Raw genomic sequence first — 112,820 nt, 5'->3', positions numbered from 1 at the left:
CGCTGCACTTGGGGACCGGCGAAAAGCTGATGCTGTATCGCCTGCGGCAAACCCAAGGCCAACCCTACCTTACGTGCAACTGGATCGGTCTGGATGGGCGGTCGGTTGCGCTTCCTTCCACGTCGATTGATATGATTCCGACAGCCACGACCGAAGTCGCGGGTCGCACGCTGCCGACAAGCTGGCGTATCGTCCTTCGTGATCGGGCGATGACGATCGAAACAATCGCGCTGAATCCAGCAAGCTGGATGGGGACGCGCTTTTCCTATTGGGAAGGTCCGATCAGCTTCACCGGCACCCATCAGGGTGTCGGTTATCTCGAACTGACAGGTTATTGATCGACATTCTCCGCCGCTATAGCTGGGCCGCCGACCTCACGTTTCGCTTCGGCGTGTCGACGGCTCGCCGTCAGCGACCAGGACCAGAGTCTGAATTTCTCTGAAGTTGTCGATGATATCCGACTGGAGTCTTCTAGAAATAGAACACATAGACCGCTGCGAATCCTGCCACCACCAGCGTCGTGCTCCAGACCAGTACATTGCGCACGGTTGGTCCCCGCTCGGCGCCTCGCGCCTCCAGGGCGGTTTCGATGATCCGTCCGTCTTCCCGCTTTGCCATTTAATCTCTCCCTGCGAATTTGGTCCGTGCCGTCATAGGCACTGGGTCAACCGGAGGGGTCAGATTTCGTTCCGATTCGAGACGTGGCGACTCGAAACGGGTGCGATCAGGTTTGATGCTGTCTGGTGGAGTGGCTATGTGATTTCCGAAAAAAGCCATTCCCTTTCGGGAATGGCTTTGGAACAGCTTTGGCTACGCGAAGGATTTATGCCGCTTCCGCTTCGATGTTGACGAGGCTTTCCGCAAGCGTCACCAAGGCTTCGTCGGTCTTCTTTTCCTCGGCCAGCGTTTGCTTCAGGAGTTTGGCGGAACCCTCAAATCCGAGCTGGCTTGCCCACGCGATCAACGTACCATAACGCGAGATCTCGTAGTGCTCCACCGATTGAGCCGCCGCGAGCAATCCCGCATCCAGTGCGGGAGAGCCCTTGTACTCGGTCATGATTTCCTTGCCCTCTTCGATAATGCCGAGGATAGCGTCACAGGTCTTGCCTTGAGGTCGCGCCTCGATTTCCTCAAACACCTGTTCGAGCCTTTCGATCTGACCTTCCGTCTCTTCGAGGTGCTTTTCGAAGGCGACTCGGAGTTCGTCACTTTGCGCAGCTTTCGCCATCTTCGGCAGCGCGCTCAGGATTTTTTTCTCTGCGAAATAGATGTCCTTCAGAGTGTCGTGAAAAAGGTCTTGAAGCCGTTTCTGTTTGCTCATCGGAAGCTCCCTTTCATGAGGCATTCCCTTAATGGCGAACATCCTGCAGGGTTCCTGTTGCACCCTTATAGGTTCGGTCGCCAGCCATCGATCAGTTCCGCAGCTTCTGTTAGCTCCACCTGAACGTTGAAGCGTTGCGGTAGCAAGAGGTTGAAGAGAGTGCCATGGCTCCGGGTCATTGGTCTCGGTCATTGCTCCTGATCATTGGTCCAAGTGCATCAGACGCACCAATCGCGCTGCATCGAGCGGAGCCGCGCTCTTCTGATCGTTGTCGAAATAGACGTAGATGCTGTGTCCTTCCTTTTGCAAGCGTGACAGTCGTCGCGCCCATGCCGTCAGCGTTTGCGGGGCATAACGATCACGATAATTTCCTGACGGCCCATGAGCGCGAACGTAGACGTGAGGCGCGGTGACCTCCCACGGCGCCGGTGCATCGTGATGATCCGAGATGCAGAGGGCGCAACCATTGTCGCGCAGAAGGTCGAAAACTTCCTGTGTGTACCAGCTCGAGTGTCGAAACTCGAAGACGTATGGATGCGATTTGCCGAGCTGCTGGAGAAATGACGCAAGCCGAGCAGAGTTCTTTTGGAATTGCGGTGGCAGCTGAAACAACACCGGCCCAGCCTTCGTTTTCAGAAGGCGAAGGCGGCTTTCCAGGAGGGCGAGGCTGTTTTCGGATTCCGGGCCGAGTCGTTTCCAGTGCGTGATGAACTTAGAGGCCTTCCAGGCGAAGACAAACTTCGGGGGCGTTTGCGCAGCCCAGGCACGGACCGCCTTGGCTGTCGGTGTGCGATAGAACACCCCGTTAAGTTCCGTGGTGGCGAAGTGATGCGCGTAGTAGTCGAGGTGAAGACGAGCCGGCAGTTTGGGGGGGAAAAATGGACCGCGCCAGGATTTGTAACTCCACCCGGAGGTGCCAATGAGGATGACCGGCTTTGGCTTTTTGCTCATCGCTGGAAAAAGCCTCCTGCCTGAATCATGCGGGCCACGCGCGAGTCCTAACAATGACTCGAGGTGACGGTTCCTAGTGGCTTTCCCCTTTTGGAACCGTGCTGCGCTTTAGGAAGCTCGGCCGCTAAAGGAAATGCGCGGGAGCATTGCCCATTCGCGCAGGTCGTCGGCCGAATACGCTTGTCGATAGTCCGACGGCGTCGCCTTTTCCGGCGCGGTCACCTCGTTGTCGTTGGAACGGCTTATGTTCTGGCGTGTTGGCGGAGGTGATGGTTCCGATTGCGAGCGTCTTCAATACATTTCCCATGCAATCCGCCGACGCTTGGGGACAGGCCGCACCGGCACTGGAGGAAAGCGTCGGCCTCGGCAGTCATTCGGGATTGGATCACAGGGTGAAACAGGGAGACCTTTCATGTCGTCAGCCTACCCCGCACCGCCGTTTGCCGCGCAGAAGCAGCCCATGCCAGGTGCGACGGCAAAAATGGAGCCGCGACCAGACCATGGTGAGAGCAGTTACAGGGGCTCGGGCAGGTTGCGGGGCCTGAGAGCGATCATTACAGGCGGCGATAGTGGGATTGGCCGGGCGGTTGCTATCGCCTTTGCCCGCGAAGGCGCCGATCTTCTCATCGCTTACCTGAACGAAAACGAGGACGCGCAGGACGTGAAGTCGTTGATCGAGAAAGAGGGGCGCAAGGTCTCTCTCATGGCCGGTGATATCAGCGATCCGAACCACTGTAAGGCGATCGTCCGGTGCGCGGTGGACGAGCTCGGTGGTCTCGATATTCTTGTCAATAATGCCGCGCATCAGGCGACGTTCAAGGATATCGCGGACATCAGCGATGACGAATGGCGAATGACCTTCGAGGTCAACATTCATGCGATGTTTTATCTTGCCAGGGCGGCTGTGCCCCACCTGAAACCGGGCAGCGCGATCATCAACACGGCTTCCATCAATTCGGACATGCCCAATCCGACCTTGCTCGCCTATGCCACCACGAAAGGCGCCATTCAGAATTTCACCGGCGGGTTGGCGCAGATGCTCGCTGAAAAATCGATCCGCGTGAATGCGGTGGCGCCCGGACCAATCTGGACTCCGTTGATCCCCTCGACCATGCCGGAGGAGACCGTTACCAACTTCGGCAAGCAGGTTCCAATGAAGCGCCCCGGGCAGCCCGCCGAGCTGGCGACTGCCTATGTCATGTTGGCTGATCCGCTCTCGAGCTACACGTCAGGCACCACCGTGGCGGTGACCGGGGGCAGACCATTCATCTGAAAGTACATTCATCTGAAAGTGAATGAGCCGGCGACTATACGGGGAGACGATTTTCCTTCCGCAACGTTGTTAGTCTGCAGGAGAAGAACGATGGCATACGCTTTATTCTATCAAGATCAACGCATCGGTGCAGCCGCCCCCAGCGAACTTGAGGCATGGCGGCGAGCGCTTCGCTCGGGTCTGATTACCGACATTCCTGACTCGGATCACCGGGACGTTCAGGCCTCGCGGCGCGGTCTTTACGTCAAGCAAGTGGACGAAGACTTTGAGCCGCGGTCAGACTGGAATCTTCCGTCTGAAATTTCCTAGAAGCTTTCCGCGTCTGATTGAACCAGAAAGCGTAGCTCTATGATTTTCATGGTTTGACGCGTTTACACCATCAAGCTTCGCAGGCGCTATCAGCGTTATGTCGGCGAAGGGAAATGCCGGTTCAGGCGGGCGACCGGCGCGGATGAAGGGGTTACAAGTGGGAAGCGGCAGGGGTAGCGGATCGTTCCATGCCGTCCGTGCAGACTGATGTCGACGGCGGGCCGCGGCGTGGCGGCTCCGACATCACGCGAACAGGTCATCCACTTCTCGAAAGCGCTATAGGACGTCAGGATGCTCGTCCCTTGCCTTTCGCCGGGACGCTCCGTCACTTTCAAATTTATCCCGAACGAGGGCGGCGTTGACCAAAATCATCAAGCCGATCGGGGTCGTTGTAACGACAAGAAAAATGATGAGCAACTCATGCAGGACCGGGCGCTTTCCCAGCGCGGAGAAGTAGATCATCGACGCGATTGCGATGAAGGTTGTTCCCAAAGTGGTCCCCAAAGTGGGCGCGTGGACCCGTTCGTAAAAGCTGTGAAGGCGCAGCAGCCCTAGCGAGCCGATCAGCGTGATTGCAGCTCCACTGACCAGGAAAACCGCGGTCAGGACGGTTGGCAGCGCAGCGAGTTCGGCGGCTGAATTCACTCGATGACCTCCCCGCGAAGCAGGAATTTGGCAAGCGCCACAGTACTCACGAAACCGAGCAGCGCTATGATCAAGGCCGCTTCGAAATAAAGCGTACTGCCTGTTCTTATGCCGGAGGCGAGAAGCAGCAGCATCGCGTTTACATACAGGCTGTCAAATCCCACGACACGATCCTGCGCCCTTGGTCCACGGAGGAGGCGGAAGGTGGCGCATGCCATCGCACAGCCCAGCAAAATCTGTGCCGTGGTGACCGACCAGGCAAGCATCGTGCTCATGTGAAAATCTCCATCAGCCGCCGCTCGTAACGTCCCTTTATAAGGTCGACCCATCCGGCTTCCTCGGTCAGATCAAGGACATGGATGGTCAGGATGCCGCTTGCTTCGTTGAAGTCCACCCACAGGGTGCCCGGCGTTGAAGTGATGATGCAAGCAAGCGCCGCCAGCCCATAGGGGTCACGGAGTAGGAGCGGGATTTTCATGAAGCCAGCGGTCCTTTCCTTTCGCTTCGCTCCGAGGATGATGCGGGCGACGGCGATATTGGACTTCACGATATCGACGAAGATGAGAACGGCGAGAAGGAGGATACGATCCAGCCGCCGCGGCCGCGCTTTCGGCGGCTTCAACGCCGCGAGCGCCCATCCGCCGATAAGAGCCACGACGCCGCCTAAAAGAATGTGGCCCGGCGAAAGCGTCTGGTTGAGCAGTAGCCAAAAACCGAGGAGACTGACGCTGAGAACAGGAAACGGCACGAGGCGCCTCATGTCGGCCCCCTTGAGCCGCCAGGCTTGATTGGAGAACCCAGGACTCTCCGGACGTAATCGTGAGGAGCATGCAGCGATTGCGCCGTCGCCTGCATGAATCGCATGATCGGACCCGCCTCGACCGTCTGAATTGCGCAAAGTAGCAAAAGAGCCGCAACCGGCGTTATCTCGATAAGGCGGACGCGGGGTATGGTGCGGTCCGGTGAAGCCCAGAACGAACGGATGCCGGCGCGCGTCAGGGCGATCAGCGCCGCCAGTCCTGAAACGATCAATAGAAAAAGAAAAATCCATGTGGTGAAAGGGAGGTCGTCGATCGGAGAGTTAAGGGCGGTCGTCAGGATCGCGAATTTGGCGATGAAGCCGGAGAGGGGCGGCAGGCCCGAAATAACGACGGCGCAACTGATGAAAGCGACACCGAGAATGCCGATCGTCGCCGGGATCGCAATCCCGGTTTCCTGCAAAATCTCCGAATCGTCCTCATCGCCGTAGAGTTCCCGGGTGACCGCAAGCACGTCAGCACCCGGTTCGCGGTCGCGCTCCACCAATTCGATCAAGAGAAAGAATGCGCCCAGGCCAAGGGTCGAACTGATCAGGTAGAACAGCGCAGCGCCGGTCACCCCTACTTGTCCCAAACCGATGGCGGTGAGTATCGTGCCTGACGATACCAGCACCGAAAACGCGGCGAGCCGCGCCATGTCCTGCGACGCGAGGCTCCCGATCGCGCCGAACGCCACGGTCGCCATGCCGCCCATGAGCAGCAATTGGTCTCCGAATTGGGCCGACGCTCCCGTGCCATCACCGAACAGCAGCAGCGATAGCCGCAGAACGATGTAGCCGCCGACCTTCGTCAGCACGGCGAAAATCGCCGCCACCGGCGGCGGCGCGGCCGCATAGGTGCCGGGGAGCCAGAAGCATAGCGGCCACATCCCGGCCTTGACGAGAAACGCGATGCCCAGGATGCCGGCTCCGGCCTCCAGCAGCCCGCGGTCGTCCGCACGGATCGCAGGAATGCGCGTGGCCAGATCCGCCATGTTGAGCGTGCCGGTCACGCCATAGATCAGGCTGACGCCGATCAGAAACAGCAGCGAGGCCGCGAGGTTGACAACGACATAATGCAACCCGGCCTTGACCCGGGCCGATCCCGAACCATGCAGCGCCAGACCATAGGAAGCCGCAAGCAGGACCTCGACGAAAACAAACAGGTTGAAGAGATCGCCGGTGAGAAAGGCGCCGTTGATTCCCATCAGCATGAACTGAAACAGGGGATGGAACAGCACTCCCGCGCGGTGCCATCGCGCCAGGGAGAATACCGCCGCTGCTGCCGCGAGGAGACTGGTGAGCAGCAGCATGAGCGTGGCCAGCCGATCCACCACGAACACGATTGCGAAGGGAGCGGGCCAGTCACCCAGACGATAGACGCCGGCGACGCCTGTCGGGGCGACATCGGCGGCGCGCAGCAATATGATGGAAATCGCAACCAGCGCGAGCGACGTCACAATATTGAGGGCGGCGCTGATGTTGCGGCGCTGCTCTCCCCCGAGAGCCAACATGATCGCACCAGCAAACAGTGGTAGCACGACCGGCGCGATCATCAGATGGTTCACGACTACGGCTCCCGTCCGTCGACGTGGTCGGTCCCCGTCAGACCTCGAGATGCGAGCAGTACGACCAGAAACAGCGCGGTGGTTGCGAAACTGATGACGATGGCCGTCAGAACGAGTGCTTGCGGTAACGGATCAGGGAGACTGGCCATGTCATCGCCCACATGTGAACCCAGGATCGGAGCGGCGTCGATTTTGAGCCGCCCCATCGCGACGATGAAAAGATTGACCGCATAAGAGAGCAATGACAGGCCGATGATGACCTGAAACGTGCGCGGTCGAAGCACCAGCCACACGCCCGATCCCGCGAGCACGCCGATGCCGATAGCGAGCACGATCTCCACTATCGCACCTCGGCCGTTGCGGATGTGGCTGCTGCGCTGGATGCGCGGCTGGAAGGCGTCCGATGGCTGCGCACGGTCTGGTGCGCGATCGCGATCAGCATCAGGACGGTGGCGCCGACGACCAATGCAAAGACCCCAAGATCAAAGAGGAGCGCGCTTGCTACCGGAACAGGGCCGATCCAGGGAACCTCGCGGTATGAGAATGACGAACTCAGGAAAGGCCGTTCGAACCACCAGGCGGCCATGCCGACGCCGGCTGTGATGAGCAGGCCCGCGCCCATCCAGTGAACGGGCAGGATGCGCAAATGGTCCTCCGTCCAGGTGGTTCCGCGAGCGATATATTGGAGGATGAACGCAACGGCCATCGTGATGCCGGCGACGAATCCGCCTCCGGGCAGGTCGTGCCCCCGCAGCAGGAGAAAAACCGCGGTCGTGCAGATCACCGGGAAAAGCAACGCTATCATGAGCCGGGGGACGGCCATCGCGCTCTTGAGCGTGTCGCCCTTCTCGCGATTGGGTTGAGCCTCATCGTAAAGATCCTGACTGTACTGCTGTTCGGGCACGGGAATGCTTTCGGCCGCGGGCCGGAATCGCCGCAGCAAAGCGTAAACGGTCAGCGCGACGATGCCGAGCACCGTGATCTCGCCGAAAGTGTCGAACGCGCGGAAGTCGACGAGGATGACGTTTACAATGTTGGTCCCGCCGCCCAGCGCGTATGCGTTCTCGACAAAGAACCGCGCGATGCTGTCGGGCTCCGCTCGTATCATGACCGCGTAGGCCAGCGCTCCTAAACCGGCTCCGGATGCGATCGCGATTCCGAGGTCGCGGTAGCGGCGCCAGCCTGGATCGCGTTCGGGCGCGTCGGCCGCGGAAAATTTCTCGATGCGTTTCGGCAGCCAACGCAGCCCGAGAAGGAGCAACACAGTGGTGACAATCTCGACCACCAGTTGGGTCAGGGCGAGATCAGGCGCGGCCAGCCATACGAAGCTGACGCACGTCACCAGACCCGCGCCGCCCATGAAAATGAGAGCCGCAAAGCGATGGAATTTGCCCTGGTAAGCCGCGGCCAGCGCGCAGGCGCCTCCCACGGCCCAGATCACCGCGAATGTGACATCGAAAGATGTTCGCGCTGTCCTCCAAATGTCGATTCCGTGAGTGAAGGCCGGCGCCAGGCCGGCCAGCAAAGCCACGCTGATCAGCAGCCGCAACTGTGGCTGCAAGCGGCGCGTGCCGAGCAACTCCTCCAGCCGTCTTGCGAGCTGCCAGGAGACGGCGACGAGCACGCGGTCGAAAATGCGCTGGCCTTTGATATGTCGCAGCAGGGGCGGCCCTTCAGCACCGAGCAGATATGATCGGAGCATCAAATAGATGGTTACGCCGCCGGAAATCGCGATCAGGCTCATCAGGAACTCGGGAGTAAAGCCGTGCCAGACTGCTAGGCTATAGGTGGGAATGGCGTCGCCGAGGACGGCGTGGACCGCGGTGCGGAGCAGGGGACCGATCGTAACGGTGGGGACGATGCCGACAAGGAGACATGCAAGAACGAGAAGTCCAACGGGAAAGCGCATCAGGAACGGCGGTTCATGCGGCGTGCCGGACAACTCTCGCGGCGGTGGACCGAAAAATACTTCGGCTATGAACCGCAGTGAGTAGGCGACCGTGAACATGCTGGCCGCGGTGACGATGTAGGGCAACGCTTGATCCAGCAGCGAGTTATCGTGAGTTTCGATTGTCTCGGCGAAAAACATTTCCTTGGACAGGAAGCCATTCAATAGCGGAACGCCGGCCATGGCGGCGGCGGCGACCATCGCGAGCGTGGCCGTGATCGGCATGAAGCGCCGCAAGCCGCTCAGGCGGCGCAGGTCGCGGGTGCCGGTTTCGTGATCGATGATCCCGGCTGCCATGAACAGCGACGCCTTGAAGGTCGCATGGTTCATGAGGTGGAAGATGGCGGCCACTATCGCGAGAGGCGAGTTGAGGCCGATCAGCAGAGTGATGAGCCCGAGGTGACTGATGGTCGAGTAAGCGAGCAGCCCCTTCATATCCTGTTGAAAAAGAGCAATGAACGCCCCGAGTATGAAACTGATAAGCCCGGCCGAACCCACAAGCCGCATCCACTCCTCCGTTCCGCCCAGCGCGGGCCAGAGCAGCACCAGTAGAAACACCCCGCCTTTCACCATCGTGGCGGAATGAAGATAGGCTGAAACGGGCGTCGGCGCCGCCATCGCCTGGGGCAGCCAGAAATGGAACGGAAACTGAGCGCTTTTCGTCAAGGCTCCGAGAAGAATGAGGACGAGGGTCGGGATGTAGAGCGAATGCGCGCGGATCATGTCGCCGGACGCGAGAACGCGATCGAGATCGTAGCTGCCGACGATGTTTCCGAGGATCAGTATGCCGGCGAACAGGCTAAATCCCCCGACCGAGGTCACGATCAGCGCCATCCGCGCGCCGTCACGCGCCTGTGCCGTCTGGTGCCAGTAGCCGATCAACAGAAAGGAAAAGAGGCTGGTCAACTCCCAGAAGAAAACCAGCTGGATGAGATTGCCAGAAAGGACGATGCCAAGCATCGCTCCCATGAAGGCGAGCAGGAATGAGAAAAAACGTGGCACGGGATCCTGGGGGGACATATAGTAGCGGGCGTAGAGCACGACCAGGAGCCCGATACTGGCGATCAGTGCGGCGAGTACCCAGGCGAAACCGTCCATCCTCACATAGAAATTGAGACCGAGTTCGGGCACCCATTCGATGGTAGTCCGGATGACCTCTCCGTTGACGATATGAGGATAGCTTGCGCCAACAAGCACCAGACAGGTGAATGAAACCGCGCTGGCCAGCCACGCTTCGGTGTTGCGCGCGTTGCTTCGAAAGAGCGCTGCAAGACAGCTCCCCGCGAAAGGGAGCGCGAGAACGACGATGAGGATCGTTTCATACGGCATCGTCATTCGTGACCTTTTCGGAACGAGAACTCCAGATGGTGATGTCGGCCGTGGACAAGATATGGTCGATTTGTAGATGGAAACGCAAGCTGGCGTCGAGTCGCGGGAATTCATGGCCGGCGAGGCAATTCGTCTTGCGGCTCCAACCTCGTGAAAGCGCTCTGCCTCCGGTGTCATCGTCCGGTGAAGCTGCTCGCTTCACGGTAGCTGCTTCCTCATGATGTCTGCGAAGCGGGCGGGATCGCGCGTCCGTTGTGGGACCCCGGGCTCCGTGGAACCGCTACGCATTCCGGCCAATGTTTTCGGGAATGATGACCCCTGCGGGATCGCCCGTCGGGGCGTCCTGCCGTTGCGCGCAGGGCTCATGCAACGTATCGACACTTGCGAAAGGCGTCGGACAGGTCCATCTTTTTCGGCCAAATCACGCGATGCGCCGCCGGCGAGACCCCCATGCGACTGACAAGCTTTTTCGACTACACTCTTCGCTTGCTGATGTATGCAGCCACTCATGGCGATCGGCTGATTACAATTGAAGAGACCGCAAGCGTTTACGGCATCTCCCGGACCCATCTCATGAAAGTGGCAAATCAGCTCACGCGCGCGGGCTATCTCAAGGCCGTACGCGGCAGGTCAGGCGGGCTTATGCTTGCCAAGCGGCCGAACCGGATCAAGCTTGGCGACGTTTTGTGCGCCACGGAGCCGGATTTCGCGCTTGTGGAATGCTTCTCCTCGAACAACCGCTGTCCGATCACGTCGAGCTGTCGATTGCGGGCGCCGTTGAGGGAAGCGCTGAATGCGTTCACTACGACGCTCGATCGCTATACGCTCGCCGATCTCATTCTCAATCCGAAAGACTTCGGGGTCCCGCCGGCTGCCTGAGCAGCGCGCGATCCGTCGTTGTCGTTGGGATATCGGCAAACAGCAGCCGCATGACGGTTCGATTCTGCTTGTCCTCCGTGGTGAAATAGTATCACCAGGTTTGAAATAAAGTCGAACACCGCCGGTAGCCGCGCATCGTCCTGCTACCGTTTGCCGCTTCTGCACATGAATTTCTATTCTCGCGGATTTGGGGACTGTACAAACATGTATTTACAGTACATGTTTGTACGCCACGAGAGTGAGAAGATTTGATCTATCCGCGGCCCGGAGCATGACGAAAGCACCTGTCGATCAAACGCAGAACCCGAGAGCCTGGCTGAAGCTGTGCATTGCGTCCTCGATTGCCGGCGCCGCAGTCGGCATAGCCGCCGCGGTCTGGTTCACGTATCAATCGCCTCTCACCACGCACCACGTCACCGTTTCCCTGAACAGCGCGGCCACCATGCCGCCCGTGCCGCTTGAAGGCTTGTCCGACCTGCCGAAGCTTCTGGCTGCGGAGCACGCAAGTCAGCCCTGGGCGATCATCGGTGGCGCGTTGCTGCAGCTGGGGCTTCCGCGCTTGAGTGTTCCAGTGCTCGAGCGCGCGATCGGGAGTGATCCCGATAACAGTGTGCTTCACGTTGCATTGGGGGAAGCGCTGGCGTTGGCGGATAACGGCATGATTTCAGATCGAGCCAAGTCGGAATTCGAACTCGTGCTCAAAGGCGATCCAAACGATCTGATCGCGCGATTTTATATGGGGCAGTGGTTGCTGCAAAACGGCAAGGCAAAGCCGGCGTTGGTCAAATGGGTGGGCTTGATGCGAACGGTGGGAGACGATCAGACCTGGAATGATCGGCTTTGGACGGTGATGCCGATAGCGGCGCAGGAGGTCGGCATGAGTCAATTGACGCTGCAAGCTCTTTGCACCGCGTCTATGTAGTCGCGCATTTCCTATCGTTGGTAAATTGTAAAAAGATGAACTCTGAATATTGCTTTATGGCCCTGAAGATGGCACGTATTGGTCGAAATCGGTTCGAGGTTGGAGTTTGCGCGTCATGATCACGAAAGCTGTTCAGCACCGGCGGCTCCGGCAGGAGCGGGCGTCTGACGGATAAGCATTCCGCGCCGCCGGCGCTTCGGTAGCGGTTTATCTAAAAACATCAATATAGAATGCATGTTATGACCATGATCGTGCAATGCTGTGCGCTGCGCGCACGTCTCGTAAACTTCATCTTCGCTGCAAGCGCTGCCTTGTGCGCCGTGAGTCCGGGCGCGGCGCTTGCTGAGACAAGACAATTCTCGCTGGTGATCGAGGATACGATCCTCAAGCTTGTCGACAAGCAGACCTTCCACGTCTTTTCATTCAACGGCCAGACTCCCGGCCCGCTTTTTCATGTGCGGGAAGGCGACGACGTCGAGATCGAGGTGGAAAACCAGACGACGCTGCCGCACACGATTCACTGGCACGGCCTGTATCAGCGCGGCACCTGGAAGAACGACGGCGTGCCTGATGTCACGCAACCGGCAATTCCTCCGGGCGAGACCTTCACCTATCGCTTCAAGGCCGAGCCGTCCGGCACCATGTGGTACCACTGTCATGTCAACGTCAATGAGCACGTTGCCATGCGCGGCATGTGGGGTCCCTTTATCATCGATCCGAAGGACCCGCCGCCGGTCGAGAAGGAAGTCACCAAAGATTACATCATGATGTTCTCCAGTTGGGCGTCAGCCTGGGCGAAGAAACCCGGCTATGGCGGCGTTCCTGGCGACGTGCCGGATTTCTTCACCATCAACGGCAAGGCTTACCCGGACACCCAGCCGCTGCGGATCAAGGAGGGCGATGTCGTTCGCATCCGCCTGATCGGCGCCGGCGACGAGCTGCATTCCATTCACATCCACGGCCATCTCTTCGAGGTTTACGCCAAGGATGGCCGGCCTCTCGCCAATCCCTATCTCGCCGACACGATCCTGTTCGGGCCGGGTGAGCGCTATGACCTGATTCTGCGCGCCGATAATCCCGGCATCTGGATGGTGCACGATCACATCGACAAGCACACCACCAATGGCAGTTCGCCGATGGGCGGCATGATGACCACCATCGAGTACGAGGAGATCCCGGTGAAGGACCAGGCTTTTTACAAATGGAAGGACAAGGAGTTCGTACCCGATTTTTACTACGAGGAATCGATGAAGAAGCCGCTCGACATGCACGAGAGCCCTGCCTTCAAGGGCGATCCCGCGCCCTGAATTCAATCGAAAGGAGAGTCGACATGAAAGGGCTTTTGCTCGCCGTCGCGGGCTTGACCGCGGCATTACTGAGCAGCGCAAGCGCCGCCGACAAACTTGATCCGAGCTGTTCCGGTTGTCATGCGCTGGTCAAACCGACCGACACGTCCCTGGACAGGCTGCTGACGCGCAAGGGCCCCGACCTGTGGTTCGCGGGCAGCAAGTTCAAGAAGGAATGGCTGGTTTCTTGGTTGCAGGATCCCAAACCGATACGTCCTGCTGGCTATCCGTATTTCAAGACGGTCAAGAAGGGCGACAAGAACGACGTGCCCGACCCGTCCAAGATCGCTGCTCACCCGAAGCTGAAGAAAGCCGATGCCGAGGCTGCCGCCGAGACGTTGATGGCTTTGAAGGCTCCCGCCGATCTCGTCCCGGCAGGCATCTTCAAGGGTGAGATGAAGGGTGCGCGGATGGGTTCGCTTGCGTTCGTCAAGTTTCGCGGCTGCGTCGCCTGCCATCAGGGCGAAAAAGGTGAAGGGGGTCTTTCCGGGCCGCGATTGACTGATGCCGGCGCGCGGCTGCAGGCGGATTTCATCGCCGCCTATACCGCGGATCCGCAGCGTTTCGATCCGCATATCTGGATGCCGACGTCGAACCTGAAGGATCAGGATATCCAGCGGCTGACCGCGTTTCTGGTTCAATTGAGCCAAGGAGACAAGTGATGAAAACGCAGATGTTGGCGGCTTTCGTTGGTCTGGCCCTGCTGCTCGCGCCATCGGCAAGCCAGGCCGATCAGTCGAGCGAGCAGATCTACGGGGTCTATTGCGTGCAATGTCACGGCCTCCAGCGCAACGGTACGGGAATCAACGTGCCCGCCCTTTCCGTGAAGCCGCGGGATCACACCGATGCCAAGGGTATGGGCGACACACCGGATGACGAATTGTTCAAGGCCATCAAGGAAGGCGGGCTGGCCGTCAACAAGTCGGTGCTGATGCCGACCTGGGGACACGTCCTGTCTGAGAATCAGATCAAGGGCCTCGTCAAATATTTAAGGCAGGTCTGCAAATGCGGAAAGTGAATCCAACAGCGAAGTCATTCCAAAGGAAGGGAGAGCGATTTCAATGACCACTGCACGTTTGAAGAACGGCGCCATCGCGGGAAGCGTGGCGGCCGTCATGGTTCTTGCCGGCGCCACGATCACCGCGGCCCAGGCCAAGACCGTCAAGATCGAACTGGTCGCCAAGGAAACGACGGTCCCGCTCGATAATCAGGGCAACACCGTCGCCGCCTGGACCTTCAACGGTCAGGTTCCCGGTCCCATAATCCGGGCGACAGAAGGAGATACCATCGAGTTTACCTTGAAGAACGATGCCGCGAACAAGAAGTCGCATTCGATCGACATGCACTCCGCGCGCTCGGATGTTCTGACGGATTTCGCATCAATCAAACCCGGCGAGACCAAGACCTTCTCGTACGTTCCGGAACACGCCGGCGTGTTCTTCTATCATTGCGGATCGGATCCGATGATCCAGCACATCGCCCGGGGCATGTTCGGAGTGGTCATCATCGATCCGAAAGACCCCAATGCGATGCCCAAGGCGGACCGTGAATATGTCCTGATCGAGCATCAGATTTTTGAAAATCCCGAAGACGTCGACAGCATGATGGCGAACAAGTGGAAGCGTAATGCCTTCAATGCTGTGCCGTTCCAGTATGACCCCGTGCATGATGAACATGCGACGCAGACTCTCGAAGCCAGGCCCGGCGAACGCGTGCGTGTCTATATGGTCAATGCCGGCCCCAACGAGTTTTCCGGATTCCATCCGATCGCTGGCATCTGGGACCGGGTCTATCCCTCGGGCAACCCGAAGAACGTGATGGTTGGGATGCAGAATTATACCTTGGCGCCAGGCGACGCTGCGACCTTCGACCTTATTTCCCCGAAGGAGGGCGCATATGCGCTTGTGAATCACTCCATGCGCGCCGCGCTGACTGGCGGTATCGCGATCCTTATGATCAGCAATAAGGCTGATCCCTCGATGGGCCGCGGAGACAAGATTCTCGTGCGCTGATGTTGGGTTTCGACGTGGAGCGTCCTGGGCGCTCCACGTCAAACGGCATCAGGACGTCAAATTTAGCGAAGCTTGGGTGAAGCATTTGTTCAAGCGGCGGCTCGATGTGCTCGAGAGCTGGCTTATTCCAACCTATGCGCGAATTTTCCTCATCTCCTGATTGTCGCGAACGAAGACGCTCGCGTCTTCGGAGCGGCGAATTCAATACCGGTTCATGTATTTGCAACAATAATCTGAAGCGGGCATGAGCGGCGCTGCATCTGATGTGGAAAGTGCAGCCGTGTTTATGCATTCGATTTAACTAAACCTACAACGTGGCGGAGTATTCGCTTCTTGTGAAGGCAGAAGGTGGCGCTGTACGTGACCGCGACCGCCGTTGTTGCCCGCAAGAGCCTGAGAGTCCGGGAGCTTTCCCCTTTCAGGCGCGGTGAAGGTTGAAAAGTTCATGTCCGGCGTGCCTGAGCGAAACGAATTTTCTGTTGTCGCCAGTGACAGTGGACTGCGTCTCCCCGGGAGGTCCGAGACAGAACTGAATGATCTTTGCTTTGAGGCCGGGGATTCCTCTCGACTGAATTTCCTGAATGAAGTTGTCGGATTGTTGCCGACAAGCGTGACGGTTCAGGACGAGCAAGGAAATTTCGTATTCGTCAACGCCGCCGCCGCAGCCCAGTTCAATGTGCCCGCGCATGACATCGTCGAAGCCTCGCCAGGCGCGCCGCTTCCCTCAAAGGAGTTGAATGATCGCATAAATCTCGCTCGCGGGGTGCTGCAATCGGGCGTGAGAAGGACATTCGAAGAACTCATTCGAACGGATTATGCGACGAAGATCTATCTGACCACGCATGAGCCTGTCCTGATCTCGAACAGAAAGCTTGTGCTATCGAGTTCAATCGATATCAGCCGCCAAAAGGCCATCGAGGAGGAACTCTTCCGTTCTGCATACTATGACGAGCTGACGGGCTTGCCGACGCGGCGTGTCATCGAACAGCACGCCAACAGCCTCATTCGCGAAGGAGAGCATCCCGTCAGATTTGCGGTTGCATTTCTCGATATCGACAACTTCAAACACATCAACGATTATTACGGCCATGCATCCGGTGACGAACTCCTGATCGAGGTCGCCAGGCGTCTGGGCCTCGGCCTTCGTACCACCGATATGCTGTCCCGGATCAGCGGCGACGAGTTTCTGCTCCTGCTCAACCCGGTCCAGAGCGACGCTGAACTCGCCGAATACATTGAATTTCTGCTGCAGCGGCTTAAGGCGCCATTTTTTATCGACGGATCGGAGCTGTTCGCGTCCGCATCGATCGGGGTGAGCATCTACCCGGATCAAGGCGACAACTACGAGGTTCTGCGGCAGAACGCCGACACCGCGATGTATCAAATCAAGAACGAAACGAAGGGCGGAGCAGCCATTTTCGACTCGGCGATGCAGCGCGAGGCTCTGCTCCGGATGGAAATCGAGCAGTCGCTGCGGCTCGCGATTCTCGACAAGCGGTTCTGTTGCGCGTTCCAGCCCAAGGTGGACATCAAAACCCAACAGATCAAGGGCATCGAGGCGCTGGTTCGGCTGCGCAGTGATGACGGTATCATCCAGGCGCCTGGAACGTTCGTTGATCTTGCGATCGAACTCGGTCTAATCGACGAGTTAACGCATCTGGTTTTAGCCGAAATCATGAGATCCATCGATCTCATCGACGAGGCGTTCGGCTCCGGCGTCAGCATCAGCATCAACGTCGCCGCCAAGCAGGCCGGCAACGTGGTGTTCATGACGTCCTTCGCGCGAGCGCTGGAGAAGACCGGCTGTGCGACGCGATTCATCGTCGAGGTTACCGAAGATGCGTTCGTGGCGAAGACCCGTTTCCAGACGGAAATCCTGCCTGTCCTGCGAAGACTGGGCGTCAGAATCTCCATCGATGATTTCGGAATCGGATATTCGTCCCTGTCGGCTCTCGCCGATATCACCGCCGATGAAATCAAGATCGACCGGTCGTTCATTGTCGATATCCACAAACGTCCGCGCAGCCAGGGTATTCTGAAGGCTATTGAATCTCTCGGCGAAGCCTTGGGAATGGCGGTGATCGCGGAAGGTGTCGAGAAGTTCGAAGAGCTTGCTTATTTGCAGGCGGCGACGCGGATTAAATACGCGCAGGGCTTCTATTTCTCCGAGCCCGTCTTCCTCGAAGATCTCGTGTCGGACAGGCTCGCGGCGAGCAAACGACCCGCCAGCTCAGACAATCGGCCCCTGCAGGAAAATCGTCAGGTTTATTCCCGTGCCAACGGCTACAGCCGTTAGAGCATGATCCCGAAAAGTGGAAACCGGTTTCCGGAAAAGATCATGCTCAAACAAAAAGATAAGCGACGAGTCCGATTCAACGCAATTGAAACAGACGCTATAGTGTTTTCGAGCGAAGTGGATGCCCGATTGACGTGAAGAAGACGCGTCAAATCCAATCTGAGGGCCCGGCTTCTGAGTCAATCACATGCGGGAAGGCTCTCGGCATGAGATTCTTTTCCAGGAAGATTCGTCGGGCGGGATGGCCAACGACCCGGTGATGAATAATATTAGCATTCCATCATTTCGCCTCCAGCTTACCTGCCGAGTTTTGCAAATTGCCCAGCAACATTGAAGACTACGGAATTATCGGCGACGGCGAGACCGTTGCGCTCGTGGACCGGACAGGGTCGCTCGACTGGCTTTGCTGGCCGTGCTTCGATTCTGATGCCTGTTTTTCCGCCCTTCTGGGCGATGAGCGCAACGGCCATTGGCGGATCGCTCCTTCGGAAAAAATCGAGCGATCGAGTCACGACTATCGCGGAGACGGTCTTATCCTGGAGACGCGGTTTGAGACCGACGGCGGCGCTGTCACCTTGATCGATTTCATGCCGCCGCGCGACATGGAGTCCGACATCGTCCGCCTCGTCCGGGGGGACCGTGGCCGCGTGAAGATGCGCATGGATCTGGTGATCCGGTTCGGTTTCGGTAAGAACGTGCCGTGGGTCCGCCGCACGGAGGACAGGGCCCTGCTTGCCATATGCGGACCTGACATGCTGGTGTTACGAACGCCGGTCGCGACCCACGGCGAGAACATGACGACTGTCGCTGACTTCGAGGTCAGCGCCGGGCAGACGATTCCGTTCGTCATGGCCTACGCCGCATCGCATCTTGCCGTGCCAGCTCCGATCGACCCTGCGAAGGCGTTGCGGGACACGGAGGCGTTCTGGCGGAAGTGGTGTGACAAGTTCGACTATGACGGTCCGTATCGTGATCTCGCGATGCGCTCGCTGGTCGCCTTGAAAGCCATGATCTATGCGCCCTCCGGCGGCATTGTCGCGGCGCCGACAACCTCGCTTCCCGAAAAGCTCGGCGGCGCACGCAATTGGGATTACCGGTTCTGCTGGCTGCGCGACGCGACCTTCACGCTCCTCGCGCTGATGAACAGCGGCTATTACGATGAGGCTTCGGAATGGCATGATTGGCTGTTGCGATCCGTCGCAGGCTCGCCCTCCGATATGCAGATCATGTATGGCATCCTCGGACAACGTCGTCTCACCGAATGGGAGGCGGACTGGCTGCCTGGCTATGAGGGTGCGCGGCCGGTCAGGATCGGAAATGCGGCGCATGCCCAGCTACAGCTTGATGTCTTCGGCGAACTGATGGACGTGTTTCACCAGTCGAGGGAGGCGAACCTCAAGTTGAACGAGCCGACCTGGGCGCTGGAATGCAATCTGCTCGAGCATCTCGGCCGGATCTGGAACGAAACGGATTCAGGCATCTGGGAGCGGAGGGGGCCGGGCAGGCACTATGTCTCGTCGAAGGTGCTGGTCTGGGTGGCGTTCGACCGCGGCATCAAGAGCGTGGAGGATTTCGGATTTGAGGGGCCGGTCGAGCGTTGGCGCGAGCTTCGCGAGACAATCCATCGCGACGTCTGCGAAAAGGGTTTTGATCGCGAACAAAACACCTTCGTCGAGTCCTACGGCTCGAATCTGCTTGATGCCAGCACGCTCCTTATTCCGTCGGTAGGCTTCCTGCCGGCTTCCGATCCGCGTGTTGCGGGAACGCTGGCGGCCGTGGAGAAGCATCTGATGCCGGATGGTTTCGTGCTCAGGCATGATCCGCGCGCGGTGACTGACGAACAGCCGCCGATCGAGGGAGCCTTTCTGGCTTGCACGCTCTGGCTCGCCGACGCCTATGTCCTGTGCGGCGATACCGAACGCGCCGAGTTGTTGCTGAATCGGGTCGCGGGGGTAGCGAACGATCTTGGCCTGCTGTCGGAGGAATATGATACGGTTGCTCGTCGCATGACCGGAAATTTTCCGCAGGCGCTGACCCACATTGCGCTCGTCAACACTATCCATAATCTCAACGCGGCACGCAAACCGGCGATGCAGCGGGCAAGGGCTTAACGGCTATCGATGGCGAGGATCTGATCGACCGCTTCGGCAAAACCGTCGTTTTCATTGCTTCCGGTGACACAGGTGGCTTGCGCTTTCACGTTGTCTTCGGCATTGCCCATGGCAAATGACAGGCCGCTCTTGGCGAACATGGCTAAATCGTTCCGCATGTCTCCGATCGTCGCGATGTTGCGCGTTGAAATGTCGAGGTGCTTCGCCATCGCCTCCACAAATGTGCTCTTGTCCTCTCCGGCGGGTGTGATGTCGAGCGGCTCGATCAGCATTCGCATGCCCAAGGGCGGGCGGCTGCTGGTGATCGTGAAGCGGATATTCCTTTCGGCAAGTCTTTCACCGCCTGGATCGCAACTTCCGTCAGACGTTTGTCGGGCGTAAGCAGACTTCCGTCAACGTCCGAAATCACGAGGGAAATGCGGTTCATGATATGATGCAGTCCGCGAGCATACTGATGATTCGATCGGCAATTTCATCCACACTCGCGTCGATGTCGACAACGATAGGTCGCTCATCCTCCGTAGGCTCCTCCAGTATTGCGAACTGACTCGCGAGCAACCCCTGCGGCATGAAATGATCGCGTCTCGCCTTGAGACGGCTCGTGATCAGGCTCTTGTCGCCGCGCAGGTAGACGATGCGGGTGTCGTTGCGGCCCTGCACGAGAATATCGCGATAGGCGCGCTTGAGCGCGGAGCAAGCCATGATCACGCTCGTCCCGTCTGCGCGCCTGCGGCCGATCTCGGCGGCGACGGCGCGCAGCCACGGCCGCCTGTCGTCATCGGTCAACGCCATGCCGGCGCGCATTTTATCGATATTGTTCTGTGAATGAAAACGGTCGGCATCGTCGACGATCCATCCCAGCCGTTCTCCCAGCGCATCCGCAATGGTACTTTTACCCGATCCGGACACGCCCATGACGATCAGCGCGCAAAAGGCGGCATCTCCGCCCGCATTCACGGTGGCGCCCCCGCAGCCGCGGCATCAATCAGCCACGTCGTGATGCCGTTGGAACGCGCGCGCGTACCGGGCAGATCGGTACCCGTCATGACTTTCGTGAGGATGCCGTGCTTGGCTTCGCCGGTGACGAGAAACAGCATCTCGCGCGAGGAGGCGAGCGCCGGAAGGGTCAGGGTGACGCGGGGAACAAAAGGTTCGACGTGCGCGTGGTCCACGCCGACGACCCATCGTTCGGTCTCGTCGAGCGCCCGATCTTCCGGAAACAACGAGGCCGTGTGGCCGTCCGGTCCAAGCCCCATCAAAACGAGATCGAAAAGCGGTTTGGCTGGATCGAGACGACGTGCTCCGTAAAACGTTTGGAGTTCACGCTCGTAAAGCCGCGCTGCCATATCCGGATCAAGAGCGTTTGTCGGTATGGGATGGATATTGCCCGGCGGGGCGCAACGGTTCAGGAAAAGCTCTCTGGCCATCGCCATGTTGTTGCGCTTGTCGTCCGCGCTCACGAAACGCTCGTCGCCCATGAACCAGTGAACGCGGTCCCAGGCGATGCGCGAACGATAGGGCGGGCTTCCCAGCAGCGCGTAGAGCGCCTTCGGACCGGAACCGCCGGTCAGGCAGATCGCCGGCCGCGTCGCATACTCAGACGTCAGGGAAATTATTCGTTCCGCGGCTTCTATTGCGACTGCCTCCGCATCCGGCAGGACCTGAAACCTGCGGTCGGCCTCAGCAAATGTCATGTCAGCTTGCGCCACTGGTTGCCGTCCCGCGCCAGCAGCTCGTTGGCCTCACAGGGACCCTCGCTGCCCGCCTCGTAGCCGACCAGCCCGTCCGCGCCGGCGTTCTTCCAGGCATCGAGGAACGGCTGCACTGCCTGCCAGCCGGCCTCCACGCCGTCAGCGCGCTGAAACAGGATGTTGTCGCCGGTCATGCAATCGTAGATCAGGGTTTCATAGCCGGTGCTCGGCGCGGCGTGGAAGTAATCCTTGTAGCGGAATTTCATCTCGACGCCGTCGATCGAGATCGAGGGGCCGGGCACCTTGGTGTTGAATTGCATCGTGATGCCTTCGGCCGGCTCGATGCCGATGACCAGATAGTTGTGCGATAACTGGTCCACCGGCGTGCAGCGAAACATTGCGAACGGCGCCTGCTTGAACTTGATGGCCACCTCGGTGCGCTTGAGGCCGAGCGCCTTGCCGGTCCGCAGGTAGAACGGAACGCCGGCCCATCGCCAGTTGTCGATGGTCAGCTTCAGCGCCGCATAGGTCTCGGTGGTGCTGTCGGGCTTGACGTTGGGAGCGCTGCGATAATCGATGACAGCCTCGTCGCCGATATGGCCCGCGTGGTATTGTCCGCGCACCGAATTTCTCAGCGCCTCCTCCGGCGTCTGCGTCTGGATGGCGGCCAGCACTTCCGCCTTCTGCGAACGCACCGAGTGAGCTTCGAATCGTGTCGGCGGCTCCATCGTCACCAGCGATAGCAGCTGGAACAGATGGTTGGGCACCATGTCTCGCAGCGCTCCCGTAGCGTCGTAAAAACTGCCGCGATGTCCGACCGCCAGCTTTTCGTCGACGGTGATCTGAATATGGTCGATGTGATTGCGATTCCAGATCGGCTCGAACATGCCGTTGGCGAAACGCAGAACGAGGATGTTCTGGACGGTCTCCTTGCCGAGATAGTGGTCAATCCGGTAGATCTGATGTTCGTTGGCGATCTTGAGCAGTCTGGCGTTGAGCGATCTGGCGGAAGCAAGATCGGTACCGAACGGCTTTTCGACCACCAGACGGCGCCATGTACCGTTTGCCTCTCGCAGCAGTCCGACGCGGCCGAGTTGTTCTGCGATCGGTGCAAAGGCTGTCGGCGGCACGGCAAGATAGAACAGGCGATTGCCGCACGTCCCTGCTTTTGTTTCAAGCCTTCCGCAGGCTCCGCTCAACGCATCGAAGGAGGAGGGATCGGAGGGATCGGCTTCGACGCATGTCAGGCAGTTCAGCACTTTTTCGGCAATTTCGGTTTTGACCGGCCGCGTCGCATGTTTCTTCAATCCTTCCATCAAGCTTTGCCGGAGATCGTTTTCCGACGTGTGCTTGCGAACGACACCGACGAGACAAAACTGCTCGGGCATCAAGCCGGATTCGGCGAGATTGTAGAGTGCCGGAATGATCAGGCGATGCGTAAGGTCTCCGGTAACGCCAAAAATGACGAAGCAGCATGGCTCTGGTTTGCGCGGGGTGTTGCGTGCGGCCGTAGTCAATTCGCGGTCCTCCCCTTCGCGGATGGATCGGTTTCTCCCGGCTCCTTGTGTCCCCCGAATCCCTCTCGCATTGCCGAGAGGATTTTCTCCGCGAACGTGTGTTGCTGACGCGAGCGAAATCGCGCGAACAGCGCCGCCGTCAGGACCTCGGCGGGAACGGCTTCATCAATGGCGGCGTTAACGGTCCAGCGGCCCTCGCCGGAATCCGCGACAAATCCCGAGTAAGCTTCGAGAGTGTCGCTGCGGGCCAGCGCGGAAGCGGTGAGATCCAGCAGCCAGGATGAAATGACGCTGCCGCGGCGCCAGACCTCGGCAATGTCCGCGAGGTCAAGCTTGAATCGATGCCGCTCCGGCAACGCATGAATGTTCGCGTTCTTGAGGATGTCGAAACCTTCAGCATAGGCCTGCATCAGGCCATATTCGATACCGTTATGAATCATCTTGACGAAATGACCGGAGCCGACGGGCCCGGTGTGGAGGTAGCCTTGCTCGACGCGCGGATCGCGGCCGTCCCGGCTCGGCGTTCTCGGAATGTCGCCGCGGCCGGGCGCCAGCGATACGAAAATCGGGTCGAGACGATCAACCACGGCCCTGTCGCCGCCGATCATCATGCAATAGCCGCGTTCGAAGCCCCAGACTCCGCCGCTGGTGCCGACATCGACATAATGGATGCCCTTCTCGCGCAACGTTCCGGCGCGGCGGATATCATCCTGCCAGAAGGTGTTGCCGCCATCGATGACGACATCCTCGCCGTCGAGCAGTCCGCCGATCGTCGCGATGGTGGATTCCGTCACCGCTCCGGCGGGCAGCATGATCCAGACAGCGCGCGGCCTTTCGAGCTTGCGGACGAAGTCCTCGAGATCAGTCGCGGATGTGGCCCCCTCCGCGGCCACCGCGGCGACGGCCTGCTCGCTGATGTCGTAGGCGACGACGTGATGGCCTCCCTTCTTCATCAGGCGGCGAACGATGTTGGCTCCCATTCGTCCCAGCCCGATCATACCTATCTGCATTGGTCCGATCCCTTCTTCGGGGGCAGGCTCGTGATCTGGACATTCCACGGGCGGCCCCATGGTTCAATGACATGGTTCACTGATGCTTGAGGATCATGATGCTTGAGGAGCACGGTGTGACGCAACACTTCGGATGTTTCACGGAGATCGGCGGGCGTGGATCGTCGGATGAATCGACGGCGAGGGCAAGGTCCGGTTTGACGCGGCCTGGGAACCTTTGTTTTTCTGGCGATGATCGCAGCGTCACAACGCGACGCGTCATGGCGGCGGTCACGATCACGATCACATGAGAGCCCGGCTGAGAGCTTCGTCGAGCCGCGACAGGCCCGATTTAAGGCTTCCCTTCAGATGCACGCGAAGCGCTCGCCGTCCCCGCCGCGTGAGCACATCGAAATCGCCGCGCGCCTGCGCCGCCTTGATGATGCTGAAACTCGTTTTCCGGCCCGGGATCTTCAAATCCCGCGGATCGTCGGCGGTGATCTGAAGAAAGACGCCGCTGTCGGGACCGCCCTTGTAGGCTTGCCCGGTCGAATGCAGGAAGCGCGGGCCGAACTCAGCGCAGGTGGCGACTTTCCTGCGGTCGCGAACGGAGAGGCGCATCCGCTGCAATTCGTCGACGTGTTCGTCATTGCGCGCGACATAGGCCAGCAAGGCGACGTAATCGCCGGGTTCTGCGCGCGAAAGATGCGCCTTGAGCCATGAGGACAGCTCGCCGTCGGCGCCCTTCTCGCGTAACGCGCGCGCATTTTCCGCGTCGGTGTAGAGGTCGAAACCGGCGGCGGAAAATGCCGGCTCTTCATCCGGAAGCCTGCCCGTCTTCTCGAAGGCCGACGTCAACTCGCGTGTCCTGACCTTGGCCGCCTCGACGTCAGGCTGATCGAACGGATTGATGCCGAGAACCGCGCCGGCGACGGCGACCGCAATCTCGAACCGGAAAAACTCCTGGCCGATCTGATCGATCGAGTTCATCATGATCCGGACCACCGGATGTCCGGCGGCCTCGAGCGCGCGCAACTTTTCATCATGGGCGGCATCCGCTTCGTCCGCCGTGCGGATATCGATGAAGAAGCGGTCATTGCCGTAGAGGTTCGCACCGCCGAGCGGTTCGCCGTCGATCGGAATCAGGCCCTTGCCCTCCTTGCCGGTCGATTCGGCGATCAGTTGCTCGGCCCATGCGCCGAAATCGGCGATTCTCGGAGACGCCAGGATGGTGACCTTATCGCGGCCTTCGCGTCCGGCGAGACCCATGGCCAGTCCGAGCTGGACGCCGGGATTGTCATGCGGCGGGACCTGGGCGCCACAGGACCGCACCATGACGAGCGCGTCCTCGAGCAATCCCGTCACATCGATTCCAGCCGTCGCCGCCGGGACCAGGCCGAAGGGAGACAGGATCGAATAGCGGCCGCCGATCGCGGGATCGCCGTGGAAGGTGCGCGCGTAGCCGAGCTTGGCCGCTTCCGCGTCAAGCGAGGAGCCCGGATCGGTGATCGCGATGAAGCGGTGGCCGGCCTTGTCAGCGCCGATCGCCTTGGCCACCCGCGCGTGGAAATAATCTTTCAGCGCATTGGGCTCGGTCGTTCCGCCGGACTTGCTGGACACGATGAAGACGGTCCTCGCGACGTCGATCGCGGCTTCGAGCGAACGAATCTGGGCGGGGTCGGTCGAGTCCAGCACATGCAGCTTCGGGAAGCCCGCCGCCTTCGGGAAGGTCTTCGCCAGCACCTCCGGGCCCAGGCTTGATCCGCCCATGCCGAGGACGACCGCGTCGGTGAACTTCTGCTTCTTCACCCGCTGCGCATAGTCTTCGTAATCAGCCGCCCGATCAAGTTCGGCGGCAGGACTCGTCAGCCAGCTCAGCCATTTGTCCTCGTCCGTGCCGGTCCATACCGATTTATCCTTTTGCCATAGCTTGCGGACGGTGCCGGCGGCTCGCCAGTCATCCGCCTTCGCCTCGACGGATTTCGCCATCGAGGGATCGAGCGACAAGGTTTGCCGGTCGATGGCGGCCCCGAGAATCTTCTCCCGCTTGCGGGCGACGGCGCCGAGCAATTTGTCGGCCGCGTCCCCGAACAGTTGCACGCCTTCTTTCACGAGGTCGCGGGTGATTGCATCGAGTGAAATTCCGGCTTCCGCGAGCGCGGTGAGCGCTTGCCGCGCGTCATCCAAATTTTCCTCGAGGCTGTCGCGCAGCCTGCCGTGATCACGGAAGCTCTCAAGGGTTGCCGGCGGCACGGTATTGACCGTATCCGGACCGATCAATTCCTCGACGTAGAGAACGTCACGGTAGTCCTTGTTCTTGGTTCCGGTCGAAGCCCATAGCAGCCGCTGCGGTCTGGCGCCTTCTGCTTCCAGCTTTTGCCAGTCTTCGCCAGCAAACAGCCGCTTGTATTCCTGATAGGCGAGTTTGGCGTTGGCGATCGCGACCTTGCCCTTGAGCGCGGCAAGGCGGGTTTTCTCCGCGGGATCGTTGGCTTGCGCGATCTTTTCGTCGAGCTGCTTGTCGGCGGCGCTGTCGATCCGGCTGACGAAGAAACTGGCGACGCTCGCGACATGCGCGGGATCGCCGCCATTTCGGATATAGTCCTGAAGTCCGGCCAGATACGCCTCAGCCACCTCGATGTAGACCTTCTGCGAGAACAATAGCGTGATGTTGATGCTGATGCCCTCCGAAATCAGGTGACGGATCGCGGGCAGGCCATTCGGCGTCGCCGGCACCTTGATCATCAGGTTCTTGCGCGCGACGGACTTCCACAGCCTCCTGGCCTCGGCAATCGTCCCCTGGGTGTCGTTTGCAAGGTAGGGCGAGACCTCGAGGCTGACGAAACCGTCTGCGCCGTCAAGCCGGTCGTAGACCGGCCGCAACACGTCGGCGGCGTGCTTGATGTCCTCTATCGCGAGCTGCTCGTAGAGATCGATGACCGACCGGTCACCGCTTTTCATCAGGTTGACGATGGCGCTGTCATATTCGTCCGAACTCCCGATCGCCTTCTCGAAAATCGAGGGATTGGAGGTGACCCCGCGCAATCCGTCGTTTTCAATCAACTGCTTCAAATCGCCCTTGGTGATGAAACCACGTGCAAGGAAATCGAGCCAGACGGCCTGGCCGTGGTCCTGGAGTTCTCTGACAGGATTCATGACGTTCTTCTCTGTTCGAGGACGCACCGTTTGGAGAAATTCGGTACCCGCTGCAAGCTAGGCTATGTCAACACGACGAAGAAAAGATGGCCTGATCAAGGGCAGGACCCCGCTGCTAACGTTTGAGGCGGAATATTGATCCGCTGTCGGGATTTATCAGGAGTCTGAAACAGGACGGACGCAATTTTGCGACAAATAAGGCCTATTGCAGTGCGGGCTTGTCGTTCGATAAAGAACTACTGGGAACAGTCGCCTCCAGGCTCCACGCTCTCTCGCCATGGGTTCGTTCATGCCCCGATATTTTTTCAACACCCGCATCGGAAGCGACCTGATTCTCGATCCGGAGGGCGAGGAGTTGCGCGATCCTGATCAAGCCTGGCGCGCCGCCCGGACGACGATCCGTGAGATCCTCAAATCGGACGGCGAACAGCGGGCAATTCTCAATGCGGTGCTGGAAGTTACTGACGCTGCCGGTGAAATCGTCCTTGAGTTTCCGTTCACCGAAGCCATCCTGGACCCGGCCGCCCGGTCGTCCACGCGACATTAACCGGCGCGGTCGTAGCCCGATGGAAAGGTTGCTGAATGGCCAGCGTCTTTGATTTCCGCGCGAATACGCTGGCCGGCGAGTCTTGCGCGTTGAGGCAGTTCGAAGGTCGTGTCCTTCTGATCGTGAACACCGCGAGCGCCTGCGGGTTCACGCCGCAATACAAGGACCTTGAGGACCTGCACCGAACGATGAACCCGCGCGGATTTTCCGTGCTGGGCTTCCCCTGCAATCAGTTCGGCAAGCAGGAGCCGGGGACCTCCGCCGACATTCAGCAGTTCTGCGCCAGCAAGTACGGGGTGACTTTTCCGATGTTTGAAAAGATAAATGTCAATGGGTCGGACGCGCATCCGTTGTTCAGGCATCTGAAGAACGAGAAGCCGGGTCTGCTGGGTGAGTCAATCAAGTGGAATTTTACGAAGTTTCTCCTGGACCGGCAGGGGAGGGTGGTTGCCCGCCACGCTCCGACCACCAACCCTAAAAAGCTGACGGAAAAAATCGAGGCCCTGCTTTGACCGACCAGACCGCGAACGATAGTCTGCCCGACCGTTTGTCGACCGACCCGCGCAGCGCGTATTATAATGCAAAGATTCTGTCCCGTGATATCGGCATCCGTTTCAAGGGCGTCGAAAAGACCAACGTCGAGGAGTATTGCGTCAGCGAAGGCTGGATACGGGTTGCCGCCGGCAATGCCAGGGATCGTCACGGCAATCCGGTGACGATCAAGCTGAGCGGCACGGTTGAACCCTATTACCGGACCAGGGATTAGATTTTCCGGCGGTGACCGGTCGGCTGGCGTTCCAAGGAATTCGCGCGACATAGCTGTTCTTGTGCGGATACAATTGGGCGGTCGACGCCTTCCGCCGGTCATTCCCGAAAGCCGAAAATCATGCCCCTCACGATTTCGTCGTGGCTTCTGCCTATCCTGATGCTGTTCTGCTCGAATGTTTTCATGACCTTTGCCTGGTACGGGCATCTGAAATTCAAGGAAAGCCCGCTTCCTCCGATCGTTCTGGCCAGTTGGAGCATCGCGTTTTTCGAGTACTGGCTTGCGGTGCCGGCCAATCGCTGGGGGAGCGCGGTTTATTCGGCGGCTGAACTCAAAACCATTCAGGAAGTGATTACGCTCGTGGTTTTCGCCGGTTTCTCGGTGCTGTATCTGAAACAGCCGTTGGGCTGGAATCACGGCCTGGGCTTTGCGTTCGTTGCCCTTGGCGCATTTTTTATTTTTCATAAATGGTGATCGAGCGGCACGGCTACAGCCTTTCGACTCTGATTCAATCAGAAACGAAACGGCTTTAGATGAGCTGTGTCCGCTGCAACTCGCTGATCTCCCCACGATCGATCGCTGCCTGGTCGGCGAAGCCGCGCACCCGGTGCTCGCAGCGCCAGCTGCTTCCGTCGTGTGTGATTGAAAACAGGTTATAGGCGGCGGGGGGATAATGCCGATGCGGCGTTGCGGATGCCGACGGCACGCCAATGGCGGGAATACGGCCGTGCTGTCCCTCAAACCACATGGTCGAATGGATATGATCATGGCCGTGCAGGATCAGGTTCACGTTGCGCCGCTTCAGAAGGGCCAGAAGTGCGTCGGCATCCGTCAGCCGCTTATGCGAATCTTTCGAAGAAAGCGGATGGTGGATCAGCAACACGTGAAAGCTCGGATCGCTCTCAAGCTGGGCGAGCCCACGGTCCAGCGCATCGAGCTGGCTGGACCCCAGCCAGCCGGTGGCCATGAATGGACCGGTCGGTACCGACGAAGACACCCCGATCAGTGTCAGCGGCCCTCTGCGTCGCAGGAATGGAAACGAAAGCGGAGCCCCTTCGCGGGCGCTATCGCCGCGCATATAGTCTTCCCATTCGGAGATCTGTTTTTGGGTCGGGCGGACATAAGCATCATGATTGCCGGGCACGAGGGTGACGTTGTGCGGAGTGCCGACGTCGCCCAGCCATGCGCGCGCCTGCGTGAATTCCCCCGGAAGGGCGAGATTGATGAGATCGCCGGTGACCGCGATATGGTCGGGCGATTGCGCCTTGATATCGGCGACCAGGGTGTCCAGCACATCGCGCCGATGGATGGCGTGGCGGCCGCGCTTCCAGTTCAGATAGCCGATCGCGCGCTTGCCTGCGAGCTGATGTAGCCGCAGCGGAGGCAGCGGTCCGAGATGCGGATCGGACAGGTGCGCGAGCGTGAGCGCGGTCATCAGGCGCTGCCGGTCAGAGCGCCGGGGACAAACACTGTCGTTTCGGCGACGGTGGTCCGGTGCGGCGCCCGCCGCGATGACGGGCCACTTTCCCTGTCCCTGTCATGAAGCTGCTTCACTTTTACCTCGTATCCGGGAATATTCTGAGGTTTTGGCAAGAGCGCCGCTTTGATGCAAGCTCTCATGCGAAAGCAAGTGCTCGCTTCGCGCGGTGTCGGGGGCTTACGACATCATGAATTTTCATCGTCTGCGGCGCTTTGAAGAGTCCGCGCGGCGCCGGCTGTTTCACCTGTACTTTCGGTTCGCCCGCGGCATGACGCTCGGCGTGCGCGGCGTGGTGCTCGATGCCGACAACAGGGTCTTTCTGGTCAAGCATGGCTATGTGGCGGGCTGGCATCTGCCGGGCGGCGGCGTCGAGGTCGGCGAGGCGTCGCGTACGGCGCTGGAGCGCGAGCTCATGGAAGAGGGGCGAATCGAGATCCGCGGCGAACCGGTGTTGCACGGCATCTTTTTCAACAGCCATGTCTCGCGGCGCGATCACGTCACCGTTTATGTCGTCCGGGACTTCCGGCAGGATCGCAAGCCCGAACCGAATCGGGAGATCGTCGATTGCGGCTTTTTCGCCGCCAATGCCCTGCCGGCCGAAACCACGGCCGGCACGCGGCTGCGGATCGCGGAAGTCCTTCACCGTGAGCCGCCGGTAACCACCTGGCGGGGGTGACCGGACGGCCGCAATGGGCACGGCGGGCGATGGACCGCGCCCGTGGCAAATGCTATCCGTCTCGCTCATGTCCGATCTGTCCCTCACTCTCCTGACCGAAACCGCCAATGACGCGCAGGCCATCGAGCGTCTGCATGAACGCACCTTCGGTCCCGGCCGTTTCGTGCTCAGCGCTTACCGTCTGCGCGAGCATGTCGATCATTTGCTTGACCTCTCCCTGACCGCGCGCATCGGCACGCTGCTGGTCGGCTCGGTCCGGTTGTTGCCGGTTTGCATCGGCGACACGCCGGCTCTGCTCCTCGGCCCGCTGACGGTGGAGCCGCCGTTCCGGGGCCGGGGGATCGGGCACGCGCTGCTCGAGCGGGCGCTCGAAGACGCGAAAGCGAAAGGGCATCGTCTCGTCGTGCTTGTCGGCGATGAATCCTATTACGGTGGCGTCGGTTTCAGGATGATTCCGAAAGGACAGGTCGACATGCCGGGCCCGGTCGACCGGGCGCGGCTGTTGGTGTGCGAGCTGGTCCCTGGTGCGTTCGACGGAGTTTCAGGCATGATCCGGCCTGACTGGAGCTTCGCGCGGGAGGCTGCGGGCCAGAGCGAATAAATGGAGATCAAGCTTGGACGTCATGGCCGGTATAATCCGGCCATGACGAGAGCCCGCTCAGTATTTCACATTTGCGAATAACCGCACGTTCAGGCCCGGCAGCAACACCTCGTCCTTGTTGTAGGCGGCGGCATTGCGAATTTGCTCGTTCAGCAGATTATCGCCGACGAGACCGATGGTCACCGTCTGCCCGCCCAGCCAGTTGTTTCCGGGCAGCATGGTCGTATAGCTGATCTCGGCCCGCAGCCGGTTGTAGCCGGGAGTCGGTGTCTCGACGTCGCTCACGTTGTTCTGTGCGAAGGCATGGAGCAGGTTGATGCGAGCCAGCCAATTGGCGTCGCGGTAGTAGATGCCTCCGCCGAGGCGCTGCGGCGGAATCCGCGGCACGTTGGAGCCGTCCGTGAAGGTCGCGCGGACGATGTCGTACTGACCCTCGATGCCGAACATGCCGTTCCACAACGGAATCGCGTCGTACTGAAACTGCAGTTCGCCGCCGCGGAACGTGGCGTCACGCTGGCTGTAAACCGCCTGGTTGAGATGGTGGCCGTGGCCGTGCTCCTCTTCATGGTCATCGTCGTGATCATCGTGATCATCGTGATCGTGTGTGTGGCACGAAGCGAAGTCGTCGTCGCAGAAAGCGCCGGTCAGGCGCCGATAGATGAAGTTGTTGAAGCGCGTGTAATACGCCGTCGCCTCGAAGCGGAGCGGACCCTTGGCGCGCCGCAGGCCGATCTCGACCGATTGTGCCGACTCGATTTTCAAGTTCGGATTGCCGATATCGAATGTGGTGGTGGCATGGTGGATGCCGCGGGAAAACAGTTCCGCCGGCTTGGGTGCGCGCTGGACGAACTGCCCGGTGAGGCTGGCGACAAGGTCGCCCGGCAGATCCTGCAGCAGGCCGACGCTGGCGCTGGCCGGCGTGAAGGAGAGATCGCGTGCGATCGGGATCTGCGCCGACCCGTCCGGCATGAAACTGGCCGGAAAATCCGGCATCGTTCCGTTCAGCCACACATGCTCTACACGACCGGCAATTTGCGCGCGCGTCGTAGGCAGGAGCTGGAATTCGTTGAAGATGTACGTTCCAACACGGGAGTTCGAGTTCGGCGCAAACAATCCGTTGTAGAGCGACCCCGCGTTCTCGGGACTGGTCGCTGTGAGATCCTGATGCCCACCCTGAATGCCCATCGCGGTGGTGACGGGGATGGCTCCGAGCATGTAGGGCGCGAGTTGAACCTCGAGCCTACCTTCCTGTGAACGGTCGGTGAATGTCTGATGGATGCCGTCGCTGGACGGATCGTCAGCCTCTTCCAGTCCGCGCTCGTGATGCTTGTAGTCCACCGCGCCAAGCCAGAGGCGGACGGCGTCGATGAGCGCGGAATCGGGACGATATTCTCCCTTCACGGCCACGCGGTTCTGGCGACCATCGATACGCTCCTTGAATTCGGCGCCGTGATCGCCGGGGATATGGTAGAGGACGTTATTCTGGCCGATGGAGGCGCCGATGAAACCGCCATCGAACAGATACGACGCTCCGATGGAGGCGCCGGCGCTGCGATTCGCAGTGTTGGCCTGGCGGCCGCCGGGAATCGCGTAATCGTCGGCGCGGCGGCCAAAGGCGTCGGCGTGAACCGCCACGTTGTCAGCGCCGGCGTCGATCAGCACGCCGCCTTCGAGACCGTTGTTGACGGACGAAAGCGCCGACCGGGTCTCGACATTGAGACAGCCATTGGCGGCGGCCGGCGGCTTGACCCCGTAACCGTAGGTCTGCCAAGGCGTCGGGCGGCACGGCATTCGCTCCGGTATGCGATTGTTGCTGGCGCTGACCACTCCGCCGATGGCCGTCGAACCGTAACGCAGCGCCGCCGGGCCGCGGATGACCTCGACCTGATTGGTCGAAAGCGGATCGATCGGCACGAAGTGGTCCTCGCCGAGATCGGAGGCGCCATTGCTGCCGATGCCGTTTTCCACGATGCCGACACGATTGACGTCAAGGCCGCGGATAATGGGTCGGCTTGATGCGCCGGGTACATAGGAGGAGCCGGTGATGCCGGGCTTGTCGTTGAGCAGGTCGCCCAGCGTCGCGGCCCCGTTCCGACGAATCTCGTCGCTGGGGACCACCGTCACGGTCGCGAACTGATCGGTCACGATAGGCAACGTGCCCCGAAAATCGGCGGGAGCCGGCGGTGCCGGGGCGCTAGGCCGCTCGGATTGCCCGGGGGTAGACCTTGCCGTGCCCCGGCGGGCCGACGAGCGTACGAGTGTCGTGTGGGTTGGCCTAGCGTGGCGCACGATCGGGCTGGGCGCGTTGACCACGATTCCGGGCAGGGCTGTCTGGGCGGAAACGTCATCGGGGATCGCCATGACAAGCGCCGGAAGCGACGCCGCACCGAGGCGCGCGATTGCAAGAAAATGACTGGAAGAAACGGGCATCTGGCTGGTCCTGACACGGCCGGACGTTCCGCTCGCAGCGGTCGGGAGGCCGTTAAAGTCGATAGGCAAACTTGCGAAATTCGTCGGCAATGGCTCGCGCGGCGCGCTGGCCTGTTGCCTGATCGACGTCAGGAGGCGGGAGGAGCGCGCGGCTGAAAGACGGCGTGCCGCGGTTCGAGGTGCTTGAATTCGGCTTCGGTGGCCAGGTACAGGAAATGATAGGCATCCGGCAGCAGCAAAACCGGGGGCCCGGTGAACATCACCGAGCCCGCGAGCGCCATGACAGCGCAAACGGCGCAGTAATCGCTGTCCTTATCGTGATCTGACGCCGGTTCAGCCGGTCGCGTGGCCGCGGTATTTGCGGAATCCCTGACGAATGCGTCTCGGGTCGCGATAGGCTTGTCGGCCTCGATCCGGCCGGCGTCTCTGGCCTGCATCGAGAGGGAGGACGCCGCGAGCGCCGTGGAGCCGTGATGATGTCCGAACGACAGCACAAACTGGATCGCAAGCGCGAGCAGCGCGAGCCGCGATCCGTGTTTGAGGTTTGACCGGAACCACTTCATTGCAACGTGCCCCACGCCCTCCCGGCATTTCCTCCGGTGGCTCGGATGTTACAATATAACATCCAGGTTCCGGCCTGATGTCAACGGTGACTTGCGGCGGCGGCCCTACGATATGGTAGTCAAGCTCGCGACTGTGGGTTTTGTGCAACGGATGGCAAGAAGCGGAGGTTCAGCGTCCTTCCCGAAGCCAGGTTGCTGCAAAGGCGCCGAGCAGCAGCAATAGCCCGATCAGTCCGGCGAACACCGGCAGCACGCCGACGCTGCGGACCACGCTGGCGTTACGCATCCGTACGCCCAACCAGCCTTCGCCGCGAAAAACGCTGGAGGCATGCACCGGAACGATGCGCGGAACGTCGATGTCCGAACCATTCGCGATCCGCCGGGCGTCACCGCCGCTGGCCTGCGCCAGCGGCTTAAGCGCGTCGATAGTTGACGTAACCTCGGAAAATTCCTTCGGATTGACCGGCCCGACATTGACCAGAGCTTTCAGCGTGCCGTCGGTCGCCTGCCACAATCCGAGTTCGTCCGCCGTCAGCGCCGCCTTCCACAAACCGGGTTCGGCGGCCTTCAGCAACAGTTCCCGGGTCTTGCCGGAGGGCGAGGTCACGGTGACCGGAGCGACGGCGTCGGCCATGGTCTGGCGCTGCACAACGAGGTCCTTGCCCTGGACCGTGAGCCGCAGGGTCTCTTCCTCGAGCTCGGGCTGCTTCATCAGCCAGTGCGACATCCGCCGCAGCAGGTCGAGATGCGGTCCGCCGCCCTCATAGCCCCGTGCCCACAGCCAGATGTGATCCGATAACAGCAGCGCCACCCGGCCTTCGTCATATCGCGACAGCAACAGCAACGGCTGGCCGTCGGCGCCGGTCATGACGGGCGGCACCGACACGTTGCGGGTGTCGACTTCGCGGAAGAATCGGCTCCAGTGCGGCGGATCGCTCGCGGAACCTTCGAGCCCTCGGGTGACAGGATGGCGTTTACCGGCATCGCTCAGACGGGCGTGGAACGGTTTTTCGGTGACGCCGACCGGTTCTGCCGGCAGCACGGTGTCCAGCGGCGTCCGCCAGATGCTGGTGGTCGAGGCGTAGTCCGGTCCGGCTGAAACCAGCACCGCGCCGCCCGCGCGCACGTAGCGCGCGATATTGTCGAAATAGGCGGTCGGCAACACGCCCTGGCGCGCGTAGCGGTCGAAGATGATGAGCTGAAATTCGTTGATCTTCTCCTGAAACAGCTCGCGCGTCGGAAAAGCGATCAGCGACAGTTCGTGGATCGGCGTGCCGTCCTGCTTTTCAGGCGGGCGCAGGATCGTGAAGTGCACCAGATCGACGCTGGGGTCCGACTTCAAGAGGTTGCGCCATGTTCGTTCGCCCGAATGCGGCTCCCCCGATACCAACAGCACTCGCAGCTTGTCGCGGACGCCGTCGATCGGCACCACGGCGCGATTGTTGACCGGCGTCAATTCGTTCGCCAGCGGCGAGACTTCGATCTCGACGATATTCTGGCCGGCATGTTTGATGCCGACATCGACGTTGACGGTTTCCCCGCTCAGAACGGTGCGCTCGCTGATGACTTCGCCGTCGCGGCGCACCACTGCTTTCGCGCGCTCGCCGCTGACGCCCTGGTCGTCGAGCCGATAGGTGACCGTCTGGGTCTGGCCGACGATGCCGAAACGCGGCGCGGCGACAATCGCGACGCGGCGGTCGCGTTCGTCCGTGTGGCCGGTGATAAGGGCATGGACCGGCGCCTTGAATCCTAAGGCGGAGACGTTGCCCGGAACGTCGTGAACGCGCCCGTCGGTGATCAGGAAGGCGCCGGCGACGCGGTCGGTCGGCACATCGGACAGGGTCGTGGAAAGTGCCGAGAACAGCCTGGTGCCGTCGGTCTCGCCGTCCGCCTGGCCTGCATCGACGACGCGGACTTCAAGCCCCTTGATCCGCTTGAGGCGATCAACCAGTGCTTCGCGCGTTCTTGCGGCCTGATCGGTGCGGTTGCCGAAATTCTGGCTCGGGCTTTTGTCGACGATGACGGCGGCCACCGAGGACAGCGGTTCGCGCTCTTCCCGGGTGAACGACGGATTGGCGAGCGCGAGCAGGACCAGCGCCAGCGCCGCCACCCGCACCGCCGCGCCGCGGGCGCGGGCGATCATGAGCAGCGCCGCGATCACGACAATGGCGGCGAAGGCGCTCCACAGCACGATCACGGGAACCAGCGGGGCGAAGGCGATGCCGTACTGCATGCTGCGGTCCTATTGGCCCAGCCGTTCGATCAGCGCGGGAGCATGAACCTGATCGGCCTTGTAGTTGCCGGTCAGCGTGTACATCACGATGTTCACTCCGGCGCGGAACGCGAATTCGCGTTGACGTGGCTCGCCCGGCGAGAGCGGCAGCATCGGTTGGCCATCGGGACGCATGGCCCAGGCGCCGGCGAGATCGTTCGAGGTGATGATGATCGGGGAAACGCCGTCGCCGCCCCGCGCCGGTCGTGAGGCCGCTTCGTCGTCCTCATTGCGCGGCATGGCCTCGACCCAGGTCTGGCCGGTGGTGAAGCGGCCCGGAAAGGCCTGCAGAAGATAGAAGGTCTTGGCCAGCACATGCTCGTGTGGCACCGGTTCGAGCTCAGGGATGTCGAGCGAGGTCAGGATGGTGCGCAGTTGTTGCATCCCGGGCGTTTGGGATTCGCCGTCCGCCCCCGGCAGCGCATCGATTGCGTCGCGGGTGTCGAACACAATGGTGCCTCCCTGCTTCATGTAGGCGTCGATCTTGTCGAGAGCGTTTTGCGGCGGCGTCGGCGCGCCCGGCACCACCGGCCAGTAAATCAGCGGGAAGAACGCCAGTTCGTCGCGCGCCGGATCGACGCCGACCGGATCGCCGGCTTCAAGCGCCGTGCGTTGCGCCAGAAACAGTGTCAGTCCGCTCATGCCCGCCTTGACGATGGCGTCGACGTCGGCGTTGCCGGTCACGATATAGGCGAGCCGGGTCCGCGAGACGGCCTTCACGGCGAACTCGTCACTGGCGCTGTCGGCGTGCGAAGGTGAAGGCGCTATCGCAACCGCCGGCAGGGCAAGCGCGGCAGCCAGCGCCGCTTGAGCCGCGCGGCGACGCAACAGCATGGCCATGCCGCCGCCAAGCAGCGCCACGATGACGGCGTCCGCCAGAAACAGCGCAAGCGCCGATGACAGCAGGATACCTCGCAGATCATGCGGTTCGGCATTGGTGAAACTCGCTCGCCGCGCCGTCAGGGTCGAGGTGTCGAGCGGTACGATCCGGTCGGTCGCCGCCAGCGTGTTGACGGCAATCGGCCCGTCGGCCGGGCCGTAGAATCCCGGTGGATGCTCGGTGGTGCCGCGGCCCCGATAGTCGGCCCGCAGGGGTTTCACGGTGGCGGGCGGGGGTCCGAAAGCGCCGAAACCGTCAAGGGTCCGCAGTGGCGCGACGGTTTCCGCCTTGGCGTCGGCGTCTGGAATTCTACCTGGGTTCGCGGTGTAGCCGGAGGCATCGACGATTCGTCGCAGCATCTCGACAAAAGCGCCCGACATCGGCAGGTCGGACCAGCGCATGTCGGCGCTGACGTGAAAGAGCGCCAGCAGGCCCTTGCCGCGGCGCTCGCCGGTCACCAGCGGCGTTCCGTCGATGAGGGAGGCCCAGCTCTTCGCCGCCAGCGTCGCATCCGGTTCGGCCAGCACCTGCCGGCTGACGGTCACGTCATTCGGCACCGCCAGGCCGGCGAACGGTCCGTCCGCGGCGAAAGCAGCGAGATGCTGCGGGGTTTCCCATGTCATGCTGCCGCCCAGCCTGCGGCCGCCGCGCCGCAATTTTACCGGGACCAGGTCGTCGTCCGCCTGCGCCAGGCGCGGCCCGGCGAACCGCACCAGCACGCCGCCCCGCTCGATCCAGCCGTCGATCCGATGGCGCAGTTCCGGGGACAGCGCCCCAACGTCGGCCATAACGATCATTGGCAGCTTCTGATCCAGGAATTGGGTGATGACTTGTTGCGGGGCTCCGCTGTCGCCGAGCCGGACATCGGCGAACGGCGCCAGCGCGCGGCTCAGATAGAAAGTCGATGCAAGCAACGGCTGAGCCCTGTCGGCGTTCGATCCGCTGACCACGCCGATGGCGCGCCGGCGCCAGCGCTTGTCGAGCAATTGCACCGCGCCCGCCGATCTCTCCCCGGCGATCTCCAGCCGGGCGATATCGTTCCGCAACTCCAGCGGCAGGTCGAACGCGGCTTCCGCTTCGCGATTCTGAGGCGCAAACGCATATCGCGTCTCGCCGATCGGCGCCCCTTTCTGGTCGAGCGCACGGACGACCCCGTCGGCTGCGCCGTTCGTATTGGCGCGCAGTATCTTCACGGTCATCCGCGCCGCGGCGTTTTCCGCCGCGGTCAGCGCACGGGCGGGCAGCGTGCCGCCTTCGACGATGGTCAGGGGACGGTCGCCGATCACCTTGCGAAGTCCGTCGACGAATTCCGTTCCACGCCCGCTGTCGATCCCGTCGGTCAGCCACGCGATATTGCTGTCACCCGTGGTGTTCAGGAAGCGTGCGAGCGCCGGCAGCGTTTCGACGCGTTCGACGGCATATGGCTTCGGAGCAAGCTGCCGCAGCGCTACGCGCGCGGTTCCGGCGGGCATCAGCGTGATGTTCTGCGCCGGGTCCGACAAGGGCACGATGGCAACGCCTCGACGGTCGCTGTCGGCTTCAGTGATCAGTTGATCCGCGGCCTTGATCCGCGTCTCCCAGCTCGAGGCGGCGCTCCAGCCATCGTCGAGCAGGATCGTCAAGGGCGCGGTGCTGTGGGCTGCGCCGGTTTTGGGATTCCACACCGGTCCGGCAGCCGCGAGAATCACCAGCGCCGCCGCCGCAAGACGCAGTGCGGTCAGCCACCACGGGGTGCGCGAAGGCGTTTCTTCCTTCGGCGCGATGTCGAACAGCAGTCGCGCCGGCGGAAAATCGATCCGGCGCGGGCGCGGCGGCATCACCCGAAGCAGCCACCATAGCAGCGGCAGGCTGAGCAGGCCGAGCAGCATCAGCGGTTGCAGGAATGACAGCGGAAGGGCCGGCATCACGCGACGCGCCCCGCTTTGGCCGAGCCGCCGCCGCTTCCCCTGCTCGCCATCATGCCGCTGTGGAGGAACAACAGCAGGTCCGCGGCGGACCGGTCGGTGGTGTGGGTCGAGAACAGCCAGTCGAGCGTTTGGGTTTCCGCGCGGATCTGGTCGCGATGCAGCGCGACGCGCGCGTGGTAGTCGCCGGCCCATCGTTCGGCGCGGCCGGCGGTGATGACCCGGCCGTCCTCGGGTTCGACAAATTCGACACGCCCTGCATAGGGGAATGTCTCTTCGGCTGGATCGACCACTTGCAGCAGCGTGCCGTGCGCGCCGGAAGCCGATAGTCCGGCCAGCATGGACCGGATATCGGCGATCGGCGACCAGAAGTCCGACAGCACGACGATCTCCGACCGGGCAGACGGAACGAACGAGGGGGGCAGGCTAGTGCGCGCGCGATCGTCATGAAGCATCGCCTGGGCTATCCTGTCGATGACGTTGCGGTTCGCGGTTGGATTTATCAGCCCCGGAACGCCGACGCGTTCACCGCCGGCCACGAGTAATTCAGCCAATGCGAAGGCCACGATCAAAGCGCGCTCGAGCTTGCTGTCGCGTGCGTTTTGGGAGGCAAAGGCCATCGACGCCGAGCGATCGGGCCACACCCACACGGTGTGCGCAGCCTCCCACTCGTGCTCGCGGACGTAGAGATGATCGTCGCGTGCGGAGCGGCGCCAGTCGACGTGCTGCGAAGGTTCGCCGGACACGAAACGTCGATATTGCCAGAAACTTTCGCCGGGGCCGGGACGGCGGCGGCCATGGAGACCGTGGATCACATTGGCGGCGATGCGCCGGGCTTCCAGCACCAGACGCGGCAGCGACGCCGCCAGCGTGCGGCTTTCACCATCAGCACGTCTGACGGCTTCAATTTCGTGCCCGACGTGTCCGGCTGCTGCGGCCATCAACCGATCCGCGTCTTGAGTTGTTTGATGACGTCGGGAATGGAGCGGCCTTCCGCGCGGGCCGAGAACGTCAGCGCCATGCGATGCTTGAGCACCGGCTCGGCGAGGTCGAGAACGTCGTCGATCGATGGCGCAAGACGTCCGTCAAGCAGAGCGCGGGCGCGCACCGCCAGCATCAGCGACTGGCTGGCGCGCGGCCCCGGTCCCCACGCGATCAGTTTTCCGGGTTCGCCGCTCTCCGGTCCGGGGCGCGCCGACCTGACCAGCGAAAGAATGGCTTCGACCACGCTGTCGCCCACTGGAAGCCGCCGCACCAGCCGCTGCGCGGCAAGAACGACGTCGGCATTCATTGCGGCTTTCGCCAGCGTCTCCTCGGCGCCGGTCGTCTCGAACAGGATGCGGCGTTCAGCGTCGCGATCCGGATAGTCGACATCGATCTCCATCAGGAAACGGTCGAGCTGCGCTTCGGGCAGCGGATAGGTGCCTTCCTGCTCCAGCGGATTTTGCGTCGCCAGCACATGGAAGGGTTTGGGCAGGTCGTGGCGCACGCCGGCGACGGTGATGTGCTGCTCCTGCATCGCCTGCAAGAGCGCTGATTGCGTGCGCGGGCTGGCGCGATTGATTTCGTCCGCCATCAAAAGCTGTGCGAATACCGGCCCGGCAATGAAGCGGAACGAGCGCTTGCCGCTACCGCTCTCGTCCAGCACTTCGGCGCCGAGGATGTCCGACGGCATCAGGTCCGGCGTAAACTGGACGCGTTTGGCGTCAAGTCCGAGCGTCACGCCGAGCGTCTCCACGAGCTTGGTCTTGGCGAGGCCGGGAACGCCGATGAGGAGCGCATGCCCACCGGAGAGGACGGTCACAAGCGTGTTTTCGATAACCCGGTCCTGACCGAAGATGACGGAGGAAATCGCGTCCCGCGCCGCGCGAACTTGCCCGGCGACCTGCTCGGCCGAGCGGACGATCACGTCTTCGAGTTTCTCGACACTCTTGTCCGAGTCCATAGCCATCCGTCACTCCCTGCGCGAGGCCACGCGATTTGCGTCCTCGCGCCATGAACTGTTCAATCCGCGCAAACGCCATGCATTCATTAGAACCAAACTATTCCCACAATATCCGGTTTCTCGAGTTTGAGCGGCATCATGAAATGGCGAATGAGCGCGTCGATTCCGATGCCCGATCCGCATCGGCTAGTGTGGCGTTCCCCTTTGTGGCAGAAGAGGTGACCAGCGTCGGGGTAAACCATGGCGAAGCAAGGGCGGCCTGCTAGTCGGACATTGGACGGCCTGACCGCCGCCGCGCGCGATGCCGCGGGCTCGCCCGGCAGCGAGCTGCCGCCGGTACATCTGTGGAATCCACCGTTTTGTGGCGATCTGGACATGCGAATCGCTGGCGACGGCACATGGTATTATATGGGGACGCCTATTGGCCGGCCTGCGCTGGTGCGTCTGTTCTCCACGATCCTGAAATACGAGGATGGCAGATACTTTCTGGTGACGCCAGTGGAGAAAGTGGGCATCAGCGTCGATGACGCCCCGTTTCTGGCCGTCGAAATGGTCGGGAATCGGGACGAAAATGGCCGCCTGCTTCGGTTCCGTACCAATGTCGGTGATTGGGTGCCATGCGATTTTGAGCACCGGCTGCGTTTCGAGCGCTCGGAGGGGGGCGGATTGAAGCCCTATCTGCACGTTCGCGCCGGTCTCTGGGCCAAGGTGACAAGGTCGTTGTATTACGATCTTGTTGACATGGGTGAGCAACGGATGGTCGATGGTCAAATGATGTTCGGGGTCGAATCGGGCGGCGGGTTCTTCGCGATGGCGGATGCGGAGCAGGTGAGGGACGCAGGTTGAACGTTCCCATGGTGAACACAGGCGTCGCGAACCCAGATGTCGGCCCTGAGACGTTTTTCGACCGCGCCCGGGCACGGTTGCGTTTCGACATCCCGCCCGGACTGACGGACGCCGGCATCGTTCCGTTGACCGGCGACCATGACAACGATGCCGTGCTCCGGACGATCGCTCTGGAAAAGCCGATCCGGCCCGCGGCGGTGCTGATCCCGGTGGTCGCGCGTGAGCAGCCGACCGTGCTGCTGACGCAACGCGCGGCGCATCTCAGCGAACACGCCGGCCAGATCGCGTTTCCCGGCGGCAAGATCGACGCGGCCGACGCCTCGCCCATCGATGCGGCGCTGCGCGAGGCATGGGAAGAAGTCGGGCTGACGCGCGACTTTGTGGAGCCGATCGGGTATCTTGATCTTTATGGTACAAGTTTCGGCTTCCGTATCCTGCCGACGGTGGCGCGAGTGAGGCCGGGATTTGATCTTCGCATCAATACGGATGAAGTGGACGACGCATTCGAGGTGCCGTTGTCCTTTCTGATGAATCCTCTCAATCACAAACTCGGCCGGAAGCAATTCCGCGGCAAAACGCGCTCGTTCTACGAGATGCCGTTCGCCGAGCGAAATATCTGGGGCGCAACTGCCGGGATCCTGCGCGTGCTGTACGAGCGAGTCTATCTGAAATGATCCGTCCCGTTCTAATGGAACTCGGAATCTTCCTGATTCCGTTTGCGATCTACGCGGCATATCTGATCGCCAACCGTGTGGACTTCATGATTGCGGCCTCATGGCCACAGCACGTCGTGGTGAGGCTCTCGCTCGCGGCGCTGGTGCTGGTCGTCGTCAGTTTCGTTCTGTTGGCGAATTTCTCGGGCGCGCCGCCGGATTCAACCTATATTCCCGCGCATCTTGAGAATGGCAAACTCGTGCCCGGAGTTGAGAGGTGAACAAGGCCCGCCCGCTATGCGATGCGGGCTGGCTGAAATCGGGTCCGGCAGTGCGCGTTCTTGCGCTGCTCAATGGTAACGGCGAGGAGGCGCGGGTCGTCGGCGGCGCGGTCCGCAACGCCTTGATGGGGCTGCCCGTGGGCGAGATCGACGTCGCCACCACGGCGCCGCCCGAAGAAGTCATGCGCCGCGCGGCCTCGGCCCGCATCAAAAGTATTCCGACCGGAATTGAACACGGCACGGTTACGCTGGTCGTCGAAGGCCGGCCATTCGAAATCACGACGCTGCGCGAAGACGTTGAAACCTTCGGCCGCAGGGCCAAGGTTGCGTTCGGCCGGGATTGGGCGCGCGATGCCGAGCGCCGCGATTTTACCATCAACGGTCTGTCAGTCGATAGCGATGGGACAGTACACGATCACGTCGGCGGACTCGATGACATCGCGGCTAAGCGGGTGCGCTTCATCGGTGATCCGGATCGGCGCATCGCAGAGGATTACCTGCGCATACTCCGCTTTTTCCGGATTCACGCGGCCTATGGCGCAGGCGAACCTGACCGCAATGGCCATCTCGCCTGCATTCGCGGCCGCGCCGGACTTGTCACGCTGTCGGCCGAACGGGTGCGGGCGGAGATGCTGAAGCTGCTGGTCGCGGAAGGCGCGGTGGAGGCAGTGGTGGCGATGGAGGATGGCGGCCTGCTGCTGGCTCTTCTCGGCGGGGTCTCCTATCGTGGACCGCTCGCGGCGATGATGGCGGCAGAGCGCGCGCTGGAACTTGCGCCGGATCCGATCCGCCGGCTCGCGGCGCTTGCGGTATCGGTCACCGAAGATGCGCGGCGGATTGCGCAGAGATTGCGGCTTTCCAATGCCGAGGCGAAAGAGCTGGACTCGATGGGTCATCGCTGGTGGCGGCTCGGCGGCATGGACGAGGCGACCGCGCGGCGGCGGTTGTACCGGCTTGGCGCGACGCGCTTTCGCGACCGGCTGATGCAGGCGTGGTCGCGGGCTGGGCTCGGCGCCGATCCGGCGCCGTGGCTAAACGTCGCAAGCCTGCCGCAGCGCTGGCAGCCGCCGGCCTTTCCTTTGAAGGCCGGCGATTTCGTCGCACGCGGAATCGCGGAAGGTCCGGCGCTCGGACACGTCTTGACGATCGCGGAAGATGCCTGGCTGGCCGAGGATTTCCCGCTCGATTCCGCGCGGCTTTCGGCGATCGCCGATCAGACCGTTGCACGGTTCACGCGCGATCACCGGCTGTGAGCGCGGGCGGAATACTCCGTCATGGCCATTTCACCTCGGGAGGCATCGAGGAGAGAATCGACTCGACGTTACCTCCGGTCTTCAGCCCGAAAATGGTGCCGCGGTCGTAAAGAAGATTGAACTCGGCGTAACGTCCCCGCCGGATCACCTGCTCCTCGCGATCGGCCGCCGTCCAGGGCGTGTTGAAATTGCTGCGCACGATCTCGGGGTAGACCCTGAGCAGCGCCCGCCCGACATCCTGCGTGAAGGCGAGATCGGCATCCCAATCGCCGCTGTCATGCCAGTCATAGAAGATGCCGCCGATCCCGCGCGCTTCCTTGCGATGCGGCAGATAGAAATACTCGTCGCACCAGGTTTTGTATTTGTCGTACGGGGCGATGGCGGCGTGAGCGTCGCAGGCGGACTTCATCGCCGCGTGGAATGCGACGCTGTCGGGATCCTCCTGCGTGCGGCGCCGCATCAGCACCGGCGTCAGGTCGCCGCCGCCGCCGAACCATGCTTTCGTGGTCACCACGAAGCGCGTGTTCATGTGAACGGCGGGAATATGCGGATTGCGCATATGGGCGATCAACGAGATGCCCGACGCCCAGAAATTCGGATCATCCGCAGCTCCCGGAATTTGCGCGCGAAACTCCGGCGCGAATTCGCCGTGCACGGTCGAGCAGTGCACGCCGACCTTCTCGAACAGCCGCCCGTGCATCATCGACATGACGCCGCCGCCTCCGGGCTGCCCGGTGTGGTCGGTGCGCTCCCACGGCGTGCGGACGAAACGTCCCGCGCTGCCGGGATAGAGCGAGGCGGGCGCGTCATCTTCCAGCTTTTCAAAAGCCGAGCAGATATCGTCGCGCAGTTGCTCGAACCAGGATCGCGCGCGGGTTTTGTGGTTGTCGAGCAGGGAGGCGTCCATCGGAGATTCCTTAAAAGACTTTGTCGTTGTGAGCAGTGCAAGCAACGAAACGGTCCGGCCTTGTCGTTGCTGCCGGATTGCTTCGCGGAGCTTGTGCCCGGGCTCGCCCCAGGCAAGACGCGGGTGTTCGCAATGACAAGTGTAGATTCAATTTTCAGGCCCGAAATAGGCGCAGCTTTCGCCGCAACTATCGCGATGCACGCTGACGCGTGTCACGTGTCCTGCGTGCTGGACATGATCCCAGATGAAACGCGCCAGATTTTCAAGCGTCGGCAGACCAAGCCCTTCGATATCGTTGAGAAGCTTATGGTCGAGCTTGTTCCGGACTTTGTCCATGCTTCGTTCGAGCAGGCCGAGATCGAGCACCATTCCGCTCGCGGGATCAGGCTTGCCGCGAAGGCTCACCTCAGCCCGAAACGAATGGCCGTGGATTTCCATGCTCGCGATTCCCAATGTCGTCCCCGGCAGCGCGTGCGCGGCCTCGAAGCGGAATGATTTCGTCAACTCCCACATTCCTGAAAACCGCCTCTCATCCAAATTCGCTCCGCCGGGCTTGATCCTGCAGTTCATCCTGTTCCTAGAGGTGGACGGCGAGCCTGCAAGGAATGCATTTATTCACCCCTGTTAGGGATTCATCTACCTTATTCCGATCGTCTTGTGTGTCTGCAGGCTGAGCCGCCACTGCGGGTGCCGCAGGCAATAATCGATGGCGCGCGCGGTGTTGTCGGCCGCGTCCGGCCCATCCATCGGCTGCAACGAAAATCGCTCGAAGGCGAGGTCCTTGAAATCCTCGGGCCGGATATTCTCTTGCGGATAGACCAGCTTGAGTTCGTGACCTTTGGTGACCCGCAAATCGGCGCCGGCCTTGGGACTGACACACAGCCAGTCGATGCCGTCGGGCGGCACGATGGTGCCGTTGGTCTCGATTCCGATTTCGAACCTGCGAGCGTGCAACGCATCGATGAATGCTTTGTCAACCTGTAACAGCGGCTCACCGCCGGTCAACACGGCGTAACGGTGGGCGGCGGGTCCGATCCATTGCGCCGCAACCGTTTCCGCCAGCGCATCGGCAGTATCGTAGCGGCCACCTAGCGTTCCGTCGGTGCCCACGAAATCAGTGTCGCAAAACGCGCAGGTGGCCGAAGCGCGGTCCTTTTCGCGGCCGCTCCAAAGGTTGCAGCCGGAGAAGCGACAGAATACCGCGGCCCTGCCGGCATGGGCGCCTTCGCCCTGCAGCGTCAGAAAAACCTCCTTGATCGCGTAACTCACGAAGACCTTCCCGGGGCGTCCGACCCCGTCTGCCGCAAGGCCTCGCCCACTGCCATGGCCGCCGCCATGGCGACGTTCAGCGAGCGCAGCCCAGGCCTGACCGGTATCACCAAAGTTGCGTCCGCGGCGTCCGCGACCGCGTCCGGAACTCCCGCGCTTTCGCGTCCGAACAGTAAAATATCTGTATCGGCAAAGCGATGGTCCAGATAGGGGCGTGCGCCCTTGGTCGTAAACAATACCAGCCGGCCGCCATCTGCGGCGCGCCATTGCTGGAATTTCTGCCATGAATCGTGGCGCACAATGGCGACCTCGTCGAGGTAGTCCATGCCCGCACGGCGGAAATGGCGGTCCGAGACCGGAAACCCGGCAGGCTCGATGATATGGGCTTCGACGTCGAGGCAGGCACACAAACGGAGAATTGTCCCGGTGTTTTGCGGTATATCAGGTTGGAAGAGCGCGACCCGCATGAATTCGATGCTTTCCCTGCTTCGCGGCTACGGGAGGATTTGTGCGCTGCACGAATGAGACCGATAGCGCACTTGCGCTCACTCAACGACGATGCCAATAAAACGGCCAATCACACGGCCGCTCGAAAGACGTATCTCTCCTGGGAATGGGTACACCATAACAATAAGACCGGCAGCGAATAAGAAAGGGTTGGAATCGTGACGACATCGTCTTCGGCAGGACAAAGCCGCCGTGATTTCCTTTTCGTGGCAACCGGCGCCGTCGCCGCCGTCGGCGCGGCGGCCGCGGCATGGCCGCTGGTAGCTCAGCTGAACCCGGATGCCTCCACGGTCGCCGCCGGCGCCCCCATTGAAGTCGATCTCGCTCCGATCGCCGATGGGCAGGACATCAAGGTGTTCTGGCGCGGCAAGCCGATCTACATCATGCACCGCACCAAGAAACAGATCGAGGAAGCCCGCGACGTCAATGTCGCGAGCCTGCCTGATCCGCAGCCGGATTCCGCGCGTGTCAAGGAGGGCCATGACCAGTGGCTGGTCGTCATCGGCATCTGCACCCATCTCGGCTGCATTCCAATTGCGCATGAAGGGAACTACGACGGATTTTTCTGTCCGTGCCATGGGTCTCAGTACGATTCTTCAGGCCGCATCCGCCAGGGGCCGGCGCCGCTCAATCTTGCCATTCCGCCTTACGCCTTTGTTTCCGACAGCAAGATCAGGATCGGATAAGGCCGAAAAGCCCCTAACCGAACGCGTCGCGTCATTCTTCAGGATCGCATCATGAGCGGACCATCCAGCTTTCAGCCGCAAAATTCAGTCCTCAAATGGATCGAGCGGCGCTTGCCGATCTTCGGCCTCGTCCATTCCTCGTTCGTCGCCTATCCGACACCGCGCAACCTGAACTATTGGTGGACCTTCGGCGGCATCCTCTCGTTCATGCTCGGGGTGCAAATCATCACCGGCGTCATTCTGGCGATGCACTATACGCCGCACGCCGATCTCGCCTTCAACTCGGTCGAAGCCATCGTGCGCGATGTCGATTACGGCTGGCTGCTGCGTTACCTTCATTCGAACGGCGCCTCGATGTTCTTCATCGCCGTTTATATTCACATGCTTCGCGGCCTGTATTACGGCTCCTACAAGGAACCGCGCGAGATTCTCTGGATCCTGGGCGTTATCATCTACCTCCTGATGATGGCGACCGGCTTCATGGGTTACGTGCTGCCGTGGGGCCAGATGAGCTTCTGGGGCGCGACCGTCATCACCAACCTGTTCTCCGCCATTCCCTATTTCGGCGAAAGCATCGTGACCCTGCTATGGGGCGGCTATTCGGTCGGCAATCCGACACTGAATCGTTTCTTCTCGCTGCACTACCTGCTGCCGTTCGTGATCGCCGGCGTGGTCGTGCTGCACGTCTGGGCGTTGCATGTCGCGGGACAGAACAACCCGGCTGGCGTCGAGCCAAAGACGGCGAAGGATACGGTGCCGTTTACACCCTATGCGACGATCAAGGATGCGTTCGGCCTTTCGTGCTTCATCCTGTTCTATTGCTGGTTCATCTTCTACATCCCGAACTATCTCGGTGATCCCGACAACTACATCCCGGCCAACCCGGGCGTGACGCCCGCGCACATCGTGCCGGAATGGTACTATCTTCCGTTCTACGCGATCCTGCGCTCGATCCCGAACAAGCTCGCGGGTGTGGCGGCGATGTTCAGCGCTATCCTGATCCTGGCCTTCCTGCCCTGGCTCGATTCCGCCAAGACCCGCTCGATGCGTTATCGTCCGCTCGCCAAGCAATGCTTCTGGATCTTCGTCGGTGTTTGTCTCGGCCTTGGTTATCTCGGCGCGAAGCCGCCGGAAGGCGTTTATGTGGTCGCTGGCCGCATCCTGACGGCTTGCTACTTCGCCTATTTCCTGATCGTGCTGCCGATCCTGAGCCGCATCGAAAAGCCGCGAACTGTCCCCAATTCAATCGCCGATGATGTGCTGGGGAAGAAAAAAAGTGTCGTGGCCTCGGCCCTGGCGGTGATCGGGGCTGTCGGATTGCTGGCGCTGGATGGCGGTTCGACGGCGAGGGCGGCCGAGCATGGCCCGACTCCACCCTCAGTGAACTGGTCGTTCGCCGGCCCGTTCGGAAAATTTGATCAGGGCCAGTTGCAGCGCGGCTACAAGATCTACAAGGAAGTCTGCTCGGCCTGCCACTCCATGAATCTCGTGCATTATCGCAATCTGACCGATCCGGGCGGCCCCGGCTTCTCGATTGCCCAGGCCGAGGCGCTGGCTGCCGAGATTCAGGTGAAAGACGGGCCCAACGACGCCGGCGAGATGTTCGAGCGGCCCGGACGTGTTGCCGACAAGTTTCCGGCGCCGTTTCCCAACGAGAACGCCGCTCGCGCGGCCAATGGCGGCGCGGCTCCCCCCGATCTCTCCCTGATGGCCAAGGCGCGCGGCTATGAGCGTGGTTTCCCGCAGTTCATTTTCGATGCCTTCACGCAGTTTCAGGAGAAAGGCCCGAACTACATCCACGCTATTTTGACAGGGTTCGAGGAAACGCCGCCGGAAGGGTTCGAGCTTCCGGATGGATCGACCTACAACAAGTACTTTCCCGGTCATGCCATGAAGATGCCAAGCGTGCTGGCGGATGATCAGGTGACCTATGATGACGGGACACCGCAGAAGGTCGATCAGTATGCGAAGGATGTGGCGGCGTTTCTGATGTGGACCGCCGAGCCGAAGCTCGAGGAGCGCAAACGGCTCGGCTTTCAGGTCATGATTTTCATGATCATCCTTACCGGACTGCTCTACTTCACCAAAAGGGCGGTCTGGGCTGACGCGCATTGAGGTTCTGCCCGTCTCAAGACAAAAAGGCTCCCATATGGGAGCCTTTTTGATTTTTGTATGTAACGAAGCCGATCCAAGCAGCGACGGGGCCAAGTTCGAATTGTGATGCGAGGGCGGGAAGGGCCGTTTGCTCAGCGCTTGAACAGGCCCATCACTGCCGATTTCGCCAGCGTGTTGAAATGAAGCTGGAACCCGATCACCGCCGCTGAGGTGTCAGCGCTGGCATTGATGTTGCCTCCCACGGCGTGCACGGTGAAGAAATAACGGTGCGGGTGATCGCCTTCAGGCGGGCAGGGGCCGCCATAGCCGGCGGTGCCGTAGTCGGTGCGGGTTTGCAGCGCGCCTCTTGGAAGCTTGCCGCTGCCGGGATTGCCGGCGTCGAGCACCAGCTCTGTCACCGAGGGTGGAATATTGATGACGACCCAATGCCAGAAGCCGCTCCCGGTCGGCGCGTCCGGATCGAAGCAGGTTACGGCGAAGCTCTTCGTGCCTGCCGGCGCGCCGCTCCAGCGCAGATGCGGCGACCGGTTGCCACCCGCGCAGCCGAAACCGAAATCCGCCGACAGGACATGATCGTTGTCGAGGTAGTCGCCATCCTTGAAACTGTTGCTCACGACTTTGAACGTCATGATGTTCTCCCGGCTCATAGCGTTTTCGAGCGGCGTGGAATCCGGTTCGCGTGAAGAAAACGCATCAAATCAAAATCATGGACGGGAATCTAACCCGGATTGCTGGATGCGCAACCGGGTCATCGCGGCGGACTCGACCTCGCCGCGAAGGCGGCTCGCGTCCGGCCGCGAACGCCCTTGACATCGTACCAATGGAATGGTGATTCCCCGGCATGAATCCTGCCGCTCGCCCGTTCCGTTTCTGGTGGCCCGCTTTCTGAAGCTGGCCGGCGCGATTTTGCTCAATTCTAATCGTCGAAAGCCGTCATGCAGAGCGACGGCCTTTTTTGTTTGTCCTGTGTGGCGCACTCTCCGCAAGTCTCGTAAGAGGACTGCATGAACAGGACCGTCTTTTCCCTTCCCGCGCAAAGCGAGTACCTGACCGCCGGCGGTCTCTCGATCAGCCGGTCGATCGAGCATTTTACCGGCGGCAGCAGGCTCGACGACCTGATCGGCCTGCTCGACAGCCGGCGCGGCGTGGTGCTGTCGTCCGGCACGACGGTGCCGGGCCGTTATGAGAGTTTCGACCTCGGCTTTGCCGATCCGCCGCTCAAGATCGAAACCGCGGGATTCAGTTTTGCCATCGAGGCCACCAATGCGCGCGGCGAGGTGCTGATCGCTTTCCTTGGCGAGACCCTGAGCGAGCCCTGTGCGGTCCTCACTGAGAAGACCGCCCGCCGGATCGCTGGCCATATCGTGCGCGGCGATGCGCCGGTGGAGGAAGACCAGCGCACCCGGCGCGCAAGCGTGATGTCGCTGGTGCGGGGGCTGGTGGCGGCTTTTTCCTCGACGGCTGACCCCATGCTCGGGCTGTACGGCGCGTTCGCCTATGATCTCGTATTCCAGATTGAAGATCTGGTGCAGAAACGCGCGCGTGAAGACGATCAGCGCGACATCGTGCTGTTTATCCCCGACCACCTGCTCGCTTATGATCGCGCCACTGGCCGCGGAGTCGTACTGTCCTACGATTTCGCATGGAAGGACCGTTCCACCACGGGGCATCCGCGCGATACATCCGAAAGCGTCTACGCGAAGACATCGCGCCAGGGCTTTACCGATCACGCTCCGGGCGAATATCAGGCGACGGTGGAAACGGCGCGCGCCGCGTTCGCGCGCGGCGACCTGTTCGAGGCGGTCCCCGGGCAGTTGTTCGCCGAGCCCTGCGAACGCTCGCCGGCCGAGGTGTTTCAGCGGCTGTGCAGGATCAATCCGTCGCCCTATGGCGGATTGGTCAATCTCGGAGACGGCGAGTTTCTTGTTTCCGCCTCGCCGGAAATGTTCGTGCGCAGCGACGGTCGCCGCATCGAGACCTGTCCGATTTCCGGGACCATCGCGCGCGGCGCCGACGCCATTGGCGACGCCGAGCAGATCCGCGAGTTGCTCAACTCGGAGAAAGACGAATTCGAACTCAACATGTGCACCGACGTCGATCGCAACGACAAGGCGCGCATCTGCATGCCGGGAACGATCAAAGTGCTCGCCCGCCGCCAGATTGAGACGTATTCCAAGCTGTTTCATACCGTCGATCACGTCGAGGGCATCCTGCGGCCCGGTTTCGATGCGCTCGATGGATTCCTCACCCACGCATGGGCGGTGACGGTGACGGGTGCGCCGAAGAAGTGGGCGATCCAGTTCGTCGAGGACAACGAACGCTCGACGCGGCGCTGGTATGCCGGCGCGTTCGGTGTGGTCGGTTTCGATGGCTCGATCAACACCGGCCTGACCATCCGCACCATCCGTATGAAGGACGGCCTCGCCGAAGTGCGAGTCGGCGCGACCTGCCTGTTCGACAGCAAGCCGGAGCTCGAAGACCGAGAGTGCCAGACCAAGGCGGCGGCACTGTTCCAGGCGCTGCGCGGCGACGCGCCAAAGCCGCTCTCGGCGGTGGCGCCGGACGCGACCGGCTCCGGAAAACGCGTGTTGCTGATCGACCACGACGACAGTTTCGTGCACATGCTGGCGGATTATTTCCGGCAGGTCGGCGCGCGCGTCAGCGTCGTGCGCTACATCCATGCGCAGGACATGCTCGACAAGCAAAACTATGACCTGCTGGTGCTGTCGCCGGGTCCTGGCCGGCCTGAGGATTTCGGTATGGCCAAAACCATCGGCACTGCGCTGGAGAAGAATCTGCCGGTGTTCGGCGTCTGTCTCGGCTTGCAGGGGATCGGTGAATATTTTGGCGGCCGGCTCGGTCAGCTGGCGCAACCGGCGCATGGCAGGCCATCGCGCGTGCAAAATCGCGGCGGCCGGCTGATGCGCAATCTGCCGAACGAGATCGTGATCGGCCGCTATCATTCGCTCTATGTCGAGCGCGACCGCTTGCCCGACGTGCTGGAGGTGACGGCGACCACCGATGACGGGGTGCCGATGGCGATCGAGCACAAGTCGCTGCCGGTCGGCGGCGTGCAGTTTCATCCCGAATCGCTGATGTCGCTCGGCGGCGAGGTCGGCTTGCGGATCGTGGAGAACGCGTTCCGGCTTGCTATCGCTCCCTCCCCCCTTGCGGGGGAGGGTCGGGGGTGACCTGGATTCGGCCCGTCATTGCGGGGAGCGTAGCGACGAAGCACGTACTGCTTCCCTCCCCCACAAGGGGGGAGGGAACGAGGGGAATGCCAACACGATCGGATGTGAACACTCATGGTCCTTGAAGACGATCTGAAAGCCTCCGTCCGCACCATTCCGGATTATCCCAAGCCGGGGGTCATGTTTCGGGACATCACCACGCTCCTCGGTGATGCGCGGGCGTTCCGCCGCGCCGTCGATCAGCTTGTGCATCCCTGGGCCGGCTCGAAGATCGACAAGGTCGCGGGCATCGAGGCGCGCGGCTTTATCCTGGGCGGCGCGGTGGCGCATCAGGTGTCCGCAGGTTTCGTGCCGATCCGCAAGAAGGGCAAGCTGCCGCACCAGACCGTACGGATGGCCTATGCGCTCGAATACGGCACGGACGAAATGGAAATGCACGTCGACGCCATCGCGAAAGGCGAGCGCGTCATTCTGGTGGATGATCTGATCGCCACCGGCGGCACCGCCGAAGGCGCGGTGAAGCTGTTGCGCCAGATCGGCGCCGACGTGGTGGCGGCCTGCTTCATCATCGATCTGCCGGATCTCGGCGGCGCCGCCAAGCTGCGCGCAATGGATGTCCCGGTGCGGACGTTGATGGCATTCGGCGGACATTGAGCCTCCTTTGAGAATGAAGGCAATGGATCGCTGACCGCTGTTACATCAGTTGTCGTTCGATCTCGCGAAAGCCGAAATAGTTGTGGCGGATCCACTGGTGCAGTTCGGTTGAAGAATCCGTCTCCGTTCGCAGATACTCGGTGAACGAGAAAGTCAGCCGGTCGATGTAGGTTTTGATAAACGCGGGGAGTGCTGCGATGCGCATCACCCGATTGTGCATGAAAGCTTCGGGTAGCTTTCCGTGCAGAACGAACTCATTATCGATCGTCACGATGGCGTTGGGCGGCAGCGTTGCCCGCAAGGTCTGATAGCCGCGTGCGGAAACGCGGTCGCTGTCGGCGGTGAACAGGACAACCGGCGCCACCTCGCTCCGCGCGGCTTCCTTGACGAAGCCGATTTCATCGATCATCGCGAAGAATTCGTCGAAGGAGGGATAACCGAGGTCGACCACCTTGGCGAGACCATCATTGACGATCAACTGGTCCATCAACGCCATTTTTCCGAACGTGTCATCGATCGCCGCGGTCTCTGTGAGACGCGGCAGATAATCCACCAGGGACGGCTCCTTCAGGTTGACGTCAAAGGCGAGGACATCGCCCCGCTGCAAGCGAAGAAACTCGCTGAGCTGCCGTGCTATCAGCGTCTTGCCGACCTGCGGACGTGGCGAACAGATGATATAGACAGGAGTGCGAGGCATAGGGGATATATCGGAGTGACAGCCCCGATCCAACAGGATGCCGATAAACTCTCCACCGACATTCTTGCCGCGCCGCTGCGCAGGCAAGGACGCGCGGATCAGATTTTCAAGTTGACGCGATGGGAAAATGCGCAGCCGAAATGCGTTGCGCTGCGAACGCAAGTGTTCCGGCATATTCCCGGACCTGAAATCAGCTACTTGTTCGAGGCGCGGGAACCGCCCTTCTCCTTTGAGGCGACGATGTCGGTCAGCTTGATGCGGTCGTATTCGCTCCACACATTGGCGAGCCAGTGACGAACATAGCCGCGCAGGACGAAGGAGTAGTTCGCCGCTTCGTTCTTTGGTCCCTTATTGGCCACGAATCTGAGGAAGGGCACCGATGACACCTCGACCTGCTCGTACGCCATCTCGTTGAGCTTTGGGATGGTGATTTCGGTCGCATCCTTGATCTTGCGAAAGTAGGCGTTGTAGGTCGCCTGGTCCCACTCGAAGAAGCTCGTGTTGTTGATGAAGTTCTTCACCAGAAAATACTTGGCGCCGGTCATGAATCTGGCGGTTTCCGCGATCTCATCCAGCGAGGCGATGGAGGGGCCAAGGATGTGGAACACCGCGAATGTAATCTGCCCGCCCTTCGCCGCATCGAGAAAGCCGATGTCGCGAAGCGAGGCCAGAGCCGAAGACATGAGTCCGGCACGGACGTCGATCACGGTGATGCTGGCTTTGGCCGTGTTCAGCGTATCGAAGATCTTCATCTGATCCGCGGTCGACGTCATGTCGACGATCTCAGTGACGTCAGGATGAAAACGTTTTAGTGTGCCGCGAGGCGATTCCGTATCGAAGGCTCTGGCGGGTACGTTGTTGGCGTTGAAATAGTCGAGAATGGTGCGGGAAACCGTGGTTTTTCCGACCCCGCCTTTGTCCGCGCCCACCACAATCACTGCCGGCTTCGCCATGAGACCCCTTTGAGCAAGCTGAAATCGGCGACCGCGCATGACCCGCGCAGCCGGGTTGTCCCCTCAAATCTTTGCCTGGAACGGGACCATGGCAGAAACGAGGGAGAATTCAATTCGATATGTCAAATCTGGCAAAATTCATTGAGCCGCTGAGCAATCGTGGCGGCTATATAGCGTTTTCGAGCGCAGCATGTTCTCAAGCTTGACCCGGCGATGGATGACCTGTTCGCACCGGGAAAACGCGTCAAATCATAGAGCCCGCTTCTGATTCCATCAGAAGCGGGCTCTATGGTTTTGTTTTGTCGCGTTTTCTTCACGCGAACCGGTGTCCACTTCGCTCGAAAACGCTCTAGGTCATCGACTCATTAAATCGCAACCAGATGCGGATTGCGGCGAGTTTGATGCCAGCGAGGAAGTTGTCGTCACGCTTGTCGTAGCGGGTGGCGACGGCACGGTAATGCTTGATTTTATTGAAAAAGCGTTCGACCAGATTGCGCTTGCGATAGAGCCGCCTGTTGAAGCGCAGAGCCATGACGCGATTTGGCATCGGCTTCACGTTGGCTGTCGCGCCGCGCGCGGCCAGGGTCTGGCGCAGGGCGTTGGAATCATAGGCTCGATCGGCCAGCAGCACGTTGCCGCGCTCCACGGTGTCGATCATGTCCTGCGCGCTGCGTCCATCGTGGGCCTGGCCTTCGGTGATCTTGAGGTAGATCGGCAGGCCGCAGGCATCCACCAGCGCGTGGATCTTGGTTGTCAGCCCGCCGCGCGAGCGACCCATGCAACGGGATCTGGTCTGTTTTTTTGACCGTTGGCCGCATGCTGATGCACGCGGATCGACGAGGAGTCGATCATCTGGATGTCGCCATCATAAGCCTTTGAAACCGCCGACAGAATACGATCCCAAACGCCTGCCTTGCGCCACCGGTTGAAGCGGTTCACGCAGGTCGTATGCGGGCCGTAGCGCGCCGGAATATCCGCCCACGGCGCACCGGTACGCAGCCGCCAGAAGATCCCGTTCAGCACCCGCCGGTCATCCACCCGTGCAACGCCGCGCGATTTGTTCGGCAAAAGCGGCTGAATCACAGACCACTCGAAATCCGTCAGATCAAAACGAGCCATTCAATCCTCCTCCCTCCGGAGATTGAATCACGCCTCCCGTCCAAACGGAATCCCATTTATGGGTTCGTGACCTAGAAACGGAGATCATGAGTGAGGGCTTGGCGGGCCGGGAATGGGCGTCGCGGTCCCCTTCGGAGCCGGCTCGCTCCAAGGTCCTGGCGGAAGCTCTGGTAATTTCGGATCGGTCGCGGCGTGTTCGGTGTGCAACTGCATCGGTCCGGGATCGTGGCCGCCGGCATAGGTCACCAGCGCGCGCACCCGGGTTTCGATGGAAGGATGAGTAGCAAAAAGGTCGACGAAACCTTGACGCGGGTTGTCGACACACATTTCCATCACCGCCGAGGTTGCGCCCGGTAGTTCGCCGCGGTTCTCGATCTTGCGTAGCGCCGAGATCATGGCGTCGGGATTCTTGGTCAGCTCAACCGAGCCGGCGTCCGCCATCAATTCGCGCGAGCGCGACAGCGCCATCCGCACCACTTGCGACAGGAACCAGGCGAGCGCGATCAGCACGATCGCCAGGATCACGGCGATGACGCCGCCGCCGCCCTTGCCGTTGCCATCGCGGGAGGAGGATGAGCGCGAGGAACGCCAGCCTCGGCTGCCGATCCGCGCGCCGTTGTTGAGGAAGATGCGGAAAAACAATTCCGCGACGAAGCCGACCACGCCCGCGATGATGACGGCGACCACCATCAACTGAACGTCGCCGTTGCGAATGTGGGTCAGCTCGTGACCGAGCACCGCTTCCATCTCCCGATCGTTAAGCTGGTTCATCAGGCCGGTGGTGACGGTGATCGCATATTGACGGCGGTTGAGGCCGGTGGCGAAGGCGTTGATCGCGTTGGTGTCGATCACCTTCAGCTTCGGCATCGGGATGCCGCGCGAGATGCAAAGGTTTTCCAGCAAGTTGTAGAGCTGCGGCTGTTCCTTGCGAGTGACATCATGGCCGCCGGTGACCGCGTCGATGATCGACTGATGGGAGAAATAGGCGACCACGATCCACAGCGCCGAACCCGCTGTGGCCCAGGGGAGAGCGGCGATCAGGTCATGCCAGGCGTTGGTGATGTAGAACGCTGCCGGGTAATCCATGCCGCGCCGAAACACTTCGGCAATCAACGCGCCAGCGAACACCATCACGTAAATCAGGACGAACAGCCCGGCGAGCAGAAACATCGATCGAATTCTGTTCGACGCGATGTGGGTGTAAAGACCGTAGGCTGCCATCAGGCCAATCCGTTTGCAGCGCTCTGCGCAGGGGCGACTCGTGTCCTTTCCGCTCTCGTGCAAAGGAGGGGAGGGCGCCTATCCTGCCCGTTTTGATACATGGCAAGAACTCAGAATTTCACCTGCGGCGTCTGCTCTACTGTGGCGCGGCTTGCGCCGAGATCGAAAAACTCCTTCGGCGTGAAACCGAACGCGCCCGCGAACAGAGCCGCCGGCAACTGCTGAATAGCGGTGTTGTATTCCTGGACAGCGTTGTTGAAGAAACGGCGGCTTGCGGCGACCTTGTTTTCGATGTCGGACAGCTCGCCGGCAAGCTGCTGGAAATTGGCGTTGGCCTTGAGGTCCGGATAAGCCTCCGATAACGCGATCAGCCTGCCGAGCGCGCCGCTCAACTGGTTCTCGGCGGCGCCGACCTGCGCCGGCCCCTGCGCGGACATCGCGATGTTCCGAGCCTTGATCACGTCATCCAGCGTTCCACGCTCGTGCGCGGCATAGCCTTTCACGGTTTCGACAAGGTTCGGGATCAGGTCGTGACGCTGCTTGAGCTGCACGTCGATGTCGGCAAAGGCCTGTCCGACGCGCTGACTGAGCGCGACCAGCCGATTATAGGCGACAAGTGCGATCACAGCGACGGCGACGATGACGCCGAGAAGAATCAAGCCGGTCGACATGAGAAGAGGCTCCTGATGAGAGGATGCGATCGCGGTCACCGTAGACGATATTTCGCGCGAACGGCAGGTTCCGCCGGGAGGCGGCGCCTTTTGGTCGGGAAAACTCTTAGAAAAGTTCAAGTTGCCCGGTATTTTGTTCTGTGGGAAGCGGATGTAGGATGTGGACGTGGCGGATCAGGATGATGAGCGCATGATCGCGGACGAACAGTCTTTTGGCGCAGGCGTGGCCAGTGCCGTTGATCCGAGCACCGGCACGTCGCGAATGATGCGCGGTGTTTTCCTGGTGCTGGGGATCTGTTTCGTTGCGCTCGGCTTCATCGGCGCGTTCCTGCCGGTTCTGCCCACGACGCCGTTTCTGATTCTGGCCGCCGCTTGTTTTGCCCGTTCATCGCCACGGCTTGAAACCTGGCTGTTGCAGCATCCGCGTTTTGGCTCGCTGCTGCGTGGCTGGCGTGAGCGTGGCGCTATTCCCGTAAAGGCCAAGCTGATGGCGCTCGGCGGCATGGCGATCGGCTTTGCCGGATTTTGGTATGGCAGCCATCCGGGGCCATGGCTCACGGTGGCGGTAGCGCTTCTGATGCTGAGCGGGCTGGCTTACGTCTTTACGCGGCCGTCGTAGCTGGCGGAAATAGGGCGTCACGTTTCGGCGGTGTTGACAATGTCGCCCCAACCGACCCGGCGCACACGGGAATATCTGGCCTTATCACGACGGGGGACGATGGCGAGGCCAACGCCGCCATTCGGCCGGCACAGCTTGATCCGCATTTCAATCTTGTTGACGAGCGGAGGCGCCAGCACCCGCGCCGGACGTTGTCTGGCAGGCGTTCGCGCCAGCGCAACGTAGCTGAATTTTTCGTCCTCGAAAGCAAGTCCTGCGCCCTTGATGTATTTGTGCGCGCGGGACCTGGGCAGCCGCTGGACGAAATGGCACCAGTCCAGCGCGGCTCGTTGTTCTGGCGCGTTTCCTTCAGGCGAAGCAGCGCCTGCCTCACTTGGAAACGCTGCGAGCGGACATTCGCCATCGTGCGGGCAGGGCGCAATGACATGCGCGCCTTGCGCGATCAGCCGGCGGCGCAGGTCGATAATCCGCCGATAGCCGGCGGGCGTGCCGGGTTCGACGACGAGCAGCGTGTCGCGGGTCGCCGCCCACATCAACTCAGCGAGCGTGATTTGCCGGTCGGCGGGCATTTCGCCAAGGACATAGCTCGCGACGACGAGGTCGGCGCTCCCGGCCGCATCGCGAAGTCCGGTCGCCGCTTCGGTTCGCGCATAGCTGAGACCTTGCAGCCGTATCTCCTCGCCGGCGAGGTCCAGTGCAAGCGACCGCAGCGCCGGATTGGCGTCGATCGCCGCGAACGCGTCGAGGGATTCAAACGCCCGCGCCGCGGCCCAGGTCGCTGTACCCGGGCCGGCGCCGACGTCGAGCAGGCTGAGGGGCATGAACTGCGGACGTATCTCGCGGAGGGCATTGAGGCTGGCCACCACGGCCGCATAAGTCGCGGGCATCCGCGACAATGCATAGGCGAGGGCGTCGGATTCGTTTCCAATCGTGCTCGAACCGCCGCCGCTCCGATAAGTTTGCGAGATCGCCGCCGCGCGAACGGTGGCATCTCTGCGGGAGAGGCCCTGTGCTTTCCGCTGCAATGCGGCCTTCAGTTCGGCAGGTAGATCGGGCGGGATCATGATGGCCTTTGTTCCGCTCCCGCGACGGAAGAGGAACAGGTCACGCGACGTTCTGGTCGAGAATCTTCACCGCGTTTTCAAGATCGACCGACACCAGTTGCGAAACGCCGCGTTCGGCCATGGTGACACCGAACAGCCGGTTCATCCGCGCCATGGTGATCGGATTGTGGGTGATGATGATGAAGCGCGTCTCCGTGGACGAGGTCATCTCGTGCAGGAGATTGCAGAAGCGCTCGACGTTGTGGTCATCGAGCGGCGCATCGACCTCGTCGAGCACGCAGATCGGCGACGGATTGGTGAGGAATACCGCGAAGATCAGCGCCAGTGCTGTCAGCGCCTGCTCGCCGCCCGAGAGCAGCGACAGTGTCTGCGGCTTCTTGCCCGGCGGCTTGGCGATGATTTCGAGGCCGGCTTCCAGCGGATCGTCGCTTTCGATCAGATGCAGCGCCGCCTCGCCGCCGCCGAACAGATCGGTGAACAGCCGCTTGAAATGGGTGTTGACGGTTTCGAACGAGGTCAGAAGCCGTTCCCGCGCCTCGCGGTTGAGGCTCTGGATGCCGGTGCGCAGCTTCTTGATGGCCTCAACGAGATCGTCACGCTCGGTGGCGAGCGAGGAGTGCTGGGTTTCGACCTCGCGCAGTTCCTCCTCGGCCCGCAGGTTGACGGCGCCGAGACGGTCGCGGTCGCGGCGCAGCTTTTCGAGATCGGCCTCGATTTCCGGCAGCGGCGGCAGGTCGACGCCGGATTGAATCTCGGCGAGTGAAGTCACTGCGTCGGGTTCGACCTCGAGCATGTCGCGGATTTCCCGTTCGGTATCCTCGAGTCGCCGCTTGCTTCCGTCCATGCGCTCTTCGGCGCGCGCCGTTGCCTCGCGCGCGCTCGACAGCGCCTCAAGCGAGTTTTTCGCGGCGCGATCGGTTTCCGCCATCACGGCCTCGGCGGCGGCGAGCGCGTCAGCCGCGTCGCGGCGATCCTGCTCGGCATGCGCGATCTCGCTGATGATCGCGCTGCGCTTTTCCGCAAACAGCGCTGGAGCGTTGTCGAGGTCGGCGCGCTCGGCCCTCACCTCGGTCACACGCGCCTCGATGGTCGCGATCTGCGAGGCCGCGCTTTGCTTGCGGGTCTGCCATTCGTTGCGTTCGGCGGATATCGCCTGCAGGCGACGGTCCGCGAGTTCGGCTTCGCGCGCCAGCGCCTGGGCCTCGGCGCGCACCTGGGCGGCGAGCCGGCGGTGACCCTCGATTTCGGTTCGCACCTCGCCGAGTTTCGTCTCGGTGTCGAAGCTCGGCGGCAGCTCGCCGAGAGCCGCCGTCGCGGCTTCGTGGGCGGCGGCGACCTCGAGGCGGTCGTTGGTCAGGCGGCTGTGCGCCTCGGTGAGCGCCGAGCGGCGCGCCGCATGGCGGTTGATCTCGCGCTCGGCGCTCGCATGACGTTCGCGCGCGGCATCGACCTCGCGCTGCGCCGCGCGCCAGGCATTGCGCGCCTCGCTCTCGGCCGATGCGGCGGCGGTAACGGTCTGGTTCGCGGCGGCGACGGCCTGCTGCGCCGCCTCCAGCGCCTGACGCCGCTCGGAGACCTCAGCGCGCGCGCGCTCGATCTCGCTCTCGATATCGGTCAGCCTCGCTCGCTCGGCGAGACGCCGCGCCGCGCCGGTCGGCGCATGGGCCGCGGTCACGAAGCCATCCCAGCGCCAGACGTCGCCTTCGAGCGATACCAGCCGCTGCCCGGTTTTCAGATGGGCAACCAGTTCCGCGCCGCGCTCCCTGGCGATGACGCCGATCTGCGCAAGACGCCGGGCCAATTCAGGCGGCGCCTGCACATGGGCCGCAAGGGATTCCACGCCTTCGGGCAGCGCCGGATCGTGCGCGGCGACGGCGGCGCCGGTCCAGCGCATCGGCGCGGACGGGTCCACCGGTGCATCGAGGTCGTCGCCGAGCACGGCGCCGATGGCCTTCTCATAGCCCTTGTCGACGCTGATGCCGTCGATGATCGGCGGCCACAGGTTCTTGCTTTCGCCGTTGAGAATCTTGGCGATGGTCTTGGCTTCGGTTTCGAGCCGCTGCGCGCGCTTGTCGGCATCCTGCAGCGGTCCGCGCGCCGCTTCGACGCCGGCGCGGGCAGCGTCGAGCTGGCTGCGCGCAGCGGCATGTTCGGTCTCGCGTTCGCGGCTCAGGCTTTCCGATCGGGCGAGCGCCTGCTGCGCGTTTTCGATGGCTGTGGTCAGTGCGTCGAGATCGCCAAAGCCGCTGGTCTGCTGCGCCAGCGCCTCGGTCTCGCGCTGAACCCCTGCGATGTCCTGATCGATGCGTGCGAGACGGTCGCGATGGGTTCGCACGTTCGATTCAAGCTGGTTGCGTTTGGCGGTGAGGTCGGCCAGCGCCCGCGTCAAATCGGCAAACGTGGCCTCCGTCGCGGCGAGCGTCGCCTCCGCCCGCGCCGCCCTCTCGTCGACGCCGCTGCGCATCTCGATGCGCGACTTGATCTCGTCCTTCAACTCAGTGTCCTCGACGTCGAGCCGCTGCAAGGCGGCGTCGGCGTCGGACGACTGCTGTTGTTCGCGTCCGGCATCGGATGCAAACTGCGTCAGCCGGCGATCGAGTTCGGCGGCGCGCTCCTTCGCGTGCTCCTCTTCGCGATCCAGCATCTCGCGCGCGTTTGTAAGGCGCTGCAAGCCGGCGGCGGCGCGGGCTTCCGCCTCGCGCAACGCCGGCAGCTCAGCCGCGCGTTCCGCCTGGAGCCGGGCCGCTTCGGCCTGCTCGCGGGTGCGTTCGGCCAGTTCGCGGACATTGACGTCGTGGGTTCTGGCGGCCTCCGCCACCTCGGCCTGGGCTTCGAGCCAGCGCAGGTGGAACAGCATCGCCTCCGCCTTGCGCACTTTCGCGGCAACGTCCCGATAACGGATTGCCTGGCGCGCCTGCTTCTTGAGCCCCTCCATCTGGCCGGCGAGTTGGCCGATCACGTCCTCGACGCGCGTGAGATTGGTCTCGGCGGCCTTCAGCCGCAACTCGGCCTCGTGACGGCGCGCATGCAGGCCAGCCACGCCGGCGGCGTCTTCCAGCACGCGGCGGCGCTGTTCGGGCTTCGCCTGGATGATCTCGCCGATCTTGCCCTGATGCACCAGCGCCGGCGAGCGCGCGCCGGTGGCTGCGTCGGCAAACAGAATCTGCACGTCGCGGGCGCGCACGTCCTTGCCGTTGATGCGGTAGACCGAGCCGGCCTCGCGCTCGATCCGGCGCGAGATCTCAAGCGCCTCGGAATCGTTGAAAGCGGACGGCGCTGAGCGATCCGAATTGTCGATCGACATCACCACCTCGGCGTTGTTACGCGCCGGACGGTTGCCGCTGCCTGCGAAGATCACCGCGTCCATGTCCGCGGCGCGCAGCGATTTGTACGAGGTCTCGCCCATCGCCCAGCGCAGCGCCTCGACCAGATTGGACTTGCCGCAACCGTTTGGCCCGACCACGCCGGTGAGACCCGGCTCGATCACGAAATCGGTGGGTTCAACGAACGACTTGAAGCCGTGAAGGCGAAGGCGCGTGAGTTTCATGGATACTCTATTGTGCTGGCAAGACGCGAATCAGCCCGCAACCACAATACCATAAGTACTGTCGTTAGCCCTGAGTCGCGCCTCGCGAGGCTCGACAATGGCGATGGCGACGTGCCAGAGCAACCGCGCAGACAAGCTTTTCCAGAGGCTTTTACGAGGATTAGAAACCCCGCCGGTGTTTTCGCATGCTTGCTTGCCGCCTTACTTTTTCAACAAGGGATCGATCTTCTTTTTGAGTTCTTCGAACGAGGTCTCGCCCTTCACCATTTCGCCGTTGATGAAAAACGTCGGCGTCGAATTCACCTTCAGAACTTCATTGGCGTATTTCTGGTCGGCTGCAATCTTGTCGAGCAAGGCCTGATCCTTCAGACAGCTTTCAACCTCATCTCCCGTCAGTCCGGTCTGCTTGCCGATCAGCTTCAGCGATTCCGTCGTTTTTGATCCGGTCCATGTGTCCTGAGACCTGAACAGCGTGTCGATCACGGCGAAATATTTTGCCCCATCGTCCTTGGCGATGCAGCGGGCCAGCATCGCGCCAGCGGCGGCCTTGAGGTCGAGTGGAAACTCCCGGAACACATAGCGGATCTTGTGGGTGTCGATGTATTCTGCCTTGATCTTCGGGAACACGTCTTCGGCGAACCGCGCGCAATGCGGACACGTCATTGAGGCGTATTCGGTGATGGTGACGGCGGCATCCTTGGGTCCGAGCGCCATGTCCGGCAGCGAGACAGGTTTGGCGACGTCCGCGGCGGTGGCGCTTTGAGCCAGGGCCTCACCGATCAGGCGCAAGGGCGCAAGCCCCAGGAAGGCGGCGAGGCCGGTCAGCGAGACGGCGGTATTTACGACGCGGCGCGTGATGATCAACGGTCTTCTCCCGAAAACGGCGCAAGCGCCCTGACGACAATTGTTCGCTAGCTTGAAACCAGAATTGTGGCAATGGCGCGCTGTGGGCGGCGTGCTTCATCATCGCCTCAATTCCGTTTGATCGAGGCACCGAGGCGCGCCAGCGCCGCGCGTAGGTCGGTGTCCTCGATCGAGGAGAGCGTTCCGGCTACCTTTGCCACCTCCGTCGGATCGGGCAGACGGACACTTTTCCGCAAAGTCTTGCGCGACAAAGGGGCCTGGCGCAAGGCCAGCCGGCCGACCGCGTTCCAGCCGAAGAAGCGATTGACCCTCTGCAGAATGACGTCAGAGGAATGCTGGATTTCCAGCGCGACGGGACCTTCGACCCGCAACACCAGCGTTGCCGGCTCCTGCGGCTGCCCTTCTATCGGGCGAGGCCACCGAATTTTCATCGGTTCGGAATGAGCGGCGATCTCGGGTCCGGCGATTTCCGCCCAGCGGGTCACCAGTTCGCGTGAGGCAAATCCCTGCCGCGCATAGGCATCGGAGAAGACATCACCGAGCAATGCCGACAGTGGCTTGGCTGAGATCGGGCCGGGCTTGGACATTAGCGGACTATAACATGTCGGACTTTCGTTTGGGATGAGGCTGGCGCGAGGGCGTCATGGCCGGACTTGTTCCGGTCATCCACGTCTTGCCGGTCCAAAATGAATAAAGACGTGGATGTCCGCGATGGGGCGCGGCATGACGTGGAGAGGTTTTCGTCGAACGTCTAAAGTCAAGACATGGCGGCATCTGCGGAAAACGGAGAGCAAAGAAGGGGTGATTCTGCGATGGCAAGCCGTCCCGCGCGGCTGCTGGAGTGGTACGACCGCAATCGCCGCCGGCTGCCGTGGCGCGTCCTTCCCGGCGAGACGGTCGATCCCTATCGGATCTGGCTGTCCGAGATCATGCTGCAACAGACCACCGTGAAGGCGGTCGGACCTTATTTCGAAAAGTTTCTGGCGCGCTGGCCGGATGTTGAGTCGATGGGGCGCGCCTCGCTCGACGATATCTTACGGATGTGGGCGGGGCTCGGCTACTATTCGCGCGCGCGCAATCTTCATGCCTGCGCCGCCAAGGTGCTGCGCGATCACGGCGGCCGTTTTCCCGATACGGAAGAGGGCTTACGCGCGCTGCCGGGGATCGGTCCCTATACCGCGGCGGCGATCGCCGCCATCGCCTTCAATCGCCGCACCATGCCGGTGGACGGCAATATCGAACGTGTGGTGACGCGGCTGTTCGCTATGGACGAGCCGCTGCCGAAGGCGAAGCCGCATATTCAGGCGCTTGCAGCGACGTTGCTGGATGGATGCCGCGCTGGCCGCGACGGCAAGAGCCGCGCTGGCGACGTGAAGACACGCGCGGGGGATATCGCGCAGGCATTGATGGATCTTGGCGCCGCCATCTGCACACCGAAGAAGCCTGGCTGCGTGCTGTGTCCGCTCAATGATGATTGCGCCGCGCGCGCTCGCGGCGATCAGGAAACCTTCCCTCGCAAGGCGCCGAAGAAGGCGGGCGAGTTGCGGCGCGGCGCGGCCTTCGTCGTGAGGCGTGGCAACGAGGTGCTGGTCCGCACGCGCCCGGCGAAAGGCCTGCTCGGAGGCATGACCGAAGTTCCGACATCGGCGTGGCTCGCCGCGCAGGATGATGGGGCGGCCCTGAAGCAGGCGCCGTTCCTCGAAAGCGCGCCACGCTGGCAGCGCAAGATTGGCGCGGTCACGCATGTTTTCACGCATTTCCCGCTGGAGCTTGCTGTCTATACCGCAGCCGTCGCCACGCGGACCGCCGCGCCCGAGGGGATGCGCTGGGTCCCGATCGCCCGGCTGAACGATGAAGCGCTGCCCAACCTGATGCGCAAGGTCATTGCGCACGGCTTGGGTGATGAGATGGAAATCCATCCGCTCGCAACCCGTCGCAAGCAACAGGAAGATCCTTCGTCGTGAGCCGAAGGGTCTTATTGCCCGCGAGAAGACGGATCAGGCCACCTTCGTCTTCATGTGGCGGTACAGGAAGCCCAGCGCTTCCTCGTCGTTTTCCGTCTTGAAGGTGAACCTGTCTTTCAGCGCGATCGATCTCGCCGCGGCCGGACGCGCCGAGATCTCGTCCAGCAGCCGTTTGAAGTTCGGATATTTGGCGACGCCGCTGTCGCCGATCACGCGGGGCGCCATGCGGGCCCAGCCCCAGAACGCCATATCGACAATCGTATAGCTGCTTCCGACCATGTAGCGGCTGCCGGCAAGATGGTCGTCGAGAACCTTGTAGTGACGATGCGCCTCGAACTGATAACGGTTGAGCGCGTAGTCCAGACCTTTCGGCGCGTAATCCTTGAAATGCACGGCCTGTCCGGAATACGGCCCGAGCCCGCTTGCGATGAACATCATCCACGACAGCAGTTGCGCGCGATTGGCCGGCGTGTTCTCCGGCATGAACTTGCCGGTCTTTTCGCCGAGGTAAAGAAGAATGGCATTGCTGTCGAAGACGAATACGCCGTCGTCATCGATTGCCGGAACCTTGCCGTTCGGATTCACCTTCAGAAATTCCGGCTTGAACTGATCGCCCTTGCGGGTGTCGACCGGCACGAGTTCAAAGGGAAGACCGGCTTCTTCCAGAAACAGCGCGATCTTGTTCGGGTTCGGCGCGCCATTGAAATAGAACTTGATCATTGAAAACTCCACTGTCCGTGCTTGAGAGAGAAGCGAGATTTGAATCGGGATGACCGGAGGAAGTCCGCAGGGCGGCCATTCACTGCGCGGATTTTGAGATCAATGCAACGGACGAGTTTTGCTATAGCGTTTCGAGCGAAGCATGTCCTCGGGCGCAACCGGGATGGATGACCTGCTTCGCGTGAAGAAAACGCGTTAACAAGCGCTTCAGTCTGGCGCCATCTGGCTGCGGATTTCCGCGCGCAACTCGTCGATCAGCCTGAGGCCCTTGCTGGTTTCGATGTGCCAGAAGGTCCAGCCGTTGCAGGCGCTCGCACCTTGCGCCACCGCGCCGATGCGGTGGATCGAGCCGACCTTGTCGCCGAGCATGATGGCTCCGTCAGCGCGCACCAGCGCGCCATGGCGTTTCTTTGCATCGACGAGTTTCGCGCCGGGCGAAATCATTCCGCGCTCGATCAGTTCGGAGAACGCCACGCGCGGTGCCTCGCGTGCGGTCATGAAAGGAGCAAGGGTAGCTTCGGGAAGCGGTTCGACCGCCGCAATGCGCTTCTCGGCAGCCGCCGCGTAGGCTTGGTCACGTTCGAAGCCGATATAGCTGCGGCCGAGCCGCTTGGCGACCGCGCCTGTCGTGCCGGTGCCGTTGAACGGATCGATGACGAGATCGCCAGGCTTGGAGGATGAGAGCAGCACGCGCGCCAGCAGACCCTCGGGCTTCTGGGTCGGATGAATCTTTCGGCCGTCCTTGCCCTTCAGACGTTCGTTACCTGTGCAAAGCGGAATCAGCCAATCCGAGCGCGCCTGCACGTCCTCGTTGGCGGCTTTCAACGCCTCGTAGTTGAAGGTGTAGCCTTTGGCGTTTTCGTCGCGCGCCGCCCAGATCATGGTCTCATGGGCGTTGGTGAAGCGGCGGCCGCGGAAGTTCGGCATCGGATTGGTCTTGCGCCAGACGATGTCGTTGAGGACCCAGAAGCCGAGGTCCTGCATCATCGCGCCGACGCGGAAGATGTTGTGATATGATCCGATCACCCAGATGGTGGCCGATGGCTTCATGACGCGGCGGCAGGCGAGAAGCCAGGCGCGCGTGAAATCGTCATAAGCGGAGAAGGACGAGAACTTGTCCCATTCGCTGTTTACGGCGTCGACGTGCGATTCATCCGGACGCTTGAGCTCCCCCTTGAGTTGCAGATTGTACGGCGGATCCGCAAATATCAGATCGGCCGATCCGGCTGGAAGTTTCGACATTCCGGCGACGCAGTCGCCAATGATGATGCGCGAAACGGGAGAGTCAAATTTAGTGCGGGACGCCTTTGCAGACGCCCCGCGACGCGACACACCCATGACTCAAATACTCTGACTCAGGCGACGCTGTCGGCGACGCGGGACCAAACAACCGACTGGCGCTACAGTGACCTGCCAAAGTAAAAATCGACTTAATTGCAGAAAGCTTTCGTCCGACGGAATGCAAGTTTGTCAAACATACGCAGCTTCCATTCTTCTTCGTTCGCTCGCGCGATGCGGATTGCGGTTGCATCGTCGGCGCTGAGGAAAGAACTTCGTCTGCGTATTTTGCAGGTCAGGTCGGTTTTTCTGAACCTGAGCGACGCCGATTATAGAACTGGCGCCGGGCCGTTGCTGCGAACTTCGGATTCGCGACACCTGATTATGGTTCTGACGCGTTTGATTATGATTTTGACGCGTTTTCTCATGCGAACAAATCATTCACCCCGGTCGAGCCGGAGGATATGCTTCGCTCGAAATCGCTATAGGCAATTGTTGCCGGGCAGGCTATTGATTAACGAGAGGAAAATTTGAGTTGAACGCCGCCACTTGCGGCCGGGTCAGCGAGCGGTCGGATACGAGGACGGGCCTCATGCGTGATGATGATTTTCGCCAAAGCGACAACATCGACGACCGTCGCGCGGAAGGCGGGTTCGGCGGAGGCGGTGGATTCGGCTTTCCGAGGGGGCGCGGTGGTCTGGGCATCGGCACCATTATCATATTGGGCATTGTCGGCTATGCATTCGGCATCGATCCGCGCCTCCTGATCGGCGGTGCGGAAATCCTGACCGGCGGCGGCCAGTCGCCGAGCTATCAGACGGACGGCGGCCGGGGCAAGTCCGGTGCGCCCACCGACGAGATGGGCAAGATGATCTCCGGCGTGCTGGGCGAAATCGACGATCGCTGGGACGAAATCTTCCAGGCCAGCGGACAGCGTTATTCCGGTCCCCGCATCGTGCTGTTTCGCAACGCCACAAATGGCGGTCGCTGTGGCATGGCGCAGTCCGCGATGGGACCGTTCTATTGCCCGCCGGACAAGCAGATCTTCCTCGACACCAATTTCTTCAAACAGGTGGAAACGCGCTTCCGCGGCTGCTCGGGCAGCGCTTGCAGGTTCACCGCCGCTTACATCATTGCGCACGAGGCCGGGCATCACATTCAGAACCTGCTCGGCATTCTCCCGAAAGTCACGCGATTGCAGCAGCAGGCCGGCAGCAAGGCAGAGGCGAATGCACTGCAGGTCAGGGTCGAACTGCAGGCGGATTGTCTTTCCGGCGTCTGGGTCAATCGCGAGGCGAAGAAACGTCCGGGCTTCCTCGAACCGGGTGATATCGAGGCGGCGCTGACGACAGCGACGGCGATCGGCGACGATACGCTGCAACGGCGGGCGACAGGCCAGGTTGTGCCGGATTCGTTCACGCATGGTTCGGCCGCGCAACGCAAGCGCTGGTTCATGATTGGCTACCAGCAGGGCACCCTGCAAGCCTGCAACACCTTCGCGACGGATGATTTGTGAGTTAGAAGCCGCCTGTTCCGCCATGGCCTCCATCGACGAGACAAAACCCTTCGTCCCCCTGAACATCGCGGTGCTGACCGTTTCCGACACGCGTTCGCTCGAAGAGGACAAGTCGGGGGCGACACTGGCCGAGCGGCTTACGGTGGCCGGTCACAAGCTCGGCGCGCGCGCGATCGTCACTGACGACATCGAGGCGATCCGTACCCTGATGAAAAAATGGGTCGCCGATCCCGGCATCGATGTCATCATCACCACGGGCGGCACCGGCTTCACGGGGCGCGACGTCACCCCGGAGGCCGTGGAGCCGCTATTCGACAAGCGTATGGACGGCTTCTCGATTGCTTTCCACATGCTGAGCCACGCCAAGATCGGCACCTCGACGATCCAGAGCCGCGCAACCGCCGGCACCGCGGGTTCCACCTTCATCTTCTGCCTGCCGGGATCTCCGGGCGCGTGCCGGGACGGCTGGGACGGCATCCTCGCGCACCAGCTTGATTACCGCGCCCGTCCCTGCAATTTCGTCGAGATCATGCCGCGGCTGGATGAACATCTTCGCCGGCCGAAGGCGAGGGGAGCGTCGGCCTGAGCTTGATCGCGAAAATTATGTTCTTGCTTTGTTCTATGCGACTGCTATGGTCTCGCTATGAGCAGAGTCTCTCCTCTCGCCCGCACCAACCCGCCCGTCACGCCGCCCCCCGGATCGAAGGCCGCATCGCCTTTTGCCGAGCTTGAGGTCGCAATCGATCACGAGCGGCGGAGGGGACGCGGCGCGCAATCCAACGTCAGCGGTCGATTTGAGGCGGAGGCGCGAACGGCGTTCGACGATGGCTGGCGAAGCCTCGACGATCTGCCGCCGTTCAAAACCACGGTCGCTGTCGACGCCGCGCGGAAAGTCATCACCCGCAACGACTCGCCCGACATCAGCTTCGATCGCTCGATCAACCCTTACCGGGGCTGCGAGCATGGCTGTGTCTATTGTTTCGCAAGGCCCACCCACGCTTATCTTGGCTTGTCTCCGGGGCTTGATTTCGAATCGAAACTGTTCGCGAAGCCGGACGCACCGGCCTTGCTGGAGAAGGAACTGGCCGCGGAGGGCTACGAGCCGAAGATGATCGCGATCGGAACCAACACCGATCCCTATCAGCCGATCGAGCGTGGCAACAGGATCATGCGCGGCATCCTCGAAGTGCTCGAGCGCGCCTCGCATCCGGTGGGCATCGTCACAAAATCGGCACTGGTGACACGCGACATCGATATCCTTGCGCGAATGGCGCAGCGCAATCTCGCCAAGGTGGCGATTTCCGTGACATCGCTCGATGCCCGGCTCGCGCGCTCGATGGAGCCGCGGGCATCAACGCCAACGAGGCGGCTGGAGGCGCTGCGCAAGCTGTCGGAAGCAGGCATTCCGACCACGGTGATGGTGGCTCCCGTGATTCCGGCGCTGAACGACTGCGAGATCGAGCGGATTCTCGATGCGGCTGCCTATGCCGGCGTCAGGGAAGCCAACTATGTGCTGCTGCGCCTGCCGCTGGAAGTGCGCGACCTGTTCCGCGAATGGCTCATGGCGAGCTATCCGGATCGCTACCGCCATGTATTCGCGCTGATCCGCGACATGCGCAACGGCCGCGATTACGACTCCCAATGGGGCACGCGGATGAAGGGCGCGGGACCGATCGCATGGATGATCGGCCGCCGCTTCGAGATCGCTTGCGAGAAACTTGGGCTCAACAAAAAGCGTTCAAAGCTGACGACCGACCATTTCGCCAAGCCGAAAAGCAGCGGGCAACAGTTGAGTCTGTTCTGAGCCGAACTGTCGCCGAGACGATTGACCGCGAACGGCGGAACCGCTGGGTGCAGGACAGCGGGCATAAATGCATTTCGGTATTGTCTCGCGCCGCTCCTGTCCGCACCATTGCCCGATGATTCGGAAACGATCCAGGGATAAGCCGGGGGTCCTCACACGGCCGAGCTTTCGGCGCGAGCGTGGGCTGATGAGGCGCGGCGTCTGGCCGGTCGCGGGCTGCGACGAGGCCGGGCGGGGGCCATTGGCTGGGCCGGTGGTCGCCGCCGCGGTCGTGCTGGATCCGAACCGTATTCCCGAAGGCATCGACGATTCCAAGCGTCTGACCGCCGCGCGCCGCGAGGAGTTGTTCGAGGAGATTACGGCGACCGCGTCTTTTGCAATAGCCGTCGCGCCGATCGCGCGGATCGACCGCGACAATATCCTGCGCGCATCGCTGTGGGCGCTCGCGCGCGCGGTTCATGCGCTGCCGGATGCGGCCGAGCACGTCTTCGTGGACGGCCGTGACAGGATCGAGGTTGCTTGCGAATGCGAGCCGGTGATCGGCGGCGACGGGCTCGTGCTGTCAATTGCCGCCGCTTCGATCGTCGCCAAGGTCACACGCGACCGGCTGATGTGCAGGCTGGCGCTGGACTGCCCCGGCTACGGCTTCGAGACACACAAGGGCTACGCGGTCCCCGAGCACCTCGAGGCGCTTGGCCGTCTCGGGCCAAGCCCTCATCATCGCAGCTTCTTTGCACCTGTTGTCGCCGCGCGCGAACGTCACCGCGCATCGCCCGTGGAGGAAAGTGTCTCCGCCGAAGCGTCGATTCGAGCAGCGGTCGAGGCGGCAATCTGACCGGCAGGGCGGTTGCCTCGCCGGTTCATGCGGCTTATCACTCGCATCCATCTCACGCCTGCGCGCTTCAGAGTCCGGTTCAACTGTGAATCAGACTCTGGCCTTACCTTTTGATCGAGCATGATCTTATCCGAAAGCCGGTTTTCACTTTTCGGGATCATGCTCTAAGAACTCCGCAAGACCCGCCGCCATCAGGTCCTTCATGCGCTTCACATCGCTGGTTGTCGAACTGATCCGCGCCAGACCGCTTTTGGTATTCTGGATCGTGGTGCTGTTTCAGGCGGCGATGTGGCTGCTGGTGTCGTCGCTGCTGTACCGGGGACCGCCAGATGATCTGGCGACCGCGCTGGCGTTCGGCCGGGAGTATCAGGTCGGAACGGATCTTGGACCACCGCTGGCGTTCTGGCTCGCGGATATCGCTTATCGCGCCGCCGGCAACCACATGTTCGGCGTCTACCTGTTGTCGCAACTCTGTGTCATCCTGGCATTCCGGGTTTTGTTCGAACTGGCCCGGAGCATCGTCGGCAGCCAGCAGGCTGTTCTGGCGGTTTTGCTGACCGTCACGATCACCGCGTTCGGAGCGCACGGCCTGAGTTTCGGTCCGCCGGTGCTCGCTCTGCCGCTGTGGGCGCTGCTGCTGCTGCATGCCTGGCGGATCATTGGGCAGGGCCGCAATGCGTGGTTCGCGCTTTCGATCGAAGCCGGCCTGCTGCTGCTGACCACGCCGGCGGCCGCCGGGTTGTTGCTCGCCCTGACCGGGTTTGCTGTCGCCACGGAGAGAGGCCGAAACGCGCTCGGTTCGGTCGATTCTCTGTTTGCGCTGTTGGTGATCGCGGTGCTCGCACTGCCTTATCTTATCTGGCTGGTGCGCGCGGACGCGCTCGGTGCGCCGCCTTGGCCCGATATTTTCGAACTGCATTTACGTCTGTTGCGCTGGGGCGAACTGCTTCTCTCGCTCGTGTTCGCGGCAGCGGGCCTTTTGCTGCTGGTTGTCCTCAATTCCAGTTTCGTCAATCGGACGTCCGAGGACGCGCCGGTGATTGTGCGGCCGCCGGTTGATCCGTTGGCGCAGACATTCGTTTACGTCTTTGCCCTCGCGCCGGCGCTCGGCGGAAGTCTGGTCGCGGCGCTGTTCGGGATCGATCACTCCGTTGGAGGCGGGCCGATTGTGCTGTCGATGTCGGGTCTTGCGGTCGTCCTGCTCTCCGGCGATCTCATTTATCTACGCCGCTTGCGCGTGCTTCGCGTGGCCTGGCTCGCCGCCGTCGTGGCCCCGGCGCTGGCCGTGATTGCGACGGTCGTGGGTCAGCCGTGGTTCGCAAACACCGAAGTTACGACCTCTATCCCGGCATCCGCCATCGGTACTTTTTTCGGCGAAAGTTTTGAGCGTCGCACCAACCGCCCGCTAAAGGCTGTCGCGGGCGATCCGCTGCTTGCGGCTCTCGTCGCGCTCGGTCCCTCACGGCCTCATCTCCTGCTCGACGCGAATCCCGAGCGCACGCCCTGGATAACGCCGGCGAAATTCAACGAAGGCGGCGGGGTCCTGGTGTGGCGGGCGTCCGACACCGCGGGCACGCCGCCAGAAGCCATCGCCAGGCGGTTTCCGGGAATTGTTCCTGAGATTCCGCGCACGTTTGAATATCTCGTCAACGGCCGGCTGCCTCCGTTGCGGATCGGTTGGGCCATCGTCCGGCCGCAAGCGCTGTAACAGCTTCAGGGGGTGTCGGCTGCTTCAGCGCCTTACTTCCAGCGATCTATCTTCCAGTGGATCCATCTTCCAGTGCCCTGGCGATCGCGCGCAGGTCGAGCCACGCCATTCTCTTGTCGAACGGCGAGCGCAGGAGGTATGCCGGATGGAACGTCGCCATTGCACGTATGGTTCGCGTCCCAACGTCATAGTCGAACCATTTGCCGCGGATCCTCTTGATTCCTTCGCGAGTCTGCAGCAGCGTTTGCGTCGAGGGATTGCCGAGGGTGACCAGAACGTCGGGGTTTACCAGTTCGATCTGTCGGCGGATGAACGGCAGGCAGATCTGCGTTTCCTGCGGCGTCGGCGTCCGGTTGCCGGGCGGCCGCCATGGAATGACGTTGGCAATGTAGACGTCGCTGCGCTTGAGGCCGATCGCGGCGATCATCCGGTTGAGAAGCTGGCCTGAGCGGCCGACGAAGGGCAGGCCCGCGATGTCCTCGTCGCGTCCCGGCGCCTCGCCCACGAACATCAAACGCGCCTGCGGATTGCCGTCGGCAAACACCAGCCGCGATGCGGTGAACTTCAGCGCGCAGCCGTCGAAGCTCTCGAGCAGGGTGCGCAGAGCCTCGAGCGAGGGGGCGGTGCGGGCGGCCTCGCGCGCGGATTCGATCGCGATGTCCGGTGGTGGAGCGACCCCGGCGCGAGGCGCTGCGGTGGCGGTCTGGCGAGGCGGCTGCCGTACTGCCGCGACGGGAACGATTCCGGCCGCTGTGGCGACCGGCCGGTCGGATCTGGCCAGATCGGGCGTCGAGAGGCGGTCGATCGGCTCATCCCCCAGCGCGCAGTCGACGCCTGCTTCGAGATAGAAGGCCAGCAGTTCCCGAACAGTCGTCGCTTGATCTGATGTCATGTTGGCGTCCGCCGGTTTTGCCGGACACTAACCTGCTAATGGTGACGTGCGAAGGGCCTGCGTGGAGCGCCGCACGGGTGCTTTCCCTGGTTGTTCTCGAGCAAAAAATCGGAAACAACTAGCCGTGGAAGCATTACGACCGCAAAGGCCGCCAGGCGTGGAAGCAGATCATGAGCAGCGACGAATTGCCGCCGCGCGAATCCATGAATTTCGATGTCGTCATCGTCGGCGCTGGACCATCCGGCCTGTCGGCGGCGATCCGGCTCAAGCAGCTCGATCCCGATCTCAGCATCGTCGTCGTTGAAAAGGGCTCGGAGGTCGGCGCCCATATTCTGTCGGGCGCGGTGATCGATCCTGCCGGGCTCGACAGGCTGGTGCCGGACTGGCGCAACGATGCCGATTGCCCTCTCAAGACACAGGTCAAGGACGACCGCTTCTACTGGATGACGCGGGGTGGCGCGATCCGGCTGCCGGGTTTTCTGATGCCGCCGCTGATGAATAATCATCACTGCTATATCGGCTCTCTCGGCAGCGTCTGCCGCTGGCTTGCGCGGAAGGCGGAAGCGCTTGGCGTCGAAATCTATCCCGGCTTCGCGGCGACGGAGCTGCTCTATGACGACGCTGGCGCGGTGCGTGGCGTCGCGACTGGCGATATGGGCGTTGCGCGTGACGGCTCGCTGAAGAGTTCCTACACACGCGGCATGGAACTGCTCGGCAAGTATACGCTGTTCGCGGAAGGGGCCAGAGGCAGTCTGTCGAAGCAGTTGATTGCGAGATTCGCTCTCGACAAAACCAGTGAACCGCCAAAATTCGGCATCGGTCTCAAGGAAGTCTGGCAGGTCGACCCCGCCCGGCACCGCAACGGGCTGATCCAGCATTCGTTCGGCTGGCCGCTGAACAATTCCACCGGCGGCGGCTCGTTTCTCTATCATTATGACGATGATCGCGTCGCGGTCGGCTTCGTCGTGCACCTGAACTATGACGATCCATATCTGTCGCCGTTCGAGGAGTTCCAGCGGTTCAAAACCCATCCCTCGATCCGGAGCGTGTTCGAGGGCGGCAAACGGTTGGCCTACGGCGCGCGCGCCATCACCGAGGGCGGCTACCAGTCGGTGCCGCGTCTCACTTTTCCGGGCGGCGCGCTGATCGGCTGTGCGGCGGGATTCGTCAATGTTCCGCGTATCAAGGGTGTTCATAACGCCATGGGCAGCGGAATGCTGGCCGCGGAGCACGTCGCTGCGGCGCTCGGCGCCGGACGCGCCAACGATGAAGTCGCCGAGTACGAGAGTGCCTGGCGGGGTTCCGTGATCGGCAAGGACCTGTTCAAGGTCCGCAACGTCAAGCCGCTATGGTCGAAGTTCGGCACCATCGCCGGCGTGGCGTTGGGCGGCCTCGATATGTGGACCAACACGTTGTTCGGTTTCTCGCTATGGGGGACCTGGCCGCATGCAAAGCCGGACTGTCAGACGCTCGACCCGGCTCGAGCCCATGTGCGGATCGTCTATCCGAAGCCCGACGGTAAACTCACTTTCGACAAGCTTTCGTCGGTGTTTCTCTCCAACACCAATCATGAAGAGGACCAGCCGGTTCATCTCAAAGTCGCCGATATGGTCCTGCACAAGACCTCGGAACACGATGTATATGCCGGTCCGTCGAGCCGTTATTGTCCTGCCGGTGTCTATGAATGGGTCGAGGACGGTTCGACCGTGCGCTATCAGATCAACGCGCAGAACTGCGTCCATTGCAAGACTTGCGATGCGAAAGACCCAAATGGCAACATCACCTGGGTTCCGCCCGAGGGTGGCGGCGGACCCAACTATGAGGCGATGTGAATCCGCCGACGCCTGCGGTGATGAGCATGGCCCTGACAACGCCATATCGGTGATGTAAGCGGCTGGCTGAAACGCGGCGCGAATGTTAGAAGCAGATCATGCAATGGTGCCGGCCGGATTGCGTGCCGAGAGACCCTGATGGTCGTGCCATGAACTCTGGAGCTACGCGAATCCCGATGTTGTCCATTCGTTTCAATCGCCTGGCGATGGCTGTCGCCGCTGCGGCATTGTTGGCCCCGTCCGGTCCGCTGGCGGCTCAGACGCCGGATCATCCGACCGAGACCGCGAAATTTCCAAGTGCCAAGGATCTGCGCACCATGACGACGTCGGGCAGCTATCTCGCTGCGCGCCATGCCAGCGTCGAGCGCGACGCCAAGTCTGCGGCGACGTTCTATCGTTCGGCGTTGCGCACCGATCCGAAAAACAACGAGCTTCTGGATCGCGCGTTCATTTCGTCGCTGGCCGAAGGCGATATCGCCATTGCTGTGAAGCTGGCCGACCGCATTCTGGCGATCGACAAATCCAATCGTGTCGCGCGGCTGGTCGTCGGTGTTCATGATCTCAAGTTGAAAAAATACGCGGCCGCCCGGAGGAACATCAAACAGTCCATCCGAGGACCGATCACCGATCTGGTGGCGACGTTGCTGGCGGGCTGGGCCGATTATGGCGCGAACAACACCAAGCAGGCCGTCGCTAGTATCGACGCGCTGACCGGCCCCGAATGGTACCCGATCTTCAAGGACCTGCATTCGGGGATGTTGCTCGATCTTGCGGGGCGGAACAAAGAAGCCGGCGTTCGTCTCGAGCGCGCTTACAAACTCGACGATTCGGCGCTCCGCGTGGCTGATGCCTATGCGCGGTGGCTGTCGCGCAACAAGGACAGTGCGGCGGCGCTGGCTGTGTATGAGTCGTTCGACAAAAAGCTGGCGCGGCATCCGCTGATTCAGGAAGGCATCAAGGAGATCAAGGCCGGCAAGAAGCTGCCGCAGCTCGTCAGTTCGCCGCAAACCGGAGCCGCCGAAGCTCTTTATGGCATTGGCGCGTCCCTGACACGGCGCGGCGGTGAGGACTTGGCCCTGGTCTATCTGCAGCTCGCACTTTATCTCTCGCCCGGTCATTCGATGGCGCTGTTATCGCTCGCCGATCTCTATGAATCGGTGAAGAAGCCGGAGATGGCGATCGGCGTCTATCAGCGTGTACCGGCCGATTCTCCGCTGAAGCGCAATGCCCAGATTAAACTTGCCACCAACCTCGATGCCGTTGATCGCAGCGACGAGGCGATCAAAATTCTCAAGGGGGTCACGGCGCAGGATCCGAGCGACCTGGAAGCTATCATGGCGCTCGGCAACGCCGAGCGGGGCCACAAGAAGTTCGCCGATTGCGCAAAGACCTACGGCAAAGGCATCGACGTCATCGCCGCCACCAAGAGCAAGCCGAATTGGGTTTACTACTATTTCCGGGGTATTTGCGAAGAACGGTCAAAGAACTGGGACAAGGCGGAAGCCGACATGAAGAAGGCGCTCGAGATTCAACCCGAGCAGCCGCATGTTCTGAACTATCTCGGCTACTCCTGGATCGACCGCAGCCTCAATCTCGATGAAGCCATGAAGATGATCAAGCGCGCCGTCGATCAGCGGCCGGACGACGGCTATATCGTCGACAGTCTAGGCTGGGCCTATTACCGCATCGGCGATTACGAGGAGGCAGTCAAGACGCTGGAGCGCGCCATTAACCTCAAGCCCGAAGATCCGACGGTGAACGATCATCTTGGCGACGCTTACTGGCGCGTCGGCCGGACGCTGGAAGCGAAGTTCCAGTGGGCGCACGCGCGTGACCTGAAGCCTGAGGCGGACGAACTGCCGAAGATCGAGGCGAAAATTAAAAACGGACTGCCGGCGGACCAGACCCCGTCAGCCGCCTCGGCGGACAAAAAGAAGATCGACGGCAAGGGTGGCTGAGGCTGCCGGCGCCCCGCCGTTGCGGCGTCGCTTGCGCAAGCTTCGCCTCGGAACCACGCGCCTAACGCAATCGCAAAAAATCATTTGATTCGTGCGCCGTTTTTGGATTTGACATCCGTCATGATCGTTAACGGCGCCACGAATTTGGAAACGGCCGAACCGGCGCTGAGCGAGACGGCGCGCGCCAAGGTCAATCTGACCCTGCGGGTCGTGGGCCGGCGCGCCGACGGTTTTCACGATCTTGAAAGCGTGGTGGCGTTTGCCGACTGCGTCGATCGCCTCACTCTGACACAGGGCGCGGATCTATCGCTGGTTGCCGCCGGTCCGAGGGCGCAGGAGTGCGGCCAGACAGCCGATAATCTCATTCTCAAGGCCGCGCGGCTGCTTGGCGAGCGGGTCGCAAATCTGAAGGCAGGCGCCTTCGCGCTGGACAAGCACTTGCCGGTCGCAGCCGGCATCGGCGGCGGATCGGCCGATGCGGCCGCGGCGTTGCGGCTTCTGGCGCGGCTCAACGGCATTGTGATCGACGATCCACGATTGATCGAGGCGGCGCGCCTGACCGGCGCCGACGTGCCGGTTTGCGTCCGTTCGGAAAGTTGTGTCATGATGGGCGTTGGCGAGTCCTTGCTGCCGCTGGATCTGCCGGCGATGCCCGCCGTGCTGGTCAACCCCCGCGTTCCCGTCGCCACAAATGAGGTCTTCGCCGCGCTCGGCCTTCGCAAGGGCGAACTGAATGTCGGCGTCAACGATGTGATCGAGGCGATCGTGTGGCCCAAGGCCGGCGCTCCGATGGACGACTGGCTCATCATGCTGTCGGATGGCACTAATGATCTCGAAGCACCGGCGATCCGCATCCAGCCGGTGATCGGCGAGGTGCTCGCAAGGTTGCGGGCAACCGGTGCGCGGCTGACACGGATGTCCGGCTCGGGCGCGACGTGCTTTGCGATCTACGGCGACGAGGCGAGGGCGCATCACGCCGCGCAAACGATTCGTCTCGACCGCCCGCAATGGTGGGTTCATGTGGGGACGCTGGGTTAGAATCCCGCTTCTGATGAAGTCAGAAGCGGGGCTCTCAGATATTGATCTGACGCGTTTTCTTCACGCGAACCGGTATCCACTTCGCTCGAAAACGCTATAAGGCTCGTGACGGCGTTTGACGGTTGTCATTCCGCGACGCGGGCGGGCACGCATTGCTGTGGCTCGTCAGTGCGACCGCATCAGACAGAACGCCACGACCTGTTCCAGGGCGCTTTTCATCGGCGATGGCGGAAACAGCGCCAGCGCATCGACAGCCATCGCGCCGTAGTGCTGCGCGCGGTTGAGCGTATCCTCCAGCGCGCGATGCTTGGTCATCAACCCGATAGCGTGATTGAGGTCGCTGTCGCCGATCCTGCCTTCCTCGAGCGCCCGCACCCAGAATTCGCGCTCGACATCGTTGCCGCGCCGGAACGCCAGCACCACCGGCAAGGTGATCTTGCCTTCGCGGAAGTCGTCGCCGACGTTTTTACCGAGCTTCGCCGACTTGCCCCCGTAATCGAGCACGTCATCGACAAGCTGGAAGGCGATGCCGAGATTCATGCCGAAGCTGGCAGCGGCTGTTTCCTCGGCCTTCGGACGGCCGCCGAGCACCGGACCGACCTCGCAGGCCGCGGCGAACAGCTCGGCCGTCTTGCCTCGGATGACCGCGAGATATTCGTCCTCTGTCGTGGCCGTGTTCTTCGCCGCCGCAAGCTGCATGACTTCGCCCTCGGCGATGGTGGCCGCCGCTGAAGACAGGATGTCGAGCGCGCGCAGCGAGCCGACCTCGACCATCATTCGGAACGCCTGTCCGAGCAGGAAGTCGCCGACGAGAACGCTGGCCTCGTTGCCCCACACCATGCGGGCCGACAGCTTGCCGCGGCGCAATTCGCTTTCGTCGACCACGTCGTCATGCAGCAGCGTTGCGGTGTGCATGAATTCCACCGAAGCCGCGAGCTTGACGTGGCCTTCACCTGAATAGCCGGCGAGATTGGCCATCGCCAGTGTCAGCATCGGGCGCAGCCGCTTGCCGCCGGACGAGATCAGGTGATTGGCGACTTCGGGGATCATCGTGACGTCCGACCCGGTCCGCGACAGGATGGTGGCGTTGACCCGCTCCATGTCGGCGGCGACGAGTTCGACGAGTTGGTCAATGGAGCCTGTCGAGTGACTTTCGAAGGGGACGATGACCGCCAAGCTAAGGATCTCCGGTTTGCAAAATTCGTCTCATTGCACCCTTGCACCATAGAAAGTGACGGTCGACCCGGCAAGCGCAGGTAGTGGTTGACATGGAGCTGTTGACATGGGCCACAGGGGAGCGAAGCTGAGGCACCGGAGAACGCGGCGTTGCGGGAATTGGTTCGAACCAACGATCTGGTGTTGGTGTCGGCGATCGGCGCGCTGCTGGACGGCGCCGGGATTTTTTACTTGGTGCTGGATCAGAACATGAGCGTGATCGAGGGGTCGCTCGGGGTACTGCCCCGCCGCATTCTGGTGAATGACGACGACAATCGCGCGGCGCGACAGCTTCTCATCGAGGCCGGGCTCGCTCACGAATTGCGCCCCGATGACCGACGGCCGATCTGAAGTTGGAGAGGATGCGTTCCTCGGTGGACGGCTGCGGTTGTATCAGCCGTTGTCGGGCCATCGCGCCGGCCATGACGCCATGCTGCTCGCCGCCGCGACGCCGGGCAGGCCCGGCGATCGCATCGTCGATTTCGGAGCAGGCGTAGGCGCCGCCGGGCTCGCGGTGGCGACGCGGATCGATAATGTCGATCTGGTGCTGGTCGAGCGTGACGAGATCCTGGCCGTTCTGGCGCGCCGCAACGCGGTTCTCAACAGCCTCGCGGCGCGGGTTTGCATCCTTGATGTCACGGCGGAGGCGGAGGCTTTTGCACGTCTTGGTCTTGGCCCCGACACCGCCGACGTGGTGCTGATGAATCCTCCTTTCAACGATGTCCTTCGGCACAGGCCGTCGCCGGACCAGGGCCGTCGCGCGGCGCATGTTGGGGAACCGTCGAGCCTGGATATCTGGACTCACGCTGCGCGGCGTATGCTGAAATCTGGAGGCGTGCTCAGCCTCATCTGGCGCAGCGATGGTCTGGCGGAGGTGCTTGGCGCGCTTGGCCGCGGCTTCGGGGGCATCGCGATCCGGCCCGTGCATCCGGACCCGCGCAAGCCGGCGATCCGTGTCCTGGTTCGCGCCGTCAAAGGGAGCCGGGCGCCGCTCAGACTTTGTCCCGGTTTGATGCTCATCGACGAGGCGGGCCGGCCCGCCAAAGAGGCCCAGGACGCCCTCGCGGGCGGTCAAGCGCTTGCCTCTGCTCTTTCCTCCACAGGCGGGTTCCAATGAAGCCGGCATGAACTAAAAGGCGCGGCGTCCTCCCACCCCGTCCATTTCAGCGGCGCTAGCCTGAAGCGAATTGTCGCAAGAAGGCTACCGGTAAGTGTATCCGATAGATAGATAATTGCTTCATCTTAAACAGCGATCAGCGATTGGATGGTGATGCAATTGCCGAGATTTGGGAAAACGCCATGAGCGGACGGATAAAAACAGTGCTGATGAAACTGGTTCCAAAGCGATGGCGGCGTGGGACGGCGGTGGTGCCGGTGGTGCGGTTGTCCGGCGTGATTGGCGCGGTCACGCCGCTCAGGCCCGGCATGATGCTTGCCGGCGTCGCCAAAACCCTGGAGCGGGCGTTCGCGGTGGACAACGCCAAAGCGGTCGCGCTGGTGGTCAACTCGCCGGGTGGTTCGCCGGTGCAGTCACGCCAGATTTATCTGCGCATCCGGCAACTGTCGCGAGAGAAAGAGATTCCGGTTCTGGTGTTCGTCGAGGACGTCGCCGCCTCGGGCGGTTACATGATCGCCTGTGCGGGCGACGAGATTTTCTGCGACCCCTCGTCGATCATGGGCTCGATCGGCGTGGTCGGCGGCAGCTTCGGCTTCACCGAGCTGATGAGGAAGATCGGCGTCGAGCGCAGGCTGTATACGGCAGGCGAGCACAAGGCGACGCTCGATCCCTTTCTTCCGGAGAACCCCGACGATGTGGCGCGGCTGAAGGCGATCCAGCGCGAGATTCATGCGACCTTCATCGAACTGGTGAAGGCGAGCCGCGGGGAGCGTCTGAAAGGAACGGACGACCTTTTGTTCACCGGTGAATATTGGGCGGGCGAACGATCGGTCGCGCTTGGTCTCGCCGACGCGATCGGCGATCTCCGCTCGACGCTGCGGGCGCGGTTCGGTGAAAAGGTCGCGACGCCGGTCATTGCGCCGTCGACCGGTCTGCTGTCCGGTTTGCTGGGCCGCAAAGCCGGAGCCGGGACCCTGACCTCGCTCGATGGCATGGCAGCGATGCCGGACGAGCTGATCTCCGCGCTCGAGACCCGCGCGATTTGGGCCAAATTCGGGTTCTAGGCTCGATTTTGCCAAATCCCGCGCCAATCGTTTTTGAGACGAGCGATTGCGGGAACGGTCGGATTGAGCAAGAATGGCGTCCGAACGAGATCCGTAACGAAGGAAGAGGATCGACCGATGCCGCCGCTGATTGTACTTGCAGCTACCCTGGGAGGACTGGTCGCGGTCCGCTGGCTCTACCAGACCGCCAGGCGGATCAATCAGGAACTGGAAGAGGCGCGGATGGCCCGCGTCGCCGAGCCCGCGCGACGGGATATTCCAACGCTGCGGCGCGATCCCCGCACCGGCGCCTATCGGCCGCGCGACTAGGATCGAGCGCGCCGGCGCGTCTTGAGGTCGACGCATCTCCGATGGTGCCCGCCAAGGTGTTTCGCGTGACCTCGCCGCGCTGGCTCGAATGCCGGTATTTTCCGGTAACCTGAAGCATGATCCCGAAAGGTGGAAACCGGTTTTCGGAAAATGCTCCAGGTCGCGTCATCGTCTTGATTTGAGGAACGCGCGCCGATACGGTCGCGTCGCGCCGACCGATTTCGCCAATCCTCAAAAGACGAATGGACGCCTTGCCCCCGCATATGCGCCCGGAACGCTCGTTCCAGGGCTTGCTCCTGACCCTGCAACGCTATTGGGCGGATTGCGGCTGCGTTATCCTGCAGCCCTACGACATGGAGGTCGGGGCGGGGACCTTTCATCCGGCGACCACGCTCCGGGCGCTGGGTCCGAAGCGCTGGAACGCGGCCTATGTGCAGCCTTCGCGCCGTCCCAAGGACGGCCGCTACGGCGAGAACCCCAACCGTCTGCAGCACTATTATCAGTTTCAGGTCATCCTCAAGCCGTCGCCATCTGACATCCAGGATCTCTACCTGAAATCGCTGGCCGCCATCGGCGTCGACAGCGCGTTGCACGACATCCGTTTCGTCGAGGACGACTGGGAAAGCCCGACGTTGGGAGCGTGGGGTTTGGGGTGGGAGTGCTGGTGCGACGGCATGGAAGTCAGCCAGTTCACCTATTTCCAACAGGTGGCCGGCGTCGAATGCGCGCCGGTTGCCGGCGAACTGACTTACGGGCTGGAGCGCCTCGCGATGTACGTGCAGGGCGTCGACCGCGTCTACGATCTCAATTTCAATGGCCGCGAGGGCGCGGAGAAAGTCACTTACGGCGATGTATTCCTTCAGGCCGAGCAGGAATATTCGCGGCACAATTTTGAGCACTCCGACACCGCGATGCTGTTCGAGCAGTTCAGGATGGCCGAGAATGCCTGCAAGACATATCTCGACGCCGGCTGGCAGGACGATCCGAAGCAGCCCGGCAAACACGACGCGCATCTGATGGCGCTGCCAGCCTACGATCAGTGCATTAAGGCCAGCCACGTCTTCAACCTGCTCGACGCGCGCGGCGTAATCTCCGTGACCGAGCGGCAAAGCTACATCCTGCGCGTGCGCGAGCTGGCGAAAGCCTGCGGCGAGGCGTGGCTGCATACTGACGCGGGTAGCGCGGGGTGAGCAATTGCGTGGAGGTCGGAATGAGCGAAAGTGGAGTGTGGGTTTTTCACCCTCCCCTTGAGGGGGAGGGTCGGCGAGTTCGGCAGCGCACTTGCGCGCTTGAGCGAGCCGGGGTGGGGTGAACTCCGTGATCAAAAGGACCGTTAGTGATTTCAAACGCCAGTCTGCAAGGCGCTTGCGGTTCGACAGTACATATGCCGAAGCGATTCTCTGGCGTCATCTTCGCCAGCTTGATGTGAAAGGAAGCCATTTCAGACGGCAGACTGTGATTGGCCCTTACATTGCAGACTTCGCCTGTCTGGCTGCGCGGCTGATTGTCGAGGTTGACGGATCGCAGCATGGAACGGATGGCGGCAAACGTCGCGACGATACCAGAACACGCTGGCTGAACGCAGAAGGATATCGCGTGCTGAGGTTCTGGAATAACGATGTCATCAGCACGCCGGGATCTGTAATGGAAGCGATTCATCGGGCGCTTGATGTCACCCCATCCCGCCTGCCTTCGGCAGACGACCCTCCCCCTCAAGGGGAGGGTGGATCTCTGCGCTCGGAGTAGCGAATGCCCGATCTTCTGCTCGAACTGTTCTCCGAGGAAATCCCCGCGCGCATGCAGGCGAAGGCGGCGGACGATCTGCGCAGGATGGTCACCGACAAGCTCGTCGCCGAGGGCCTTGTCTATGAGGGTGCGAAAGCCTTCGTCACGCCGCGCCGTCTCGCGCTCACCGTGCACGGTATTCCCGCGCGCCAGCCTGATCTCAAGGACGAGCGCAAGGGGCCGAAGCTCGGCGCGCCCGACGCCGCGGTGCAGGGCTTTCTGAAAGCCGCCGGGCTGAAATCGCTGGAGGAAGCCAAAATCCAGCGTGATCCGAAGAAGGGCGACTTCTACGTCGCGCTGATCGAGAAACCGGGACGGCCCGCGATCGAGGTGCTGGCGGAATTCCTGCCGGTGATCGTGCGCACTTTTCCGTGGCCGAAGCAGATGCGCTGGGGCGAGCGCTCGGCGAAGCCGGGCGCGCTGACCTGGGTGCGACCGCTGCATTCCATAATAGCGACCTTCGGCATGGAGACCGAGGAGCCGGACGTGGTGCCGTTCGAGGTCGCCGGCATCACGGCGGGACAGGTAACGCGCGGTCACAGGTTCATGGCGCCGGACGAATTCAGCGTGCGCCGCTTCGAGGATTACGAAGCGAAATTGCAGGCGGCGAAGGTGGTGCTCGATTCCGCCCGCCGCAAGGACATCATCCTGGCCGACGCGAAAGAATTGGCGTTCGCCCAAGGATTCGAACTGATCGAGGATCAGGTGCTGCTCGACGAGGTTGCGGGGCTCGTCGAATGGCCGGTGGTGCTGATGGGCTCGTTCGACGAGGAGTTTTTATCGATACCGGGCGAAGTGATCCGCGCCACCATCCGCAACAACCAGAAGTGCTTTGTGGTGCGGCGGTCTCACCCTCTCCTCGAGGGGGAGGGTCGCTCGCGGAGCGAGCGGGGTGAGGTGTCCATCACCCCCTCCCGATCTTCGCCTTCGGCTCAGATCGACCTCCCCCCTCAAGGAGGAGGTGAAAAGCTCGCCAATAAGTTCATCCTCGTCGCCAACATCGAGGCGAGCGACGGCGGCAACGCGATCGTCGCCGGCAACGAGCGCGTGATCCGCGCGCGGCTGAGCGACGCAAAGTTCTTCTACGAGACAGACCTCAAGACCAAGCTCGAAGACCGGCTGCCGAAATTCGAGCAGATCGTGTTTCATGAAAAGCTCGGCACGCAGGCCGAACGCATCGCGCGCATCGAACGCCTGGCTGCCGAGATCGCGCCGCTGGTCGGTGCGGATGTCGAGAAAGCGAAGCGCGCGGCGCGACTGTGCAAGGCGGATTTGCTGACTGAGGTGGTCGGCGAATTTCCCGAGTTGCAGGGCCTGATGGGGAAATACTACGCGCTCGCGCAGGGCGAGGATGCGTCCGTCGCAGCAGCCTGCGAGGAACATTATAAGCCGCAGGGTCCGACCGATCGCGTGCCGAGCGATCCGGTGTCGATCGCGGTCGCGCTGGCCGACAAGATCGACACGCTGGTAGGCTTCTGGGCGATTGATGAAAAGCCGACGGGAAGCAAGGATCCTTATGCGCTGCGGAGAGCGGCGTTGGGGGTGATCAGGCTGGTGTTGGAGAATGAGATTCGCTCCAACTTAACTTCTATAATTGACATGGCGACCGTGTTAGTTCGCACGCAAAAAATCAGTCGATCGATAAGTCAATTTGGCGGAGTCGCAAACGTCAGTTTCGTTCAAAGAGAATTTCTGATCGGCGGATTTTCAGTGACGTCTGGAAATCTGATGGAAAGTCTGAACATTGGACCTGATGCCAGCGTTAATCAGGAGTGGCTTCGCGATTTGACACTGGGTATTACAGTAAGCTCCTTAATCGAACAGGAGGGACCGGAGGGTGAAATCTATTATGTGCCCGGGACCTATGACGCGCAGGCAGCACAAGTTTTTTCAATCTCCGCTGATCTCCTCGCCTTCTTCGCTGATCGCCTGAAAGTGCAACTGCGTGAGCAGGGCGCGCGGCATGATCTTGTCGATGCGGTGTTTGCGCTGTCTTCCACCTCCCCCTTGAGGGGGGAGGTCGCGGCGCGCAGCGCCGCGGGAGGGGGTGGCTTCTCTCAGAAAGATCACCCCACCCCGCCACTTCGTGGCGACCCTCCCCCTCAAAGGGAGGGTGAGCAAGAGCCGTCGCGCTCAGCTCAAGGGGAGGCTGGGAAAGAGCCGCAGCGCCAGCTTCAAGGCGAGGGAGCAATGCAGGACGATCTTCTGATGATCGTCCGCCGCGTCGAGGCGCTCGGAAAATTTCTCGACACCGACGACGGCAAGAACCTGCTCGCCGGGACCAAGCGTGCCTCGAACATCCTCGCCATCGAGGAGAAGAAGGACAAGCGCAGCTTCGACGGCGCGCCGGATGCCTCGCTTTATAGTCTGGACGAAGAGAAGGCGCTTGCCGCCGCCATCGATGAAGCGAAGCGTGAGGCGAGCGTCGCCGTCGCGAACGAGGATTTCGCCGCCGCGATGTCCGCGATGGCGAAGCTGCGTCCCGCCGTCGACGCCTTCTTCGACAAGGTGAAGGTCAACGATGATGACGCGAAGATCCGCGAAAATCGCCTCAGGCTGCTCAACGAGATTCGCGCCGCCACGCGCACCGTCGCGGATTTTTCAAGGATACAGGATTGACGCGCGGCGTCCGCTTCTTCGCCGGCGCGGCCCTTCAGGCCGCTCCCAGCACATCAGTCGATCACTTGATCAATCGATCACCTGCATGATGCGGCGTGAGCGCGGCTCGATCAGGACGGTTTCGCCGTTCACGACGGTGTAGCGATAAGGCGTCGCGCCGAAACGCTGCGGCACGTCGTAAAGGGTCACGCTTTCATCGGCCAGCACCGCGCCGACGACGATGTTTTGCGAGACGGTGAAAGAGGGAACGCGCTCGCTCACGACGTATTCGCGAAACGCCGGGCGTTGCTCGGACGTAATTCCCCCGTCGGCGCTCACTTCGACCGGCTGGGTGACGACCACGTCGGTCGACGGCGCGGCGCCGATCGTGTTGCCTTGCGCATGAGCGATGACCCCTGCGCCGAGCGCAATTATCAGTGTGGCAAAAGCCAGAGCGGCATTCCGCATGGGTGCCTCCTTGGATCGGATGCGTTTACGAACCGTCCGTTGAATGTCATGCCAATTCGGTCGGGCCTGCCGTGGTTCCGCGCGCAAGCGGGCATTTCCGGGGCGGTTTGTGGCGGGCGGAAGCCCCAAAGGAGGTGACGCTCGCCGCAATCCCACACTGATGCTGTCAAGGAACTCCCCCGGCGGATAGAGTTTCTGCGATTCGCAAAACTATTCAGTGGAGGTTCCCAATGGTCATTACGGCAGCGCATATCCAGCCCATCGTGGCGTTGATCGCGGGAGTCCTGATCCTGCTGATGCCGCGTTTTCTCAATCTGCTCGTCGCGGTCTATCTCATCTTCGTCGGCCTTTCCGGCCTTGGCGTGTTCAAGATGCTGCATTTCTAGCTTCGAATATCCCCGTCGCGTCGCGCGGGTGGACCGGCGCAATCGTCGCAATATCAGCGACGGGAGGGGCTCCCGGGTTAGCTGCAAGATCGAAGGAAGGCATAGTGCGCAAAGGCGCTTGCCTTCCCTTTTGAATGGGTGTTCAGTTTTTCAGGCGCCATTTCGCAAACTTTTCGCAGCGGTTTGAAGGCGTAGCGTTCTGACTCGCGTCGTGCTCTGTCCGAGAGGCGCGAGGGACATGGATCCCGCATGGTGTATCGGCGGACCCAGCAGGTCATGAAGCGCCTCGCGGCGCGCCGCCGCGCCATTCTAGCGGCCGCGCGGGATATAGCCGGCCTTGGGGGCATGGCGGCGGTGCAGATCGCGCCGGTCGCGCTTCGCGCCGATGTGGCCGCCGGTACGGTCTATCGTTATTTCCCGTCGAAGGCCGATCTGATTTCTGAACTGATCGCGGAGGTGTCGCGGGATGAGCTGACGGCAATACGCGTTGCCGCCGATGCCGCGCCGGGTCCGTCCTCGGCGCTTGCGGCCGCTATCGCCACCGTCGCCGTGCATATGGTCTCCCACAGGAAGCTGGCGTGGGGAGTTCTGGCCGAACCGATCGATGTGGATGTGGCCGCGACCCGGCTGGCAAGCCGCCGCGAAGTCGCCGGAGAGATTGAAGCGCGCATTATAGCTGCCGTGAACGCAGGGCATCTGCCGCAGCAGGATACGTCGCTTGCCGCGACGGCGCTACTTGGCGCTCTCCATGAAGCCCTGGTCGGTCCGCTCGCGCCGGACAACTTAGAGGATCAGGCGAGGCTGCGTGAGGTGGTGCAGACCGCGACCTTGCTGGCGTTGCGCGCGGTCGGCGTGACGGATGCGCGCGCCCGCGGCCTTGTCGTGCAGGCAGCCCTGCCGGCGAAAATGCCGACAGGGGAGAATGCGGACTGAAGCCTGCGTTACTTCGCCTTGATCTTGCCGTCCTTGTCGAACTGCGACACGTAGGCCCATAGATTGTCGAGTTCGCTTTGCTTCTTGATGCCGGCGAACACCATTTTGACGCCCGGGACCTTAGCCTTCGGGTTCTTGATGTATTCCTCGAACTCCGCCTGGTTCCAGGTAATGCCGGACTTCTTCATGGCGTCCGAATAGGCATAACCTTCGAGCGAGCCGGCATGACGTCCGTCCAGACCGTTCAGCTCCGGTCCGACCTTGTTCTTGGCGCCTTCGCCGATTTCATGACATGCCTTGCACTTGTTGAAGGATGACTTTCCGGCTTCTACGTCCCCCGCGGACGAAGGGCCCACGCTTGCGAGCGTGACGCCGAGGACGGTCAGTGCGGAGATGACGAACGTTTTCATGGAGACCTCTTGAGTCCTTGTGAATGGGCTTCAAGCTGAAGCTGGTGGGGGGTGCCGCCTTCCCCGGAAGGGGGAGGGGTGCTTATGGCCCTGAGGCTCGCAGGTTATCGAGATAACCCATGATACGAGCCGCAGAATCGTAGGATAACACCGATCTTAGAACGATTCGAGTGTGATTTGGTTCCAAAAGCGCCTGGATTGCCACAGCGAGAAGAAAGCGCTCGAGAAGAAAGCGCTACAATGGTACCGTTATTTGTATTTGCCGCGATCCGGATTTCCGAGCGAGCCTACACAAGACCGTCGAAATATGGTTGATCCGGAAAGTCTTGTGGCTGTCGGCCCCGTCTGGTCGCGATAGCGGAGCGCCTGCCGATGACCGTCATGATGCCCGCCTCGGATCGGCTGGTTCTTGATCGCCGAGACGCCATCGTCGCGGATTTGCGTGGGATCGTGCCGGGCGAGGGCGTCATCTCCAGCGCGGCGGAAATGTTGCCCTACGAATCGGACGCGTTGACTGCTTATCGGCAACCGCCGATGGTGGTGGTTTTGCCGGAAACCACGGAGCAGGTGTCGCGCGTTCTGAAATATTGCTTTGATAACGGCATCAAGGTGGTGCCGCGCGGCTCCGGCACCTCGCTGTCGGGCGGAGCCTTGCCGCTCGCCGACGCGGTGCTTCTCGGCCTCGGCAAGTTCAAGCGCATCCGGGAGATCGATTTCGACAACCGCGTCGTTATCACCGAGCCCGGCGTCACCAACCTCGCCATCAGCCAGGCGGTGGCTCATGCCGGGTTCTACTACGCGCCGGATCCCTCGTCGCAGATCGCCTGCTCGATCGGCGGCAATATCGCGGAGAATTCCGGCGGCGTTCACTGCCTGAAGTACGGCATGACCACCAATAACGTGCTCGGCTGCCAGCTCGTGCTGATGTCGGGAGAAGTCCTGCGTATCGGCGGCAAAGCGCCCGAGCAGGCGGGCTATGACCTGATGGGTATCATCACCGGCTCCGAAGGTCTGCTCGGCGTCGTCACCGAAGTCACCGTCCGCATTCTGCGGAAGCCGGAAACCGCGCGGGCGCTGATGGTCGGATTCTCGCAGGTCGAAGCGGCGGGGGAATGCGTGGCGCGCATCATCGGCGCCGGTATTATTCCCGCCGGCATGGAGATGATGGACAGGCCGGCGATCCACGCCGCCGAAGCCTTCGTCAAGGCCGGCTATCCGCTCGACGTCGAGGCGCTGCTGATCATCGAACTTGACGGTTCGAGCATCGAAGTCAACGAACTGATCCAGCGCGTCGAGGCCATCGCGCTCGGTTGCGGATCGACCTCCTGCCGGATTTCCGGTTCGGAAGCGGAGCGTGACCTGTTCTGGGCCGGCCGCAAGGCGGCGTTTCCCGCGGTCGGCCGCATCTCGCCCGACTATCTCTGCATGGACGGCACCATTCCGCGTGGCGCGCTGCCGCGTGCGCTGGTCCGCATTCGCGATCTCGGCGAGAAATACGGACTCGGTGTCGCCAACGTCTTCCATGCGGGAGACGGCAATCTTCATCCGCTTATCCTGTACGACGCCAACAAGCCCGGCGAGATGGACAAGGCGGAGGAATTCGGTGCAGACATTCTGCGCTGCTGTGTCGAACTGGGCGGCGTCCTGACCGGCGAGCACGGCGTCGGCATCGAGAAGCGAGACCTGATGCCGCACATGTTCAGCGAGGCCGATCTCAACCAGCAGCAGCGGGTGAAGTGCGCGTTCGACGCCCGGGGTCTTCTTAATCCGGGCAAGGTGTTTCCGACGCTGCACCGCTGCGCCGAACTCGGCCGCGTTCATGTGCACGGCGGCAAGCTGGCGTTTCCGGAGTTGCCGAGATTTTGAGTGCAATGGTTGAAGGTAGATGAGAAAAAACGACATTGCATTCCGGCACGAACTGCTCGCTCCTCCGTTGAGGGAGAGAGGTGGAGAGGGGGATAACCCCGGCTTCAGGTTTCGTTGCTCACCTTCCTTGTCTCTTCCCCAAAAGGGGAGAGGAAACACATCAGCTTGCGGGTGGTTGTGACTGTCCTGCGCATACGCGATGCTGCCGATATCGAACTTGCGGTGCGCGCCGCCATCGCGGGTGAACAGCCGCTTGAGATCATCGGGCACGGATCGAAACGGTCGATCGGCCATGCGATGACGACCAACGCGGTGCTCGATGTGTCGGCGCTGAACGTGGTGACCTGCTATGAGCCGAATGAGCTTATCATCACGGTGCAGGCGGGTGCTCCGTTGGATGAGGTGCTATCGCTGCTCGATTCCAGGAATCAGGAGTTTGCTTTCGAGCCAATGGATACCGCCGTGTTGCTCGGCGTCGGGTCGGGCCGCGGCACCATCGGCGGCATGATTGGCGCCGGATTGGCCGGCCCGCGCCGTATCAGGGCTGGCGGCGTGCGGGACCATCTGCTCGGCGCGCACGCGGTCTCCGGCTTTGGCGACGGTTTCAAGGCCGGCGGCAGGGTGGTGAAGAACGTCACCGGCTATGATCTCTGCAAGCTGCTGGCCGGATCGTGGGGTACGCTCGCGATCATGACCGAGGTGACGCTCAAGGTGATGCCGAAGGCGGAAGCCGAGCGCACGCTGGTGTTGCGCGGGCTTGATGATGTCACCGCCAACCGGGCGATGACGGCCGCGATGGGTTCGTCCTATGATGTGTCGGGGGCGGCGCACCTGCCTCATTCGGCGCTCAAAGCGGCGCCGGGCGCGCTGGCCGGTCTCGCATCAACGGGACAGGCTGCGACGTTGTTGCGGCTGGAAGGCATCGCTGCCTCCGTCGTTCATCGCGGAGCGGCACTTGCAGCGAACCTTGCGTCTTTCGGGGCGGGCGAGCTTGTTGAAGACGCCGAATCGGCGGCGCTGTGGCGCGCTGTTCGGGACGTTGCGCCCTTCGCCGCCGACGGTCCGCTAGGCGCCTGGCCGGTGTGGCGGATCGTCTGCCCCCCGGCATCGGGAGGCGTCTTTGGACAGGCGCTGGCGCGTGAGACCGGCGGCGAGGTGATCTACGACTGGGTTGGCGGATTGCTCTGGGCGGCGCTGCCGTCGTCGGTCGATGCCCATGCCGCATTGCTGCGTCGGCGGCTCGCTCCGCTCGGCGGTCACGCGACCCTGTTGCGGGCTGACGAGGAAACGCGGCGCGCGGTCGATGTATTTCATCCGCTGGCGAAGGGCGTCGCCGCATTGTCCGAGCGGGTACGGCAGAGCTTCGATCCTCAAAGCATTCTCAATCGCGGCAGGCTGGCGCGGACGCCGATCTCATGAGAACCGAATTCACACCCGCTCAACTCCGCGATCCCGATATTGCCGAGGCCGACAAGATCCTGCGCAAGTGCGTCCATTGCGGATTCTGCACGGCGACGTGCCCGACATACGTGCTGCTCGGCGACGAACTCGACAGCCCGCGGGGCCGAATCTACCTGATCAAGCGGATGCTCGAAAACAACGAGCCGCCGACGGCCGAGGTCGTCAAGCACATCGATCGCTGCCTGTCTTGCCTTGCCTGCATGACGACCTGTCCCTCCGGGGTCAATTACATGCACCTGGTGGATCAGGCGCGCGTCAGGATCGAGAAGGAGTATGCGCGCCCGCTTTCCGAACGGCTGCTTCGAGCCGTTCTCGCTTTCGTGCTGCCGCGGCCGAAAGTCTTTCGGGCCAGCCTGACCCTGGCGCGTTTCGCCCGGCCGTTCGCTGCGCTGTTGCCGGGCTCGAAGGAGGGTGCAACGCCGACCTTGCTGCGCAGGATCAGGGCGATGCTGGCGCTCGCGCCGGCCTCGCTGCCTTCCCCGGGAGCGGCTGCGGGAAGCGTGTTTCCGGCGACGGGCATGAGGCGCGGCCGCGTCGCGCTGCTGCAAGGCTGCGCCCAGCAGGTGCTGGCGCCGCGCATCAACGAGGCCGCGATCCGGCTGCTGACCCGTCACGGCGTCGAGGTGGTGCTGGTGGCGGACGAGCGGTGTTGTGGCGCGCTGACCCATCATATGGGCGACGACCGGGATGCTCTGGCGCACGCGCGGGCCAATATCAGAGCCTGGACCCGCGAAGCGGAGCGGGGCGGTCTCGATGCCATCCTGGTCACGACCTCCGGCTGCGGCACCGTCATCAAGGATTACGGCTACCTGCTACGGGAGGACCGGGACTTCGCCGGGCCGGCCGCGAAGGTCTCAAGTCTGGCCAAGGATATCACGGAGTATATCGCCAGCCTCGATCTGCCGGCGCCGCCGAGCCGCAGCGAACTCGTCATCGCCTATCACTCCGCCTGTTCGCTTCAGCACGGCCAGAAAATCATGCAGCTTCCGAAAGATTTGCTTTTCAAGAATGGATTCGTGGTGAAAGATATACCCGAGAGTCATTTGTGTTGCGGTTCGGCGGGGACCTACAACATTCTCCAGCCTGACATTGCGGACCGACTGCGCGACCGGAAGGTCGCCAACATCGCAAGCGTCAAGCCGGACATGATTGCCGCCGGAAACATCGGGTGCATGATTCAGATTGCCGGCGGAACGTCGGTCCCTGTTGTTCACACGATTGAACTTCTCGATTGGGCGACGGGCGGCCCCCGGCCAGAGCTGAATTGATCGGCGGCAACAGGAGAACCACCATGGCTAAGAAATCCAGCAAAGCGAAGGGTGTTAAGGCCAAGAAAAGCAAGAAGAAGGCTGTAGCGGCAAACAGGAAGTCCACGAAGAAGTCCGGCAAGAAGTCGGTGAAGAAGGCTTCCAAAAAGAAGGCGGTCAAGAAAAAATCGGCGAAGAAGTCTCCGGGTAAAGCCGCTAAAAAATCGGCCAAGAAGTCAGCCAAAAAATCAGCTAAAAAATCAGCCAAGAAGTCCACCGGAAAGTCCGCAAGGAAACCGGCGACCAAGCGCAGGGCCTCGACGAAGAAGGCGGTTGCCAAGCGCGCCGCGCCAAAGCCCATGGCCACCCCCATGCCTGACACGAGTTGGGCGATGCCGGAGCCTGCGGCTCCATCCCAAGGTGATCAGAGCGGATCAGGCTCGGGAGAGGACGGCAATTAGAACGAGATGAGGTTTAGAGCCCTTCCGCGTCTGATTCCAAGAGAAGCGGAAAGGCTCGTTGATCGTTCAATGAGGGCGGATGGCTGCAAGGTTCGCGTTTCTGTCGGGTGTGGTCGCGATCGCACTGGGAGCCGTCAACGCGTGGCCAGCGTCGGCGCAGGATGGATTTCCGTTTGGTCTCGAGATGACGCTGGATGCATCGCCGCAGCCTGGGTCAAAGCGAGTGCCATCGCTGGAGATCGGCGACAGCGGCGGGGCCAAGTTCGAATTGTGGTGCAAGGGCGGGAAGGGCCAGTTCTCGGTTGCCGGTGAGACCGTCATCTTCGCGGCCGGTCCGCTGGAGGACCGCTCCTGTCCGCCGGACAAAGCCAAAGCCGATGACGATCTGGTCGCGGCGCTCTCCGCTGCCGTCACCTGGGAGCGACAGGGCGACGAGATCTCGTTCATCGGACCGACCACGGTGCGCTTTCATTTGAATACGAATTGAGAGCGTGGGGTAGGCCATACGTGCGCGGATCAACCCCATCGCGGGAGAACCGGATGCGGCTATTTCCAGGCCGATTTATCGAGGTCCCAGCGCTGGGCTTTGAATTGTTTCGCCAATGCATCCACCGCGCCGCTGTCATCGGTTTCGACACTCTCGCCGTCGCCGGCTGACAGATCGTCGGCGAGGCCGAGCCTCGGCCCGTCAGTTTCGTCCGCAGTGCTGATCGAGGGAACGCCGACCCAGAGCATGATGTGGTCGGATTCATCGGGCCTGTCCGGGCCTGGTAATGCCGTCACTTTGATAGTCTCGGTCAACCCGAGCGCCGGAACCAGCTTGCTGGGGCGTTTGAAGGTCAGCGTCAGTTTGCCGGTGTCGTCATTCCATTTTGCTGACATCGGTTTTGCATCCAGGGCTTTTTCCAGCGCGCCGGAGATCGTGGTCGCGAGCTTGTCACGATTGAGCTTGCCCTTGTCGCGCCATTGCGCGGCCGGAAACCGGATGGTGCGCTCCATGTCGAACATCCCGGCGCTCCAGCCCGCCGCGACCACGCCGGGCATTGCCTTCAACCGGGCGACAAGGGAGGGCGCACGCTCCGGATCGACGTTGATGTCAATGACCTGGGCTCCCGCCCGCAGCGCCTCGCAGTTCACCCCGAGGCTGTTCAGCAGCACCTCGACATTTTGTCCCTTTAACTCTTTGAGCAGATCGATCGCGGCGTCGATCTTCACTTTCACGGCGATGGCTTCGGGAGACACCTCGGTGAAATCCTTCGGCGATGCGACGATGCCGTCGTCGGTCGTCCGGGCATCGTTGAACTCGGCCTCGCTGAGGTCGGAATTGTCTGTCGAGGTCACGTCGGTAACTTTCTGGCCGACGCTGATCGTGCCCCCAAACTCGAAGGTATCGCCTGTGGGCTTGCGTGTGAGCTTCACCGTGACCGGCAGCTTGTCGCCGATGCTTTGCGTCTTGCCGGTCAGGGTTGAACCGTTCACCGCGAGGTTGGCGACGAATCGATCCTTGCGGCTGGAGCCCTTTTCCGCAGGGTAACACACGTCGAGAACGGCGCCCGTGACGGTCTTGCCCTGGCGCGTCTCCTTGAGGATGACATCCGCATTGCCTTCCATCAGTCCGTCGATGGAGGTGAAGTATCTCACCTCCGCGCCAGGCGTGGCCCTGGGAAGCGGCCGGTCCTGCGCTTGCAGAGTTCCCGGCAAAACGATCATTACACTGATCAGGCACAGCCGCAGCGCGCGCATGGAGAATCTCCGCTTGTCGAATCGGTCCTTACCCTAGAGCAAGTTGAATCGGAGCATGCTCTAGAAATTTTGTCTGGTCGCATTTTCGTGCGGCGAACCGGCATCCACTTCGCCGGAAAATGCTCCAAAACCCGCTTTCGCGAAAAAAGAAGGCCGCCCGGAGGCGGCCTTCCGACGAAGTCGTGTCGTTGAAGCGGCTCAGAAGCCCATTCCGCCCATTCCGCCCATGCCGCCGCCGGCCGGCATGGGCGGAGGCTCTTCCTTCGGCAGCTCGGCGACCATGGCTTCGGTGGTCACGAGCAGGCCTGCGATCGACGAGGCGTCCTGCAAGGCGGTGCGTACGACCTTGGCCGGGTCGATGATGCCCTTGGCGACCATGTCGACATACTCTTCCTTCTGGGCGTCGAAGCCGAAGGTCTCGGCCTTGTTTTCGAGAACCTTGCCCACCACGATGGAGCCCTCGACGCCGGCGTTTTCCGCGATCTGGCGGATCGGGGCTTCCAGCGCCTTGAGCACGATGTTGATGCCGGCCTGCACGTCCGAATTGTCGTTGTTGATGCGGCCGACGGCCTTCCTGGCCCGCAGCAGCGCCGTGCCGCCGCCGGGCACGATGCCTTCCTCGACCGCGGCCCGCGTGGCGTTGAGCGCATCCTCGACGCGATCCTTCTTTTCCTTGACCTCGATCTCGGTCGCGCCTCCGACACGGATGACCGCGACGCCGCCGGCGAGCTTGGCCAGGCGTTCCTGCAGCTTCTCGCGGTCATAGTCGGAGGTGGTCTCCTCGATCTGCGCTTTGATCTGTCCGACGCGCGCCTCGATATCCTTTTTCTTGCCGGCGCCGTTGACGATGGTGGTGTTCTCCTTGTCGATCAGCACTTTCTTGGCGCGGCCGAGCATGTTCAGGGTGACGTTCTCGAGCTTCATGCCGAGTTCGTCGGAGATGAGCTGGCCGTTGGTCAGGATACTGATGTCCTCCAGCATGGCCTTGCGGCGATCGCCGAAGCCGGGCGCCTTCACCGCGGCCACTTTCAGGCCGCCGCGAAGCCGGTTGACCACCAGCGCGGCCAGCGCTTCGCCTTCGACATCTTCCGCGACGATCAGCAGCGGCTTGCCGGATTTCACAACCGCTTCAAGCACCGGCAGCAAAGTCTGGAGGCCGGTCAGCTTTTTCTCGTGCAGCAGGATGTAGACGTCGTCGAGCTCGGCTGTCATTTTCTCCGCATTGGTGACGAAGTAAGGGCTGAGATAGCCGCGGTCGAACCTCATACCTTCCACGATATCGACGCCGGTTTCGAGCGACTTGTTCTCCTCGACGGTGATGACGCCGTCATTGCCGACCTTCTGCATCGCCTGCGCGATCATCTTGCCGATCGAGGCGTCGCCGTTGGAGGAGATAGTGCCGACCTGAGCGACTTCGGCCGAGGAGGCGACCGCCTTCGCGCGCTTGCCGATGTCCTTCACCACCGCGGCGACGGCGATGTCGATGCCGCGCTTGAGGTCCATGGGATTCATGCCGGCGGCGACCGCCTTCGCGCCCTCGCAGACGATGGCCTGCGCCAGCACCGTGGCGGTGGTGGTGCCGTCGCCAGCGAGATCGTTGGTCTTGGAGGCGACCTCGCGCACCATCTGGGCGCCCATGTTCTCGAACTTGTCCTCGAGTTCGATCTCCTTGGCAACGGTGACGCCGTCCTTGGTAATGCGGGGCGCGCCGAAGCTCTTTTCGATCACGACGTTGCGGCCTTTCGGGCCAAGCGTGACCTTCACCGCGTCGGCGAGGATATCGACTCCGCGCAGCATGCGTCGGCGCGCGTCGCCGGAAAATTTCACGTCTTTGGCGGCCATTGAATGTTACTCCTGTTTTGTTGTCTGCCGCTCTCCCTGAACGTCATTGCCGGGCTTGGCGGTTCGAAGAACGGCATCGCTTCGCTCGCTTATGCCGGGCAATCCATCGTTTTGCAGGATGGATACCCGGATCAGGTCCGGGCATGACGCATCAATCGGAACGTCGATTGCGGGGGGCTAGAGCGTTTTCGAGCGAAGCATGTCCTCGGCTTGACCCGAGGATGGATACCGGTTCGCGTGAAGAAAACGCGTCAGGTCAGATCATAGAGTCCCGCTTCTGATTCAATCAGAAGCGGAAGGCTCTAGCCGACGACGCCCATGATATCCGACTCCTTCATGATCAGGAGTTCCTGGCCGTCGAGCTTGATTTCGGTACCCGACCACTTGCCGAACAGCACTTTGTCGCCGACTTTGACGTCGATAGGGGTCAGCTTGCCGGTTTCGTCGCGCCCGCCAGGGCCGACGGCCACGACTTCGCCCTGCGAGGGCTTTTCCTTTGCCGTGTCGGGAATGATGATGCCGCCCTTGGTCTTTTCTTCGGCATCAATCCGTTTGACCACAACACGGTCATGCAGCGGACGAAATTTGGTCTTAGCCATAATGCTCCTCCGGGGGTTCGCAGGACTCTGAATTGCCATTGATGGATACATGCGCTGTGATTCGCGACGCCGGGCGATTCGTATCTTTTGGCAATCATATTCCGAGAGTGCTATCCGTTGGCGGGAATATGGCTTGGCAGTCATGCTGTCAAGCAAGCCTCTTAAGCCGTTAGTGAGGCGTGTAGGATAGACGCAATCAATGTCGTAGCTTCTCCGCGTTGGCGAGCACGGGGGCTGCGATCTCATTTTCTCAGGTCTGGCTGCTTCTTGGGTCTGGCTGCCTGGGGCACAGCGGTCGGAAATTCGGTCGGGGTACTTATAATGGTCAAATCAGACGGCGGACGCGCGGCTTTGAACCTTGGGGCGGCCGCGGCCCTGGCGGTGTTTCTCGGCGGATGCGGGTCGATCGGCTCGATCGGACTGTCTACGCAGCCGGCGCCGCCGCCCCAGCCGCCCGTCGAGCCCGAGATTCCGGCTACGGTCCGCGCCGAGGAACTGGTCGGACGGTGGGGTCTTGCCTCTTATCAGAATCCGAACGACCGGGCGCGGACCGAGTCGGCGGCAAAGTCGCAATGCCGGAATCCATACGTGATCAGTGCGGGCGGCAATGGCGGCGTCATCATGCATCTTGCCGACGAGGCGACGCCCCAGGAGTTGCGGCTCAAGGGAAGCCAGAGCGGCAAGAACTACATCGGGCCGGAAGGCCCCCCTGCCGGTCCGAAAGATCGCGAGATTATCTCCTTCGACGGCCGCGTGTTGGTTACGCGCTTCATCGACCCGGATGCTGCGACCCGCTACGGCAATATGGTTTATGTTCGCTGCGCGCCGAAGCGCTGAGCAGCCGGTCAGAGTGTGGTCCAGGCTGGCTCGGCAGGATCTAACCGAACAGCGCGTCGATATCGTCCTGGGAAGCGTGTCCCTCGTCGCCTTCCAGCTTCGGACCGTTCAGTAACCTTGCATCTCCGACGCGATCATCGATGATCGGCGGCGCATGGGCACGGATGGCGTCAACGCCGCCCCAGATATCCATCATGACATTGATATGATGCTCGATGAACTTCATCGTGCCCATCACCTTGGCAATGCGCTGGCCGGTAAGATCCTGGAAATTACACGCTTCGAAAATCGAGATCACGCGTTCCTGGATTTCCTCGCTCAGCAATCTCGCCTGCTCCGGCGATGCCGCCTTGGACAGGGCCCCGGCCGACTGATCGATCGCCTCGGCGGCCTCCAGAATCTGTTGCGTCGCCTGCTCGGTGCCTCCCACCACGGCGCCAAGCTCGTCGGTAACCTTCGCAATCTCGTCGCCGCTGAAACTCTTGCCATGCAGAACAGCGATCTCCTGCTTGGTGCGGTTGATGGCGTCGTAAATCAGATCGAGTTCGGTCTTGAGCTTTTCGCATTGTTCGATTTGCGCGCGGTAGGTCTGAAGCAGCATTTGCGCGTCGGTGATCTCGCGGCTGACGGTCCCGTCATCGGCTGCGTCCGCCTCGGCGGTGCCGTCGAGACGTGGAGCTCCCATCTGTTGACGGATCGCCCGCAACTCCGCCATGATTTCGCGATGCACCGGCATTGGCGCGTCGTCGACGGCTGTGATGACCGGCGTGCCGCCGCTCAGGATTTCCTCGACGCGGAAGCGCTTGCGTTGAACAGCCATCAGATTCCCCGGCTTTTGAACTCGATTGGTTCTTACACCGGCGTGTTTTAACGACCGGTTCATGCGGGAACTATTCGCCACAAATCTGCGGCGCACAGCGATGCCCATTCACGGAAAATAAACGCTACGGGAAAGAACCCCGCCATATCGACGGCGTGGTGAATCAAACCACGGTTCCGTTTACCAAACCGACGCGGTTTTGATTCTTATTCGCTGTGCGGGAAGGGTGCGCCATTGACGCGGCTTCCGGCGATCAATCACGGCGAAACAGTGCAGAGTACGTCGATGTTCAGACACATATCCTTCGCGCTCCTGGCGGGCGTGTCGCTTGCCGGCCTCACGATGCAGCAGGCTGTCGCACGAGACCCCCAGGCCAGGTTCTTCACCGAGCCGACCGTCGTTTATGCCGACCAATCCGCGTTGCAGCATTCCGGGCAGCGCCTTGCATATGCCGAGCGGCCCAACATGGGCGGCGGTTTCGTCGAGTTGTTGTTTGGAGATGTCCAGCAACAGGGATCGCATTATCCGCAGCAACGCTATGATTCGCGCCCGCTCTACGCGCCGCAACCGCAGCAGATCATGCCGGAGCAGGACGCGAGCGAGGCCGCGCATCCCGCGTTCGATCCGAATTCGAGCGGCAGCTCGTCGAATATCGCGGCAAGGAACCCGCCGGCACCATCATCATCGATACGTCGCGCAAGTTCCTCTACCTCGTGCAAGGCAATGGCAGGGCGCTTCGCTACGGAGTCGGCGTCGGCAAGCCCGGCTTTTTGTGGTCCGGCGTCAAGACGATAACGGCGAAGAGGGAATGGCCGGACTGGACACCGCCGGCGCAAATGCTGAAGCGCCGCCCCGATCTGCCGCGTCACATGGAGGGCGGGCCCCAGAACCCGCTCGGCGCTCGGGCGATGTATCTCGGTTCATCACTCTACCGCATCCATGGTTCCAACGAGCCGTGGACAATCGGCACCAACGTATCGTCCGGCTGCATCCGGATGCGCAACCAGGACGTCATCGATCTCTATGATCGGGTTCGCGTCGGCGTCAGGGTGGTGGTGATCTGACGCTGGATCGATTCCCGACGGCAACGGCCGCCTATGGGCGGCCGTTGTGTGGCTGAGGACCCGGCGCGTCAGGCGTAGTTATCATCATCGTCGTCGAAGTCGGCGAAATCATCGAAATCGTCGGAATCGATGTCGTCCTCATCCTGATCGAATGAGCCCCCATGCGACGGGTCGTCATGCTGTTGCGATCCGATGTCGTTCACACCGGCCTCGCGCGCCAGATTACTAGCTGATTGATCGCCGGCGCCGCCCGGCTTTGGTGAGCTGCCGAGGCTGCCGGAATCACCGAAGCTGCTGGCATGCGCTTCGCCGCCGCCCATCATGGAGCGGATACTGCTCAGAAGCAGACCGCCGCCTACGGCTCCCACGGCTGCTGCTGCCGCCGTTCCGAGAAACGAGCCTCCGCCTGCTTGCGGGGGCAACGTGCCGTAGGGCGAGCTACCAGGTCCCCGATCGGAGCGTCCGGCTTGTCCGGTCTGCTGCAACGCCTCGCCTGTATTCCAGACTGGACGGCCGGAAGGCGCCGGAGGGACGTTCGGAACCGAACCGCGCGGCGCGGGCGTGCCGAATATAGTGTCGCGCATCTGGCCGAGGAATCCGCCCGCCGAGGCAGCCTGACCGTCGGCTCCGCCGGCCTCGAGCTGCTGGATGCGATCATGGGCGCGTCTTAGAGCTTCGTCTTGCACCAAAACCGTTTGCACCAGCGTGTAAAGTGCGTTGGGCGCGCGCCGCAGACCCTCGGCGATCGCGGCGGCGGCGGCGGGATCGTGCGGCGTGTTCTCGACGCCGGCGAGGCGGGTGAAGAGGTCGTCAACCAACTGTCGTTCTTCCGGCGTCATGGCGCTCTCCCAAAAGATGGCTCTCGGGATGTAGTTGTACTTTTGTGTCGCAAGTAGTGCCGCCGGATAATATTTTCGGGTGGTGGGCGGATCAGCTCAATGTCACCCGGTTGGCCGCCAGCATGTCGCCGAAGCCATCCCCGGCCAGAAATGCGTATTCCCGCTCGCGCTGGTCGGTGAGGGGATCGAGCGCGAGCAAGATGTCATCGACGAAGCCGGGGTGGCACATGATCAGACCGCCATCCGGCGAACCGTTCAGAAATCCCTGCATCAGCGCGGCGAAGTCAGGCTGCGCGAAGTCATAGGCGCCGGCGAACGACGGATTGAAGCGGATGCCCGCACGCGCGGCGCGGCGGCGAAATCCCGCACTCAGAATATCCAGCAGCACCGCCTTCGGGGTGGCGAATCGTTGCGACAGCGGGTGCCGGCTGCGGCCACACTGGCGCACCCATGCATCCGGCGCGGCAGTCTTGACGGCGGTCAGGAAGGCGCCGCGCACCTGTGGGAAAATCTGCACATGCTGATGGCCGTCGACATACTCTGGTGTGCGGCCAAATCGTTGCACAAACGCCGCGATCTGCGCCGTCACCTCGTCGAGAATCATCTCGGGCTCAAGCCGGCGCGACAGGCTGGCGCGCAGCATCTTCGAAAGCGGTGGAAACAGCCCGCCGTCCAGCGGCTGGTAATGCAGGGTGAGCGGATGAAACGGCGCGGTCAGGGTGAGGTGCAGGCCGATTGCGCAATGCGGATGGCGCTCGCCCGCCGCTTTCAGCGCTTCGATTTCATCGCGGCCGGCTGCCGGGCCGACCACCATCACCGACGTCGCGTTGATACGTTCCCTTTCGATGAGATCGCGGATCGCGCGGTTGACGCCCGGACTGATTCCGTAATCGTCCGCGCACAGCCGAATCCGGCGTTGCGGTTCATCACCGCTCATTCGTCGACGGTCCGGTGCAGGCCGCCGCCGGCCGGTTGGGATTCGGCTTGCTTCATGCTTTGCTCGGCGACGACGTAGATCGGTCGTGCCTTGAGTTCTGAGAGAATTTTGCCGATGTATTCGCCGACGATGCCGATCATCAGAAGCTGCACGCCGCCGATTGTCATCATGCCGACAAACAAGGACGGATAGCCGGGAACCGACTCGCCGTCGACCCAGGTTTCCCAGAGGATAGACAATCCGAACAGGAAGGCTGCGACCGCCAGCAGCAGACCGAGCAGGCTGGCCAGCCGCAGCGGCGCCACCGAAAATGATGTCAGCCCCTCGATCGACAGCCCGAGCAGCCGCGCGGCATTGAAGGTGGTCATGCCGTGGGCGCGAACGTCGGGCTCGTAGTCGACGCGAAACTGGCGGAAGCCGATCCAGCTCGCGAGGCCTTTGAAGAAGCGGTTTCGCTCCGGCATCCGGCGCAGGGCGGCAGTGGCGCGTGGCGACAACAGGCGAAAATCGCCGGCGTCTTCGGGAATGCGCTGGCGCGCGCCCCAGTTGATGATCGCGTAAAAGCTGTGCACGCCGATCCGGCGTAGCAGCGATTCGTTCGTTCGGTGCGCCTTTGCCGTGTAGATGACGTCGTAGCCGTCGTTGATCCAGTGATTCACCAGCCGCTCCACGAGATCGGGTGAGTGCTGGCCGTCGCCGTCCATGAACAGCAGCGCGCCACGCTGCGCGTAATCCAGGCCCGCCATCAAGGCGGCTTCCTTGCCGAAGTTGCGCGACAGCGAGACCACCTGCACGTCCAGCGCGGCGGCGGGAAGCGCGCGGGCGAGGTTGAGCGTGTCGTCGGTGCTGCCGTCATCGACATAAACGACTTCACAGGGGAGGTCGAAGCGCTGCCTTAGCTTTAACGCAAGCGCGCTGAGGCGCTCGTGTAATTGCTGGAGCCCGGCGGCTTCATTGTAAACGGGAACGACAATCGACAGACCTTGCGCGGCCGCGGCGGCCTTATCTGCAGGCAGACCTGGAAGGCTGGTAGCTGGCGTCATCGGTCGGTTCCGACGGGGTCAAATTCATTCCCGTTTGTATGGTAGTGAGTGCCAGCATGCGCTTCAACGGGCGGAATGCACGATTCTACGTCCGCAGAAACGCTTCAAGCTTTGCGAAAAGCGGATTCTCGCGATCGAACACATAATCAAGCGAGGCAATCGATACCGTTTCAGCCCCGTGTTGTCTCAAAAAACCGGCGAGTGCGTAAAGCCGGTCCGGCGGGCAGTGGAGGGTAACCATGCCGGAGGAGGTCGGTCCTCCGAACGGCGAGACCACGCCGAAGCGATCATGCGCTTCCTTGAGCAGCATCGCATCGCAGCCGGTGAAGCGGGTCCGCACCTCGCGGTATTGGCGCGCGCGCGCGCGGGCGGCGATGTGGTCGAGAATGATCCGCGTGGTTTCGCGCGCGCCATTGGACCAGTCCGCCTCCCGAGACGCGACCAGGTTGGCCTGACTGCGCAGGATCACGCCGTCATCCAGCACCTTGAGGCCGTTGGCGGTGAGCGTTGCACCGGTCGTCGTAATATCGACGATCAGTTCGGCGGTGCCGACCGCGGGCGCGCCTTCGGTGGCGCCCGAGCTCTCGACGATGCGGTAATCGACGACGCCATGCGAAGCGAAGAAGGCGCGGGTCAGGTTGATATATTTGGTTGCGACCCGCATCCTTCGGTTGTGCTGGGCGCGAAATCCGGTCGTCACGTCGTCGAGGTCGGCCATGGTGCGCACATCGATCCAGGACTGCGGTACGGCGACAACCACATTGGCGCTGCCGAATCCGAGGCTGTTGATCAGCGCCACGCGCTTATCGGCATCAATGATGCTTTCGCGGATCAGATCTTCGCCGGTAACGCCGAGATGCACCAGGCCGCGTGCGAGTTGTGAGGCGATCTCACTCGCAGAGAGATAGGCGATCTCGACGTTATCGAGTTCGGCGATTGTGCCGCGATAGTCACGTACGCCGCGCGGCTTCGCCAGCGTCAGTCCGGCGCGGGCGAAAAACGCTTCGGCATTTTCCTGCAAGCGGCCCTTCGAAGGCACGGCCAGAACGAGTGGCGTGGTCATTGCGCGCTCCCGCCGATCCGGCTTGCGGAAGGCGCGTCTGCGGACCGCGTCAACGCCTCGATCCAGACGGAGAAGCCGACCGCCGGAATCGGTGCGGCTGCGCCAAGTCGTGTCATCAGGTCGTCGTAGCGACCGCCCGCAACCAGCGGCTCGTCGCTTTGGTCCTTGCGTTGCAGTTCGAATTCAAAGCCGGTGTAGTAGTCGACGCCGCGGCCGAAGGAGGTCGCGAAGCTGATTTTGTCGGTTTCCACGCCGCGCGCGGCCATGAAGCCAGTGCGGCTTTCGACTTGATCGATCGCATGGTGGATATCGAGTCCGGCATCGGAGGCGAGGGCGCGCAACTGGCCGAGCGCGTCATCGGGATCACCTGATATCGCGAGAAACCGTTTGATGATGGTCAGCGCATCATGAGGCAGCGCGCCGCTCTTCAGGGTGGACTGTTCGAGGAAGCGGTCGGCGATCTCATCCAGAGAGCGGCCGCCGACAATGGTTGCGCCCGCGATCGACATCATGTCGGTCACCAGCGCCAGGGCCGCCTTGCGATCGGAGCCCGCGAGAGCCGCCAGAACGCCTTCGTATTCGTTATGCCCCGGTCCGGACGCCAGTGTCAGTTGTTCTATATCTTGCGCAAGACTGACCTTGCGATTGAAATCCTTCATCAGCCGCCGCCGCCATACCGGATAAAGGTCGAGCGAGTCGATTAACGCGGTGAACAGCGCCACGTCGCCGGTCCGGATGTCGACGTCGGCGATACCGAAAGCTGCGACCGCTTCCAGACCGAGCGCGAGCATTTCGGCGTCCGCGGCCGCGCGATCCTGGCGGCCGAACGATTCAATGCCGGCCTGCGGGAATTCGCTCGAACGGCCGCCGCGATAGCGGAACACCGGCCCGAGATAGCAGAAGCCAGCCGGCTTGCCGGCTTTGCCGGACGCGAGATAGTCGCGCGCGACCGGGATGGTGAGGTCGGGGCGGAGGCAAAGTTCCTCGCTTCCCGGGTCCGAGGTAAGGTAAAGGCTCTTGCGGATATCCTCGCCCGACAGGTCCAAAAACGGCTCGGCCGGTTGGAGGATCGCGGGTTCCGCCTTGATATAGCCGGCCTGCATGAACGACGACAGCAGTCCATCCGCCCATGCAGCGGTTTCGGTCGCCCTGAGGGCTTTTGTGTCTGTCATCAGCATCGTCCAAGCTCGCACGGCCGCCCCGCAGGGTATCGCGCCCCTGCCTGACGTATGGAAATTCAATGCATATCGATTGCGTGGCGAAAGCGCCGCGCCGCCGGTCAACATCATTGCGGCAGCCCATAGCACGGCGGGCGACGAGTTTCGACCTCGCTCCGCCGGCTATTTGCCGGGAAGGTTGACGGCGACGGACGACGCCTTGCGTCAGAATTTCATCGATGCGAACAGGCGCAGGTTGCGGCCCGGCTGCAACACCTCGTCCTTCTTGTAGGACTGGTGGAAGCGGATGTCGTCGTCGAGCAGGTTCTCGCCCTTTAGGCCGACGGTGAGCGTCACGGGCCAGTCGCCGTTCGGCACCGTGGTCGTATGGCTGATTTCGGCGTTGAACAGATTGAAGCCCGGCGTCGGCGTTTCGAACGCGCCGAGGTTGGTTTGGGCGAAAGCGTGCAGCAGGTTGATGCGCGCCGTCCAGTTCGGATCGCGATAGTAAACCCCGCCGCCGAGCCGCTGGGGTGGAATCTTCGGCACGAAACTGCCGTCGGTGAAGATGGCATGGACGATGTCGTATTGCGCCTCGACTCCGTATATGCCGTTCCACACCCGCGCCACGTCATGTTCGATCTGGATTTCGCCGCCGGTGAAGCGGGCGTCGCGCTGCGAATAGATGATCTGGTCGTAGCTTGCGCCCGGCGCGCCGCAGGATGCGAAACTCTCGCTACAACGGATGCCGGTAAAGTTCTTGAAGATGAAGTTTTGATAGCGCGTATGATAGATCGACAGCTCGAAACGGGTATCGCCACGCGCGCGCTTGAAGCCGAGTTCGACGGTGTTCGCCTTTTCCAGCGTCATGGTCGGATCGCCGATCTCGAACGTGCGCGGCGTATCGTGCGGTCCCTTGTAGAATAGTTCGATGGGATCGGGCGCGCGCTCGACATGCTGCACGGTGACGCGCGCGACGATGTCGCGCGGCATCTCATAGTACAACCCCGCGCTGGCGCTGACCGGCATGAAACGGCGGTCGACCGGAAATACCGTGGGCTGATTGGGCGGCGGCAGATAGCTCGCGGGGAACTGCGCGCCGGTGCCGTTGGTTTCGGTCTGTTCGATGCGTAGCGCGCCTTGTGCGCGCAGGAGGGGTGTGATCCGCAGTTCCTCGAACAAAAAACCGGCGAGATTGGCGTTCTGCGCCGGTGCGAGGAGCGGATCGGTCGCGCCGGCGACCGATAAATTGCGCCGGCTCCATTGCATGCCGGCGGAGCCGCGCAACTCTCCGAGTGTGGTGGCGAACGGCAGGTGCGCGACCTCGATGCGGGATTCCATCTCGCGGTTCTTGAAACGTGAACCAATCAGCGCGTTCGCGCCGACGCCGTTGATCTCATTGTGGTGATAGTCGCTGTAGCCCAGCCAGTACCGCACCGTGTCGATGCCGCCTTCGCCGACGCGCCACTCACCGCGGCTCGCCCATTTCTTCTGACGCAGGTCGATGTGATTCTTGACCTTGGCGGAGTCGATGCCGGGGATGAAATAGGTCATCGCCGTGTCCTGGAACGACATGCCGACGAAACCGCGATCGAAAATGTAGGAGCCGCCGGCTGCGTGGCCCTCGGAGCGATAGCTGGAATTGGCCTGAATACCGCCGGGGATGCGATAGTCGCCGGCCTGCCGGGCGTAAGTGTCGACATGGATTGCGACGTTGTTGCCGCCGGCCTCAAGCTGTACGGCTCCGTCGCGGCCGTTGCTGACGCTGTTGAGGCCGCCGCGTGCCTCGAACGCGAGGCCATTTCTTGGAATTATTGTTGGGATGCGGTTGTTGCTGGCGCTGATTACGCCGCCCGTCGCCTGCGAGCCAAAACGCAACGTGCCGGGACCGCGGATGACCTCGACGTTCTGTGCCGCCAGCGGATCGATCGTCACGGCGTGGTCTTCCCCGAGATTGGCCATGTCGCCGGAGCTGATGCCGTTCTCCTGGGTTCGCACCCGGAAACCACCAAGGCCCCGGATGACCGGGCGGCTCGCAACCGGCGAGAACGACGTTGCCGAGACGCCGGGCGTGGTGCCGAGCGTGTCGCCGAGCGAGGCGGCGCCGCGCCCGAGCACCTGTTTCGCGGTGAGCAGGCTTGCTGAGGCGAGCGGCACCTCGGCGCGAGGTTCTTCCGGAGGGGCGGGGACCTGCGGCGGCACAGGCAGCGGAGCAGGAGTGGCGGGGCGGGCTGCTACGCGGGCGCGCCGTTTGGCGTGCTTCGGCTTCGGCGCGTGAACGGTGATTTCGGGCAGTTGTTCTTGCGCCCGCGCCTCCATCTTCGACGAGCCGATCAGGCCCATCACAATCCCCGCGACACCAGCCAAAATAAAACGCGACATTACCACTTTATCCTGCAATTAATTTGCAGTAGCACTTTAGATGCAGATGCAATTCATTCGCAAGTAGAAAACTGAACTTGGAGCGTTTTGGAACGAAGCATGTCCCCGCCCTGACCTGCGGACGGATACCGGTTCGCGTAAATAAAATTTGTTAAATCAAAAGGTTATAGATGCCGCGACCGACCTTTACTCCCGCCGCCAGTCTCCCAGCACGGTCTGGACAAGGGCGAGGACGGCGACCGCAGCGGTGTCGGCGCGCAGGATCCGAGGCCCGAGCGACAATCGCAGGACATTGGGCTGTTTAAGCAGATTCACGCGCTCGTCCTCGGCGAAGCCGCCTTCAGGACCCACAAGAACATCGATCCCTTGCGCGACACGGCGCGCAGGTTCCAGCGTCCGCAGCGGATTTGCCGTCGAAGCGGCCTCGTCGCAAAATACCAGCAGGCGTTCGGGCCCGCGCCGGCCCAGCCACTGATCCAGGGACGCCGGCTCCTCGACCGCGGCCAGGCTGAGGATGCCGCATTGCTCGGCGGCCTCGATGACATTGGCGCGCATCCGCTCGCCATTGACGCGCCCGACCTGCGTGAAGCGGGTCAGGAGGGGCTGTAACGCGCAGACCCCCATCTCCACAGCCTTCTGAACCATGTAGTCGAGTCGGGCATGTTTGAGCGGCGCGAACGCGTAGCGCACGTCCGGGAGTTGGTCCTGTTTCCTGGTGGCGGCGACGATTTCAAGGTTTTCCAGCCGCTTGCGGCCGAAAATCGCTGCTCGCCATTCGCCGTCGCGTCCGTTGAAGACGAGAACGTTCGTCCCGGTCCCAAGGCGCAGGACGTTACCCAGATAGTTGCCCTGATTGCGGTTGAGCGGGATTCTGCAGCCCGCCGCAAGCGGTGCATCGACATAGAGGCGGGGGCTGCGAAAATCGATATTGGGCATCATTTGATCCTGCGCGAGCACTTTCTAGCAGGGCGAGGGAAAGTGCGTAGCGATTTTCGTTCGCATCAAACCCGAGGCAGCGGTCAGGCCTGAACATCGCGAGTTGCGGCACCATTCGATGAAAAATGTGCGATATTGGGGGATGCCGCTGGTTCAGCGCGGCCATGCGTCGCGCTCTTGCCCAATTCGTCGGGTTGTTAGGAATCATCTGCGATCGTACAAATCGGACATCATGGAAGGCTGTTTGTTGCTGAAGGGGTGCCGGGGCATTTGACCCTGCCGGAGAGATGCTGTGATCATTCTGCGCATGATCGTTTCGCTGACGCTTGCGGTGTTCGCCATCGGCACCACAGCTGTGCTTGGTCAGACGCCCTTTCCGGCGCCGTTGCCTAATGGTGCGACCGGAACGGTCAATGATCCGGCGTTTCCGCCGGTCAACGGGGCGCCCGCGCAAATGACCGCTGCGCCTCGGAATTCGCCGTTTCCTCCCGTCAACGGGACCTCCGCGACGATGGGCGCGCCGGCTGCGTTTCCGTCGGGTGGCGCGGCGCCGCTTGGCGGACTCGGAGGGCCTGCGCGGCAGCAGGCAGGTCCGCCCGGGGGGGAGGATTGCATGAAGGAATTCATGCCGCTGCGTGACGCGGCTGAGAAACGCGGCAAGTTGATCCAGACCGCCAGCGCCCGTCATGCGCCGCCCGACGAAGCCTGCAAATTGATCGGGCAGTATTCGCAGGCGGAAGCCAAGATGATCAAATTCATCGATACGAACTCCCGGAGATGCGGAATTCCCGATAATGTCGGGGCGCAGATGCGCACCAACCACAAGGCGACGGAATCCATGCAGCAGAAGGTTTGCGAGGTGGCGAAGCAGGCGAAGATGCGCGGCCCGGCCGGTCCGAGCCTCAGCGAGGCTCTGGGGTCGGCATCCGGCGGATTGCCTGAGGTAACCACGCCGAAGAAGGGCGGCAGCACGTTCGATACCTTGAGCGGCAACGTTCTCACACGATGACGAGATTTCCGTGAGCGATGCGGTCGCATGCGTCGCGGACTCGGTCGGCAATTGGGTCGATAGCCGCGCGCCACTGTGGTCGCGACCCTATCTCAGGCTGTCGCGGCTGGACCGTCCGATCGGGTCGTGGCTGCTGTTGATACCCTGTTTATGGTCGGCTGCGCTGGCCTCACACCTCGCCCGTGACGTGAGCCAGCTTCCCCTGACGATCGTGCTGTTTTTCATCGGCGCGTTTGCGATGCGCGGCGCCGGCTGCACCTGGAACGATATCACTGACCGCGATCTCGATGCGCGCGTCGAGCGAACGCGATCGCGGCCCATTCCGGCGGGAAAGGTGACCGTGACACAGGCGCTCGTGTTTCTCGTCGTGCAGGCACTGGTGGGGCTGGTCGTGCTGTTGCAGTTCAACCCATTTGCCATCGCGACTGGAATCGCCTCGCTCCTTATTGTCGCGGCCTATCCTTTCATGAAGCGCATCACTTATTGGCCGCAGGTCGTACTCGGCCTCGCCTTTTCATGGGGCGCGCTGATGGGATTCGCGGTGGTGTTGGGCCGGATCGATGCGGCGGCGCTGGCGCTGTATGCGGGGGCGATCGCATGGGTGATCGGCTACGACACGATCTATGCGCATCAGGATGCCGACGACGACGCATTGATCGGCATCAAGTCCACCGCATTGCTGTTTGGCGAGCGCACGCGTTCCGCGCTTGCGATATTTTACGGGCTGGCGGTCATCCTGATCGGCGTTGCCTTGCATTTGGCTGGCGCGGAATGGCCGGCATGGCTCGGCCTTGCGGCCTTTGCCGCTCATCTGGCCTGGCAGATTGCCCGAATCGAGATTGGCGATCCCCGTCTCTGCCTGCGGCTGTTCAAATCCAACCGTGATGCAGGACTGTTGTTGTTCGCAGGATTGCTGGCTGGCGCGTTGCTGTAGCGGGCGGCTTCTTCTTCAACCGCAATGAACCAATAGCCGAGGATGTCTTCTCGGCGCTTGACGCCTCAGTCTCGCGCGATGATCTCGCGCTCGCCTCGATAGACCGCTGCGGGGTTTAGCAAATCGCCGCTCCGCCGCCGCATCAGGAAAGTCGAGCGTCGTCCGCTGATCGTATTGCTGCGCCGCCGGCGTGGCGCGGGATCACGCGTGCCGTCGGCAAGCTGCGGAAGCGCCAGGATCTCGCTCCAGGTTTGCCCCGCCACGGCGCATTCACCGGCGTCTTCGGTCACAAGAAGGGGAATGGCAAGCGACGGATCGCGGTGAAGCAGCACGAGCGCTCGGCCGTCGGCGGTGTCGCGCACGGTGACGCCGATGAATTCGCTGACGCGTACGTTGATCGTCATCTTCATGCCGCGCACCGCGCGGTGCAGCGTCACGCGCTCGCGATGAAGCTCGATCTGCCGGATGCCGCCGTCGGCGCGGCTGTCGCTCGCGGCGAAACTGACGGGG

The 112,820-nt window shown here is 61.9% G+C and carries 105 protein-coding genes and 3 pseudogenes (1 of these 108 running past the window's edge); 53 read left to right on the top strand and 55 right to left on the bottom strand.

Annotated elements, in window-relative coordinates; genetic code table 11:
- Window positions 1–338: the 3' portion of a lipocalin-like domain-containing protein gene (locus tag NB311A_RS12435; protein ID WP_009798925.1), read on the top strand. It extends 751 nt beyond the left edge of the window; only the last 338 of its 1,089 coding nucleotides appear in the window; its start codon lies off the left edge, out of view; the stop codon is at window positions 336–338.
- Window positions 339–471: 133 nt separating this feature from the next.
- Here NB311A_RS12435 and NB311A_RS22015 read toward each other — a convergent pair whose 3' ends face one another.
- The 3 genes from NB311A_RS22015 to NB311A_RS12425 all read right to left on the bottom strand — a co-directional run bounded on the left by NB311A_RS22015 (window position 472) and on the right by NB311A_RS12425 (window position 2,272).
- On the bottom strand, window positions 472–618 hold the full coding sequence (locus NB311A_RS22015; protein ID WP_009798924.1) for a hypothetical protein: 147 nt from the start codon (window positions 616–618) through the stop codon (window positions 472–474).
- A gap of 205 nt (window positions 619–823) precedes the next feature.
- The gene (locus NB311A_RS12430) at window positions 824–1,321 is read right to left on the bottom strand and encodes a ferritin-like domain-containing protein (RefSeq protein WP_040675028.1); all 498 of its coding nucleotides are present in this window, start codon (window positions 1,319–1,321) and stop codon (window positions 824–826) included.
- A gap of 201 nt (window positions 1,322–1,522) precedes the next feature.
- Window positions 1,523–2,272 carry a DUF72 domain-containing protein gene (locus NB311A_RS12425; RefSeq protein WP_009798922.1) on the bottom strand — a complete coding sequence of 250 codons (750 nt, stop codon included), beginning with the start codon at window positions 2,270–2,272 and terminating at the stop codon, window positions 1,523–1,525.
- A 412-nt stretch (window positions 2,273–2,684) separates the two neighbouring features.
- Here NB311A_RS12425 and NB311A_RS12420 point away from each other — a divergent pair, with 412 nt between their 5' ends.
- Window positions 2,685–3,545: an SDR family oxidoreductase gene (locus NB311A_RS12420; protein ID WP_040675026.1), complete on the top strand. Its 861-nt coding sequence runs from the start codon at window positions 2,685–2,687 to the stop codon at window positions 3,543–3,545.
- A gap of 585 nt (window positions 3,546–4,130) precedes the next feature.
- Here the strand turns inward: NB311A_RS12420 and mnhG are convergent.
- From mnhG to NB311A_RS12385, 6 genes are read right to left on the bottom strand one after another with little or no spacing between them, the layout of a single operon-like run.
- Window positions 4,131–4,499: a monovalent cation/H(+) antiporter subunit G gene (mnhG, locus tag NB311A_RS12410; protein WP_009798919.1), complete on the bottom strand. Its 369-nt coding sequence runs from the start codon at window positions 4,497–4,499 to the stop codon at window positions 4,131–4,133.
- Window positions 4,496–4,774 (bottom strand): K+/H+ antiporter subunit F, encoded by a 279-nt coding sequence (locus NB311A_RS12405; RefSeq protein ID WP_009798918.1) that lies wholly within the window; start codon window positions 4,772–4,774, stop codon window positions 4,496–4,498. Before NB311A_RS12405 ends, mnhG begins: the two co-directional genes overlap by 4 nt.
- Window positions 4,771–5,259, bottom strand: coding sequence for a Na+/H+ antiporter subunit E (locus NB311A_RS12400; protein WP_009798917.1), 489 nt, complete (start codon window positions 5,257–5,259; stop codon window positions 4,771–4,773). The genes NB311A_RS12405 and NB311A_RS12400 overlap by 4 nt, the downstream gene beginning before the upstream one ends.
- Window positions 5,256–6,863 carry a monovalent cation/H+ antiporter subunit D gene (locus NB311A_RS12395; RefSeq protein WP_009798916.1) on the bottom strand — a complete coding sequence of 536 codons (1,608 nt, stop codon included), beginning with the start codon at window positions 6,861–6,863 and terminating at the stop codon, window positions 5,256–5,258. The genes NB311A_RS12400 and NB311A_RS12395 overlap by 4 nt, the downstream gene beginning before the upstream one ends.
- A gap of 2 nt (window positions 6,864–6,865) precedes the next feature.
- On the bottom strand, window positions 6,866–7,204 hold the full coding sequence (locus tag NB311A_RS12390) for a Na+/H+ antiporter subunit C (RefSeq protein ID WP_009798915.1): 339 nt from the start codon (window positions 7,202–7,204) through the stop codon (window positions 6,866–6,868).
- Window positions 7,204–10,146, bottom strand: coding sequence for a monovalent cation/H+ antiporter subunit A (locus NB311A_RS12385; protein ID WP_009798914.1), 2,943 nt, complete (start codon window positions 10,144–10,146; stop codon window positions 7,204–7,206). Before NB311A_RS12385 ends, NB311A_RS12390 begins: the two co-directional genes overlap by 1 nt.
- Before the next feature lie 444 nt (window positions 10,147–10,590).
- Here NB311A_RS12385 and NB311A_RS12380 point away from each other — a divergent pair, with 444 nt between their 5' ends.
- The 8 genes from NB311A_RS12380 to NB311A_RS12345 all read left to right on the top strand — a co-directional run bounded on the left by NB311A_RS12380 (window position 10,591) and on the right by NB311A_RS12345 (window position 19,706).
- Window positions 10,591–11,019 carry an Rrf2 family transcriptional regulator gene (locus NB311A_RS12380; RefSeq protein WP_040675183.1) on the top strand — a complete coding sequence of 143 codons (429 nt, stop codon included), beginning with the start codon at window positions 10,591–10,593 and terminating at the stop codon, window positions 11,017–11,019.
- 271 nt (window positions 11,020–11,290) lie between these two features.
- Window positions 11,291–11,941 (top strand): cytochrome c biogenesis protein, encoded by a 651-nt coding sequence (locus NB311A_RS12375; protein ID WP_009798911.1) that lies wholly within the window; start codon window positions 11,291–11,293, stop codon window positions 11,939–11,941.
- Window positions 11,942–12,171: 230 nt separating this feature from the next.
- Window positions 12,172–13,248, top strand: a complete 1,077-nt coding sequence (locus NB311A_RS12370) for a multicopper oxidase domain-containing protein (protein WP_040675024.1) — start codon at window positions 12,172–12,174, stop codon at window positions 13,246–13,248.
- Window positions 13,249–13,271: 23 nt separating this feature from the next.
- Window positions 13,272–13,949, top strand: a complete 678-nt coding sequence (locus tag NB311A_RS12365) for a c-type cytochrome (RefSeq protein WP_009798909.1) — start codon at window positions 13,272–13,274, stop codon at window positions 13,947–13,949.
- Entirely contained in the window at window positions 13,949–14,305 is a 357-nt protein-coding gene (locus NB311A_RS12360; protein ID WP_009798908.1) for a cytochrome c, read from the top strand. Before NB311A_RS12365 ends, NB311A_RS12360 begins: the two co-directional genes overlap by 1 nt.
- Window positions 14,306–14,348: 43 nt before the next feature.
- Entirely contained in the window at window positions 14,349–15,299 is a 951-nt protein-coding gene (locus NB311A_RS12355; RefSeq protein ID WP_009798907.1) for a multicopper oxidase domain-containing protein, read from the top strand.
- 529 nt (window positions 15,300–15,828) lie between these two features.
- Window positions 15,829–17,595 (top strand): EAL domain-containing protein, encoded by a 1,767-nt coding sequence (locus NB311A_RS12350; protein WP_040675179.1) that lies wholly within the window; start codon window positions 15,829–15,831, stop codon window positions 17,593–17,595.
- 317 nt (window positions 17,596–17,912) lie between these two features.
- The gene (locus tag NB311A_RS12345) at window positions 17,913–19,706 is read left to right on the top strand and encodes a glycoside hydrolase family 15 protein (protein ID WP_009798905.1); all 1,794 of its coding nucleotides are present in this window, start codon (window positions 17,913–17,915) and stop codon (window positions 19,704–19,706) included.
- Here NB311A_RS12345 and NB311A_RS12340 read toward each other — a convergent pair.
- The 6 genes and pseudogenes from NB311A_RS12340 to NB311A_RS12310 all read right to left on the bottom strand — a co-directional run bounded on the left by NB311A_RS12340 (window position 19,703) and on the right by NB311A_RS12310 (window position 27,059).
- Window positions 19,703–20,133, bottom strand: a pseudogene (locus tag NB311A_RS12340) (HAD family hydrolase). The gene NB311A_RS12345 and the pseudogene NB311A_RS12340 overlap by 4 nt on opposite strands.
- Window positions 20,130–20,663 (bottom strand): gluconokinase, encoded by a 534-nt coding sequence (locus tag NB311A_RS12335; RefSeq protein WP_009798903.1) that lies wholly within the window; start codon window positions 20,661–20,663, stop codon window positions 20,130–20,132. Before NB311A_RS12335 ends, NB311A_RS12340 begins: the two are co-directional and overlap by 4 nt.
- The gene (gene pgl, locus NB311A_RS12330; protein ID WP_009798902.1) at window positions 20,660–21,400 is read right to left on the bottom strand and encodes a 6-phosphogluconolactonase; all 741 of its coding nucleotides are present in this window, start codon (window positions 21,398–21,400) and stop codon (window positions 20,660–20,662) included. Before pgl ends, NB311A_RS12335 begins: the two co-directional genes overlap by 4 nt.
- A complete protein-coding gene (gene zwf, locus NB311A_RS12325) occupies window positions 21,397–22,914 on the bottom strand; it encodes a glucose-6-phosphate dehydrogenase (RefSeq protein ID WP_009798901.1) in 1,518 nt (505 codons plus the stop codon). The genes pgl and zwf overlap by 4 nt, the downstream gene beginning before the upstream one ends.
- On the bottom strand, window positions 22,911–23,924 hold the full coding sequence (gnd, locus tag NB311A_RS12320) for a phosphogluconate dehydrogenase (NAD(+)-dependent, decarboxylating) (RefSeq protein WP_040675021.1): 1,014 nt from the start codon (window positions 23,922–23,924) through the stop codon (window positions 22,911–22,913). Before gnd ends, zwf begins: the two co-directional genes overlap by 4 nt.
- A 282-nt stretch (window positions 23,925–24,206) precedes the next feature.
- The gene (locus tag NB311A_RS12310; RefSeq protein WP_009798898.1) at window positions 24,207–27,059 is read right to left on the bottom strand and encodes a bifunctional transaldolase/phosoglucose isomerase; all 2,853 of its coding nucleotides are present in this window, start codon (window positions 27,057–27,059) and stop codon (window positions 24,207–24,209) included.
- 289 nt (window positions 27,060–27,348) lie between these two features.
- On the opposite strand from NB311A_RS12310, the gene NB311A_RS12305 reads away from it, so the two are divergent.
- From NB311A_RS12305 to NB311A_RS12290, 4 genes are all read left to right on the top strand, one after another.
- Window positions 27,349–27,606 carry a hypothetical protein gene (locus NB311A_RS12305; protein ID WP_040675173.1) on the top strand — a complete coding sequence of 86 codons (258 nt, stop codon included), beginning with the start codon at window positions 27,349–27,351 and terminating at the stop codon, window positions 27,604–27,606.
- A gap of 35 nt (window positions 27,607–27,641) precedes the next feature.
- On the top strand, window positions 27,642–28,118 hold the full coding sequence (locus NB311A_RS12300; RefSeq protein ID WP_009798896.1) for a glutathione peroxidase: 477 nt from the start codon (window positions 27,642–27,644) through the stop codon (window positions 28,116–28,118).
- Window positions 28,115–28,372, top strand: a complete 258-nt coding sequence (locus NB311A_RS12295; protein ID WP_009798895.1) for a DUF3297 family protein — start codon at window positions 28,115–28,117, stop codon at window positions 28,370–28,372. The genes NB311A_RS12300 and NB311A_RS12295 overlap by 4 nt, the downstream gene beginning before the upstream one ends.
- A 120-nt stretch (window positions 28,373–28,492) precedes the next feature.
- Window positions 28,493–28,846 (top strand): DMT family protein, encoded by a 354-nt coding sequence (locus tag NB311A_RS12290; RefSeq protein ID WP_009798894.1) that lies wholly within the window; start codon window positions 28,493–28,495, stop codon window positions 28,844–28,846.
- 55 nt (window positions 28,847–28,901) lie between these two features.
- Here NB311A_RS12290 and NB311A_RS12285 read toward each other — a convergent pair whose 3' ends face one another.
- Complete coding sequence (locus NB311A_RS12285) at window positions 28,902–29,807, bottom strand: metallophosphoesterase (protein WP_009798893.1); 906 nt, start codon at window positions 29,805–29,807, stop codon at window positions 28,902–28,904.
- A gap of 232 nt (window positions 29,808–30,039) precedes the next feature.
- Here NB311A_RS12285 and NB311A_RS12280 point away from each other — a divergent pair, with 232 nt between their 5' ends.
- The gene (locus tag NB311A_RS12280) at window positions 30,040–30,528 is read left to right on the top strand and encodes an NUDIX domain-containing protein (protein ID WP_009798892.1); all 489 of its coding nucleotides are present in this window, start codon (window positions 30,040–30,042) and stop codon (window positions 30,526–30,528) included.
- Window positions 30,529–30,595: 67 nt separating this feature from the next.
- Entirely contained in the window at window positions 30,596–31,129 is a 534-nt protein-coding gene (locus NB311A_RS12275) for a GNAT family N-acetyltransferase (protein ID WP_009798891.1), read from the top strand.
- Window positions 31,130–31,186: 57 nt separating this feature from the next.
- Here NB311A_RS12275 and NB311A_RS12270 read toward each other — a convergent pair whose 3' ends face one another.
- The 6 genes from NB311A_RS12270 to NB311A_RS12245 form a co-directional block, all read right to left on the bottom strand.
- Window positions 31,187–33,559, bottom strand: coding sequence for a TonB-dependent receptor (locus NB311A_RS12270; protein WP_040675170.1), 2,373 nt, complete (start codon window positions 33,557–33,559; stop codon window positions 31,187–31,189).
- Between the two features lie 128 nt (window positions 33,560–33,687).
- The gene (locus NB311A_RS12265; RefSeq protein ID WP_366007050.1) at window positions 33,688–34,137 is read right to left on the bottom strand and encodes a DUF2946 family protein; all 450 of its coding nucleotides are present in this window, start codon (window positions 34,135–34,137) and stop codon (window positions 33,688–33,690) included.
- Window positions 34,138–34,291: 154 nt separating this feature from the next.
- Complete coding sequence (locus tag NB311A_RS12260; RefSeq protein WP_009798888.1) at window positions 34,292–36,355, bottom strand: membrane protein; 2,064 nt, start codon at window positions 36,353–36,355, stop codon at window positions 34,292–34,294.
- Window positions 36,356–36,364: 9 nt separating this feature from the next.
- Window positions 36,365–39,178 (bottom strand): DUF4159 domain-containing protein, encoded by a 2,814-nt coding sequence (locus tag NB311A_RS12255; protein ID WP_009798887.1) that lies wholly within the window; start codon window positions 39,176–39,178, stop codon window positions 36,365–36,367.
- Window positions 39,178–40,119 carry a DUF58 domain-containing protein gene (locus NB311A_RS12250; RefSeq protein WP_009798886.1) on the bottom strand — a complete coding sequence of 314 codons (942 nt, stop codon included), beginning with the start codon at window positions 40,117–40,119 and terminating at the stop codon, window positions 39,178–39,180. Before NB311A_RS12250 ends, NB311A_RS12255 begins: the two co-directional genes overlap by 1 nt.
- Window positions 40,119–41,123 carry a MoxR family ATPase gene (locus NB311A_RS12245; RefSeq protein WP_009798885.1) on the bottom strand — a complete coding sequence of 335 codons (1,005 nt, stop codon included), beginning with the start codon at window positions 41,121–41,123 and terminating at the stop codon, window positions 40,119–40,121. The genes NB311A_RS12250 and NB311A_RS12245 overlap by 1 nt, the downstream gene beginning before the upstream one ends.
- 240 nt (window positions 41,124–41,363) lie before the next feature.
- On the opposite strand from NB311A_RS12245, the gene NB311A_RS12240 reads away from it, so the two are divergent.
- The 4 genes from NB311A_RS12240 to NB311A_RS12225 are packed head-to-tail and all read left to right on the top strand — an operon-like array spanning window position 41,364 to window position 44,156.
- The gene (locus NB311A_RS12240) at window positions 41,364–41,969 is read left to right on the top strand and encodes a DUF1285 domain-containing protein (protein ID WP_009798883.1); all 606 of its coding nucleotides are present in this window, start codon (window positions 41,364–41,366) and stop codon (window positions 41,967–41,969) included.
- A gap of 8 nt (window positions 41,970–41,977) precedes the next feature.
- Window positions 41,978–42,643 (top strand): CoA pyrophosphatase, encoded by a 666-nt coding sequence (locus NB311A_RS12235; protein ID WP_009798882.1) that lies wholly within the window; start codon window positions 41,978–41,980, stop codon window positions 42,641–42,643.
- Complete coding sequence (locus tag NB311A_RS12230; protein WP_040675013.1) at window positions 42,640–42,903, top strand: DUF6111 family protein; 264 nt, start codon at window positions 42,640–42,642, stop codon at window positions 42,901–42,903. Before NB311A_RS12235 ends, NB311A_RS12230 begins: the two co-directional genes overlap by 4 nt.
- Entirely contained in the window at window positions 42,900–44,156 is a 1,257-nt protein-coding gene (locus tag NB311A_RS12225) for a CCA tRNA nucleotidyltransferase (protein WP_009798880.1), read from the top strand. The genes NB311A_RS12230 and NB311A_RS12225 overlap by 4 nt, the downstream gene beginning before the upstream one ends.
- A gap of 19 nt (window positions 44,157–44,175) precedes the next feature.
- On the opposite strand, the gene hemF is transcribed toward NB311A_RS12225, so the two are convergent.
- From hemF to NB311A_RS12205, 4 genes are all read right to left on the bottom strand, one after another.
- On the bottom strand, window positions 44,176–45,063 hold the full coding sequence (gene hemF, locus NB311A_RS12220) for an oxygen-dependent coproporphyrinogen oxidase (RefSeq protein ID WP_009798879.1): 888 nt from the start codon (window positions 45,061–45,063) through the stop codon (window positions 44,176–44,178).
- A 147-nt stretch (window positions 45,064–45,210) separates the two neighbouring features.
- A complete protein-coding gene (locus NB311A_RS12215; RefSeq protein ID WP_009798878.1) occupies window positions 45,211–45,576 on the bottom strand; it encodes a 6-carboxytetrahydropterin synthase in 366 nt (121 codons plus the stop codon).
- Between the two features lie 123 nt (window positions 45,577–45,699).
- Complete coding sequence (queE, locus tag NB311A_RS12210; RefSeq protein WP_009798877.1) at window positions 45,700–46,332, bottom strand: 7-carboxy-7-deazaguanine synthase; 633 nt, start codon at window positions 46,330–46,332, stop codon at window positions 45,700–45,702.
- Complete coding sequence (locus NB311A_RS12205) at window positions 46,329–46,799, bottom strand: tRNA (cytidine(34)-2'-O)-methyltransferase (RefSeq protein WP_009798876.1); 471 nt, start codon at window positions 46,797–46,799, stop codon at window positions 46,329–46,331. Before NB311A_RS12205 ends, queE begins: the two co-directional genes overlap by 4 nt.
- A gap of 198 nt (window positions 46,800–46,997) precedes the next feature.
- Here NB311A_RS12205 and petA point away from each other — a divergent pair, with 198 nt between their 5' ends.
- Together petA and NB311A_RS12195 are read left to right on the top strand one after the other, a co-directional pair.
- A complete protein-coding gene (gene petA, locus NB311A_RS12200) occupies window positions 46,998–47,525 on the top strand; it encodes a ubiquinol-cytochrome c reductase iron-sulfur subunit (RefSeq protein ID WP_040675010.1) in 528 nt (175 codons plus the stop codon).
- A 51-nt stretch (window positions 47,526–47,576) separates the two neighbouring features.
- Complete coding sequence (locus NB311A_RS12195; protein WP_009798874.1) at window positions 47,577–49,640, top strand: cytochrome c1; 2,064 nt, start codon at window positions 47,577–47,579, stop codon at window positions 49,638–49,640.
- A gap of 131 nt (window positions 49,641–49,771) precedes the next feature.
- Here NB311A_RS12195 and NB311A_RS12190 read toward each other — a convergent pair whose 3' ends face one another.
- Window positions 49,772–50,269, bottom strand: coding sequence for a YbhB/YbcL family Raf kinase inhibitor-like protein (locus NB311A_RS12190; protein WP_040675164.1), 498 nt, complete (start codon window positions 50,267–50,269; stop codon window positions 49,772–49,774).
- Between the two features lie 375 nt (window positions 50,270–50,644).
- Between NB311A_RS12190 and NB311A_RS12185 the strand changes: the two genes are divergently transcribed.
- Both NB311A_RS12185 and NB311A_RS12180 read left to right on the top strand, forming a co-directional pair.
- Window positions 50,645–52,831 carry an anthranilate synthase component I gene (locus tag NB311A_RS12185; protein ID WP_009798872.1) on the top strand — a complete coding sequence of 729 codons (2,187 nt, stop codon included), beginning with the start codon at window positions 50,645–50,647 and terminating at the stop codon, window positions 52,829–52,831.
- Between the two features lie 114 nt (window positions 52,832–52,945).
- Window positions 52,946–53,485 carry an adenine phosphoribosyltransferase gene (locus NB311A_RS12180; protein ID WP_009798871.1) on the top strand — a complete coding sequence of 180 codons (540 nt, stop codon included), beginning with the start codon at window positions 52,946–52,948 and terminating at the stop codon, window positions 53,483–53,485.
- Between the two features lie 40 nt (window positions 53,486–53,525).
- Here NB311A_RS12180 and NB311A_RS12175 read toward each other — a convergent pair whose 3' ends face one another.
- The 5 genes and pseudogenes from NB311A_RS12175 to NB311A_RS12150 form a co-directional block, all read right to left on the bottom strand.
- Window positions 53,526–54,182 carry a hypothetical protein gene (locus NB311A_RS12175; protein ID WP_040675161.1) on the bottom strand — a complete coding sequence of 219 codons (657 nt, stop codon included), beginning with the start codon at window positions 54,180–54,182 and terminating at the stop codon, window positions 53,526–53,528.
- A 194-nt stretch (window positions 54,183–54,376) separates the two neighbouring features.
- Window positions 54,377–55,135, bottom strand: coding sequence for a hypothetical protein (locus NB311A_RS12170; protein ID WP_040675008.1), 759 nt, complete (start codon window positions 55,133–55,135; stop codon window positions 54,377–54,379).
- Window positions 55,136–55,484: 349 nt separating this feature from the next.
- Window positions 55,485–56,254: pseudogene (locus NB311A_RS20585) on the bottom strand (IS5 family transposase).
- An 84-nt stretch (window positions 56,255–56,338) separates the two neighbouring features.
- Window positions 56,339–57,475 carry a M48 family metallopeptidase gene (locus NB311A_RS12155; protein WP_009798868.1) on the bottom strand — a complete coding sequence of 379 codons (1,137 nt, stop codon included), beginning with the start codon at window positions 57,473–57,475 and terminating at the stop codon, window positions 56,339–56,341.
- Between the two features lie 110 nt (window positions 57,476–57,585).
- Entirely contained in the window at window positions 57,586–58,146 is a 561-nt protein-coding gene (locus NB311A_RS12150; RefSeq protein WP_040675006.1) for a LemA family protein, read from the bottom strand.
- Between the two features lie 265 nt (window positions 58,147–58,411).
- On the opposite strand from NB311A_RS12150, the gene NB311A_RS12145 reads away from it, so the two are divergent.
- A complete protein-coding gene (locus NB311A_RS12145; RefSeq protein WP_050752114.1) occupies window positions 58,412–58,765 on the top strand; it encodes a YbaN family protein in 354 nt (117 codons plus the stop codon).
- A gap of 17 nt (window positions 58,766–58,782) precedes the next feature.
- Here NB311A_RS12145 and NB311A_RS12140 read toward each other — a convergent pair whose 3' ends face one another.
- The 4 genes from NB311A_RS12140 to NB311A_RS12125 all read right to left on the bottom strand — a co-directional run bounded on the left by NB311A_RS12140 (window position 58,783) and on the right by NB311A_RS12125 (window position 64,827).
- Complete coding sequence (locus NB311A_RS12140; protein WP_009798865.1) at window positions 58,783–59,829, bottom strand: small ribosomal subunit Rsm22 family protein; 1,047 nt, start codon at window positions 59,827–59,829, stop codon at window positions 58,783–58,785.
- A 40-nt stretch (window positions 59,830–59,869) separates the two neighbouring features.
- The gene (gene smc / locus NB311A_RS12135) at window positions 59,870–63,376 is read right to left on the bottom strand and encodes a chromosome segregation protein SMC (RefSeq protein ID WP_009798864.1); all 3,507 of its coding nucleotides are present in this window, start codon (window positions 63,374–63,376) and stop codon (window positions 59,870–59,872) included.
- 201 nt (window positions 63,377–63,577) lie between these two features.
- Window positions 63,578–64,240 (bottom strand): DsbA family protein, encoded by a 663-nt coding sequence (locus NB311A_RS12130; protein ID WP_009798863.1) that lies wholly within the window; start codon window positions 64,238–64,240, stop codon window positions 63,578–63,580.
- Window positions 64,241–64,347: 107 nt separating this feature from the next.
- Window positions 64,348–64,827 (bottom strand): DUF721 domain-containing protein, encoded by a 480-nt coding sequence (locus NB311A_RS12125; protein ID WP_009798862.1) that lies wholly within the window; start codon window positions 64,825–64,827, stop codon window positions 64,348–64,350.
- A gap of 225 nt (window positions 64,828–65,052) precedes the next feature.
- Here NB311A_RS12125 and NB311A_RS12120 point away from each other — a divergent pair, with 225 nt between their 5' ends.
- Window positions 65,053–66,204, top strand: coding sequence for an A/G-specific adenine glycosylase (locus tag NB311A_RS12120; protein ID WP_009798861.1), 1,152 nt, complete (start codon window positions 65,053–65,055; stop codon window positions 66,202–66,204).
- Window positions 66,205–66,237: 33 nt separating this feature from the next.
- Here the strand turns inward: NB311A_RS12120 and NB311A_RS12115 are convergent, their stop codons facing one another.
- Window positions 66,238–66,924 carry a glutathione S-transferase family protein gene (locus NB311A_RS12115; protein ID WP_009798860.1) on the bottom strand — a complete coding sequence of 229 codons (687 nt, stop codon included), beginning with the start codon at window positions 66,922–66,924 and terminating at the stop codon, window positions 66,238–66,240.
- A 207-nt stretch (window positions 66,925–67,131) separates the two neighbouring features.
- The gene (locus NB311A_RS12110) at window positions 67,132–68,262 is read right to left on the bottom strand and encodes a site-specific DNA-methyltransferase (protein ID WP_009798859.1); all 1,131 of its coding nucleotides are present in this window, start codon (window positions 68,260–68,262) and stop codon (window positions 67,132–67,134) included.
- Between the two features lie 532 nt (window positions 68,263–68,794).
- Between NB311A_RS12110 and NB311A_RS12105 the strand changes: the two genes are divergently transcribed.
- The 5 genes from NB311A_RS12105 (at window position 68,795) to NB311A_RS12085 (ending at window position 74,065) form a co-directional block, all read left to right on the top strand.
- Complete coding sequence (locus NB311A_RS12105) at window positions 68,795–69,718, top strand: neutral zinc metallopeptidase (RefSeq protein WP_009798858.1); 924 nt, start codon at window positions 68,795–68,797, stop codon at window positions 69,716–69,718.
- 22 nt (window positions 69,719–69,740) lie between these two features.
- A complete protein-coding gene (moaB, locus tag NB311A_RS12100; RefSeq protein ID WP_009798857.1) occupies window positions 69,741–70,304 on the top strand; it encodes a molybdenum cofactor biosynthesis protein B in 564 nt (187 codons plus the stop codon).
- Window positions 70,305–70,361: 57 nt separating this feature from the next.
- Window positions 70,362–71,522 (top strand): PA0069 family radical SAM protein, encoded by a 1,161-nt coding sequence (locus NB311A_RS12095; RefSeq protein WP_009798856.1) that lies wholly within the window; start codon window positions 70,362–70,364, stop codon window positions 71,520–71,522.
- A gap of 115 nt (window positions 71,523–71,637) precedes the next feature.
- Complete coding sequence (locus tag NB311A_RS12090; protein ID WP_050752108.1) at window positions 71,638–72,357, top strand: ribonuclease HII; 720 nt, start codon at window positions 71,638–71,640, stop codon at window positions 72,355–72,357.
- Window positions 72,358–72,559: 202 nt separating this feature from the next.
- A complete protein-coding gene (locus NB311A_RS12085) occupies window positions 72,560–74,065 on the top strand; it encodes a glycosyltransferase family 39 protein (protein ID WP_009798854.1) in 1,506 nt (501 codons plus the stop codon).
- Between the two features lie 46 nt (window positions 74,066–74,111).
- Here NB311A_RS12085 and NB311A_RS12080 read toward each other — a convergent pair whose 3' ends face one another.
- A complete protein-coding gene (locus NB311A_RS12080) occupies window positions 74,112–74,957 on the bottom strand; it encodes a uracil-DNA glycosylase family protein (RefSeq protein ID WP_009798853.1) in 846 nt (281 codons plus the stop codon).
- 170 nt (window positions 74,958–75,127) lie between these two features.
- Between NB311A_RS12080 and NB311A_RS12075 the strand changes: the two genes are divergently transcribed.
- From NB311A_RS12075 to NB311A_RS12065, 3 genes are all read left to right on the top strand, one after another.
- Complete coding sequence (locus NB311A_RS12075) at window positions 75,128–76,789, top strand: electron transfer flavoprotein-ubiquinone oxidoreductase (protein WP_009798852.1); 1,662 nt, start codon at window positions 75,128–75,130, stop codon at window positions 76,787–76,789.
- Between the two features lie 176 nt (window positions 76,790–76,965).
- A complete protein-coding gene (locus NB311A_RS12070) occupies window positions 76,966–78,747 on the top strand; it encodes a tetratricopeptide repeat protein (protein WP_009798851.1) in 1,782 nt (593 codons plus the stop codon).
- 120 nt (window positions 78,748–78,867) lie between these two features.
- Entirely contained in the window at window positions 78,868–79,785 is a 918-nt protein-coding gene (locus NB311A_RS12065; RefSeq protein WP_009798850.1) for a 4-(cytidine 5'-diphospho)-2-C-methyl-D-erythritol kinase, read from the top strand.
- A 165-nt stretch (window positions 79,786–79,950) separates the two neighbouring features.
- Here the strand turns inward: NB311A_RS12065 and NB311A_RS12060 are convergent, their stop codons facing one another.
- Entirely contained in the window at window positions 79,951–80,961 is a 1,011-nt protein-coding gene (locus NB311A_RS12060) for a polyprenyl synthetase family protein (RefSeq protein WP_009798849.1), read from the bottom strand.
- A gap of 150 nt (window positions 80,962–81,111) precedes the next feature.
- Between NB311A_RS12060 and NB311A_RS12055 the strand changes: the two genes are divergently transcribed.
- The 7 genes from NB311A_RS12055 (at window position 81,112) to glyS (ending at window position 87,894) form a co-directional block, all read left to right on the top strand.
- On the top strand, window positions 81,112–81,351 hold the full coding sequence (locus NB311A_RS12055) for a DUF2007 domain-containing protein (RefSeq protein ID WP_009798848.1): 240 nt from the start codon (window positions 81,112–81,114) through the stop codon (window positions 81,349–81,351).
- The gene (locus NB311A_RS12050; protein ID WP_009798847.1) at window positions 81,332–82,117 is read left to right on the top strand and encodes a tRNA1(Val) (adenine(37)-N6)-methyltransferase; all 786 of its coding nucleotides are present in this window, start codon (window positions 81,332–81,334) and stop codon (window positions 82,115–82,117) included. Before NB311A_RS12055 ends, NB311A_RS12050 begins: the two co-directional genes overlap by 20 nt.
- A gap of 182 nt (window positions 82,118–82,299) precedes the next feature.
- Entirely contained in the window at window positions 82,300–83,181 is an 882-nt protein-coding gene (locus tag NB311A_RS12045) for a S49 family peptidase (RefSeq protein ID WP_040675151.1), read from the top strand.
- A 117-nt stretch (window positions 83,182–83,298) separates the two neighbouring features.
- Entirely contained in the window at window positions 83,299–83,490 is a 192-nt protein-coding gene (locus NB311A_RS12040) for a hypothetical protein (RefSeq protein ID WP_040674999.1), read from the top strand.
- 242 nt (window positions 83,491–83,732) lie between these two features.
- Complete coding sequence (locus NB311A_RS12035) at window positions 83,733–84,680, top strand: glycine--tRNA ligase subunit alpha (RefSeq protein WP_040674996.1); 948 nt, start codon at window positions 83,733–83,735, stop codon at window positions 84,678–84,680.
- 127 nt (window positions 84,681–84,807) lie between these two features.
- Window positions 84,808–85,236 carry an endonuclease domain-containing protein gene (locus NB311A_RS12030; RefSeq protein WP_040675147.1) on the top strand — a complete coding sequence of 143 codons (429 nt, stop codon included), beginning with the start codon at window positions 84,808–84,810 and terminating at the stop codon, window positions 85,234–85,236.
- A 3-nt stretch (window positions 85,237–85,239) separates the two neighbouring features.
- Window positions 85,240–87,894, top strand: coding sequence for a glycine--tRNA ligase subunit beta (gene glyS / locus NB311A_RS12025; RefSeq protein ID WP_009798842.1), 2,655 nt, complete (start codon window positions 85,240–85,242; stop codon window positions 87,892–87,894).
- 69 nt (window positions 87,895–87,963) lie between these two features.
- Here the strand turns inward: glyS and NB311A_RS12020 are convergent, their stop codons facing one another.
- The gene (locus NB311A_RS12020) at window positions 87,964–88,341 is read right to left on the bottom strand and encodes a DUF1236 domain-containing protein (protein WP_009798841.1); all 378 of its coding nucleotides are present in this window, start codon (window positions 88,339–88,341) and stop codon (window positions 87,964–87,966) included.
- 230 nt (window positions 88,342–88,571) lie between these two features.
- Here NB311A_RS12020 and NB311A_RS20580 point away from each other — a divergent pair, with 230 nt between their 5' ends.
- Together NB311A_RS20580 and NB311A_RS12015 are read left to right on the top strand one after the other, a co-directional pair.
- Window positions 88,572–88,727 (top strand): DUF3096 domain-containing protein, encoded by a 156-nt coding sequence (locus NB311A_RS20580; protein WP_009798840.1) that lies wholly within the window; start codon window positions 88,572–88,574, stop codon window positions 88,725–88,727.
- 249 nt (window positions 88,728–88,976) lie between these two features.
- Window positions 88,977–89,660 carry a TetR/AcrR family transcriptional regulator gene (locus tag NB311A_RS12015; RefSeq protein WP_009798839.1) on the top strand — a complete coding sequence of 228 codons (684 nt, stop codon included), beginning with the start codon at window positions 88,977–88,979 and terminating at the stop codon, window positions 89,658–89,660.
- Window positions 89,661–89,668: 8 nt separating this feature from the next.
- Here NB311A_RS12015 and NB311A_RS12010 read toward each other — a convergent pair whose 3' ends face one another.
- Window positions 89,669–90,070: a cytochrome c family protein gene (locus NB311A_RS12010; protein WP_009798838.1), complete on the bottom strand. Its 402-nt coding sequence runs from the start codon at window positions 90,068–90,070 to the stop codon at window positions 89,669–89,671.
- A 372-nt stretch (window positions 90,071–90,442) separates the two neighbouring features.
- Here NB311A_RS12010 and NB311A_RS12005 point away from each other — a divergent pair, with 372 nt between their 5' ends.
- From NB311A_RS12005 to NB311A_RS11985, 5 genes are all read left to right on the top strand, one after another.
- A complete protein-coding gene (locus NB311A_RS12005; RefSeq protein WP_009798837.1) occupies window positions 90,443–91,936 on the top strand; it encodes an FAD-linked oxidase C-terminal domain-containing protein in 1,494 nt (497 codons plus the stop codon).
- A 177-nt stretch (window positions 91,937–92,113) separates the two neighbouring features.
- A complete protein-coding gene (locus NB311A_RS12000; protein WP_040675143.1) occupies window positions 92,114–93,355 on the top strand; it encodes an FAD-binding protein in 1,242 nt (413 codons plus the stop codon).
- On the top strand, window positions 93,352–94,665 hold the full coding sequence (gene glcF / locus NB311A_RS11995; RefSeq protein ID WP_009798835.1) for a glycolate oxidase subunit GlcF: 1,314 nt from the start codon (window positions 93,352–93,354) through the stop codon (window positions 94,663–94,665). The genes NB311A_RS12000 and glcF overlap by 4 nt, the downstream gene beginning before the upstream one ends.
- A complete protein-coding gene (locus NB311A_RS11990; RefSeq protein ID WP_009798834.1) occupies window positions 94,662–95,105 on the top strand; it encodes a hypothetical protein in 444 nt (147 codons plus the stop codon). Before glcF ends, NB311A_RS11990 begins: the two co-directional genes overlap by 4 nt.
- Window positions 95,106–95,184: 79 nt before the next feature.
- Window positions 95,185–95,592, top strand: coding sequence for an META domain-containing protein (locus NB311A_RS11985; protein WP_009798833.1), 408 nt, complete (start codon window positions 95,185–95,187; stop codon window positions 95,590–95,592).
- Window positions 95,593–95,651: 59 nt separating this feature from the next.
- On the opposite strand, the gene NB311A_RS11980 is transcribed toward NB311A_RS11985, so the two are convergent.
- Window positions 95,652–96,848: a hypothetical protein gene (locus tag NB311A_RS11980; protein ID WP_009798832.1), complete on the bottom strand. Its 1,197-nt coding sequence runs from the start codon at window positions 96,846–96,848 to the stop codon at window positions 95,652–95,654.
- A gap of 198 nt (window positions 96,849–97,046) precedes the next feature.
- On the bottom strand, window positions 97,047–98,690 hold the full coding sequence (groL, locus tag NB311A_RS11975) for a chaperonin GroEL (protein WP_009798831.1): 1,644 nt from the start codon (window positions 98,688–98,690) through the stop codon (window positions 97,047–97,049).
- A gap of 3 nt (window positions 98,691–98,693) precedes the next feature.
- On the opposite strand from groL, the gene NB311A_RS22010 reads away from it, so the two are divergent.
- Window positions 98,694–98,837, top strand: a complete 144-nt coding sequence (locus tag NB311A_RS22010) for a hypothetical protein (RefSeq protein WP_009798830.1) — start codon at window positions 98,694–98,696, stop codon at window positions 98,835–98,837.
- A 155-nt stretch (window positions 98,838–98,992) separates the two neighbouring features.
- Here the strand turns inward: NB311A_RS22010 and groES are convergent, their stop codons facing one another.
- The gene (groES, locus tag NB311A_RS11970) at window positions 98,993–99,289 is read right to left on the bottom strand and encodes a co-chaperone GroES (RefSeq protein WP_009798829.1); all 297 of its coding nucleotides are present in this window, start codon (window positions 99,287–99,289) and stop codon (window positions 98,993–98,995) included.
- A gap of 321 nt (window positions 99,290–99,610) precedes the next feature.
- On the opposite strand from groES, the gene NB311A_RS11965 reads away from it, so the two are divergent.
- On the top strand, window positions 99,611–100,126 hold the full coding sequence (locus NB311A_RS11965; protein ID WP_009798828.1) for a hypothetical protein: 516 nt from the start codon (window positions 99,611–99,613) through the stop codon (window positions 100,124–100,126).
- 40 nt (window positions 100,127–100,166) lie between these two features.
- Here NB311A_RS11965 and NB311A_RS11960 read toward each other — a convergent pair whose 3' ends face one another.
- Both NB311A_RS11960 and NB311A_RS23200 read right to left on the bottom strand, forming a co-directional pair.
- On the bottom strand, window positions 100,167–100,946 hold the full coding sequence (locus NB311A_RS11960; RefSeq protein WP_009798827.1) for a protein phosphatase CheZ: 780 nt from the start codon (window positions 100,944–100,946) through the stop codon (window positions 100,167–100,169).
- Window positions 100,947–101,126: 180 nt separating this feature from the next.
- Window positions 101,127–101,456: a hypothetical protein gene (locus tag NB311A_RS23200; protein WP_371256515.1), complete on the bottom strand. Its 330-nt coding sequence runs from the start codon at window positions 101,454–101,456 to the stop codon at window positions 101,127–101,129.
- On the opposite strand from NB311A_RS23200, the pseudogene NB311A_RS11955 reads away from it, so the two are divergent.
- Window positions 101,367–102,010: pseudogene (locus NB311A_RS11955) on the top strand (L,D-transpeptidase). The gene NB311A_RS23200 and the pseudogene NB311A_RS11955 overlap by 90 nt on opposite strands.
- Before the next feature lie 68 nt (window positions 102,011–102,078).
- On the opposite strand, the gene NB311A_RS11950 reads toward NB311A_RS11955, so the two are convergent.
- The 7 genes from NB311A_RS11950 to NB311A_RS11920 all read right to left on the bottom strand — a co-directional run bounded on the left by NB311A_RS11950 (window position 102,079) and on the right by NB311A_RS11920 (window position 110,367).
- Entirely contained in the window at window positions 102,079–102,849 is a 771-nt protein-coding gene (locus NB311A_RS11950; protein WP_009798823.1) for a DUF2076 domain-containing protein, read from the bottom strand.
- Between the two features lie 91 nt (window positions 102,850–102,940).
- Window positions 102,941–103,786, bottom strand: a complete 846-nt coding sequence (locus tag NB311A_RS11945) for a ChbG/HpnK family deacetylase (protein WP_009798822.1) — start codon at window positions 103,784–103,786, stop codon at window positions 102,941–102,943.
- Window positions 103,783–104,829: a glycosyltransferase family 2 protein gene (locus NB311A_RS11940; RefSeq protein ID WP_009798821.1), complete on the bottom strand. Its 1,047-nt coding sequence runs from the start codon at window positions 104,827–104,829 to the stop codon at window positions 103,783–103,785. Before NB311A_RS11940 ends, NB311A_RS11945 begins: the two co-directional genes overlap by 4 nt.
- 85 nt (window positions 104,830–104,914) lie before the next feature.
- Window positions 104,915–105,892 (bottom strand): ATP phosphoribosyltransferase, encoded by a 978-nt coding sequence (hisG, locus tag NB311A_RS11935; protein WP_009798820.1) that lies wholly within the window; start codon window positions 105,890–105,892, stop codon window positions 104,915–104,917.
- Window positions 105,889–107,064 (bottom strand): ATP phosphoribosyltransferase regulatory subunit, encoded by a 1,176-nt coding sequence (locus NB311A_RS11930; protein WP_040675140.1) that lies wholly within the window; start codon window positions 107,062–107,064, stop codon window positions 105,889–105,891. Before NB311A_RS11930 ends, hisG begins: the two co-directional genes overlap by 4 nt.
- 210 nt (window positions 107,065–107,274) lie before the next feature.
- Window positions 107,275–109,431 carry a TonB-dependent receptor gene (locus tag NB311A_RS11925; RefSeq protein WP_009798818.1) on the bottom strand — a complete coding sequence of 719 codons (2,157 nt, stop codon included), beginning with the start codon at window positions 109,429–109,431 and terminating at the stop codon, window positions 107,275–107,277.
- A gap of 186 nt (window positions 109,432–109,617) precedes the next feature.
- Window positions 109,618–110,367, bottom strand: a complete 750-nt coding sequence (locus NB311A_RS11920) for a 16S rRNA (uracil(1498)-N(3))-methyltransferase (RefSeq protein ID WP_040675138.1) — start codon at window positions 110,365–110,367, stop codon at window positions 109,618–109,620.
- Between the two features lie 292 nt (window positions 110,368–110,659).
- Between NB311A_RS11920 and NB311A_RS11915 the strand changes: the two genes are divergently transcribed.
- Window positions 110,660–111,376, top strand: coding sequence for a hypothetical protein (locus NB311A_RS11915; RefSeq protein ID WP_009798816.1), 717 nt, complete (start codon window positions 110,660–110,662; stop codon window positions 111,374–111,376).
- A gap of 10 nt (window positions 111,377–111,386) precedes the next feature.
- Window positions 111,387–112,310, top strand: a complete 924-nt coding sequence (gene ubiA, locus NB311A_RS11910; RefSeq protein WP_009798815.1) for a 4-hydroxybenzoate octaprenyltransferase — start codon at window positions 111,387–111,389, stop codon at window positions 112,308–112,310.
- Window positions 112,311–112,375: 65 nt separating this feature from the next.
- On the opposite strand, the gene NB311A_RS11905 is transcribed toward ubiA, so the two are convergent.
- On the bottom strand, window positions 112,376–112,820 hold a 445-nt coding region (locus NB311A_RS11905), incomplete at its 5' end, for a DUF6101 family protein (protein ID WP_009798814.1).

The organism is Nitrobacter sp. Nb-311A (assembly GCF_000152905.1).
In the GTDB taxonomy this organism is placed as follows: Bacteria; Pseudomonadota; Alphaproteobacteria; order Rhizobiales; family Xanthobacteraceae; genus Nitrobacter.
The sequence above is the reverse complement of the archived record's forward strand: the minus strand, read 5'-3'. Positions and strand labels throughout refer to the sequence as shown.

What these genes read in the sequence shown, in the direction of transcription:
- NB311A_RS22015 (WP_009798924.1), bottom strand. Translation starts at nt 618, where the DNA reads ATGGCAAAGCGGGAAGACGGACGGATCATCGAAACCGCCCTGGAGGCG.
- NB311A_RS12430 (WP_040675028.1), bottom strand. Translation starts at nt 1,321, where the DNA reads ATGAGCAAACAGAAACGGCTTCAAGACCTTTTTCACGACACTCTGAAG.
- NB311A_RS12425 (WP_009798922.1), bottom strand. Translation starts at nt 2,272, where the DNA reads ATGAGCAAAAAGCCAAAGCCGGTCATCCTCATTGGCACCTCCGGGTGG.
- NB311A_RS12420 (WP_040675026.1), top strand. Translation starts at nt 2,685, where the DNA reads ATGTCGTCAGCCTACCCCGCACCGCCGTTTGCCGCGCAGAAGCAGCCC.
- NB311A_RS12405 (WP_009798918.1), bottom strand. Translation starts at nt 4,774, where the DNA reads ATGAGCACGATGCTTGCCTGGTCGGTCACCACGGCACAGATTTTGCTG.
- NB311A_RS12400 (WP_009798917.1), bottom strand. Translation starts at nt 5,259, where the DNA reads ATGAGGCGCCTCGTGCCGTTTCCTGTTCTCAGCGTCAGTCTCCTCGGT.
- NB311A_RS12385 (WP_009798914.1), bottom strand. Translation starts at nt 10,146, where the DNA reads ATGACGATGCCGTATGAAACGATCCTCATCGTCGTTCTCGCGCTCCCT.
- NB311A_RS12380 (WP_040675183.1), top strand. Translation starts at nt 10,591, where the DNA reads ATGCGACTGACAAGCTTTTTCGACTACACTCTTCGCTTGCTGATGTAT.
- NB311A_RS12375 (WP_009798911.1), top strand. Translation starts at nt 11,291, where the DNA reads ATGACGAAAGCACCTGTCGATCAAACGCAGAACCCGAGAGCCTGGCTG.
- NB311A_RS12370 (WP_040675024.1), top strand. Translation starts at nt 12,172, where the DNA reads ATGCATGTTATGACCATGATCGTGCAATGCTGTGCGCTGCGCGCACGT.
- NB311A_RS12365 (WP_009798909.1), top strand. Translation starts at nt 13,272, where the DNA reads ATGAAAGGGCTTTTGCTCGCCGTCGCGGGCTTGACCGCGGCATTACTG.
- NB311A_RS12360 (WP_009798908.1), top strand. Translation starts at nt 13,949, where the DNA reads ATGAAAACGCAGATGTTGGCGGCTTTCGTTGGTCTGGCCCTGCTGCTC.
- NB311A_RS12355 (WP_009798907.1), top strand. Translation starts at nt 14,349, where the DNA reads ATGACCACTGCACGTTTGAAGAACGGCGCCATCGCGGGAAGCGTGGCG.
- pgl (WP_009798902.1), bottom strand. Translation starts at nt 21,400, where the DNA reads ATGACATTTGCTGAGGCCGACCGCAGGTTTCAGGTCCTGCCGGATGCG.
- gnd (WP_040675021.1), bottom strand. Translation starts at nt 23,924, where the DNA reads ATGCAGATAGGTATGATCGGGCTGGGACGAATGGGAGCCAACATCGTT.
- NB311A_RS12310 (WP_009798898.1), bottom strand. Translation starts at nt 27,059, where the DNA reads ATGAATCCTGTCAGAGAACTCCAGGACCACGGCCAGGCCGTCTGGCTC.
- NB311A_RS12305 (WP_040675173.1), top strand. Translation starts at nt 27,349, where the DNA reads ATGCCCCGATATTTTTTCAACACCCGCATCGGAAGCGACCTGATTCTC.
- NB311A_RS12300 (WP_009798896.1), top strand. Translation starts at nt 27,642, where the DNA reads ATGGCCAGCGTCTTTGATTTCCGCGCGAATACGCTGGCCGGCGAGTCT.
- NB311A_RS12290 (WP_009798894.1), top strand. Translation starts at nt 28,493, where the DNA reads ATGCCCCTCACGATTTCGTCGTGGCTTCTGCCTATCCTGATGCTGTTC.
- NB311A_RS12285 (WP_009798893.1), bottom strand. Translation starts at nt 29,807, where the DNA reads ATGACCGCGCTCACGCTCGCGCACCTGTCCGATCCGCATCTCGGACCG.
- NB311A_RS12280 (WP_009798892.1), top strand. Translation starts at nt 30,040, where the DNA reads ATGAATTTTCATCGTCTGCGGCGCTTTGAAGAGTCCGCGCGGCGCCGG.
- NB311A_RS12275 (WP_009798891.1), top strand. Translation starts at nt 30,596, where the DNA reads ATGTCCGATCTGTCCCTCACTCTCCTGACCGAAACCGCCAATGACGCG.
- NB311A_RS12270 (WP_040675170.1), bottom strand. Translation starts at nt 33,559, where the DNA reads ATGCCCGTTTCTTCCAGTCATTTTCTTGCAATCGCGCGCCTCGGTGCG.
- NB311A_RS12260 (WP_009798888.1), bottom strand. Translation starts at nt 36,355, where the DNA reads ATGCAGTACGGCATCGCCTTCGCCCCGCTGGTTCCCGTGATCGTGCTG.
- NB311A_RS12255 (WP_009798887.1), bottom strand. Translation starts at nt 39,178, where the DNA reads ATGCCGGCCCTTCCGCTGTCATTCCTGCAACCGCTGATGCTGCTCGGC.
- NB311A_RS12250 (WP_009798886.1), bottom strand. Translation starts at nt 40,119, where the DNA reads ATGGCCGCAGCAGCCGGACACGTCGGGCACGAAATTGAAGCCGTCAGA.
- NB311A_RS12245 (WP_009798885.1), bottom strand. Translation starts at nt 41,123, where the DNA reads ATGGACTCGGACAAGAGTGTCGAGAAACTCGAAGACGTGATCGTCCGC.
- NB311A_RS12240 (WP_009798883.1), top strand. Translation starts at nt 41,364, where the DNA reads ATGGCGAAGCAAGGGCGGCCTGCTAGTCGGACATTGGACGGCCTGACC.
- NB311A_RS12235 (WP_009798882.1), top strand. Translation starts at nt 41,978, where the DNA reads ATGGTGAACACAGGCGTCGCGAACCCAGATGTCGGCCCTGAGACGTTT.
- NB311A_RS12230 (WP_040675013.1), top strand. Translation starts at nt 42,640, where the DNA reads ATGATCCGTCCCGTTCTAATGGAACTCGGAATCTTCCTGATTCCGTTT.
- hemF (WP_009798879.1), bottom strand. Translation starts at nt 45,063, where the DNA reads ATGGACGCCTCCCTGCTCGACAACCACAAAACCCGCGCGCGATCCTGG.
- NB311A_RS12215 (WP_009798878.1), bottom strand. Translation starts at nt 45,576, where the DNA reads ATGTGGGAGTTGACGAAATCATTCCGCTTCGAGGCCGCGCACGCGCTG.
- NB311A_RS12205 (WP_009798876.1), bottom strand. Translation starts at nt 46,799, where the DNA reads ATGCGGGTCGCGCTCTTCCAACCTGATATACCGCAAAACACCGGGACA.
- NB311A_RS12195 (WP_009798874.1), top strand. Translation starts at nt 47,577, where the DNA reads ATGAGCGGACCATCCAGCTTTCAGCCGCAAAATTCAGTCCTCAAATGG.
- NB311A_RS12190 (WP_040675164.1), bottom strand. Translation starts at nt 50,269, where the DNA reads ATGACGTTCAAAGTCGTGAGCAACAGTTTCAAGGATGGCGACTACCTC.
- NB311A_RS12185 (WP_009798872.1), top strand. Translation starts at nt 50,645, where the DNA reads ATGAACAGGACCGTCTTTTCCCTTCCCGCGCAAAGCGAGTACCTGACC.
- NB311A_RS12180 (WP_009798871.1), top strand. Translation starts at nt 52,946, where the DNA reads ATGGTCCTTGAAGACGATCTGAAAGCCTCCGTCCGCACCATTCCGGAT.
- NB311A_RS12175 (WP_040675161.1), bottom strand. Translation starts at nt 54,182, where the DNA reads ATGCCTCGCACTCCTGTCTATATCATCTGTTCGCCACGTCCGCAGGTC.
- NB311A_RS12170 (WP_040675008.1), bottom strand. Translation starts at nt 55,135, where the DNA reads ATGGCGAAGCCGGCAGTGATTGTGGTGGGCGCGGACAAAGGCGGGGTC.
- NB311A_RS12155 (WP_009798868.1), bottom strand. Translation starts at nt 57,475, where the DNA reads ATGGCAGCCTACGGTCTTTACACCCACATCGCGTCGAACAGAATTCGA.
- NB311A_RS12150 (WP_040675006.1), bottom strand. Translation starts at nt 58,146, where the DNA reads ATGTCGACCGGCTTGATTCTTCTCGGCGTCATCGTCGCCGTCGCTGTG.
- NB311A_RS12145 (WP_050752114.1), top strand. Translation starts at nt 58,412, where the DNA reads ATGCGCGGTGTTTTCCTGGTGCTGGGGATCTGTTTCGTTGCGCTCGGC.
- NB311A_RS12140 (WP_009798865.1), bottom strand. Translation starts at nt 59,829, where the DNA reads ATGATCCCGCCCGATCTACCTGCCGAACTGAAGGCCGCATTGCAGCGG.
- smc (WP_009798864.1), bottom strand. Translation starts at nt 63,376, where the DNA reads ATGAAACTCACGCGCCTTCGCCTTCACGGCTTCAAGTCGTTCGTTGAA.
- NB311A_RS12125 (WP_009798862.1), bottom strand. Translation starts at nt 64,827, where the DNA reads ATGTCCAAGCCCGGCCCGATCTCAGCCAAGCCACTGTCGGCATTGCTC.
- NB311A_RS12120 (WP_009798861.1), top strand. Translation starts at nt 65,053, where the DNA reads ATGGCAAGCCGTCCCGCGCGGCTGCTGGAGTGGTACGACCGCAATCGC.
- NB311A_RS12115 (WP_009798860.1), bottom strand. Translation starts at nt 66,924, where the DNA reads ATGATCAAGTTCTATTTCAATGGCGCGCCGAACCCGAACAAGATCGCG.
- NB311A_RS12110 (WP_009798859.1), bottom strand. Translation starts at nt 68,262, where the DNA reads ATGGGTGTGTCGCGTCGCGGGGCGTCTGCAAAGGCGTCCCGCACTAAA.
- NB311A_RS12105 (WP_009798858.1), top strand. Translation starts at nt 68,795, where the DNA reads ATGCGTGATGATGATTTTCGCCAAAGCGACAACATCGACGACCGTCGC.
- moaB (WP_009798857.1), top strand. Translation starts at nt 69,741, where the DNA reads ATGGCCTCCATCGACGAGACAAAACCCTTCGTCCCCCTGAACATCGCG.
- NB311A_RS12095 (WP_009798856.1), top strand. Translation starts at nt 70,362, where the DNA reads ATGAGCAGAGTCTCTCCTCTCGCCCGCACCAACCCGCCCGTCACGCCG.
- NB311A_RS12090 (WP_050752108.1), top strand. Translation starts at nt 71,638, where the DNA reads ATGATTCGGAAACGATCCAGGGATAAGCCGGGGGTCCTCACACGGCCG.
- NB311A_RS12085 (WP_009798854.1), top strand. Translation starts at nt 72,560, where the DNA reads ATGCGCTTCACATCGCTGGTTGTCGAACTGATCCGCGCCAGACCGCTT.
- NB311A_RS12080 (WP_009798853.1), bottom strand. Translation starts at nt 74,957, where the DNA reads ATGACATCAGATCAAGCGACGACTGTTCGGGAACTGCTGGCCTTCTAT.
- NB311A_RS12075 (WP_009798852.1), top strand. Translation starts at nt 75,128, where the DNA reads ATGAGCAGCGACGAATTGCCGCCGCGCGAATCCATGAATTTCGATGTC.
- NB311A_RS12070 (WP_009798851.1), top strand. Translation starts at nt 76,966, where the DNA reads ATGTTGTCCATTCGTTTCAATCGCCTGGCGATGGCTGTCGCCGCTGCG.
- NB311A_RS12065 (WP_009798850.1), top strand. Translation starts at nt 78,868, where the DNA reads ATGATCGTTAACGGCGCCACGAATTTGGAAACGGCCGAACCGGCGCTG.
- NB311A_RS12050 (WP_009798847.1), top strand. Translation starts at nt 81,332, where the DNA reads ATGACCGACGGCCGATCTGAAGTTGGAGAGGATGCGTTCCTCGGTGGA.
- NB311A_RS12045 (WP_040675151.1), top strand. Translation starts at nt 82,300, where the DNA reads ATGAGCGGACGGATAAAAACAGTGCTGATGAAACTGGTTCCAAAGCGA.
- NB311A_RS12040 (WP_040674999.1), top strand. Translation starts at nt 83,299, where the DNA reads ATGCCGCCGCTGATTGTACTTGCAGCTACCCTGGGAGGACTGGTCGCG.
- NB311A_RS12035 (WP_040674996.1), top strand. Translation starts at nt 83,733, where the DNA reads ATGGACGCCTTGCCCCCGCATATGCGCCCGGAACGCTCGTTCCAGGGC.
- glyS (WP_009798842.1), top strand. Translation starts at nt 85,240, where the DNA reads ATGCCCGATCTTCTGCTCGAACTGTTCTCCGAGGAAATCCCCGCGCGC.
- NB311A_RS12020 (WP_009798841.1), bottom strand. Translation starts at nt 88,341, where the DNA reads ATGCGGAATGCCGCTCTGGCTTTTGCCACACTGATAATTGCGCTCGGC.
- NB311A_RS20580 (WP_009798840.1), top strand. Translation starts at nt 88,572, where the DNA reads ATGGTCATTACGGCAGCGCATATCCAGCCCATCGTGGCGTTGATCGCG.
- NB311A_RS12015 (WP_009798839.1), top strand. Translation starts at nt 88,977, where the DNA reads ATGGTGTATCGGCGGACCCAGCAGGTCATGAAGCGCCTCGCGGCGCGC.
- NB311A_RS12010 (WP_009798838.1), bottom strand. Translation starts at nt 90,070, where the DNA reads ATGAAAACGTTCGTCATCTCCGCACTGACCGTCCTCGGCGTCACGCTC.
- NB311A_RS12005 (WP_009798837.1), top strand. Translation starts at nt 90,443, where the DNA reads ATGACCGTCATGATGCCCGCCTCGGATCGGCTGGTTCTTGATCGCCGA.
- glcF (WP_009798835.1), top strand. Translation starts at nt 93,352, where the DNA reads ATGAGAACCGAATTCACACCCGCTCAACTCCGCGATCCCGATATTGCC.
- NB311A_RS11985 (WP_009798833.1), top strand. Translation starts at nt 95,185, where the DNA reads ATGGCTGCAAGGTTCGCGTTTCTGTCGGGTGTGGTCGCGATCGCACTG.
- NB311A_RS11980 (WP_009798832.1), bottom strand. Translation starts at nt 96,848, where the DNA reads ATGCGCGCGCTGCGGCTGTGCCTGATCAGTGTAATGATCGTTTTGCCG.
- groL (WP_009798831.1), bottom strand. Translation starts at nt 98,690, where the DNA reads ATGGCCGCCAAAGACGTGAAATTTTCCGGCGACGCGCGCCGACGCATG.
- NB311A_RS22010 (WP_009798830.1), top strand. Translation starts at nt 98,694, where the DNA reads ATGTTACTCCTGTTTTGTTGTCTGCCGCTCTCCCTGAACGTCATTGCC.
- groES (WP_009798829.1), bottom strand. Translation starts at nt 99,289, where the DNA reads ATGGCTAAGACCAAATTTCGTCCGCTGCATGACCGTGTTGTGGTCAAA.
- NB311A_RS11965 (WP_009798828.1), top strand. Translation starts at nt 99,611, where the DNA reads ATGGTCAAATCAGACGGCGGACGCGCGGCTTTGAACCTTGGGGCGGCC.
- NB311A_RS11960 (WP_009798827.1), bottom strand. Translation starts at nt 100,946, where the DNA reads ATGGCTGTTCAACGCAAGCGCTTCCGCGTCGAGGAAATCCTGAGCGGC.
- NB311A_RS11950 (WP_009798823.1), bottom strand. Translation starts at nt 102,849, where the DNA reads ATGACGCCGGAAGAACGACAGTTGGTTGACGACCTCTTCACCCGCCTC.
- NB311A_RS11945 (WP_009798822.1), bottom strand. Translation starts at nt 103,786, where the DNA reads ATGAGCGGTGATGAACCGCAACGCCGGATTCGGCTGTGCGCGGACGAT.
- NB311A_RS11940 (WP_009798821.1), bottom strand. Translation starts at nt 104,829, where the DNA reads ATGACGCCAGCTACCAGCCTTCCAGGTCTGCCTGCAGATAAGGCCGCC.
- hisG (WP_009798820.1), bottom strand. Translation starts at nt 105,892, where the DNA reads ATGACCACGCCACTCGTTCTGGCCGTGCCTTCGAAGGGCCGCTTGCAG.
- NB311A_RS11930 (WP_040675140.1), bottom strand. Translation starts at nt 107,064, where the DNA reads ATGACAGACACAAAAGCCCTCAGGGCGACCGAAACCGCTGCATGGGCG.
- NB311A_RS11925 (WP_009798818.1), bottom strand. Translation starts at nt 109,431, where the DNA reads ATGTCGCGTTTTATTTTGGCTGGTGTCGCGGGGATTGTGATGGGCCTG.
- NB311A_RS11920 (WP_040675138.1), bottom strand. Translation starts at nt 110,367, where the DNA reads ATGCCCAATATCGATTTTCGCAGCCCCCGCCTCTATGTCGATGCACCG.